120 protein-coding genes and 5 tRNA genes (1 of these 125 only partly in view) are annotated in these 111,775 nt (G+C 53.2%); 48 read left to right on the forward strand and 77 right to left on the reverse strand.

The window, feature by feature from the left end:
* The first annotated feature begins 49 nt into the window (after positions 1-49).
* Positions 50-307, forward strand: a complete 258-nt coding sequence (locus tag EGO56_RS12095; RefSeq protein WP_013357386.1) for a hypothetical protein — start codon at positions 50-52, stop codon at positions 305-307.
* Between the two features lie 310 nt (positions 308-617).
* On the opposite strand, the gene EGO56_RS12100 is transcribed toward EGO56_RS12095, so the two are convergent.
* Positions 618-941, reverse strand: coding sequence for a S24/S26 family peptidase (locus EGO56_RS12100; protein ID WP_135909336.1), 324 nt, complete (start codon positions 939-941; stop codon positions 618-620).
* Position 942: 1 nt separating this feature from the next.
* Positions 943-1,182, reverse strand: a complete 240-nt coding sequence (locus tag EGO56_RS12105) for a DNA polymerase V (RefSeq protein WP_135909338.1) — start codon at positions 1,180-1,182, stop codon at positions 943-945.
* Positions 1,183-1,547: 365 nt separating this feature from the next.
* On the opposite strand from EGO56_RS12105, the gene EGO56_RS12110 reads away from it, so the two are divergent.
* Both EGO56_RS12110 and EGO56_RS12115 read left to right on the forward strand, forming a co-directional pair.
* Positions 1,548-2,063, forward strand: coding sequence for a Panacea domain-containing protein (locus EGO56_RS12110; protein WP_135909340.1), 516 nt, complete (start codon positions 1,548-1,550; stop codon positions 2,061-2,063).
* Between the two features lie 17 nt (positions 2,064-2,080).
* The gene (locus EGO56_RS12115) at positions 2,081-2,512 is read left to right on the forward strand and encodes a hypothetical protein (RefSeq protein ID WP_135909342.1); all 432 of its coding nucleotides are present in this window, start codon (positions 2,081-2,083) and stop codon (positions 2,510-2,512) included.
* A gap of 280 nt (positions 2,513-2,792) precedes the next feature.
* On the opposite strand, the gene EGO56_RS12120 is transcribed toward EGO56_RS12115, so the two are convergent.
* A complete protein-coding gene (locus EGO56_RS12120) occupies positions 2,793-2,981 on the reverse strand; it encodes a hypothetical protein (RefSeq protein ID WP_135909344.1) in 189 nt (62 codons plus the stop codon).
* 489 nt (positions 2,982-3,470) lie between these two features.
* On the opposite strand from EGO56_RS12120, the gene EGO56_RS22325 reads away from it, so the two are divergent.
* Positions 3,471-3,626 (forward strand): hypothetical protein, encoded by a 156-nt coding sequence (locus EGO56_RS22325; protein ID WP_167493435.1) that lies wholly within the window; start codon positions 3,471-3,473, stop codon positions 3,624-3,626.
* Here EGO56_RS22325 and EGO56_RS12125 read toward each other — a convergent pair whose 3' ends face one another.
* The 30 genes from EGO56_RS12125 to EGO56_RS12275 form a co-directional block, all read right to left on the reverse strand.
* Entirely contained in the window at positions 3,627-3,944 is a 318-nt protein-coding gene (locus EGO56_RS12125) for a hypothetical protein (protein ID WP_135909345.1), read from the reverse strand.
* Positions 3,944-5,497: a phage tail protein gene (locus EGO56_RS12130; RefSeq protein WP_135909347.1), complete on the reverse strand. Its 1,554-nt coding sequence runs from the start codon at positions 5,495-5,497 to the stop codon at positions 3,944-3,946. The genes EGO56_RS12125 and EGO56_RS12130 overlap by 1 nt, the downstream gene beginning before the upstream one ends.
* Positions 5,498-5,499: 2 nt before the next feature.
* Positions 5,500-6,054, reverse strand: a complete 555-nt coding sequence (locus EGO56_RS12135; protein WP_135909349.1) for a phage tail protein I — start codon at positions 6,052-6,054, stop codon at positions 5,500-5,502.
* Positions 6,047-6,961 (reverse strand): baseplate assembly protein, encoded by a 915-nt coding sequence (locus tag EGO56_RS12140; RefSeq protein ID WP_135909351.1) that lies wholly within the window; start codon positions 6,959-6,961, stop codon positions 6,047-6,049. The genes EGO56_RS12135 and EGO56_RS12140 overlap by 8 nt, the downstream gene beginning before the upstream one ends.
* Entirely contained in the window at positions 6,951-7,298 is a 348-nt protein-coding gene (locus EGO56_RS12145) for a GPW/gp25 family protein (protein ID WP_135909353.1), read from the reverse strand. The genes EGO56_RS12140 and EGO56_RS12145 overlap by 11 nt, the downstream gene beginning before the upstream one ends.
* Positions 7,299-7,326: 28 nt before the next feature.
* On the reverse strand, positions 7,327-8,418 hold the full coding sequence (locus EGO56_RS12150) for a contractile injection system protein, VgrG/Pvc8 family (RefSeq protein WP_135909355.1): 1,092 nt from the start codon (positions 8,416-8,418) through the stop codon (positions 7,327-7,329).
* A 1-nt stretch (position 8,419) separates the two neighbouring features.
* Positions 8,420-8,635, reverse strand: coding sequence for a tail protein X (locus EGO56_RS12155; RefSeq protein WP_135909357.1), 216 nt, complete (start codon positions 8,633-8,635; stop codon positions 8,420-8,422).
* Positions 8,610-9,071, reverse strand: coding sequence for a phage tail protein (locus EGO56_RS12160; RefSeq protein WP_420371900.1), 462 nt, complete (start codon positions 9,069-9,071; stop codon positions 8,610-8,612). The genes EGO56_RS12155 and EGO56_RS12160 overlap by 26 nt, the downstream gene beginning before the upstream one ends.
* A 5-nt stretch (positions 9,072-9,076) precedes the next feature.
* The gene (locus EGO56_RS12165) at positions 9,077-10,513 is read right to left on the reverse strand and encodes a hypothetical protein (RefSeq protein WP_238348978.1); all 1,437 of its coding nucleotides are present in this window, start codon (positions 10,511-10,513) and stop codon (positions 9,077-9,079) included.
* A 513-nt stretch (positions 10,514-11,026) separates the two neighbouring features.
* The gene (locus EGO56_RS12170; RefSeq protein WP_135909361.1) at positions 11,027-11,314 is read right to left on the reverse strand and encodes a phage tail assembly protein; all 288 of its coding nucleotides are present in this window, start codon (positions 11,312-11,314) and stop codon (positions 11,027-11,029) included.
* A 63-nt stretch (positions 11,315-11,377) separates the two neighbouring features.
* Complete coding sequence (locus EGO56_RS12175) at positions 11,378-11,884, reverse strand: phage major tail tube protein (RefSeq protein WP_135909362.1); 507 nt, start codon at positions 11,882-11,884, stop codon at positions 11,378-11,380.
* Positions 11,881-13,350 (reverse strand): phage tail sheath C-terminal domain-containing protein, encoded by a 1,470-nt coding sequence (locus EGO56_RS12180; protein WP_135909364.1) that lies wholly within the window; start codon positions 13,348-13,350, stop codon positions 11,881-11,883. The genes EGO56_RS12175 and EGO56_RS12180 overlap by 4 nt, the downstream gene beginning before the upstream one ends.
* 38 nt (positions 13,351-13,388) lie before the next feature.
* Positions 13,389-13,988 (reverse strand): phage baseplate assembly protein V, encoded by a 600-nt coding sequence (locus EGO56_RS12185; RefSeq protein WP_135909366.1) that lies wholly within the window; start codon positions 13,986-13,988, stop codon positions 13,389-13,391.
* The gene (locus EGO56_RS12190) at positions 13,981-14,535 is read right to left on the reverse strand and encodes a hypothetical protein (protein WP_135909367.1); all 555 of its coding nucleotides are present in this window, start codon (positions 14,533-14,535) and stop codon (positions 13,981-13,983) included. The genes EGO56_RS12185 and EGO56_RS12190 overlap by 8 nt, the downstream gene beginning before the upstream one ends.
* A gap of 8 nt (positions 14,536-14,543) precedes the next feature.
* On the reverse strand, positions 14,544-15,206 hold the full coding sequence (locus EGO56_RS12195; RefSeq protein ID WP_135909369.1) for a hypothetical protein: 663 nt from the start codon (positions 15,204-15,206) through the stop codon (positions 14,544-14,546).
* Between the two features lies 1 nt (position 15,207).
* Positions 15,208-15,567: a head-tail joining protein gene (locus EGO56_RS12200; RefSeq protein ID WP_135909371.1), complete on the reverse strand. Its 360-nt coding sequence runs from the start codon at positions 15,565-15,567 to the stop codon at positions 15,208-15,210.
* On the reverse strand, positions 15,567-15,902 hold the full coding sequence (locus EGO56_RS12205) for a capsid cement protein (RefSeq protein ID WP_083068456.1): 336 nt from the start codon (positions 15,900-15,902) through the stop codon (positions 15,567-15,569). Before EGO56_RS12205 ends, EGO56_RS12200 begins: the two co-directional genes overlap by 1 nt.
* A gap of 65 nt (positions 15,903-15,967) precedes the next feature.
* Positions 15,968-18,055 carry a ClpP-like prohead protease/major capsid protein fusion protein gene (locus tag EGO56_RS12210; protein WP_135909373.1) on the reverse strand — a complete coding sequence of 696 codons (2,088 nt, stop codon included), beginning with the start codon at positions 18,053-18,055 and terminating at the stop codon, positions 15,968-15,970.
* Positions 18,015-19,523: a phage portal protein gene (locus EGO56_RS12215; RefSeq protein WP_135909375.1), complete on the reverse strand. Its 1,509-nt coding sequence runs from the start codon at positions 19,521-19,523 to the stop codon at positions 18,015-18,017. The genes EGO56_RS12210 and EGO56_RS12215 overlap by 41 nt, the downstream gene beginning before the upstream one ends.
* Positions 19,524-19,531: 8 nt before the next feature.
* Positions 19,532-19,747, reverse strand: coding sequence for a hypothetical protein (locus EGO56_RS12220; RefSeq protein ID WP_083068462.1), 216 nt, complete (start codon positions 19,745-19,747; stop codon positions 19,532-19,534).
* Positions 19,747-21,864, reverse strand: a complete 2,118-nt coding sequence (locus EGO56_RS12225) for a phage terminase large subunit family protein (protein WP_135909377.1) — start codon at positions 21,862-21,864, stop codon at positions 19,747-19,749. Before EGO56_RS12225 ends, EGO56_RS12220 begins: the two co-directional genes overlap by 1 nt.
* 2 nt (positions 21,865-21,866) lie before the next feature.
* Entirely contained in the window at positions 21,867-22,370 is a 504-nt protein-coding gene (locus tag EGO56_RS12230) for a DUF1441 family protein (protein WP_135910577.1), read from the reverse strand.
* Between the two features lie 234 nt (positions 22,371-22,604).
* Positions 22,605-22,856 (reverse strand): hypothetical protein, encoded by a 252-nt coding sequence (locus EGO56_RS12235; protein WP_135909379.1) that lies wholly within the window; start codon positions 22,854-22,856, stop codon positions 22,605-22,607.
* Between the two features lie 15 nt (positions 22,857-22,871).
* Positions 22,872-23,303, reverse strand: coding sequence for a hypothetical protein (locus EGO56_RS12240; protein ID WP_135909381.1), 432 nt, complete (start codon positions 23,301-23,303; stop codon positions 22,872-22,874).
* A gap of 277 nt (positions 23,304-23,580) precedes the next feature.
* Positions 23,581-23,775, reverse strand: a complete 195-nt coding sequence (locus tag EGO56_RS12245; protein ID WP_135909383.1) for a hypothetical protein — start codon at positions 23,773-23,775, stop codon at positions 23,581-23,583.
* Positions 23,776-23,951: 176 nt separating this feature from the next.
* Positions 23,952-24,206 (reverse strand): hypothetical protein, encoded by a 255-nt coding sequence (locus EGO56_RS12255; RefSeq protein ID WP_135909387.1) that lies wholly within the window; start codon positions 24,204-24,206, stop codon positions 23,952-23,954.
* Positions 24,206-24,673 carry a lysozyme family protein gene (locus EGO56_RS12260; protein WP_135909389.1) on the reverse strand — a complete coding sequence of 156 codons (468 nt, stop codon included), beginning with the start codon at positions 24,671-24,673 and terminating at the stop codon, positions 24,206-24,208. The genes EGO56_RS12255 and EGO56_RS12260 overlap by 1 nt, the downstream gene beginning before the upstream one ends.
* Positions 24,666-24,965 carry a phage holin family protein gene (locus tag EGO56_RS12265; protein WP_135909391.1) on the reverse strand — a complete coding sequence of 100 codons (300 nt, stop codon included), beginning with the start codon at positions 24,963-24,965 and terminating at the stop codon, positions 24,666-24,668. The genes EGO56_RS12260 and EGO56_RS12265 overlap by 8 nt, the downstream gene beginning before the upstream one ends.
* Positions 24,962-25,348, reverse strand: coding sequence for a putative holin (locus tag EGO56_RS12270; RefSeq protein WP_135909393.1), 387 nt, complete (start codon positions 25,346-25,348; stop codon positions 24,962-24,964). Before EGO56_RS12270 ends, EGO56_RS12265 begins: the two co-directional genes overlap by 4 nt.
* Positions 25,349-25,382: 34 nt before the next feature.
* Positions 25,383-26,357 (reverse strand): DNA-methyltransferase, encoded by a 975-nt coding sequence (locus EGO56_RS12275; RefSeq protein WP_238349022.1) that lies wholly within the window; start codon positions 26,355-26,357, stop codon positions 25,383-25,385.
* A gap of 463 nt (positions 26,358-26,820) precedes the next feature.
* Between EGO56_RS12275 and EGO56_RS12280 the strand changes: the two genes are divergently transcribed.
* Together EGO56_RS12280 and EGO56_RS12285 are read left to right on the forward strand one after the other, a co-directional pair.
* A complete protein-coding gene (locus tag EGO56_RS12280) occupies positions 26,821-27,342 on the forward strand; it encodes a hypothetical protein (RefSeq protein ID WP_135909396.1) in 522 nt (173 codons plus the stop codon).
* A gap of 1 nt (position 27,343) precedes the next feature.
* Positions 27,344-28,213, forward strand: coding sequence for a Kiwa anti-phage protein KwaB-like domain-containing protein (locus EGO56_RS12285; RefSeq protein WP_135909398.1), 870 nt, complete (start codon positions 27,344-27,346; stop codon positions 28,211-28,213).
* 32 nt (positions 28,214-28,245) lie between these two features.
* On the opposite strand, the gene EGO56_RS12290 is transcribed toward EGO56_RS12285, so the two are convergent.
* The 7 genes from EGO56_RS12290 to EGO56_RS12325 form a co-directional block, all read right to left on the reverse strand.
* A complete protein-coding gene (locus EGO56_RS12290) occupies positions 28,246-28,599 on the reverse strand; it encodes an antiterminator Q family protein (protein WP_135909400.1) in 354 nt (117 codons plus the stop codon).
* A gap of 16 nt (positions 28,600-28,615) precedes the next feature.
* Positions 28,616-29,632, reverse strand: coding sequence for a DUF968 domain-containing protein (locus EGO56_RS12295; RefSeq protein WP_135910578.1), 1,017 nt, complete (start codon positions 29,630-29,632; stop codon positions 28,616-28,618).
* A 178-nt stretch (positions 29,633-29,810) separates the two neighbouring features.
* On the reverse strand, positions 29,811-31,148 hold the full coding sequence (locus EGO56_RS12300) for a chromosome partitioning protein ParB (protein ID WP_135909402.1): 1,338 nt from the start codon (positions 31,146-31,148) through the stop codon (positions 29,811-29,813).
* A gap of 12 nt (positions 31,149-31,160) precedes the next feature.
* Positions 31,161-32,129 (reverse strand): helix-turn-helix domain-containing protein, encoded by a 969-nt coding sequence (locus tag EGO56_RS12305; protein WP_135909404.1) that lies wholly within the window; start codon positions 32,127-32,129, stop codon positions 31,161-31,163.
* Positions 32,126-32,314, reverse strand: a complete 189-nt coding sequence (locus EGO56_RS12310; RefSeq protein ID WP_135909405.1) for a DUF4222 domain-containing protein — start codon at positions 32,312-32,314, stop codon at positions 32,126-32,128. Before EGO56_RS12310 ends, EGO56_RS12305 begins: the two co-directional genes overlap by 4 nt.
* Before the next feature lie 249 nt (positions 32,315-32,563).
* Entirely contained in the window at positions 32,564-33,052 is a 489-nt protein-coding gene (locus EGO56_RS12320; RefSeq protein WP_135909409.1) for a YmfL family putative regulatory protein, read from the reverse strand.
* A complete protein-coding gene (locus EGO56_RS12325) occupies positions 33,045-33,269 on the reverse strand; it encodes a Cro/CI family transcriptional regulator (RefSeq protein WP_072044085.1) in 225 nt (74 codons plus the stop codon). The genes EGO56_RS12320 and EGO56_RS12325 overlap by 8 nt, the downstream gene beginning before the upstream one ends.
* An 86-nt stretch (positions 33,270-33,355) precedes the next feature.
* Here EGO56_RS12325 and EGO56_RS12330 point away from each other — a divergent pair, with 86 nt between their 5' ends.
* On the forward strand, positions 33,356-33,991 hold the full coding sequence (locus EGO56_RS12330; RefSeq protein ID WP_135909411.1) for a LexA family protein: 636 nt from the start codon (positions 33,356-33,358) through the stop codon (positions 33,989-33,991).
* Positions 33,992-34,371: 380 nt separating this feature from the next.
* On the opposite strand, the gene EGO56_RS12335 is transcribed toward EGO56_RS12330, so the two are convergent.
* Positions 34,372-34,626, reverse strand: coding sequence for a hypothetical protein (locus EGO56_RS12335; RefSeq protein ID WP_135909413.1), 255 nt, complete (start codon positions 34,624-34,626; stop codon positions 34,372-34,374).
* 139 nt (positions 34,627-34,765) lie between these two features.
* On the opposite strand from EGO56_RS12335, the gene EGO56_RS12340 reads away from it, so the two are divergent.
* The 7 genes from EGO56_RS12340 (at position 34,766) to EGO56_RS12370 (ending at position 38,408) form a co-directional block, all read left to right on the forward strand.
* Entirely contained in the window at positions 34,766-34,963 is a 198-nt protein-coding gene (locus EGO56_RS12340; RefSeq protein WP_135909415.1) for a hypothetical protein, read from the forward strand.
* The gene (locus EGO56_RS12345; protein WP_135909417.1) at positions 34,960-35,364 is read left to right on the forward strand and encodes a hypothetical protein; all 405 of its coding nucleotides are present in this window, start codon (positions 34,960-34,962) and stop codon (positions 35,362-35,364) included. Before EGO56_RS12340 ends, EGO56_RS12345 begins: the two co-directional genes overlap by 4 nt.
* 11 nt (positions 35,365-35,375) lie before the next feature.
* Complete coding sequence (locus EGO56_RS12350; protein ID WP_135909419.1) at positions 35,376-35,717, forward strand: hypothetical protein; 342 nt, start codon at positions 35,376-35,378, stop codon at positions 35,715-35,717.
* A gap of 128 nt (positions 35,718-35,845) precedes the next feature.
* Positions 35,846-36,073 (forward strand): DUF4224 domain-containing protein, encoded by a 228-nt coding sequence (locus EGO56_RS12355; RefSeq protein WP_135909421.1) that lies wholly within the window; start codon positions 35,846-35,848, stop codon positions 36,071-36,073.
* Positions 36,073-37,095 carry a tyrosine-type recombinase/integrase gene (locus EGO56_RS12360; RefSeq protein WP_135909423.1) on the forward strand — a complete coding sequence of 341 codons (1,023 nt, stop codon included), beginning with the start codon at positions 36,073-36,075 and terminating at the stop codon, positions 37,093-37,095. Before EGO56_RS12355 ends, EGO56_RS12360 begins: the two co-directional genes overlap by 1 nt.
* A gap of 450 nt (positions 37,096-37,545) precedes the next feature.
* Positions 37,546-37,887, forward strand: a complete 342-nt coding sequence (locus EGO56_RS12365; protein ID WP_135909425.1) for a hypothetical protein — start codon at positions 37,546-37,548, stop codon at positions 37,885-37,887.
* Positions 37,887-38,408 carry a peptidoglycan DD-metalloendopeptidase family protein gene (locus tag EGO56_RS12370; protein ID WP_135909427.1) on the forward strand — a complete coding sequence of 174 codons (522 nt, stop codon included), beginning with the start codon at positions 37,887-37,889 and terminating at the stop codon, positions 38,406-38,408. Before EGO56_RS12365 ends, EGO56_RS12370 begins: the two co-directional genes overlap by 1 nt.
* A gap of 821 nt (positions 38,409-39,229) precedes the next feature.
* Here EGO56_RS12370 and EGO56_RS12375 read toward each other — a convergent pair.
* The 6 genes from EGO56_RS12375 to uvrY form a co-directional block, all read right to left on the reverse strand.
* A tRNA-Leu gene (locus tag EGO56_RS12375) sits at positions 39,230-39,316 on the reverse strand.
* Between the two features lie 10 nt (positions 39,317-39,326).
* Positions 39,327-39,400: transfer RNA gene (locus tag EGO56_RS12380), tRNA-Cys, on the reverse strand.
* A 40-nt stretch (positions 39,401-39,440) separates the two neighbouring features.
* Positions 39,441-39,516, reverse strand: a tRNA-Gly gene (locus EGO56_RS12385).
* A gap of 152 nt (positions 39,517-39,668) precedes the next feature.
* Positions 39,669-40,217 carry a CDP-diacylglycerol--glycerol-3-phosphate 3-phosphatidyltransferase gene (pgsA, locus tag EGO56_RS12390; protein ID WP_013357385.1) on the reverse strand — a complete coding sequence of 183 codons (549 nt, stop codon included), beginning with the start codon at positions 40,215-40,217 and terminating at the stop codon, positions 39,669-39,671.
* Between the two features lie 69 nt (positions 40,218-40,286).
* Positions 40,287-42,119, reverse strand: a complete 1,833-nt coding sequence (gene uvrC, locus EGO56_RS12395) for an excinuclease ABC subunit UvrC (RefSeq protein ID WP_135909429.1) — start codon at positions 42,117-42,119, stop codon at positions 40,287-40,289.
* Positions 42,112-42,771, reverse strand: coding sequence for a UvrY/SirA/GacA family response regulator transcription factor (uvrY, locus tag EGO56_RS12400; RefSeq protein ID WP_013357383.1), 660 nt, complete (start codon positions 42,769-42,771; stop codon positions 42,112-42,114). The genes uvrC and uvrY overlap by 8 nt, the downstream gene beginning before the upstream one ends.
* Positions 42,772-43,202: 431 nt before the next feature.
* On the opposite strand from uvrY, the gene EGO56_RS12405 reads away from it, so the two are divergent.
* Entirely contained in the window at positions 43,203-43,427 is a 225-nt protein-coding gene (locus tag EGO56_RS12405) for a DUF2594 family protein (protein ID WP_003849983.1), read from the forward strand.
* 33 nt (positions 43,428-43,460) lie between these two features.
* Here EGO56_RS12405 and EGO56_RS12410 read toward each other — a convergent pair whose 3' ends face one another.
* The gene (locus EGO56_RS12410; protein WP_098051009.1) at positions 43,461-44,072 is read right to left on the reverse strand and encodes an acyl-homoserine-lactone synthase; all 612 of its coding nucleotides are present in this window, start codon (positions 44,070-44,072) and stop codon (positions 43,461-43,463) included.
* Positions 44,073-44,194: 122 nt separating this feature from the next.
* Entirely contained in the window at positions 44,195-44,917 is a 723-nt protein-coding gene (gene sdiA / locus EGO56_RS12415) for an autoinducer binding domain-containing protein (RefSeq protein WP_135909431.1), read from the reverse strand.
* A gap of 323 nt (positions 44,918-45,240) precedes the next feature.
* On the opposite strand from sdiA, the gene EGO56_RS12420 reads away from it, so the two are divergent.
* Entirely contained in the window at positions 45,241-45,564 is a 324-nt protein-coding gene (locus EGO56_RS12420; protein WP_135909433.1) for a hypothetical protein, read from the forward strand.
* A gap of 541 nt (positions 45,565-46,105) precedes the next feature.
* Here EGO56_RS12420 and EGO56_RS12425 read toward each other — a convergent pair.
* Positions 46,106-46,801 carry an extensin-like domain-containing protein gene (locus tag EGO56_RS12425; RefSeq protein WP_135909435.1) on the reverse strand — a complete coding sequence of 232 codons (696 nt, stop codon included), beginning with the start codon at positions 46,799-46,801 and terminating at the stop codon, positions 46,106-46,108.
* Positions 46,802-47,087: 286 nt separating this feature from the next.
* Between EGO56_RS12425 and cycA the strand changes: the two genes are divergently transcribed.
* Positions 47,088-48,482, forward strand: a complete 1,395-nt coding sequence (cycA, locus tag EGO56_RS12430) for a D-serine/D-alanine/glycine transporter (RefSeq protein ID WP_013357379.1) — start codon at positions 47,088-47,090, stop codon at positions 48,480-48,482.
* A gap of 46 nt (positions 48,483-48,528) precedes the next feature.
* On the opposite strand, the gene EGO56_RS12435 is transcribed toward cycA, so the two are convergent.
* Together EGO56_RS12435 and rutR are read right to left on the reverse strand one after the other, a co-directional pair.
* Positions 48,529-49,503, reverse strand: coding sequence for a metal-dependent hydrolase (locus tag EGO56_RS12435; protein ID WP_135909437.1), 975 nt, complete (start codon positions 49,501-49,503; stop codon positions 48,529-48,531).
* A 38-nt stretch (positions 49,504-49,541) separates the two neighbouring features.
* Positions 49,542-50,177, reverse strand: coding sequence for an HTH-type transcriptional regulator RutR (gene rutR, locus EGO56_RS12440; protein ID WP_013357377.1), 636 nt, complete (start codon positions 50,175-50,177; stop codon positions 49,542-49,544).
* 306 nt (positions 50,178-50,483) lie between these two features.
* On the opposite strand from rutR, the gene rutA reads away from it, so the two are divergent.
* Genes rutA through rutG form a run of 6 tightly spaced genes read left to right on the forward strand, consistent with a single transcriptional unit; the run spans position 50,484 to position 55,420 of the window.
* On the forward strand, positions 50,484-51,575 hold the full coding sequence (rutA, locus tag EGO56_RS12445; RefSeq protein ID WP_135909439.1) for a pyrimidine utilization protein A: 1,092 nt from the start codon (positions 50,484-50,486) through the stop codon (positions 51,573-51,575).
* The gene (rutB, locus tag EGO56_RS12450) at positions 51,575-52,288 is read left to right on the forward strand and encodes a pyrimidine utilization protein B (protein ID WP_135909441.1); all 714 of its coding nucleotides are present in this window, start codon (positions 51,575-51,577) and stop codon (positions 52,286-52,288) included. The genes rutA and rutB overlap by 1 nt, the downstream gene beginning before the upstream one ends.
* A 20-nt stretch (positions 52,289-52,308) precedes the next feature.
* Complete coding sequence (rutC, locus tag EGO56_RS12455; RefSeq protein WP_135909443.1) at positions 52,309-52,704, forward strand: pyrimidine utilization protein C; 396 nt, start codon at positions 52,309-52,311, stop codon at positions 52,702-52,704.
* A complete protein-coding gene (gene rutD / locus EGO56_RS12460) occupies positions 52,704-53,513 on the forward strand; it encodes a pyrimidine utilization protein D (RefSeq protein ID WP_135909444.1) in 810 nt (269 codons plus the stop codon). The genes rutC and rutD overlap by 1 nt, the downstream gene beginning before the upstream one ends.
* 19 nt (positions 53,514-53,532) lie before the next feature.
* Positions 53,533-54,045, forward strand: coding sequence for an NADH-dependent FMN reductase RutF (rutF, locus tag EGO56_RS12465; RefSeq protein ID WP_135909446.1), 513 nt, complete (start codon positions 53,533-53,535; stop codon positions 54,043-54,045).
* A 49-nt stretch (positions 54,046-54,094) separates the two neighbouring features.
* A complete protein-coding gene (gene rutG, locus EGO56_RS12470) occupies positions 54,095-55,420 on the forward strand; it encodes a pyrimidine utilization transport protein G (RefSeq protein ID WP_013357372.1) in 1,326 nt (441 codons plus the stop codon).
* Here rutG and EGO56_RS12475 read toward each other — a convergent pair whose 3' ends face one another.
* Together EGO56_RS12475 and EGO56_RS12480 are read right to left on the reverse strand one after the other, a co-directional pair.
* A complete protein-coding gene (locus EGO56_RS12475; RefSeq protein WP_135909448.1) occupies positions 55,421-56,335 on the reverse strand; it encodes a DMT family transporter in 915 nt (304 codons plus the stop codon).
* 96 nt (positions 56,336-56,431) lie between these two features.
* Positions 56,432-56,605, reverse strand: coding sequence for a con-10 family general stress protein (locus EGO56_RS12480; protein ID WP_013357370.1), 174 nt, complete (start codon positions 56,603-56,605; stop codon positions 56,432-56,434).
* A gap of 301 nt (positions 56,606-56,906) precedes the next feature.
* Between EGO56_RS12480 and wrbA the strand changes: the two genes are divergently transcribed.
* From wrbA to EGO56_RS12495, 3 genes are read left to right on the forward strand one after another with little or no spacing between them, the layout of a single operon-like run.
* Positions 56,907-57,506 carry an NAD(P)H:quinone oxidoreductase gene (wrbA, locus tag EGO56_RS12485; RefSeq protein ID WP_135909450.1) on the forward strand — a complete coding sequence of 200 codons (600 nt, stop codon included), beginning with the start codon at positions 56,907-56,909 and terminating at the stop codon, positions 57,504-57,506.
* Positions 57,507-57,526: 20 nt separating this feature from the next.
* Positions 57,527-57,757 (forward strand): YccJ family protein, encoded by a 231-nt coding sequence (locus EGO56_RS12490; protein ID WP_003850006.1) that lies wholly within the window; start codon positions 57,527-57,529, stop codon positions 57,755-57,757.
* A gap of 52 nt (positions 57,758-57,809) precedes the next feature.
* Positions 57,810-59,183, forward strand: coding sequence for an NAD-dependent succinate-semialdehyde dehydrogenase (locus tag EGO56_RS12495; RefSeq protein ID WP_135909452.1), 1,374 nt, complete (start codon positions 57,810-57,812; stop codon positions 59,181-59,183).
* Between the two features lie 65 nt (positions 59,184-59,248).
* Here the strand turns inward: EGO56_RS12495 and agp are convergent, their stop codons facing one another.
* From agp to EGO56_RS12510, 3 genes are all read right to left on the reverse strand, one after another.
* Entirely contained in the window at positions 59,249-60,937 is a 1,689-nt protein-coding gene (gene agp / locus EGO56_RS12500) for a bifunctional glucose-1-phosphatase/inositol phosphatase (protein WP_185948862.1), read from the reverse strand.
* A 271-nt stretch (positions 60,938-61,208) separates the two neighbouring features.
* A tRNA-Ser gene (locus EGO56_RS12505) sits at positions 61,209-61,296 on the reverse strand.
* 67 nt (positions 61,297-61,363) lie between these two features.
* Positions 61,364-61,451: transfer RNA gene (locus tag EGO56_RS12510), tRNA-Ser, on the reverse strand.
* Positions 61,452-61,686: 235 nt separating this feature from the next.
* Between EGO56_RS12510 and yccA the strand changes: the two genes are divergently transcribed.
* Together yccA and tusE are read left to right on the forward strand one after the other, a co-directional pair.
* On the forward strand, positions 61,687-62,340 hold the full coding sequence (gene yccA, locus EGO56_RS12515) for an FtsH protease modulator YccA (RefSeq protein ID WP_003850014.1): 654 nt from the start codon (positions 61,687-61,689) through the stop codon (positions 62,338-62,340).
* Between the two features lie 105 nt (positions 62,341-62,445).
* Positions 62,446-62,772, forward strand: a complete 327-nt coding sequence (gene tusE, locus EGO56_RS12520) for a sulfurtransferase TusE (protein ID WP_033732189.1) — start codon at positions 62,446-62,448, stop codon at positions 62,770-62,772.
* Here tusE and yccX read toward each other — a convergent pair whose 3' ends face one another.
* Positions 62,773-63,051, reverse strand: coding sequence for an acylphosphatase (gene yccX, locus EGO56_RS12525; RefSeq protein ID WP_135909457.1), 279 nt, complete (start codon positions 63,049-63,051; stop codon positions 62,773-62,775). It abuts the gene before it with no gap.
* Positions 63,052-63,136: 85 nt separating this feature from the next.
* Between yccX and rlmI the strand changes: the two genes are divergently transcribed.
* Together rlmI and hspQ are read left to right on the forward strand one after the other, a co-directional pair.
* On the forward strand, positions 63,137-64,327 hold the full coding sequence (gene rlmI / locus EGO56_RS12530) for a 23S rRNA (cytosine(1962)-C(5))-methyltransferase RlmI (RefSeq protein ID WP_135909458.1): 1,191 nt from the start codon (positions 63,137-63,139) through the stop codon (positions 64,325-64,327).
* A 58-nt stretch (positions 64,328-64,385) separates the two neighbouring features.
* On the forward strand, positions 64,386-64,703 hold the full coding sequence (gene hspQ / locus EGO56_RS12535; RefSeq protein WP_013357363.1) for a heat shock protein HspQ: 318 nt from the start codon (positions 64,386-64,388) through the stop codon (positions 64,701-64,703).
* 34 nt (positions 64,704-64,737) lie between these two features.
* Here the strand turns inward: hspQ and EGO56_RS12540 are convergent, their stop codons facing one another.
* Positions 64,738-65,151, reverse strand: coding sequence for a CoA-binding protein (locus tag EGO56_RS12540; RefSeq protein ID WP_135909460.1), 414 nt, complete (start codon positions 65,149-65,151; stop codon positions 64,738-64,740).
* A 176-nt stretch (positions 65,152-65,327) separates the two neighbouring features.
* On the opposite strand from EGO56_RS12540, the gene EGO56_RS12545 reads away from it, so the two are divergent.
* The gene (locus EGO56_RS12545; protein WP_135909462.1) at positions 65,328-65,969 is read left to right on the forward strand and encodes a YccT family protein; all 642 of its coding nucleotides are present in this window, start codon (positions 65,328-65,330) and stop codon (positions 65,967-65,969) included.
* Between the two features lie 69 nt (positions 65,970-66,038).
* Positions 66,039-66,497, forward strand: a complete 459-nt coding sequence (gene mgsA, locus EGO56_RS12550; protein WP_135909464.1) for a methylglyoxal synthase — start codon at positions 66,039-66,041, stop codon at positions 66,495-66,497.
* A 1-nt stretch (position 66,498) separates the two neighbouring features.
* On the opposite strand, the gene helD is transcribed toward mgsA, so the two are convergent.
* Positions 66,499-68,553, reverse strand: a complete 2,055-nt coding sequence (gene helD, locus EGO56_RS12555) for a DNA helicase IV (protein WP_135909467.1) — start codon at positions 68,551-68,553, stop codon at positions 66,499-66,501.
* 123 nt (positions 68,554-68,676) lie between these two features.
* Here helD and EGO56_RS12560 point away from each other — a divergent pair, with 123 nt between their 5' ends.
* Together EGO56_RS12560 and yccS are read left to right on the forward strand one after the other, a co-directional pair.
* Entirely contained in the window at positions 68,677-69,117 is a 441-nt protein-coding gene (locus EGO56_RS12560; protein WP_013357358.1) for a YccF domain-containing protein, read from the forward strand.
* A complete protein-coding gene (gene yccS / locus EGO56_RS12565) occupies positions 69,101-71,260 on the forward strand; it encodes a YccS family putative transporter (protein WP_135909469.1) in 2,160 nt (719 codons plus the stop codon). Before EGO56_RS12560 ends, yccS begins: the two co-directional genes overlap by 17 nt.
* Here the strand turns inward: yccS and EGO56_RS12570 are convergent.
* On the reverse strand, positions 71,257-71,886 hold the full coding sequence (locus tag EGO56_RS12570; RefSeq protein ID WP_135909471.1) for a TfoX/Sxy family DNA transformation protein: 630 nt from the start codon (positions 71,884-71,886) through the stop codon (positions 71,257-71,259). The genes yccS and EGO56_RS12570 overlap by 4 nt on opposite strands.
* Positions 71,887-72,096: 210 nt before the next feature.
* On the opposite strand from EGO56_RS12570, the gene sulA reads away from it, so the two are divergent.
* Together sulA and ompA are read left to right on the forward strand one after the other, a co-directional pair.
* A complete protein-coding gene (gene sulA, locus EGO56_RS12575) occupies positions 72,097-72,588 on the forward strand; it encodes an SOS-induced cell division inhibitor SulA (protein WP_013357355.1) in 492 nt (163 codons plus the stop codon).
* 350 nt (positions 72,589-72,938) lie between these two features.
* Positions 72,939-74,009, forward strand: coding sequence for a porin OmpA (ompA, locus tag EGO56_RS12580; RefSeq protein ID WP_013357354.1), 1,071 nt, complete (start codon positions 72,939-72,941; stop codon positions 74,007-74,009).
* Positions 74,010-74,101: 92 nt separating this feature from the next.
* Here ompA and matP read toward each other — a convergent pair whose 3' ends face one another.
* The gene (matP, locus tag EGO56_RS12585) at positions 74,102-74,569 is read right to left on the reverse strand and encodes a macrodomain Ter protein MatP (protein ID WP_143813132.1); all 468 of its coding nucleotides are present in this window, start codon (positions 74,567-74,569) and stop codon (positions 74,102-74,104) included.
* A gap of 53 nt (positions 74,570-74,622) precedes the next feature.
* On the opposite strand from matP, the gene EGO56_RS12590 reads away from it, so the two are divergent.
* The gene (locus EGO56_RS12590; RefSeq protein ID WP_135909473.1) at positions 74,623-76,491 is read left to right on the forward strand and encodes an AAA family ATPase; all 1,869 of its coding nucleotides are present in this window, start codon (positions 74,623-74,625) and stop codon (positions 76,489-76,491) included.
* Positions 76,492-76,559: 68 nt separating this feature from the next.
* Positions 76,560-77,078 (forward strand): bifunctional 3-hydroxydecanoyl-ACP dehydratase/trans-2-decenoyl-ACP isomerase, encoded by a 519-nt coding sequence (gene fabA / locus EGO56_RS12595; protein WP_008925876.1) that lies wholly within the window; start codon positions 76,560-76,562, stop codon positions 77,076-77,078.
* A 68-nt stretch (positions 77,079-77,146) separates the two neighbouring features.
* Here fabA and rmf read toward each other — a convergent pair whose 3' ends face one another.
* From rmf to rlmKL, 6 genes are all read right to left on the reverse strand, one after another.
* Complete coding sequence (gene rmf, locus EGO56_RS12600; RefSeq protein ID WP_008925875.1) at positions 77,147-77,314, reverse strand: ribosome modulation factor; 168 nt, start codon at positions 77,312-77,314, stop codon at positions 77,147-77,149.
* 279 nt (positions 77,315-77,593) lie between these two features.
* A complete protein-coding gene (gene pqiC / locus EGO56_RS12605) occupies positions 77,594-78,163 on the reverse strand; it encodes a membrane integrity-associated transporter subunit PqiC (RefSeq protein ID WP_013357351.1) in 570 nt (189 codons plus the stop codon).
* The gene (gene pqiB, locus EGO56_RS12610) at positions 78,160-79,803 is read right to left on the reverse strand and encodes an intermembrane transport protein PqiB (protein WP_095707426.1); all 1,644 of its coding nucleotides are present in this window, start codon (positions 79,801-79,803) and stop codon (positions 78,160-78,162) included. Before pqiB ends, pqiC begins: the two co-directional genes overlap by 4 nt.
* On the reverse strand, positions 79,790-81,058 hold the full coding sequence (pqiA, locus tag EGO56_RS12615) for a membrane integrity-associated transporter subunit PqiA (RefSeq protein WP_135909475.1): 1,269 nt from the start codon (positions 81,056-81,058) through the stop codon (positions 79,790-79,792). The genes pqiB and pqiA overlap by 14 nt, the downstream gene beginning before the upstream one ends.
* A gap of 14 nt (positions 81,059-81,072) precedes the next feature.
* Entirely contained in the window at positions 81,073-82,989 is a 1,917-nt protein-coding gene (locus tag EGO56_RS12620; RefSeq protein WP_135909477.1) for an ABC transporter ATP-binding protein, read from the reverse strand.
* A gap of 6 nt (positions 82,990-82,995) precedes the next feature.
* A complete protein-coding gene (rlmKL, locus tag EGO56_RS12625; protein ID WP_033782537.1) occupies positions 82,996-85,110 on the reverse strand; it encodes a bifunctional 23S rRNA (guanine(2069)-N(7))-methyltransferase RlmK/23S rRNA (guanine(2445)-N(2))-methyltransferase RlmL in 2,115 nt (704 codons plus the stop codon).
* A 110-nt stretch (positions 85,111-85,220) separates the two neighbouring features.
* Here rlmKL and EGO56_RS12630 point away from each other — a divergent pair, with 110 nt between their 5' ends.
* Positions 85,221-86,330: a YcbX family protein gene (locus tag EGO56_RS12630; RefSeq protein WP_135909479.1), complete on the forward strand. Its 1,110-nt coding sequence runs from the start codon at positions 85,221-85,223 to the stop codon at positions 86,328-86,330.
* Here EGO56_RS12630 and EGO56_RS12635 read toward each other — a convergent pair whose 3' ends face one another.
* The 4 genes from EGO56_RS12635 to EGO56_RS12650 form a co-directional block, all read right to left on the reverse strand.
* Positions 86,331-86,870 carry a cell division protein ZapC gene (locus tag EGO56_RS12635; RefSeq protein ID WP_013357345.1) on the reverse strand — a complete coding sequence of 180 codons (540 nt, stop codon included), beginning with the start codon at positions 86,868-86,870 and terminating at the stop codon, positions 86,331-86,333. It abuts the gene before it with no gap.
* A 153-nt stretch (positions 86,871-87,023) separates the two neighbouring features.
* Entirely contained in the window at positions 87,024-88,034 is a 1,011-nt protein-coding gene (gene pyrD / locus EGO56_RS12640) for a quinone-dependent dihydroorotate dehydrogenase (protein ID WP_135909481.1), read from the reverse strand.
* A 134-nt stretch (positions 88,035-88,168) separates the two neighbouring features.
* Complete coding sequence (locus EGO56_RS12645; RefSeq protein WP_135909483.1) at positions 88,169-89,470, reverse strand: flippase; 1,302 nt, start codon at positions 89,468-89,470, stop codon at positions 88,169-88,171.
* A gap of 101 nt (positions 89,471-89,571) precedes the next feature.
* A complete protein-coding gene (locus EGO56_RS12650; protein ID WP_135909485.1) occupies positions 89,572-90,552 on the reverse strand; it encodes a glycosyltransferase family 2 protein in 981 nt (326 codons plus the stop codon).
* Positions 90,553-91,302: 750 nt separating this feature from the next.
* Between EGO56_RS12650 and ssuE the strand changes: the two genes are divergently transcribed.
* Genes ssuE through ssuB form a run of 5 tightly spaced genes read left to right on the forward strand, consistent with a single transcriptional unit; the run spans position 91,303 to position 95,564 of the window.
* Positions 91,303-91,854: an NADPH-dependent FMN reductase gene (ssuE, locus tag EGO56_RS12655; protein ID WP_135910579.1), complete on the forward strand. Its 552-nt coding sequence runs from the start codon at positions 91,303-91,305 to the stop codon at positions 91,852-91,854.
* 11 nt (positions 91,855-91,865) lie between these two features.
* Complete coding sequence (locus EGO56_RS12660) at positions 91,866-92,819, forward strand: sulfonate ABC transporter substrate-binding protein (RefSeq protein WP_095707432.1); 954 nt, start codon at positions 91,866-91,868, stop codon at positions 92,817-92,819.
* A gap of 9 nt (positions 92,820-92,828) precedes the next feature.
* On the forward strand, positions 92,829-93,977 hold the full coding sequence (ssuD, locus tag EGO56_RS12665; protein WP_013357338.1) for an FMNH2-dependent alkanesulfonate monooxygenase: 1,149 nt from the start codon (positions 92,829-92,831) through the stop codon (positions 93,975-93,977).
* 10 nt (positions 93,978-93,987) lie between these two features.
* Positions 93,988-94,779, forward strand: coding sequence for an aliphatic sulfonate ABC transporter permease SsuC (gene ssuC, locus EGO56_RS12670; RefSeq protein WP_135910580.1), 792 nt, complete (start codon positions 93,988-93,990; stop codon positions 94,777-94,779).
* Positions 94,776-95,564, forward strand: coding sequence for an aliphatic sulfonates ABC transporter ATP-binding protein (gene ssuB, locus EGO56_RS12675; protein ID WP_013357336.1), 789 nt, complete (start codon positions 94,776-94,778; stop codon positions 95,562-95,564). The genes ssuC and ssuB overlap by 4 nt, the downstream gene beginning before the upstream one ends.
* A 35-nt stretch (positions 95,565-95,599) precedes the next feature.
* Here the strand turns inward: ssuB and pepN are convergent, their stop codons facing one another.
* Positions 95,600-98,215 carry an aminopeptidase N gene (gene pepN, locus EGO56_RS12680; protein WP_135909487.1) on the reverse strand — a complete coding sequence of 872 codons (2,616 nt, stop codon included), beginning with the start codon at positions 98,213-98,215 and terminating at the stop codon, positions 95,600-95,602.
* 246 nt (positions 98,216-98,461) lie between these two features.
* Here pepN and pncB point away from each other — a divergent pair, with 246 nt between their 5' ends.
* The 4 genes from pncB (at position 98,462) to EGO56_RS12700 (ending at position 104,067) form a co-directional block, all read left to right on the forward strand.
* Positions 98,462-99,667: a nicotinate phosphoribosyltransferase gene (gene pncB, locus EGO56_RS12685; RefSeq protein WP_135909489.1), complete on the forward strand. Its 1,206-nt coding sequence runs from the start codon at positions 98,462-98,464 to the stop codon at positions 99,665-99,667.
* Between the two features lie 156 nt (positions 99,668-99,823).
* Entirely contained in the window at positions 99,824-101,224 is a 1,401-nt protein-coding gene (gene asnS, locus EGO56_RS12690) for an asparagine--tRNA ligase (RefSeq protein WP_013357333.1), read from the forward strand.
* 300 nt (positions 101,225-101,524) lie between these two features.
* On the forward strand, positions 101,525-102,643 hold the full coding sequence (gene ompF / locus EGO56_RS12695; protein ID WP_272949243.1) for a porin OmpF: 1,119 nt from the start codon (positions 101,525-101,527) through the stop codon (positions 102,641-102,643).
* Positions 102,644-102,876: 233 nt separating this feature from the next.
* The gene (locus EGO56_RS12700) at positions 102,877-104,067 is read left to right on the forward strand and encodes an amino acid aminotransferase (protein WP_135909491.1); all 1,191 of its coding nucleotides are present in this window, start codon (positions 102,877-102,879) and stop codon (positions 104,065-104,067) included.
* A gap of 65 nt (positions 104,068-104,132) precedes the next feature.
* Here the strand turns inward: EGO56_RS12700 and EGO56_RS12705 are convergent, their stop codons facing one another.
* The 4 genes from EGO56_RS12705 to mukB form a co-directional block, all read right to left on the reverse strand.
* Entirely contained in the window at positions 104,133-104,762 is a 630-nt protein-coding gene (locus EGO56_RS12705; protein ID WP_135909493.1) for an MBL fold metallo-hydrolase, read from the reverse strand.
* A 39-nt stretch (positions 104,763-104,801) separates the two neighbouring features.
* Positions 104,802-105,350, reverse strand: coding sequence for a peptidoglycan L,D-endopeptidase MepK (gene mepK, locus EGO56_RS12710; protein ID WP_010254972.1), 549 nt, complete (start codon positions 105,348-105,350; stop codon positions 104,802-104,804).
* 185 nt (positions 105,351-105,535) lie between these two features.
* Complete coding sequence (gene ldtD / locus EGO56_RS12715) at positions 105,536-107,347, reverse strand: L,D-transpeptidase (RefSeq protein WP_135909495.1); 1,812 nt, start codon at positions 107,345-107,347, stop codon at positions 105,536-105,538.
* 147 nt (positions 107,348-107,494) lie between these two features.
* Positions 107,495-111,775, reverse strand: the 3' portion of a protein-coding gene (gene mukB / locus EGO56_RS12720; RefSeq protein ID WP_135909497.1) for a chromosome partition protein MukB. Its footprint extends 207 nt past the window's final position; the window shows 4,281 of its 4,488 coding nt (coding positions 208-4,488); its start codon lies beyond the right edge, outside the window — the gene reads right to left on this strand; it ends in the stop codon at positions 107,495-107,497.

A 111,775-nucleotide genomic window follows, 5' to 3' on the forward strand; every position in this document is an offset into this window, starting at 1 on the left:
GCCTGTCCCGCCCGGGACGTATGGCCAAACTTACACAGAGGTCAGGACTATGCCTTCAGGACAATTCTACGTGGTTGATCAACCCGAATTGAGCTTTACCGCCAACTATCGTCTGGATAAGGTCAATGATAAACCCTTTGCCTCGCGGATGGTTCTGGAGATTCAGAAGCAGTCGCAGCCAACAGATGCATTCGATGCTATCAGCATCGGGCATGAAGTAACCTTTGTTTCATCCAGTGGAGAGGCGCAAAGAATGGTGCTGGTAAGTGATACAGCCGATGAGCTGGTGTTCAGCTCCCGCGGCTGACGGCGGCTGATACCGCCAGTCGGATGTTTCGTCACCGTCGCGCCAGATAACAGACACAAAAAAACCGCCCTTGGGCGGTTACGACATTACTGCATATTACTTTGTTTTATTCTTTTTCTGCGGCAGAAATATGGTGCCCGGGGCGGGACTTGAACCCGCACAGCCTTACAGCCGAGGGATTTTAAATCAGGCGCTTTAACCATCAAAATCAATCAATTAAGCTGAATTTTCATAATATGGCCCCAAAATTCGCCTCAATGGATTCAATAAGTTAGCGAGGGTTATGGGGCAATATTATGAATAAAATTGTTCAAATTATCGGCCTGGATGGCTCGTGGACAGCAAGAATCTCCGCAGTCACTTTCCCCAGCACGATGATCCCTTCAAGCCCCTCTCCGTCGATCGTTTCGCCATCTGAAGTGATAATCCCTGTTCTGAACAATCTTCCCAGCTGAGAATAATCACCGAACTGGAATGCCACTTTGTCGCCCCTCTTGCCCTGAATCGTTCTGTCCACAATAGCGAAGCCGACCGGCGTTTCAATCATGAACATATGGGTTGGGTGAGGCATTAGGATTTTGTTCAGGTTGATGCGCGTTTCAACATAGTCCGATGCCGGTGATGGGAAGCCCATATCAGATTCCCCCGTTCGGGTTGAACTGCTTGTATGTCTTAGCCTCACCCTCCTGCGTCGATGCATCGCGGAACGTCACCGTATTGGCCTTAATCCATTGGTTCGCCTCACGCAAGCTGAAGTGCCAGTTTAGCTTCTCCAGCTGATGGACAAACTCCTGAGTCGTGACAATAACGCCCAGTGATGGGTCTCGCCTCATAGCGTTCATAAATGCATGTTTAATTTCATAGTCGCGCGGCATGCTAAATTCCCCCCCCTGAAAACACTGTATAGATAAACAGTAATATCGTTCGGTAGTTATGATCAAGGTGAGGCATTAGACATTTTTGTAAAGCAATTGACGCAAAAGGAATTTTTGTTGCAATAGCACAAAAAAAAAGCCCTTAACTCTAATTTGGATTTTCGTGCTGTCATTCACGAATCTACAGTGCTCTGTACTATCCTAATTTAGAGATTCTGGATGACGTTGCGCCATAAACAAATTATGATTACTCAAAAATGAGCAACTGATGTATGATTGATACTGTACATCCATACAGGCACTCCAGTAGCGATAGCTACTAGAGAAGATTTAACTCAACTTGAATTTACCAAAGGAGGCATGATATGGCTTACTCTGCTATTGCAGTGGCTAATGCCTTCATTGAAAGAGCCAAAGAAGGAAAAATCCCTGATTTGACTCCCATGAAGGTTCAAAAATTGCTCTTCTATACCCAGTCATGGTATGCACGCCTCTATGATGGTGAGCAACTCATTGACGATAGTTTTGCTCGATGGAAGTTCGGGCCGGTGATCACCTCTCTTTATCATGACCTGAAAGCTTATGGTTATCGTCCAGTTACTGAAAAAATTTCTCGGGCGGTTTTAGCTCCAGGTGGAAAAGGAGTTAGCTTAATCACTCCTGAAGTAGGTGCTGATGATAAAGTCGCAAACGCTATGATCGATAAGATTGTAGAAGTTTATGGTCGCTACACTGGCAATCAACTCTCTGCGATGACGCACGCTAAAGGGACCGCATGGTCTATGAGTCCGTCAGGCGTCGAGGGTGATGGCAGTGTAATTGATTTAAAAACGATGGCAGCGAACATTCATCCAGTCCCGGCAGCACCTCCAGCTGCATAAATAGGAATAATCAGTGAATGGACTCACCAAAGGATGACCGGCTAAACCAAATTTTACCGCCAGACTTGTCTGCTTTAGGCATACTCCCGACAGGGAGCGATACCGATGAGCCACCCGACACTGAGAATAAGCAAGCAACTGAACGCTTAGAGACTGGTGAAAAAACTAATATTCTCTTACAAGAGGATGTGGAAGACAGAAAGGCCGACCGAGCGTTACGAGAAAAATTTGGCGATAAGGCTTATAAAGTTGTACGGAAAACACTTTATGGCTGGTCAATCCTTCTTTTTTGCTACGGGTTTTGTAAGCTATTCGGACATGAAATTTTTCCAGATAACGTCATGATAGCAATTACCTCTGCTGTAACGCTTAATATTTTTGCAGCTTTTTTAGGTGTGATTAGAGGTCTTTTTCCTTCACAACGCTCTCCTAAAGCTTCAAAAGATTAACCCGGACACCGTGCCGGGTTTTTTGTGCCTGAAGCTCCCAGCGCCCACCCTTACCTCACCCACCCCGCAGACTGCTCAGACAGGAGCGGTATACCTCTGCCCCATCGCCGGGACTTTTTTATGCCTGCATTAACACGGATCTTGCTAATGCAGTTCAGGCATTTGTTGAATGATTGTTTTCTAATTATCACAATACAGGTACTATCACTCACGTCAGCTAATGCTGACAGATGGAATTGCCCCAATTGAAAGTTTTTACGCCCGTGTAACGCGGGTTTTTTTATGCCTGCAGTAGCACTGATAGTGCAATGCTATCTGCTGCATCGGGCCGCCGCTGTGACAGGTCGATTATCATTCTGGCGATTGCCTCCTGCGATACAGGTTCACTTCTGGCCACCAGCTGCCAGACAGCCTCACCCATAGCCCTGCATGCTGCGTCATAGGCCTGCGCCTCAAATTCCTGTTCCATAGTGCCTCCTGATTTGTAAGAGGCGTCATTTTAAATCCGTTGGCCTGAAAATACAGAGCCGTGGCTCAAGCATGCGAGGCGCGTTCCAAAAACTTTTTAGACACAAAAAACCCGGCATTAGCCGGGCTGGTGTTGGCATATCAAAAGTAGAACCAGAAGCTTTTATAAAATTTTACCACTAAAAATATTATTATTGTCCACGCTATCACACATCCAAAAAATATTAACGTCCACGCTGTTCTCCTCTTCATGATATTGGCTCTATCTAACAGCACTCAAAATAATCTCAGTTTTAATCTGGTCATAACTGTTTTAACCGATCAATAACGGATGATTGATCGGTCAAACAGATCGATTACCTCAACTATCTGAAAGTAAACGAATTATAAATACGATCCATATTAATTAAGCTACCGAAACATATGTTATGGTATGGTTCCGGACACATTTATTCGCATTGTTATATAAAGGTAAATGAAAGGTATTAAGATGGAACTTAATGAAGAAGAGACTGAGGTGATCGCATTTTTTCTTAGCACTCACTGGGCTGAATTTTTTGAAAGCAGTCAGGAGTTCATTTCTATCGTTGCCCTGCACCGACTGGCTGAAAAGTTTAAGCTCAGTGAAGATAGCCGTCAGATATGATTACTCCTCCGTTAAATCTCTAACTGTGAACACCCCGTTTACATAATTATATTTTCCCAGCGGATCGGCTGGAATGGCATCAGGGTCAACCTCATATAACGTTTGACCCTCCACCATCGTAAACAACTGAACCTGCATTGGAGAGCGTGCAACGGAACAAACCAGCCCGTTGGCATCTACCGCTACTGCACCCACCCAGCCCTGCCGGGTCTCATACCAGTCACGCCCCAGTTCGTCGCAGAAATACGCGGCCATATAAACGCCGTCATCATCCAGTGGCTCAGTTTTATAATTTTTGACGTTTTTGAACTCATTCATTATGCAATGTCTCCTGCCTGAACCCATCCGCTAGCATTGGTGTAGTAATATAATGCACGATAATAAAGGCCCGCTTTTCGTCCGTCTCCACCTTCATTAGTGTTCATGCCTGTCATAAAACACCCTGCCGGAGCCTCCCAATCTGCAATCCAATCACCTCCCACTTTATGCTGCCTGCCTCCGCGCGCAGTCGCTCTGACGCAGTTAGTACGGTCAGCATTCATATTATTTAACTGAGCGCTGATTGAATTATTTAAATTAGTGATCTGCGTATTCAGAGCAACGTTGAGGGCGTTATCCTGGGCTAAAACCCATTGGTTCAAATAGCCACCCCATACCGAGCCATACAGGTTAGCGTCAGGCGCAACAAATGCACCGCCTGCATACAGATACCCAGGTGCCCTGAAACTCCCGTCATTGCGAAACTGATACGATGTAACGCCGCCATAACCGTCAACCAGAACCTCAGCAAACGCATAATTGCTGACGACCTCAACCAGTCGAAAACATGCGGAGGCACCGTCTCCGAAATCCATGTCGCCACCACGGCCCCGGATTGTCGCGCGATACATAGGGGAGTAAATTCCCTGCCCGGCAGTGCCATCTTTGACGGTAGAGATAACCGTAATGCTGGCCTCATCATTCAGATAGCCACCACTCAGCGGATAAGCGCCGGTCTGCGCGGCGGTAGGCGGATGGCTCTCTGTGAATACTCTGCCTAAATCCGTATCATCGACGGTCATGTATAGCCCGTCGTTCCAGTCCACATAATAATGATGCTCGCCGGAGGAGTGTTTCCCGCCGTTCGCCTGTACTGCCAGCCAGTTACCCACATCTCCCAGACCAATATCTGATTTATCCAGAGACAGCGCGCCGGTTTTTTTATTAACACTGGTGACCGGGTACGGCGGTGGGTTGTTCTCGTAATAGAGTGCGCCCATTGGCGTGTCATCAACTTGCGCGAGAATCGCCTCACCTGACCAGCCCATATACGTTTTATTGTCCAGCATACCGGCAGCACCGCCCTGCTGGACGGCCTGAAAATTTCCGACTTTTTCCAGGGACAGATTTTTTTTAGCAGTGCCTTTATCTTTCAGGTCACTCAGATTTGCGTCCTGCCGTAAAAAAAGGCCGTCGCCCGTAGCCACCTGGAGTTCAATGTTGGCGGTTTCATTAACGGCTAAACGAAACTGCAGGTTGACGTTGATACCGCTGATTGGTTTTTCAATTGCAGCGCAATTCGCTACTGCATAGAGTTCTCCGGCATCTGTCAGCAACCCTACCTCGCGGATAGTGAATCCGCCCACATCAGCCGGGATAACGAGATGAGCTACCCACTGATTTGCCTGTTCTTTAGACACATCGAGATTCGAAATTGCCTGCCGGTAAACCTCCCGAACCAGGACCGTTCGTGTTGGGTCAGGAGTTACGGCCATGCCATTACCATCACCAATGACAAAATCTTTGATAATAACCGGCGTGCCGCTTGCTGACGACGCCGCCTCCAGCTCTTTCCCCCGGTTAGTGAGGATACTGTAATATTGCTCTGCCACGATTATTCTCCAGTCTGAATCACAGCGTCGATGTACGCAGTAACTGCACCGCCTGTGTAATAGTTTCCTGCTGCGCCAACGTCAGCGATCACATCAATGCTGCTGAGATAGCTGCGTAAATTTTTTGCCTTATCCACCTGACGCCGTATGCGGCTATACAGGCTGTCATCTATGCCCTGCAGGCTGTAGACCTCAATACGGAATGTGTAGGGCGCTCTGCGCGGGTTTTCCTGCCACCACTCAATAACGGTAGTGGGCAGGCTCACCGCCCCCAGCGCGCGCCTTACAGCACCAGCAGTTCCTCGATGCTGGTGTACATAGGCAGCATCGCGGCATACCTGACGCTTCTCTTCCTCCGTCCAGCTTTCGTCCCAGAAATCGACTGATAGCTCCCATGCCAGCCAGGGCAGCAGATGAAACGGGCAGTCATCCGGACTTTTAACTTTCCTGACCATGCCGGTATCAAGAGCGAGAATCTGTTCCCGGGATGCCTGCTCCAGCGCTCGCTCCTGATGAAGAGCGTTCTGTGGTAACAGCGAGCGAAACTTATCAGCCATTCCCTGCCCCTCTTATCGTGACGCTAATTGCCTGACACCAGGGCGCTGTCCCCATCTCAGCCTCAATATCAGCTGCAGGGCTGGTCAGTCTCACCCTGACCACGCCGGGCTGCTGCAGAGCGGCATATACTGCTGACAGAGGGATAACTGTTTTAATTCGGTGAGATAATGCTGCGTAACTCGTTGCAACACTGATCGCATTATCCAGCACCGTCTGCGCATCCGGCCCATCGGGGATTTCCAGCTCTGCCGTGATGCTGTAACGCTGGATAACTGCACTTTTAACGCTGACAAAATCAGTCAGCGGGCGAACTTCATCAGCACTCAGATTCGCTGCCGTTTTATCCAGAAGTAACTGAGGGGCTGTGCCATCACCCGTTCTCGACAGTACGTATACGTCCACCTCTCCCGGGCGGCCGTGATCCTCTGGCCCGTATGCATCCGCATCCAGCACATCAGCATCAGCCGACCGCGCATGAAAGCGATATGCGTTACGCGCTCCTGCAGTATTGAGCTGCGCCCATGACAACTGGATGCGCTCCCGGTAGGCGTCATCGTCCTCCAGCTCAGCATCTACAGGAGGAACGGCGTCAGGATCGGCGGGGATGATGACGTAGCGTTTAACATTGAAATTTGCCCCAATCTGATCGAGGTCCGTGCCTGTGGCGCTTGCCAGAAAAACGGCGCGCACGGCGTCATTGACGCGCTGAAATGCCAGGGTCAGCTGATAAGCATTTGCCTCCCCCTGCTTATAGGCCGGGTCTGACTCCACCAGCGCATCAAATTCCGGATCGAGTTCGCGCAGGCGTGCCAGCCAGCGGGAAAAAATATTTGACGCGTCAGGCACGACAATAGCGTCCGGAACCTCCAGCTCAGACAGATTGATAACATCAGAACTAATTGCCATTGATGGTTATGTCTCCGGTAGTTGTTACTGTGCCGCTTTCTTTATTGACCCCTTCAACATCCACAATGAACGTGGATTCGTCTTCGGGCAGCGAAACCACCACCCGCGTCACCTGTAGACGTGGCTCCCAGCGCACCAGTGCTTTTGCTGTGGCCGCAATAATTCTTAAGCGGGTCAAATCGTCACGCGGGGCATCCACCAAATCCGGCAGCTCACTGCCGTAATCCCGTATCAGTACCCGGCTACCTATCGGCGTGGTCAGGATGTCGCTTACCGACTGGCGCAGATGCGCCGAACCCGACAGACGTTTGCCCGTCCGGATGTTTACACCGTTCATGAGAGTTATCCGTTTGCGTAGAGGGGGATTAACCGAAATAGGCTGGGCCAGTTTTGTCTTTTTTGCCTTTCTTGCCTTTAGCTTTTATGTTTACCACAAGGTTATAGGTGAAACTCAGTCCCGATGATGTCAGAGAGAAAACCAGTGATTCAACCAGCCATGAACGATCCTCACGGGAGCCGAACCCGGACGTTGTAACGCGTGACTCTGCCGTCAGTGCGATGTGTCTGGGACGGCATGGGCCAGTGAGCGTCATTTTTTGTTCGTTACGCTGTGCCTGCGTTTTACGGGCCTTTGCCTGCTGGTCTGCAGTGGATTTTCCCGATTGGGTATAGGGGCTGGTTAATGCGGGACCATCGTGATCAACTGACGTGGTTTTTGTTCTGCCGTCAGCCTCATCAAAATAGCGCACGGTGATCTTCTCTTTTTTCTCCCCTGACCCGGTTGAGCTGCCTCGCTGACCTTCACTATAGGACCAGGTGGAAAGTTCATCGGGGGTAATGGTGATACTTCCCACCCCTTTACCGGCAGCAGTTTTCATCGCCCCCTGCACCAGAAACAGCCAGTATCCACCAGCAGGTTTACTGATGGCATTGTAGGTTCTCGCCAGCCGTGACATCAGATTGGCATCTGACTCTGCAACCTGGTCGATGTGATCGATGTGAATTTCTGCGAGTTCTGCGGCCACCTTCGGCTTCAGCCCGTTGTCTGCGGCCACAGTTTTGACAAGATCGGCCAGCCGGATATCATCCCAGCTGCGCGTTTTGTGGCTCAGTACATTGCCGGGATGTTTCTGTGCGTTCATCGGTGCCGCAGTAGCATAGATTTCAACGCGCCGGGGTGGCCCACTGCTGCCCACCCCTGAAACGACAAACCAACCCTTATCGACCAGCTGATCATTAAAGCCCAGCGCCACCCGCAGACGCGCGCCCTTAGATGGCAGCGGCAGCGTTGCAGAAATCAGCGTAATCTTCAGTTCGTCGGCTTTAGCCGTTGCGCCGCCATTATCAGTCAGGGTGAGTTCAGCCAGGCAACCCTGCAGAGCGCGGGTAATGTCCTTGCCCTCTGCGCTCACGCTGAATGCTGGCGCATACTCTGGATTTACAATCTGTTCAGTCATGTTAATCCCACAGGCTAATTGCAGAATCAGTAACCGGCGTGGTCAGGTCAGGGAGAGTGACGGCAACTCCTGCAGGCAGAATAGCCTCCCTGTCTGCCAGCCCCCGGTTTGCCTCCAGTACCGCTGAAACATTGGCAGACAAATTTGCAGTGCCATAGTGATCTGCGCAAATGGCATCCAGCACATCGCCATCACGGGTTTGATATATCGTCGGCATAATGTTTTAACGTCATCGTCCAGTTTTTATTACGGTGTCCGCCTCCCGGCAGGAACCGATCAGTGGTATCGCTGAATTGAGTTACCGCCCACCAGCCCAGCACATCGCCCTCACCACTTACCAGCAACTGGGGCTGAGCCAAATCAGCAAGGTCGTACAGGTCATTGACTGCATCGACACCGTTACGGAAAAACGCATGCGCCTCTCCATCGAGCCGCACCGTCCGTCCGGGTTTTCCTGTGTACTGCAACAGGCTCTGTTTACCTATTCTCTCCTGCTCACTCCAGTTCCAGTTGGCCTCGCGCGAAAGCGATTTATACGCAACGGTATCAATGGAGAATGCAAAATCGCCCAGCATCAACATGACGCGTGCAGCCTGACCGCCACGGATGGCAGACTGCTGCGCCTGCCCGGACGCCTCAATTAACGGGATAATTTCACTCACCAGATCGCACCTCCATCCAGCATGCTGTTATCACCTGTAAATGCCGGGTTGGTTTTGGTTATGGCCTCAACCTCATCAGCAATCCCCTGCTCGCTCTGTCCCTGCGCGCCGTTAATCTCAAAGTGGTATTCAAATTTGCGATTATCGGTCATCTGAAACTGTTTCTGTTGTATGTCAGCAGAATCAACGCGCTCACTGAGTTCACCCCAGTTTCTGCCTGAATGACCATCAGCCCAACGAGGATCGTTCATGACTACATCAGTCTTAAAATCAAACGGCTCGAATTTGAGATGAGGTAGAGGGGGGAAAAGAGCAGGAGCTGTTTCTTTATCTTTAATACTGGGAGCGGGTTTATCATTGCTGGTATCGGGTTTGTCACTGCTGGCATCAGAGATAAAGGCGTTCTTTTTCAGGGCAACCGTAAAATCAGGCAGGCTTTCCTTCTTCGCAGTCAGATAGGGATCGAGCGCCTTATCAAACGTCTCGTCGTCATCACTGAAAAAGCCACGGGTATCCGTATAGGATTTTTTAACCTGCTCCGGCAATTCCGGGTGCCGCTTCAGTTGCTGATCGAACCACTCCTCCTGACCGTTGCGTTTTGCCGTCATTCTGGCGATATCAACCGAGCCAGTCATCGCCAGCGATTTCAAAACATTTTTTTGATCACCCCTTTCGTCAGGTAACAGCCACGACAGTTTTTTAGCCAGGGCATAAATAATTTTTCCGACATACACTACCCCCTGACCAAATGTCATTACACCGGGGTACAGGTCATTGCGCAGGAAGTTCACGACCTTGTTGATGCCGCCGCCCTTGAACCACTCTGCTAAATCGCCAGTAAGCTCGCGAATAGCCGGTGATAGCTGGTTACCCAGCTGTCCTGAAATTTCAGCCCCCGCACTGAACAGGACGGTTTTGAGGTTTTCTACGGCTTTATTGCCTTCCACCGCGCCAGCAGCGCCCGCTTTGGTGACGAGGTTATAGCGGTGCTGCTCATCCATTAACTCCCGGTAGCTCCTGCCAGACTGTTTCACCAGCATCAGCAGCTTGCTGGCCTCGCCGCCAAATAGAGAATCCAGAGCAAACGAGGCTTTTGATTCGTCTTTCAGGCTCAGGGCGCGCTCAATAATTTTATTAAACTGCGCCATGTCGCTCAGGCCAGCCATGTCACCCGCTTTGAAACCCAGCGTATCAAATGCATCCTGCAGGGAACTCTGCTTGCCGTTCTGCTTATACTCCCCGGATTTGTGCAGGTACTCTTCAAACAGATCGCCAAAATTCTCGCCGGTCATATCGTACTGTTTTGCCAGCGAGTCCCACGCGTTGTAGGTCTCCACATCGACGCCATAGCTGCGTGCCACACCCGTCTGCCGTGCCGTTTCGGCATTGGTGGCCGCTGGCGCAATGAGCGAAGCCAGCGCGGTCGCAACCACGCCACCGCCGCCAATTCCCAGCCCCGGTGCTACCATGCCCCCGAGATGCCCACCGACGCTTAAGCCCCGCCTGAACAATCCGCCCGCTTTGCCCTTAAATGCCTGCATACGCTCGCCACGCTGAATCTGGCGGTTGAGTTTTTGCTGTTCAGCTTCGGTTTTTCGTATCTCGCGCGTCACTGAACTGTACTGGCGTTTCAAATCGCCGATGCTGCCTCCGGCCAGCTTCGCTTTTTTAATCTCCGAGGCGAGTTTTGTCTGGTCCTTAGTCAGACGCTCAGATTCTTTTCCCACCGCTTTCAGGTTCTTTTGCAGGTCTGTTGCTGAGCGTTTCCATGAACTGTCGATATTGCCGCCAAATGTGATGGTGGCTTTAAGATTTTGACTTATTCCGGCCACGGCTTATTGCCTCAATTTCATCAAACAGAAAATCGGAAAACGTGCTGAATGGCATATCCAGATAGTCCCCCATCGGAAAATGCAACCGCCTGCCCAGAAAGCGGATTGCCCGGATCAACTCTCCTTCGGTCGCTCTGCGGGCGGGAGCATAAAAACGTTGAAGGCGTCCGTCAGCTGCGCATAATCCGCTGCTGTCAGCAGCCAGATATCCTGTTCGCTGAGGTTACATAGCTGCGCAATCATCCGCGCCTCCTTCTCTTCTTCATTACCGCGATCTTTTGCATGTGCGATGCGGTCACGCACCAGAGGTTCGCGCATGTGAACAACGCTTAACTCCGCGCCACCCTCCAGCGTGACCGGGGTAAACAGTTTGATGTTTCGTGTTGAAGCGGGAAAACTCATAATTAGCTCCTTAAATAAAAAACGGCCCGGAGGCCGTTATGAGTGAAGGACTATGGGGGCAGATTACAGGCGAACTTTTGATGCCAGTCCGGCCAGTACGTCAACGCCGTTTACGCGCCGGGCAAACCGCTCTGTGTCGATTTCAAAAAGCTCTTTTCCGTCTTTTGTCTGTTTGTAGTAGCTGACCGCAATGTCAACCGTGGTGGCGTTTTCGGAAAGGGTGTCTTTGCCGCGCGCATCCGGCGTGACTGTGTGAACAAATCCCTCAATCTCCTCAATCGTTCCCAGCGCGGTGCCATTAGCCAGATAGCCCTGATACGCAGTGAATCGACGACGACTGCCACTGACGAAGCCAAATGCCGTCAGCATGTCGGTATCAATGCCGTAAAATTTAATCTGACAGGTCAGCGCCTCCATGCCGTCATCAACGGGTGTCGGTGCGTCCTGCGCACCGGTACGCAGATCGGTTTTGACGATTGCCAGTGTCGGTGGCGTAAACTCGTGTGCGCCCTGAATGCGCACCCCCTCCCGGAAAAACGTCCAGACGCGTAATGTGTTTTTATCACTCATGCCGCCAGCAGCTCCTCAATTGCGTAATTGTTGTTAACCCGGACGCGCAGGCTGATCAGTTCCGTTGGTGATTTCGGACCAAAATCGTAATTGATATAGAGTTCACCCGCCGCCAGCGTTTCCTCTGTATTCAGCTCCTCATCCAGCCAGGCGGTGCCGCCAAAGATGGCACCCAACTTCACTAACGAACGCATGTACGAATTAATCGTTCCGATAATGTCATCCGCGTTTTCACGATCCAGGGGGCGGTCCACATAGGGCAGCATGGCCTCCTGAATGCTGTCCTCGATGACGTCCGCCGTTCGCCGCACCGATTCAAAATGCCACTGCGGATCATCTGCGCACAGACGGTTTCCCCAGTGTTTAAATCCCGAACGACGCACGATGGTTGAGACGTTCTGCATATTCAGCAGATTGGCATCGCAGTTTCTGTCGCCGAGGATAAATTCATCAATCTGCTCAACCCCGAGGATATTGTTGATGTCCTGATTGGATTTGCTCCACCACCAGCCCTTTTCGAAATCAATGCGCGCACGCAGTCCGGCAGCAAAGGCGGAGTAAGGCCGGTAAACCAGCTGTCCATCGGCGTTGCTGACCTGAACGCGGGGGCGTAACAATTCAACGCGTGCGCCATAAGACTGGCGGCGCTGGACCACTTCCTGCAGTGTCGACCCTGATTTGCAGTCTACATATGCCACCGCACGCAGTTTTCCGGCGACAGTTTCAAGCCCCTTTCCGACCGCATCGTCTTCGCTGAATCCGGGGGCAATCACAATGCGCGGCTGATAGGAGTTCACCGATTTACTGGCGGAAAGTTTTTTGATGCCAGCCAGGACGGCAGCGCGCTGGTTTGTGGCGTCAGCATCCTCAGCGACACGAACAACCACCGTCAGCGCATTACGCTGGTCGTTGATTTCCGACAACGCCTGCGCCAGCGTTCCGGCATTACCGAGGCGTGACAACATCGTCGTGCCAACAATGGCCACCGGCGTATTGAGCGGAAACGGCTCATCCTCTCCGCCGCTCAGCTGAATACTGAAAGGAGTAACGATGCCGGTTCCGGTAGCCACGGCGGTCACTTTTGCATCTGCCAGCGGCTTCATAGCACTTGCTATCTGGGAGGCTGTAGCTGTGGTTACGCCCTTAGCATCACAGCCCAGCGTAATGCTGACTTTCAGGGCAGACGCATCCCACTTAACTTCAGTTGGAATCGCGGCGGGTTTGGCTGCATCCGGAACGGCTGCAACGGCCTCAACGGCGATCACGTTTCCCGCCCTGCCGGGTACTCTGGCCGTAAAATTAATCACATTATCCATAATGGGCGTGCCGGTAGTTGCACTGGCTGGCGTACCGGCGGATGCATCAGGTGCCGTTCCCACCAGCCCGATAATTGCCGTCTGAATCGTCGTCACTGCAACGGTCCCAGACGTTAACTCTATTGTTTCAACCCCATGTAAATCAGCCATCTGTTTTCTCCAGGCATAAAAAAACCTGCTGAAGCAGGTTACATTTTCTGATTAGGTTCTCCGGTCGTTCCGCCGCTGTCGCCGGGATGGTCGTGTCCGTTATGCACCTTCCGCATAGCCCCCATAGTGCCGGTGCCGTCACTGATATCCCCGGTTGCGCCGATGTCGCCGTTCACCTGCGTTTTCCCCTGCACCGTCAGGGTTTCGGTGATTTCAACAGGACCATCCAGCGTGCCTTTACCGACAATTTTGTATGATCCTCCTGCTGCGATTTTGATTGTCAGTGCATGGGCTTCCCGGTCATACCGGATTTCGGTGCCATCGCTATAACGGGTGATATGCTCGCTATCGCTCCCCTCTGGTACGGGCATTGCTCCCGTATTCCAGCCCGGAAACACCCGGCCATTATTCAGTTCCCCTGCCTCTGACAGCACGGTAACGGCATCACCCACGGCGAAAGGGTTTGAGTCGGAACGGTTAGCCCCCGAAAAACCCTGGCAAAGGGGCAGCCAGGTGGTGACGATATCCCCGAGATCGACGCGGCATTTTGGCTGCGTATCATGGCGGACTGAATGAATCACGCCACGGCGGATGAGATTAGCCAGCCGCCGCTGCAGGTCTCCACTGATATCACTCATCGGATTCTGACTCCCAGATCAGCCGATAGTCATCGACGTGCGCACGCCCGACATCAGGTGATTTACCCAGCCACACCTTACGCAACGGCACACCTGAAGGCGCAAACGGGTCAGCACCAAATGCGGCTGATTGGGTGTATGAAACCCGCCAGACCAGGTAATCATCCATGCGGGGATCAAACTCATCACGTTCAGCCGATATGAATTCAGCTGGCTCTATGTGGCTGATACCAAATTGCTGACCGTCAATCCACTGCGTGATATCTGCTGCTGCAGTTCGCAAAAAAATTTCAGGTTTACTGGCGCTGGCTCCCTCAGAATCCACCACGACAAACAGATCACAGCTGAGCGAGACCTGCAGCTGGCCTTCATTACCGCCACCCTGCTCCCAGCTGTTTATAGTGAAATACACTGCGGGCGTGGTTAATCCAGTGAATCGGGGAATGTTTTTTTCGGGATAGGCATCCGCATCCCGCACCCACGCTATTTTTTTCAGCGCCGAAATCACGGCGTCATGGTACTGCCCCATCATTAACGGTTCAGCCATTACAAACCTCACACAGAAATTCTGGCCTTAACACGGCCACGCAGATCACTCTCGAAATGGTGCATGAAAATCTCCATGACCTCCGCAAACGCGTTGTCCTCAACGTAGTTCAGCATCGGTTCATAGATATCAATTTCGGCATCACGGGTGCGGCGCGTTTCCGGGTCACGGATCACTATTGTGCGTCGGTTGTCACGGCGACCGCGTGCGACCTCCCCATTCTCAAACGTGCGGGCTGACAGCAGGTTTCCTTTAGGGGTAAATCCGACGGTACTGGCCCGACGCCGCGACTTGATAAACCGGCCCGTTTTTTTGTCGTGCCGGTTATGATGTGGCCGCACGCGCCCAGAGATTTTCCCTTTCAAGTCTTTCACCTTTACCGCGTTCAGACCAAACCACAGCCGGAAATTATCCAGCGTGGAATTAGAGGCTGGCTGAATACGAAACGACAGGAGGCGGCGGCGCACCATGTTCATGCTGCGCGGCGCAAGCCCATCTTTCAGATCGGCTAGAGCCCGTTTTCTCAGTGTTGCCCCTGTTCGCTGCAATGCCCGTGAATACGCGGCACGAAACTGTTTTTGTGTGGCTCCGATTTTTTCCGCTATCCGCCAGATAGCGGTGACGTCAATATCCACGGGTAAATCCCGCCTTAGCCGCGATTCACGTGCCATTTCACTTACTCCAGTTATTTATCTCAGGCTGGGGCTTTCCCGGCTCACCGAACGCCAGCGAAACGCGGGTGCGGCCCTGTTCATCGGTTCCCACATGAGTCACGCGGTAATTCACGCCATTCACCACCGCACCGTCACCCTTAGACAGACCGGAAATATCAGCCGTCATGGCGCTGAATGCCGGTGCGTAGTCCTGCAACTCACCGCCGCCCGGCACACTCACAGGTGAATCGGGCGATTCAAATATCACCACCACCGGGCGCGCCTCCCCCCCCATTAGCAGGGTGGCCGGGGATTCCTCAGCAAACGCCCGGTTAATCCGGGCATCCGCTTTTGCCAGCCGCGAACGGAAGCGGTTCATCAGAAGCCCAGCCGCACGGCAACAGACTCGTCACCGGCTTCAGCATCTGCCCAGGCTGTACCGGCAAGAGGATTGGGCGCTGAGGCTTCACCAGCTTCAGCTGTCACCTTGCCGCCTGCCAGATAAAGTTTCTGGCCCGTGAGAATGGCCTCTGCCGCTTTTGGCAGTACGAAAACACCAGCCGTATGAAGTACGCCCCCTAAACCCGCCAGAATATCGTCATGCGCTACGCCCACCAGCGCCCCCACAACTACTGCCTCGCCGGACTGAATTTCAGTTTCCCCGGTGTTCAGATAATCAATCGTTCTGCCGTCCTGCTGATAATTCGTTGCCATCGTTCCTCTCCAAAGAAAAAGGCGGCCTGTGCCGCCCAGATATAAGAAAGCCGCCCGGAGGCGGCTTATTTGTTGGTGACTTTAACCAGACCCCGATGATCCAGCGGTGCAACACCTGCATCGATTCTCACTTTGAACGCTGCACCATCAATGGTGAATCCCTGCTGCTGCTCAAGATACGGGGTATCAATACCGTCCAGATAGGCGACCTCAATAGTGTCGCGGCCCTGTGCCGCAGCCAGGTAGTAATCAGTAGCGCTGCTGTCATCCAGACGCGCCTCCGACATGACCTCCACAAAGTTCTGAATCGGGTTATTGATGCCGCTGTTAACATCAGCACCGGGAACGCTGGCAGATTTGATCAGCTGGTTAGCGCGAGACTCGATAGCGACGGGTGCCAGCATAAATGCAGGACGAATATTCAGGTTACGCTCACCTGATTTCTGCAGCTTCATTGCCTTGCGTGCCGTGTCCAGACCTTCAATGCTGAGACCGGCCTTAATCAGGTTGCCGTGGTCGGCATGGAACAGCGGCTTACCGTCTGACATTTTTGGATTGCTGGTCAGGACGGCCCAGACCAGATCACCTACGGTGGCTCGGGCTGCGCTTCCCATCGCCTGCGGAATCCCGGTCAGCATGGACAGATCATCATTGATAATGGCCTGACGGTCGATGCTGAACAGGTTGCCGTAGGTTGCCAGCGCAATCGGCTCGCCACGATCTTTGAGCGTGACATATTTATATTCTGCGCCCGGACGCACTTTGCTCAGTGTCGGGAACGTCTCAAGGCCGACGCGGTGCGCCGTTTTGAAATCAGTCAGAATCCCTTTGCGCGTCCATTTATCGAAAATTTCCTCGGCCTCATCCCAGCCCATCAGCGCCGCTTTGTTAGCCACGTCCATCAGGATGTTGCCAAAATCACTGTTGCTGTGGGTGAATGCCAGCCCCACCATTGCCATCGGGGTCTGATGACCGGCAATACCGATCCCGCGATCAACCAGAGAAGCGCGCGCCAGCTCACGCAGCGTATAGCCTGCATACGCATTGTCTTTTTCTGCTTCCGCATAGCCCACGCGGGACATGATTGCAGCGCGGACTGAATCGCCCACCAGATTGCCGTTACCCGCATGCAGATGAATGGCACCCGGACCGGCGAGCGGCGTTGTACCGGCAGCCAGCGCGGTAAGCAGTTTGCCGCGTGCAACTTCCGCTGAGCATGACATATCACTGATACATTCGGTGCGCAGAGAGGCAAAGGCAGGGAATGCCTCAAACACTGCGCTAACGGCATTAACGCGCTCAGCGTTCGCCGTCTGCATCTGCTGCTGCAACTGAACAGCCAGTGCGCCGATATCGATGTTGCCTGCCTGAACCGGCGCGGGCGGAGTAGCTGCCGCCTGCGGAGCAGGAATCTGCGACGCTGGCGTCTGAGCAGCTGGTTTTCCTTCTGCACGTGGCGTAAACAGTGATTGGAGTTGTTGAGGCATGTTGGTGTAGTCCTTCAGTTTGTTTTCATTCATACAGGCTGCTGCCTGCAGTTCAGGTTCCAGGGTATCGGCAAAACCTTTTTCAACGGCCTCTGCACCGCTCATCCAGGTTTCTGCTTTCAGCATTGCCTCAAGCTCTTCACGCCCCAGACCGGTTTTATTCATGTAGGCGTTGAGCATCAGCGCTTCATTGCGATCAAGAAAATCTGCGTAATCGCGCATCTCATCGGAGTCACCAGCAATACCGCCCCAGGGTTTATGGATCATGATCCAGGCGTTTTCCGGCATGTGTACAGTGGCACCCGGCAGGCAGACAATCATGGACGCCATACTGGCGGCCACGCCGTCTACCCAGATATCCATCGTGGCTTTAAGGCGTGACAGCGTGTTGTAAATGGCAAAGCCCTGCATCACATCACCACCGGGGCTGTGAATATGCAGGTCGATGGCGCTGGCCTCAAACACACCAGCCTCTCTGCACTCATTCACAAACTGCTGGGCTGTGATGCCCCAGCCGCCGATCACGTCATAGAGATAAATCTCTACCCGCCCGGCTGCCAGCGCACGAATCTCATACCAGCACTGACCGTTTGCCGCATCGACACCGGCCAGCGAGGCTTGAGGATTAATCAGTTTTTGAGTCATCTGACTCTTTTGATGTTGCATCTAACACCACTCCTTTATCGTTGGCGGCGTCGGAATCGAACACCAGCCCATGTTCCCGGTTGAATTCGGTTTCGCGCAGGCGCTGGCGCTTAACCTCCTGCGGATTTTTGCCACGCGCACGCGCCCACTCCGCCTCAGTACTGGCACCGCCACGCACGTTGGCTTTCCACGCCTGCGCCTCTTTAACCGGGTCAATCCACGGCATCACCGGCCCAAGATAAAGCGCGTTATAAAGAGATTTTCGGTCTACATCGGGAGGGATTTCGATACCGCTCAGGAGTGCCATTGCCAGCCATGCACGGTAAACGGGGCGGCTGTGCTGCCCCACAAACCACTGCTGGAGAACGTTGTACCCCTCAAAACTCTCCACCAGCTCCTGACGCTGTGAGCTGTATGTACCGTTGTAGTCGCGCGCAATGCTGGAATAGCTGCCGCGTGTACCGGCAGCAACTGCCCGCATCTGCCCGTTCCTGAACTCGTAGAGGTGAACGTTGGGGCGGTTTGATTCCACCATGCCCAGGTCTTCACCCGGCTTTAATTCGTCATAAATCATGCCGGGCGCGATGTTGTAGAACCGCTCCCCGCCAGGCTCCGAAAATTCACCGCTGTCATCCAGGGACTGCGCATCACCGCGCCGGATGTAGAACCCCAGCGCTGCCGCAATTCGGGCTGCGACCCGTTCCGATTCTTCGTAGTCTTTGATGTCCGACAGGCGAGTGATAACGCCATGTATCAGGCTGATTCCCCGCAGCTGATGCAGGCGTTTGCGCTGCGCCAGATGCAGCATGCTGTCTGCGGAAACAGTTTTGAATTCAGTGTTAAAGCCGGTAAATGAGGCCGGATGGTTTTTATAGACCTTGTAAGCAGTGGGTCGCCCCCATGCGTTAACGACGATGCCCTGCCTTATTTGCTGCCCTGTCGTGCTGTTCAGGGTGTAGGGAACGAAATCAGCCTCCAGCATTTCCAGCGAGAACGGCACTGATGTGGCGTGCTGTAACCCGGCTACATTGCCGCGCACCAGCTGAGTAAACACCTCACCGTCACGCAGTGCCGAGCGCAGCAGCAGCCGTTCTGCCTCGGGGCGGGTAAACATCCCGGTCACTTCCGGGCGCACTGACCATTCAGCCCATAATGCTGATAGCTGGCTGGCAAAATCGCCGTGCAGATTGCCATCAAGGTCGAGCGGCTGTGGTTCAACGTGGATGCCATGCGCTCCGATTACCCGGTCCTCCATTTTGTCGAACAGGCCGATAACCAGATCGTGGTTTTCATCCAGCCAGCGCGCCTGCTCACGCAGTGAGGTTCCCGCTGCAAATACAGCGGTATCCGCTGAACGGGATTCTCGCTTGCTTTTATGCAGCCGGGACGGGTGAGCGGCCTCATAAGCCTGCAGCCGGAGGCGGTTTTGCGCACGTGCAGCGGCCCACCCTGGCGAAATAACGCCGAGTGCTTTTTCAAAAAATCCCATATTGGTCCCTAATTAAACCTGGCGAGTTTGTACGAACCGCCGCGACCGCGTGCAGCGCGCCAGCGTTTTTCCCAGTAATCCAGCTCGGTGCGCAATGCCACCGGATCATGGTTGGTAATGGCCCGACCGTTAACGCCGGTAAATGAAACTGATTTTCCATCCAGCGAATCGGTGTATGCCTGACGCACCGTGAGGAGCATCTGGTAAATTTCACTTCTCGTCATTACAGCCATCCTCCGTTGCCAGACGATCCTGACCATCCATCTGCCGCGAGGCTATTTCGTGGCGCTGGTTTGGGAGCGTTTTGCTGTCTGGTTTTAGGTTTTGATTCAGTTTTCTGCAGAGGCTTATCGCCCGTCACGATACCGGGGTTGGCATCCTGTTCCCGCGCCCATGCTGGCGGGTTTTCCCAGTCGCGGATTTTTTCATACCCGCGCAGAACGGCTACGGCCTGCGCATAGCAGAACAGGTCAAACGCCTCGTTATTACCTTTGCCGGGTTTGCGCCATTTGCCATCAGCGCCGCGCTCCTCATAGGTCAGTTCGTCATAAAACCATTCGCCCAGCCAGTCAGGAAAATGGATATAGCCTGCGCCGGGCATTTCACGTGAGAGGTTGTTGCTCAGCTGGTCTTTGAGCGTATCGGTCTGAAGCAGATATACAGGGATTTCCCCCCGAACCTCAGCACGCCTGTCGGCCCTGCCGCTATTGTCCGGAAAAGTTTTTGTGATCGTTTTCTGGCGTTTTGTGCTGTCGCCCTTGATGAGATAAACGCGTCTGGCCAGTCCGTCCCGGCGACACTGCCGCCAGAATTTATACGCATTGCCGGTTACGCCTTCCTCGCCGCCGCTGTCCACCGCCATTGCCATCACCGTCATCCGCTGCTCCTCATTGCTCTGCAGGCGATAAGTTTTATCTAACACATCTGAGACCAGCAGTTGCCAGTCCTCCGGATAGGCATCAGGCCGAATTGGCAAAGCCTCTCCGTTTTCATCATGTCGCATTGAATAGCGGATGTTGTAGCGGTCTATCAGCCAGCGCTCCCCGTTTTCGCCGTACCCGATGATCTGCACCACAAACCGCCGCCGTTTGCCGCCCTGAACATCTACAGCTGCCAAAAGGAAACGCACTTTCGGCGGCACCAGCCGTTTGCCATAATCTTCAGCTCGTTTCATCAGGACATCTGACTGGCGTTGTTCGACTGATGCACGCGGCAGATACGGACGGCCCCAGTCGGTGTTAATAACCGCCCTGAGCGCCTCTTCACTCTGCGTTGCCTCGTACTCCTGCTCAGCCGTCAGTAATTTGTAAACCAGCTGCGCCCAGGTCTGATAAGCCGCAGCTGGTCCCTCCATCCAGAACGAAGCGATGCGAGAGCGGCGTGGTTCACCTGAACGCTTCCCGGCTCCATCAATTTTTTCACCCTCACGCAGCCAAACGCCGGATTTATTCAGCTCGCGTTTCAGGTCAGCCGTAATGACGTTGTTGCAATGAGGGCAGCAGATATGAGCGGCTTCACTGGCTTTAACCGGGTCGGCATCGTCCCGATAACCAGTCATCACCTCCATCTCTGGCTGGAAATATTCGTCACAGTGCGGGCATTGCCAGTACCAGCGTCGTCTGTCGCCGCGGTTATAGAGGGAAAGAGAGCCGGTTGTTGGTGGTGCTTCGTGAGGTGACTGACGACGCCATTTGGTGTTGGTTATCTCTCTGCCCGGTGAACCTTCCACCAGCGTCATACCTGCCGACATGAATGTCGTGGTACGTTTTGAGGCAAGAGAAAAGCCATCACCTTCACCGTCTATGTTTTCCGGAAACCTGTCATAGTCGGTCAGCGCAACGTATTTGAAATCAGATGACGACATGATGTTGATAGATGGCCAGCCTATTTTCAGGTAGTTACCAGCCAAAAATGTTTTGTCGTGAACGTTGTTATCATTGCGCAGCGGGCTGAGGCGTTTTGCCACTTCCGGGCTGACACGGAACGTGCGCGCCAAACGTTTTTTTGAATGCTCCCGCGCCTTCTCCTCTGTCATCTGAACGATCAGCATGTCGGATGGATCGCAAACCACGTTATAGACCACCCATCCATCTATCAGGCCGATTGTCTTACCCGTTCTTGCGGGACCAACAAAGACCACTGCGTCATACTCACGCGATGCCAGACAGTTCATTGGCTCAATGATATAGGGCGCTAAATCGGGGTCCCATTCGACTGAGTTCCCTACACCCACGGGGACGCGCATATATTTATGCACCGCCTCCGCTACCGGCAACCTGCGTGGCGCACGGATGATCGAGGCAGTATTTTTTCTTATCTCTGCCGCCGTGGCCTGATGCATGGTTACTCCTCGTCTGGCAGTTCCTCCTCTGGCGGTGCGTCAGCCATTTCAACCTGCAGGGCTATGTGATCGCGCAGGTCATCAATAACTTTTTGAACACGAACCACTGCTGCAGGCGTCATGGCGCAATCGCGCTCCAGTATGTCTGGCAAAGTTTCGAGCACCTGAACCACCGCTTTAGCCATTGATGAAAATTCCCGCACTACTTCTGATGCTGGGATCAATTCTCCGGTTTCCTGCTGAAACTTGAGCCGCTCGCGCTCCGACTGAAACCACGCTTTGCGATCAGGCGGCAGCATTTTATCGACGTTCACCAGCTCTTCAGATGTAGTGCGGCTAAGGAGTTCTTTGAGGATATCCACCACTGAAAACAGTTTTAATTTTGGGTTGCTTCCAGGTGCAGGCAGAACCCCGCTCAACTTGCTGGAGACCGTCTGTCGATGCATGTCGGTGAGCGCTGCCAGCTGATTGATATTGAGTCGGAGGTTTTTGAATTCTTTATCCATGATGATGAACAAATTTTAATCATTTCGACATCGTGAAAATTTTCACGACTGAAATATCAGAAGGTTAAGGGGATGATGATGATGTCGATAAAATGCAAAAAACTAGCCGTTTTCCGCGTGTCGCCGCCCCCTCGGTAAACGATTTCGCTGGGAGTACCTTTTCAAATGAGAATCATTTTCATTTTCCGGTGGCAGGATGCCGCTCCAGCAGTGGTGATAATCATTATCATTTGGTTAGCTTTTTGGGGTGTCGTATGACGATACGGAAATATATGAGCCAGCCAGCGTGGTTTTAAACCATACCTTGAGATCGGTAAATTTCAGCCACCGCCCCGGCCTGACTGTTTGCCCTACCTGAGACGCGTCTGGCGCATCCTGAGAAAGGCAGAACAATGCCGACCCAAACTCCACCTGAACATCATAGGTCTGGTCAGTATCGGCAACGAGCTGCCACTCATCGGTTAAATCCAGATTGATGGTTTTCACCTTTGCTCCTGATAATTATTTGGCTGTTATGATCAGCGTTGAGACCATGTCACGTAGCGTTACCGTTAGTGTGCAGGTTCCGCCGGTGAGGATACTGACAGCCGCCTGGCCTGCCGCAGACGTGGTTATGTGCTGTACCATGCTGGGATTTGATATCGTCCAGACCGCACCATCAGCACGCCCGCCCCTGACGCCTGTCGCACCGTCAACTATGAATGCGCCCAGGTATTGCCAGCCTTTGGGTGCGGTGGCGTTCAGCATCGTGTAATGCGTGGCGTCTACCTGAGTGACGTACCACAGCGATGCTGGGTTAGTGTTGCTGTCGTTCTGGATGAATATCGTGTCGGCTGGTGGTTTATTCTGACCACCAATAACGATAGCGCCAGGTACTGATAATCCCGGCATATTGGTGCCACCAATGACAGTGGCGTCTGGTATGACAATCATTTTGCGTAGCCTGCAGGCAGGATTTGTTAAATCTTCAACAATGGTTAGACCATCAGCCGATGTCTCTTACAGGAGACAAATGAGGTGTTGATATTAAGGCTCACAATAGAACAAGAAGTTTTCATTCAGAAACATCTATTGAGGAGTTTATATGCACAAGAGCTGGTTTTATTTAGCTATCGCCTACGCACCAACTATAAACAGCATTGTTAGTTTAATATGCTGGCACCTGAAGTAGTCATCATCAGGCACACTTTAAAAATGCGCCTTGTGATAATTATTCTTCGAAAGATTCAGCAGGTGAAATCTCACCCTCTTCAAACCACGCATCCACCGCTCGGCCATCAGCGGCACAATAGTGAATTAAATACTGATTGCAACAGTTGGCATATTCAGCGCGGCCCTTCACGTGGCCTTCTTCTCCACTCACAGTGACCTGAACAACCTGACCTAACTCATGTTTAAATCCCATGACACTTTCCTTTTGCTATGAAATAGCCGCTTGCGCGGACCTGTTAATTCTTTTGCTCAAAACAGTTTTTTTCCCACGTTTCGTTGTGGGTCAGAATTTGTCGCTGTGTTGGCGTGCTCATAACGTCAATATCATGGTCACTGACATAGATAGGGCGCACCCACTCACAGCCGGTATCAGTTACCCTCGCGCCGCCACCGTTCCCGCAGCCGCTCAGACACAGCAGCATCAGGCAGACTGTTAATATCCTGCTGAACATCGACAGCATTTTTCAGCACCTCAATATGTTTTTCTGATTCCTCAGCCTTAACAGATGCCCGCTCAGCTGCTGCTGTGGTTTCAGCTGCTTTTTTACCTCTGCTACGACCCAGACCGAATGCAGCCACTACCAGACCGGCAATGACGGCCAGCACAGTTAATACTGTTTGCATCAGATCAAACCTTTGTAGGCGTCATAGGTGCCGCTGCGCATTACCTCTGCATGACGTCGCGCGCGGTCAGGTGTCTGGCGCGCCCACAGGCTATTCAGCATTCCACCAGCTGCACCAGTAAAATCACCGCGTGCAATCATGCCCAGTGTGTTAATGAAACCAGCCAGACCAGCTACACCCATCTGATAGGCCATGCTGTAAAGCACGTCGCGGCGTGCGTCGTTGCACTGCGCGAGTGCGGCCACAATCGCAGGCTGTCGATTCATTGAGGCAGTTTTCGCGTCTACCAGGCATTGTTTCCAGACATCGCCAACACGACGCGGGACGGTAAACTGGTACTGGCTGATTGGTGCGTTTTGAGGGCCGATCCTTATACCACCGGCAACCGTTGGAAAATTGCGTGTGTCCCAATAGGGAGTCTCGCGATAACCCTCTTCAAAATTGAGGATTTCAATGATTCTACTCACCGGTTTTTCTCCGTGATGAATTTGAAATAATGCGCGCCACATTGCCGCGTGCTGCAAATACGGCTATGCACGCCAGCCCGTGCGCAATCACAATCGACCATCCGGTTGACTGGTAATAACCAAACAACCACAGCAACACAAAATTGCCGTAGGCCAGAATCAAAGCGGCAGCGATCCAGGAATATAGAGGTTTACGCGTTCTCCCCTGTTTGCTGAACAGCATCAGACGCAGAGAAATAGCCGCACTGAACGCGACTACTAATAATGTTTGCGGATCACAGTGGATGGTCATGATTTATCCCCCAGCCATTTTTTGACGAATGGCAATTTTGAGACGCCACCGTTTTTCAGCCAGAAATAACCCTGCACCGCAGCAGCTGAAATGATCACTGCTGCCAGTGCATCCAGAGGCTTTTCGCGGTAGTTGAGATAATCCTCTACTTTGTCCGCAACAAATCCGGCCCCAAATACGCCAGCTGCATAGCCAAACAGGAAATAACCAAATATCTGTCGTCGCGTCAGGTCGCTGGCGGTGACGATAAAACACATCGACCCGGCAAACGCTCCAAACGCGATTGAGTAATCTACAGAGGTGATAAAACCCACCAGCGCAGACGTGACAATGCCCCAGCCAGCTACTGTTGCCGTAGCGCCGGTGCTTAATGGCTCAGCCATTAGCGGTCCCTCTTAATGATTAATAAATTCTGATTTACTCGATTAGCTGATTCAGTTCGCTAACCGTCTGCCGGAATCGTTCCTCTTCCAGCTCAACGCCAATTGCAGAACGGCCCAGCTTTATTGCCGCCTTTATCGTTGACCCTGACCCCATGAAGAAATCAGCCACCACCTCACCCGGCCTGCTGCTGGCGTTAATAATCTGCTCCAGCATGTCAGCAGGTTTTTCGCATGGGTGTTTGCCGGGGTAAAACTGAACCGGCTTATGTGTCCATACGTCTGTATAGGGAACCGTTACCGTGACGCCGAAATATCTGCGCAGAGATTTGAACTCTTCCTGCAGCTCCAGATATTTACGGTTGAGTGAGTGGTACGTGTCCACCAGCTGGTGGTGCGGTGCAGTTAACGTTCCTGATTGATGGTGTGCAATGGCTATCTCAGTAAACAGCGCCTGCAATTTGAGGTAATCAGCTTCGCTGGGTAGCTGCCACTGACTGGTGCCGAACCAGTGCGAGACCATGTTCTTCTTACCGGTTGCCGCAACAATCTGGGCAGCGGTTACACTCAGCTCTGACTGGGCATTACGGAAATAATCAATCAGAGGTGTCAACACTTGCCGTTTTAACTCATCGCATTTCCGAGCATAGGCGTCTGGTTTGTACGGCCCCTGATAATGCTCTGCAAACAGTATGCGTTCAGTTGAGGGGAAGTATGATCTCAGACTTTCTTTGTGGCAGCCCTTCCAGCGTCCATCAGGCTTAGCCCAGATGATGTGGTTTAGAATGTTGAAACGCTCTCGTATCAAGATTTCGATATCTGACGCAAGCCGATGCCCGCTGAACAGATAGATGCTGCCATTAGGCCTCAGCACCCGCCAGAATTCCGCCAGGCAGCAATCCAGCCACCGTAAATAATCTTCATCCCCTTTCCACTGATTGTCCCACCCAAGCGGCTTTACTTTGAAATACGGCGGGTCGGTAACAATCAAGTCAACTGAATCGCATGGCATGGTTTTGAGCACGCTCAAACAATCGGCATTGAACAGTTCAATGACAGGCTTATTTATCCTTTTTTTCACTCAGAAATCACTCAGTCTTGAAGCCAGAATAAAACCGTTATCAGGCACTCGTACCCCTCATTACCTAGCCTTCGACGATAAGTTCAAAGTAACCTTTAACAGGCTTTAGAGACTCTTATGAGATTGGGGCTTTTGAGGTAAAAGAAGGATAATCATAAACATATAGAGATGCCTCCCAGTTGGCCAAGCCCGGGACGGTCAGGGACTCACCCTTGAGTATTACTGGGTAATAAGCAGCACTACGTTGAGGCCACTCTTATCACATTACATATCTTTTTGCGTACGCGTTAGATAAAAAAATGACAACATTAAAAAAAAGGTGTATCAAAAAGGAGTAATGAGGGAACGGCTAGCGTATACTGTATACTCATACAGTACTTGATAGGATTTATCGATGAATAAGATTGCGAGATTTTTACTGACTGCAAGTTCAATTGCACCAGTCGGGATCACTCTAATTTTTATTGGTTTTATTAAAGATAAGCCCTGGCTTGTATGGTCATCTCTTACTGTATGCATAGCGAGTTTTGTCTCTGTTGTTTTCTTTCTATGCTATGCAAACAATAACGTCACGCCCTTATATAAAAATATAAGCTCTATCTCACCAGCTAACAAAGAAGTAACTAACTATTTTTTAAGTTATTTATTCCCATTGTTAGGTACTGACTCGATAGCAGATAAGTGGCAATATGCTGTGTTTTTTTATGTTTCATTGATAATTTATGTAAGCTTTTCAGAAAACTACAATTTCAATCCACTGATATCTCTCTTAGGTTACAAATTTTACGAAGCTGAAGATGATACTGGTGTTGGTTTTGTTCTTATTTCTAAAAATGTCATTACAGATGTACAGGGAAAGGATTTTGAAGTAATTCAATTAACTGATTACACCTTCATCCAAGTAATAAGGAAATAACATGCCTCTTTTCGCAGTAATGAAAAAAACTTCGGCTGTGCGCATCTATCGTATTGACACTGACCAAAAAACTGACAAAAAAATCACTACTATTTTTAAACAGCAACTGACTGATTTTGAGAATGAATATTCTAAAATTTTACCTTTCGTTGCTGGCTACAATCCCGACTCTGATGAGTGCAGCATTATAACTAACTTTGTTGAAGCCGCACCTTTATTGGATGCTGTAAAACGGAGCACTGCTATACCTAAGTGGGATGACGGTATAGGGCTTGATGATGTCACAGCGCTGTTTATGGCTCCTGAGTACCCAGCCAATAAAGATAAAATAGCCATTCAGATATTTAGCAAAAAACAAATTTTAAAATCATCCAAATATTTATGGCTTAATAATAACGTATTCAGTATGTCTGACTTATTAGGTTTCAATATTGATGACAAGCTTGTAGCTATAATCGAAAGCCAATCTATTAAATTTCGAAGCTTTACAAGCTTGAGAAGTATTTTTGATATGAATCAATACTTTGCATTGGCCACAAAACAGGACATTGATAATTTCACTAAGCATACAGCTTTTGACGTTCCTCAAGGATTCGATATGAACCTAGTTGCGGATAATGTCATAAGAAAAAAAGTAGCGTTAATAAATAAAAGTAAAATACTCGACACTCAACCGGTTGATAAAATTGAAACAGCAGCTAACAATTTAAACTTCCCACTAGTAACATCAGGTGCTGGAAATGCTAAAAAAATCGTCATGCCTACTGATAAAAAACTTATTAAAGATCTTCTTGATTTTTTAGATGAAGATTATTTTAATTCAGAGTTAACGCAAGTAAGGTACCGTTCTAATTCGAAAAGAATTGCATAATAAAAAGGCCCTGAGGGCCTTTTTTTCGCAACTTAAATCCTTACATCTAACATTGACAAACAACCATCCACAAAACCTTCTGCTGTTTGTAAATCTTTCCTTACTTTACCGTCTGAACATTTTCTTTTTCTAGCAATGCAGCGTAGAGATAAGCCTATCACGTAATGAGCTATCAATAATTCATATTCTTCTGGCCTGCGTTTTTTTAAACGAGCTACACAACCATCAATAATCAAGGCGTCATCATCACAACATTGAATTCTCGAGCTTTTACCATAAGGAATTAAACCTTTAAAACCTGCGGCTATAGGTTGCCAGTCAACTCCACTACTTTCTGCCGCCGCCCATGCGCCCCAACTATCTAACATTCGTGACATGTCACGCATTATTATCTCCACACATTTAATTTTTTGAAGAACCTATAACACCAACTGCTATGGCGTAATCGAGGAAGCGAAACAGCAGCACTATCTGGCTACCATATTTTGCCTCAAACGCCCTGACATCCCTGTGCAACTCATCGTGATGCGCTCTGCAAAGCGGTATTACAAAGAGATCATGAGATTTTGTACCCATTCCCCCCTGTCCATGCCCAATGATGTGATGCGGGTCATCAGCCTGCTGATTGCAGCAGGCGCATGGCTGTGACTTCACCCAGCGCGTGTATTTGGTGCTCTCCCAACGGCGGCGCTTTGGCCTCAGCATGAAGGACTCAGGCGACTCTGGATCGGCATCCAGAGTGATAATCTTTTTAACCTCCTGCGCGACCTCCTGAATGATTTCGGTGGCCTGCCTCACTGGTGCGATCAGCGACTCTTTCAGCTCACCTTGTGGGATAGTGTCTTTTGGCATACGCAGAACGCGCCGTGCCGGTGCCTCTGGAATCAGGTCAACAACGTCATTCAGTGACGCCCACCAGCATAATTCTGGCAGTGTGAGCAGGTGGTCGCCGTGTAGCGCCATCTGGTTGCATGCCACTTTAATGATCCACAGCGCAGCGTTACGTTTCGCGATGACGTCCATACGGCCCGGCATGCCGTTTTTCATGAATTCAGTATCATGGCTGCAGCATAACGAGACCGGGCCACTCTCAGTCTCAGCCATCGTGAATTCGTGATAATGCCAAACGCCTGACTGCTCCCACTGACAGTAACCGAGCGACTGAACGTATGACGCCAGCGCATTTGGTCCACCAGCAGCCGTTATCACGCGCTCATGACTGAAAAACGCCGTCAGTGAGGGTTCATCCAGTAATGGCTGCGTGCTGTCATTCAGCAGCCCTGACGGTTTGTCTGACAGGTCGGTAGTGGGTGTGCTGATCACCACGCGGCCCTGAAAAAGTTTTTCCAGACCCGGACCAGGTTTAAACAGCACTATTCCTGTGCGTGGGGCATATTCTGGAGTGAGTAGCGCCCTCATGCCGCCCTCCCAATCAGTCGTTTGAGAGCGTGGTGCGTTGCAATGAGTGCGGCGGCCAGCGATACCAGAATTGCGCAGGCGTACCTGTAGGCAGGGCAACTGATTGCCAGCCAGCTCAGGCATCCACTCAGCACCCAGGCAATGACGCATATCAACAGCACTGCTATGAGGTCGTTTTTCACTGCGACTCTCCTATGTCCGGGATGGTCAGTTGACCCGCAACCTCGCGGACGGCCTGACGCAGCATGCGGTAATTGGACCAGCAATCCCGGTTTACCTGCTCCACCAGCTCAATGAACTCCTGAGCAGTGCATGGCTGACTCAGGCGTAAATCAGTTAGTGCGCCATGGAACCGCTGCAACTGCTCTGCCACCATCTCTGGATCATCATGCTGCTCCGACAACCACTCTTTGATTGCCTGTTCGTCCTGGTGCTGCTGGATGAGGCGCAGGGCTGATTGAATGGTGTCCTGTGGAACGACAACGTGCTCAGGGTGTTCTACGGAGTCTGCCGCCCAGGTGTGGGCATATTTGGACTCTGCGTAGGTGTATTGGGATTTCATTTTGAACGCTGCCTGAACGCAGGCCCAGACCTCGACGCCGCTCTGCTCCAGAATGTCCTGTTTTGTCAGCGGTAAATCATCACCCTCGTCGTTCGCTGACTCAGCTGGTGGTTGTTCACCGTCTGCCGTTGTAATGCCGTGATGCTCTCTGGCGGCCTGAATGATATCCATCACCTCAGCCACCTGCAGGTCAGTTTCAAACGTAAGAGTGATACATGCGCCCTCATCGCCCTGCACCGCTTGGCAGTTTTTGGCTAACAGTTCCACCAGCAGCCGGGACTGTTTCGCACTGAATTGTGCCAGGGCGGCGTTTCGGGTCAATTTTTTCTTGCCAGCGGCTTTGGCTTTCTCTAACTGTTCACCGGCAACGCGTCCAGCTGCGGGGCCATGTTTTTTGCTCAGCTCCACAGCCGTGGTGGCTGATACCTCGCCAGACGCCACCATGTTCAGGAGGGTTTCACCTGATGAGAGCAACTGCAGGTGGTTCTCAACGTCAGTGATCGACCGATGAAACCCATTGGCGATTTCAGCGAGGGTATAACCTGCGTTAACTGCCTTGTTGTAGTTTATTGCGCGCTGGATAGGCGTGATCTGCAACCCCTCACTACTGCCTGTCTGAGCTGCCAGCTTTTGGAGGACAGTGCCAACAAAGTCTTTGCACTCGATGCGGGCAACCTTATGGCCCCTCTCAGTAGCCAGGCATGCCCCCGTGTAACGATGCTGACCGTCGATGATGTGGATGCCGCGCTCTGTTACCTCGACGACCAGCGCAGGCAGGTCAACACCGGACATCCATAGCTCACACATTTTTTCAGCGTGCGCCATGTTCAGTGGGCGGCCCTGTTCGCCGTCTACGATGTACAGCTCCTCAAGCGGCACCATGAATGTTTTTTTCACCGTGGTGCCTGTGCCGTTGGCCTCTTTCTGTTTGTAATGCTGAGATAAAGTTGTCATTTTTTTAGTCCATTAATTTCCGTGAAACCCTTCTGGGATGGCGTAATCAACTGGTGAAACGTCTGTGACTGACCGCTGAACCGGACCGAGCCTGATGATCAGCTCATCCCATTTTTCGCGGAGTTTGGCCGGGCTGAGGATATTCCGGCACCAGAACGGGTCGCCTTGGACACGCCTGAACATTTTGCAAATTTGGTAGTGGGTACGCTGGTCCTGTGAGCACATCAGACGTACGTCGTTTGCCCACGCGGTCCAGTTCGGCTCTCGGGGGCGCGCCAGTTCGCCGTCTGTTTCTGCGGCTTTTTCGTAGAGGTGGATGATCTGCTCCCATATCCACTGCGCGCATTTCAAATCCTCATCGCTGCCCCACAGGTTTTTTTTGGGGCTGCTCACCACCACGTCTTGATGACCGGATAGAAAGTTATCCACAGGCAGAACGTCCGGGGGCGTAGCTCCAGGACATACAGGGTTTTTATCTAATGGTTCATGTTTTGAATTTACTGACGGATCGTCGCCAGATTCTGGCGGGTGAAAACCCGGATTTTTGCCAGATTCCGACGGGTCAAAATTTGAGGGGTCATAATTTGGTGCATCAGATTTTGACGCGTCAGATTTTGATGTGTCAGTTTTTGATGCATCAGATTTTGATGTGTCAGATTCTGACGCGTCAGAATCTGGCTGGTGAGCATAGGCAGCCTCTCGCAGTTTCCTGACGTTCAGCTGGTACATGTTCGAGGTGTTCCTGTTGCCTTTGCGCCGTGTGGTGCTGGTCAGCCAGCCATCGGCCTCTAATTTGCGTATCGAGGTGCGCACAGTGCTGGAGCCTGCGCCAATCTGACGGGCTATGGTGGCGATTGACGGCCAGCATATGCCCTCATCACTGGAGAAATCAGCCAGGCGCGCCATGATGGCCACGCTGGTGATTTTCATACCCGACGCCGCGCAACCGTCCCAGACGTATGCAGACAATTTCACGCTCATCCAACTCTCCTGAACTTCTGGCCCCAAAGATTTCGGGGCTGGACGCAGACGTGCGGATAGCCTGGACGCCTGAACAGCACCCGGTTATTCGTTACATCGACGCCTATGGTTTCAACAATCACACCGCGTGGATCGGCATAGCGCGCAACCCACGGCTGAATAATTTCGTTTGTCTGCTGGGGCATTTAGCCCCCTGATTTGCTTAATTTCTGAATATGGTCGCCCACAGCCCACTCGACGAAACTGTGGTTAACTGCGTGATGGCCATCAGGTAAATTGAGCGCATAACGGAATGGCTGCTGACTGCGCCCGCCAGTCATTGGCAGGCAGCGGAATTGCGGATAGATTCGGGATCTGTTTAAATTGTTCACGCGATTATTTCTCCACTCAAATTGATGTAGTCGCCGAAGGCGCTGGGCTGCAACCCGGCGCTTTCACTTTTCTGGAGTACAGAAAACTTTGTAAACCAGCGTTGTATGCTCCTGTAATTTCGTAATGGCACGGTGTAGTTCCTCGTCAATAACCTCGCGCTCGTGCGGTTCTACTACTCCATCCTCGATAGCTGCCCTGACCTGCTGTGAGTACCGGGTGATCTGCTCAATAGCCTCCAGCAGTCGCTGATTAATATCGCCGTAATCCACCAGCTCAATATCAGGCAACGGCACAAACACCCCTCCAGACACTTTCGCAACCGCGTTCGCTACGTCGTGATTGCCACTGGCGTGCTGTAACAGCATTGACCAGCCGAACGGGAATATCTGATCACCGCCTGAGCGCAACCGGTTATGAATTGCGTCCTCAGTTACATCCAGAATTTCAGCAGCTTCGCTATATCCACCATCCAGCCCTGCAATAGTTTTTCGGACTGCCTTCACCAGCCACGCAGGTTGCCTTTCAACTTTCCATTCCGGTTCGTTACCCACGCTTTGAAGCCTTCTGCAGTGGTTTGAATACAGGCGAAAGCTCTGGATAATCCCTCCAGTTAAAAGGCAGGGAACCTGCCGTAGCTGCCGCGATCAGTAATGCGTATTTCCAAGGGATTACATCGCCCCACAAACTTACCGTTGATTTTGATATGTTTAGAGCAGTAGCTGTCGCCACTGTCCCCCTGAAATGTTCTATCACTGTACTTTTACGCATAGCTCCTCCTTAAACCAATTCAGTTTAAACAACAAAACTAAAAAACGTCAATAATAAAAAACTTTCCAGTTTAAGAAACCAAACATATGATTGAATCAGTTAGTGACCGCATAAATAAGCGAATGCGAGATTTGAACCTGCGAAGTAAGGATTTAGTTTCAGCAACCGGCGTATCAAAGGGGACTGTTAGCCAATGGGTTAACGGTAACAACAACCCTTCTGCAACACATATTCCCAAACTAGCCAAAATTTTAAACGTCACGGAAAGTTGGTTAATAAATGGCGGAAGTCGTTCACAAAGAGATAAGCCAAGTGAGGTAGATCAAAGGCCACTACATAAAATCCCTCTAGTCTCGCTGGCGCAGGCCGGGGACTGGAGAAAACTCATGAACCTTGATAATGATTTTCCTAATTGGACTAATGTTACAGATGATGTGTCCCCCCATGCTTTTTCTGTAAAAATGGATAATGACTCCATGACTGGAGATGGTCCCATCAGCATTCCTGAAGGCTCCATAATTATTTTTGACCCAGATGTTAAACCGCAATCAGGCAAGATAGTTTTAGCAAGGGTTGGTGAATCAACAGTAATTAAGAAATTGGTTATTGATGGACCCAGTGCTTACTTAGTACCTATAAAACCCAGCTATAAAACGATTGAGCTGGAATCGCTTGATCATATTATTGCCACAGGTGTTTCCGTTCAGACCAAACTGCCCTAAATCCAAATCATAAACTCCCCTCAGCAAACCAAACGCCCGCTATATCGGGCCTTTTGTCCTCCCCTGCACTCTTAAGTTTTGCAATCAAAACCATTTCTGTTGACTTGAATGTTTTGATGAGTAAACTCAAATTTATCAGGTTAACGCAACCAGCGTTAATGAGTTCGGTAGTTGACACTCTAAAAATTATCACTTAGGAGAAAGGGCGGTGGAGAAAGATGTAGAAGCACTTTTAGAAAAGGTCTCACGCCTTGAACTGGCAGCCAGAAGGGGCTTGCATCTGAATGAAGAGGTCAAGCCTCACTTAATGCAAGGCCGCCTGATCTCTATTGAGCACTGCAATACAACGATCCAAAACTGTGATTTGTTTCGTAAGTGGGTTAGCGAGTTTTTTGGATCATGAGGATTGATTGTTGTTCAGTCATGCCATAGCCCTGAACAAATACCTCAATTTCCTCGTCCTTACTCTCATTTATGAATGTTTCACCAGCATGGCTGTGAAGATCACCGGATATGACATGCCCTTTCTCGACGTCATAGCCACCCATAAGCTCAGCGACCGTGAATTCCCCCATAGGGTCACGAATAACAATGTAACCAATGCGGTGCTCATGATGTACGACGACTCCGCGCATAACAGTTTCCTTCTGGATGTGTGAGAACAACCAGAATACCACCTCGCCTGATGTGGTTAAAAGCAGGCGCAATTTCAAATGTGGAGAAACGGCGGTGGGCTATTGCAGTAGCCCACCAGCCATAATCGAGGAACGGATTATGATCTTGGACATAGACGATCTGATTACTGAAATTTTCGACGAATACCCCCAACCACGCCTCATCTGTAACACTCCAGGCGATTACACGTCGCGGCTTGTTTCGCAGCTCAACCTGAAACGCACCGCACGCACCGGCATGTCTCTTGTACGCCGCCCTGTACGTTTCCGCCCTGCTCAGCAGGAGGCGCAACCATGAAGAAAGTTGCCCACTATCGTCGCAGCCACGGCCCTAATGCCGGGTTTAGCGAAAAACTAACCTGGCGGTTATCAAAAGGTCCAGCGACAGGCCGCGAGCTGGCCGAATGGATGGGGATAACCCTCCGGGAATTTAACCGGCTCATTCTCAACACAATGCGGCATGGCGGAAAAACGTTGCAAGTTGAGGCATCCAATCCGGTCTGCCTCGGTCGCAACTCAGTAGACCGTACCTATACGCTGGTCAGGAGTCCACGCAGGGTTGCTCCGCAGGCACTGCCACCAATGGTGATTAACCAGAGCAATGACCGTTCAGAGGAGGCTATCCAACGCCACCGCGCTGCAGCTAAACGACGTGCCCGACTGATTGCGAGCGGGATTTACATGGAATGTATGGGTTAAGGAGAAACGCTATGAGCATTAAACATATGGCAGCATTGCGTGATGAAGACGGCTTCTGGACACACCCAGACTATTTTGTGCCAGCGAACGGTAACGAGTATGCCGTTCCCGGCGAGTTCAGCGCGTGGCTGCGTCAGCACAACCTAGAATCGTTCACACTATCCCTCGAATCTGATGCTGCGGCATCTGAAGTTGCTGAAAATTATTTCGATGGTGAGCTTGGAGGTGACATCTCCTCATGGCAGCCATCTAAGCCCCAAGGTAAAGGCTGGTTCATCGGCTCCATTCACGATACCGAGGACGGCCCCTATTGCATCTGGCTGCGCCCTGTAATGTTAGGTGGCCATAAGTGAACGTCTCATGATTTTTAACCAAGACACGCTTCGCCAAGTCCGCGAAGACAGAAATTGTAAACATCGATAAGCCGTGCCCTGTCACGGCTCATCAGACCTGCTGCAGCGGGTTGTGTGGAGAGAACGAGATGTCTGATATTGATAACGCGATAATTTCTGATGCCGATATCGAAAAAATAACCGGCTATAAAATCCCGTCAAAACAGTGCCAATGCCTAAAAGAGGCGGGAATATTTTTTGTGGTCCGCCGTGATGGTCGCCCCAGAACAACCTGGACGCATTTCAATGATCCTATATCATCGCGAAAAACTCCGGAGGCCAATCAGCCTGAACCCAATTTTGGAGCATTGGATTAATGGCTCGCGTTCGCAAAAACGCTGCTGACGCTTGGATGCCGCCCCGCGTTTATCGCGGCAGGTCAGCCTATGAGTTCCATCCAAAAAACGGGGGCGCTATCCGCCTATGTGCGCTGGATGCTGCGCAGTCATCGGTATGGGCTGCATATGAAGCGCTGAACAATGAGGTGCCTGACGACAAACTGCTCGCGTCACTGGCTGAGCGTTTTTTCAAATCTGCTGATTTTTTCGAACTGGCGCGCGAAACACAGCGTGATTACCTTAAATATTCAAAAAATGTTTTGGCTGTTTTTGGTGCCATGCCCTCTGATGCAATTCGACCTGAGCATGTAAGAAAGTATATGGATAAGCGCGGATTAAAAAGCCGGGTGCAAGCCAACCGGGAAAAGGCGTTTATGTCCCGCATGTACCGCTGGGCCTATGAGCGTGGCATGGTCAAAGGTAATCCAACCAAGGGAGTTAAGAAGTTTAAAGAGGTGTCGAGGGATCGGTATGTAACCGATGCTGAGTACCAGGCTCTCTATTCGTGTGCGCCAGTTGTGGTGAAGGTGGCTATGGAACTGGCATACCTCACCTGCTCGCGTCAGGGTGACATTCTCGCAATGAAAAAGAGTCAGATCATGGATGAGGGCATACTGATTAAACAGAGTAAAACCAGTGTTGCTCAGATCAAGGCGTGGTCGCCAAGGTTTGCAGCAGCTATCAAAATGGCATCGGAATTGCCCCTCAAACCAGGGATGAGCAGTATTTTCATCATCCACCAGCCTAATGGCTCTGGCTACACGCGGGACGGGTTTAACAGTCGCTGGAGTGCTGCGCGTGAGGCGGCAAAGCTTAAATTCCCTGAGCTTCTTTTTGATTTCACATTTCATGATTTGAAGGCCAAGGGCGTGTCTGATCTGGAGGGGGATTTATACGAGAAAAGAGCCATTACGGGCCATAAAAACGTGGAACAGACTGCAGCATATGACAGGAAAATAGTGGTTGTCCCTGTCGTTGGCGGACAGACACAAGGCAAATAACATAATGGAACAGTTTACAGGCTCGCATAAGCGCCCTGAAGGAAATTATTTATTTAGTTCAAAGACTTATTGAATAAACTCTTTAAGTAAAATTAAGATGTTTAATGTTTTGAGTTCGATACAAATTTATCAACTAATGCTCAAGTTAAGTCGAAGTGTTCGTGTTTACGTATCAGCAAACATATTTTTCTGGCATAATTTCAATGAGTTTTAGTTCAAATGGTAGGGGTTAATAAAGTCGTTTCCGGCTATTGCAGAGCAATATGTAACGCCTGAATTAACATTGAAGTAAGTGCGTATTCTTCCGATAACCCTCTTAGAGTTACCTTAAGATTACCAACACCAATTCATGAGTTTTCCTAAAGCACACGTAGCGAATCTTCTTAATTTTCTATAGCTTAATGTATGCATGGAGCGCATGGTTTATGATGTCAAGAAGGAGGAGTAGATATGGCAGATGACAACACTGTTACGTTTGAGGATGCAGTTGAGTTCATGGGCACATTTGGGGACAAAACTCATTCATGTCCGTTTTGCGACTCAACCAAATGGATGCTTTCTGCTGATACCGAGCGTGACAGTACGGATGATGACGAGAAGACCATGACTCTTTTCGTGCCTTTTGGCACATCTGGAGAGTTGCCATCTATAATATCTAAAGGTGGCGTCAGTGTCATGGCGATGGAGTGCAGATCTTGTGGCTATCTATTCCTTTTCAGTAGAGAGAGGATTGCCGAACGCCTTAAAAAATTCCGTGCAGGTTCTGGAGAAACCTCAGAAGGTAAAGCCTGATGAACCAGGATTACCTGCCTCTGCACCCGGATAACAATGAGACAAAACTTCCAACACTAATGTTTGCGGTTGAAGCAGACGGTAAAGTGCAAAGAGTTATTGCAGAACCTACAATGTATGCACAAAGCAGCTTTCCTAGAGGAGCTCTATATGTTGAAAGCAGCTTTCATAAAGAGGCAGTTGCTTCGCAACATGATGAAATACCAAAGCAGGAAGAAAACATGACTGCAACAGGTTTGATTGGCAAGATCGAGTTCAGAGTGACAATGGGTTTGGCACTCTTAACTGTAGTCGGAGTGGCGGTAACTGCTGCTTGGTCAATTTCGAACTCAATTTCAGACAAGAACACAGCTTTGAGACAGGAGTTAAGCCAAACAATGCTTACCTCCAAACAAGAGCTATCACTTCGGGTCGATAGAGTCGAAGATAAAATTGATAATGGGTTTAAAGAAACATCTAACCAACTTACTGATTTGAAAGTACTATTAGCCACTCAAAAAAACGACAAAACTGAAAAATAAATCAATAATTTTTATTTTTCAAATGAGATTTTAAATATAAAAAGCAGCATTTAAATGCTGCTTTTTCGCTTTCCACGCAATAATGTTAAGCTCTGATTGATACCCCATCTCTACAACTCACACACTTATCCAAACTTTGCGATCAGTAACACCCGGTGGTCGCGTCCTGCTAAAAAGATGATTTGCAGCCTCTCCCTGCCAGCAAGTAGAGATACACCCTCAATCAATACGTCAGCACAGTGACGAACTGCGCATCCGCAGCTAAGCACAGAGCCACATAATAGCGAGTAAACACGCATAGAGCGGCTGGCTTGCAGGCACGATTCCTTAAACATAACTTCCAACCGCAAGCCTTTTCTGATATTTCATCAAAAATTTTGCCCTAGAGATACCTCTGACTCCTCTAATCCAGCACTGATTCAGCGAGCAGTTTTTGCACCAGCGCTCTCATCTTTGGTGAACTAAGTAGCCTAACTCTTGTTGCTCCAATACCGTCAAACTTCATGCGTCAGAGGCAAAAAGTAGCGTCTAAGATAACATCCATACTGACAAAATCTTCCGCAAAAAACTCTGCTACGGTCTCACCTAGAGTGTAATGCCCTGTCATTAGGTAAGCGATCGTTCATATGGATGTCATAACGTTGATGATAAAGACATTAGTAACAACACAGTGCATCAATCAACGGTAAGCGGGCCGGAAAGAAAGTTAGAAGGAATTATTATGAAAGGATATTAGGAAACGGAATTCAGGCACAAAAAAACCGCCTCTGAAGGGCGGTCATACGACACTGCTTATCATTGATTTTATTGGTAAAGCGATATGGTGCCCGGGGCGGGACTTGAACCCGCACAGCCTTACAGCCGAGGGATTTTAAATCCCTTGTGTCTACCGATTTCACCACCCGGGCAGGGTGTAACTGGAGGCGCGTCCCGGAGTCGAACCGAGGTACACGGATTTGCAATCCGCTGCATAGCCACTCTGCCAACGCGCCTTAAACTGATGTGCCGTCAGGCTAACCTGACCTGCGAATCTGGAGCGGGAAACGAGACTCGAACTCGCGACCCCGACCTTGGCAAGGTCGTGCTCTACCAACTGAGCTATTCCCGCAATTTTCAGCAATTTCGTCGAACCTGCTGATTTTATTTATCTTCTGGCATCCTGGCTGCCGTTCGATGCGTTGCATTCTACTTAGATGACGCAATGAGTCAATAAAATTATCCTCACTGCGTGTCCGTTTGCTGCTTTTTAAATCGTATCGATCACGGTTCGAGCAGATCGCCGCGCGCAGCGCTTAAATACTGGAACATAGACCAGAAAGTCAGCACTGCAGCAATGTATAACGCGACTACGCCAACCGCCACAACGGTAGCATCAGGACGCCACAGCAAGGCAAACAGGGAGAACATCTGAGCGGTGGTTTTCACTTTACCAATCCAGGAAACCGACACGCTGCTGCGTTTGCCAATCTCCGCCATCCATTCACGCAGCGCAGAGATAATGATCTCGCGGGCAATCATGGTGGCTGCAGGCAGCGTAATCCACCAGGCGTGGAAATATTCCGCCACCAGCACCAGCGCAATCGCCACCATCACTTTATCCGCTACCGGATCGAGAAACGCACCAAAGCGCGTTGTCTGCTTCCAGCGGCGTGCCAGAAAGCCATCAAACCAGTCGGTGATGGCAGCAAAAACGAAAATCAGTGCGGTAGCCAGCGGCGCCCAGGTGAACGGCAGATAGAAAGCCAGCACAAAGAACGGGATGAGCACGACTCGAAACAGGGTGAGACACGTCGGGATGTTTAATTGCATATGCCGGTAACTGTCTGGATATAGGTAAAATTTAGCCTATGTTCCTACATTGCCCCCCCTGTTTCAATGCTAGTGTTTCAACGAGTAGTATATTTTTTCTGCCAGCGCGTGTGAGATGCCAGGTACATTGGCGATCTCCTCCACTGACGCATTCATCAGCGGCTGCAGGCCCCCCATGTACTTAAGCAGTTGCTGACGCCGTTTCGGCCCTACGCCTTCGATGCTTTCCAGTGCGCTGGTGTTCTTTACTTTGGCCCGTTTTTTACGATGACCTGAAATGGCATGATTGTGAGCGTCATCACGAATGTGCTGAATTACATGCAGTGCTGGCGCATCCGGTGGCAGCGAAACACCCTCACCTTCCGCCTCAAAGAACAGCGTTTCCAGTCCGGCTTTACGGTCGCTGCCTTTGGCGACGCCGAGTAAAATGGGCCGGTTTTTGTCCCAGGGCACATCCAGCTCCGCGAAAACCTGCTTAGCCTGAGAAAGCTGGCCTTTACCACCATCAATCAGAATCACATCCGGGATTTTATCTTCTTCAATCGCTTTACCATACCGGCGTCGTAACACCTGATTCATGGCAGCATAATCATCGCCCGGCGTAATCCCGGTGATGTTATAGCGACGATAGTCAGCACGCAGCGGACCATTCTGGTCAAACACCACACAGGAGGCGATGGTCTGCTCACCCATGGTGTGGCTGATATCGAAACACTCCATGCGTTTGATCTTGTCGAGCTCAAGAAACTCTGCCAGCGCCATCAGCCGCTGATGAATCGTGGAGTGCTGCGACAGACGCGTGGTTAATGCCGTCGCGGCGTTAGTGCGCGCCAGCTTAAGATAACGGGCGCGATCGCCGCGCGGCTTGCTCTGGATATTTACCCGGCGTCCTGCCAGTGAACTGAGCGACTCCGCCAGCAGCTCACGCTCCGGCAGGGTAAAGTCCAGCAGAATATCACCCGGCAGCGTACGTGCCTCGCTGCCCTGCAGATAGAACTGCCCGACAAAGGTCTGAACCACTTCGGCCAGGTCGGTATCCACCGGCACTTTCGGGAAGTAGCTGCGGCTGCCTAACACTTTGCCCTGACGGATAAACAGCACGTGAAGACAGGCCATACCTGCTTCATAAGCCACACCCATCACATCCAGGTCATCACCCTGATTGGAGACAAACTGCTTTTCGGTGATGCGGCGCACAGCCTGAATCTGATCGCGCAGTCGTGCCGCTTCTTCGAAGCGCAGGCCAATGCTCGCCTCTTCCATACGTTTGACCAGCTGATTAAGAACCTGATCATCTTTACCGGCTAAAAACAGGCGTACGTAATCCGTCTGCTGCGCATACTCCTCTTCACTGACCAGGCCCGCGACACAGGGACCAAGACAGCGACCAATCTGATATTGCAGACAGGGCCGGGAGCGATTGCGGTAGACGCTGTTTTCACACTGGCGGACAGGAAAGACTTTTTGCAGCAGGCCCAGCGTCTCGCGCACCGCATAGCCGTTGGGGAACGGGCCAAAGTATTCGCCTTTGGCATGCTTTGCGCCACGGTGCATCGCCAGCCGCGGATGGGTATCACTGCTGAGAAAAATATAGGGATATGATTTATCGTCGCGCAGCAGTACGTTATAGCGCGGCTGATAGAGCTTAATGTAGTTATGCTCAAGCAGCAGCGCTTCGGTTTCGGTGTGGGTAACGGTGACATCGATGTGCTGGATATTGCTGACCAGCGCTTCGGTTTTGCGGCTGCCGACCTGAGTGCGGAAGTAGCTGGTGAGACGCTTCTTCAGGTCTTTGGCTTTGCCCACATAGATGACGGTGCCTGAGGCGTCATACATGCGGTAAACACCGGGTTTGCTGGTTACCGTACTCAGAAAGGCTTTAGAATCAAAAACGTCATTCACTACTGATTAACGGCTCCGCATTATAGAGGCCATGTCGAATGGCCAGATGCGTTAACTCTACGTCGCCACTGATATTCAGCTTACTGAACATCCGGTAGCGGTAACTGTTAACGGTTTTAGGACTGAGATTTAACTGCTCGGAAATTTCCGTCACCTTTTGTCCCCGGGTGATCATCAGCATAATCTGCAATTCCCTTTCCGACAAACAGCTGAAAGGCGATTCCGCTTTTTGCGGCTCAATCTGGCTCAGCGCCATCTGCTGAGCAATGTCTGACGCGATGTAGCGCTGACCGGCATTCACCGAGCGAATCGCATTAATCACTTCCTGTGGTGCCGCCCCTTTACTGAGGTAGCCTGCTGCACCCGCCTGCATCACTTTAGCAGGCAGCGGATTTTCCGTGTGAATGGTCAGCATGATAATTTTGATATCAGGATTATAACGCACGATTTTGCGCGTCGCCTCCAGTCCGCCGATCCCCGGCATGTTCATGTCCATGAGGATCACATCAACCTGATTGGCACGGCACCATCTGGCGGCATCCTCGCCACAGTTGACCTCTCCGACCACGGCCAGACCTTTCACATCCTCCAGGATGCGACGGATACCCGCACGGACAAGTTCATGGTCATCAACAAGAAGCACACTGATCAACGGGGAAACTCCAGAGGCTAAAAAAGAAGAAGCAATTCACGATTTCAGGCATCAATCATACCCGCTTTTACCTCAAAAGCACATCAACAAAGCAAAACAGTGTAAGCATTACATGATTGCTGCCAGGCCCGTCCGGAAGAGATTAACCGGCGGTAATGATAAAAGACCGGACCGCGAAAAAATTAATAAATACTATTTTTTTCAGTCAATTAACACCGTCTCGCTTTAAGGTTTAGTGCCGTACATCCTCGCGACGGCTGAGTCGATGAAGCCTGTGATTACTTTCAGCGATTGATTAGTTGTACTGGACAAACCAGCCTTTTAAGGCGAAGCGAAGCGGCCGTCTCAGCAACTTACTGCCCCTATGATATACTCACGCACTGCTGTTCGGACAAATTGCCGACACGTTGTCATTCACCAAGGAGAAACGCATGAGCGATGAAGATTTTGCAACTTCCCAGGAAGCCCGGAAATTAGCGGATGAAATCGCAGGCCTGAAGATGATGATCACCCTCATTCTGAAAGGTATGGGACAGGCTGATGCCGGAAAAGTGATTATTAACATGGAACGCTATGTGCAGACGCTGGGCGATAAGCCTCAGGCGGAAGTGTTCAGCAATACCATCAAACAGATTAAAACAGCCTACCGTCAGTAAGCTTTTTTGCCCCCAGCAGCGGGGGCAAATACGCTAACTGTGTGCCTGCCAGTTAACCGACACGCCCAGCGTTGGCAGCACCTCTTCCGGGCTGAAACGACGTGTTCCCCGATATTTCTCTGCCAGAGCGGGCTGAATTACCGGAATACGGATCGCAAACAGATTATCTTCTGACAGAATGAGTCCCGGCGTCAGCGGCTCATACACCACGCCATGCTCCTCAAACATCTTCTCCAGCATCGGCGTTGCCGAACTGATGATGTATTCCATGCCGTTCAGCTCTGCCAGCTGTACCGCGTGCCAGAGAATGTTCAGCGGCAGTTCCGCGTCAACTTCCAGCCGTGCCGAGAAGCGCGACATCTCCCACACTTTCTCATGGCTGAAAGGCAACACAATGCCTTCACTCTGCTCAGGTTCGAACCAGGGCATCAGACGCGCGCAGCCACTAATGCCCTCGCGCGCATTCCATGCGATTAGCCAGGTGACATCTGATCGATCGTAGCGATCATACTCCTGTCCTGGCGTGCTCAGGCGAGGTGGTATTGACCACCCTTCGCCGCGCGCAAAAACGCTATAACGGTAGCTGCCGAGTTCGGCAAGCAAAGAGGATGGCATATCCTTTAATTGCGTTTGCACTATTTTCATCATGCGCCTCTGACATCCCCATGTTTGCAATGATTTCTTTGCGCCAGCCTGGCAAAGCCCCGGCGCAGGGTAGACAACAGACCTGTACAAAGGAACTGCCAAATGTAGCAGTTGTGTTATGTTCAAATCAGTCCGATTGCCGCTGCGTAGCAGGCAATCTGCGTTTTATTGGAAACATTGAAACGCTTTTGCATATTTTTTTGGTGAAAGTTAACGGTATGTTCAGAGATGGATAAAATAAGTGAAATTTCGACCGCCGTTTTTCCTTCGGCTGTCCATTTCAGAATTTCCAGCTCGCGCTGACTAAACGCTTTTTTTAGTACCATCATTGCATCATCGCTAAAGCGCTCCAACGTATCCAGGCTTAGTTCCGCTAAAAGGTGTAGTTTCACCTCCAGCTCAGCATGGCGGAGCTGGACAGAAATGGGCTGTTGCGACGATATAGATAATATACCAATGACGCGATTTGGTGCCATTGCGGAGCAAGAAAATCCGCTCTGCAGCCCATATTCTCTCGCCTCATGCCAAAGATTGCCGGCGTCAGCGAACTGTTCCTCAATCCAGACCATCCCTCTGCCCGGTCGCTGACACAATGCAAGCACCGGATCGACAGCGTAATAATTCTGCTTCTCATAACGTTTAACCCATAATTTGGGATAGGTGCTATGTAAATGAATACGCGGCCGGGTAAATGGCACCGGATGCTGAATCAAAAAGGCAAAATAATCGAAGCCCATTGATTCAGTAAGCTGTTGCAATAACGTCTTCAACTCAGAAGAAGCCGTTAATGCCTGAAATTTCTCTTTCACCTCACTTCGCCAGGCGAAATAGTTTTCAAAACTCATATTGCCTCAGCGTTAATTTCACTCGCCCTTCCGGTATTATTCATTCGGATTCATCGGATAAATTAAATTAACAGCAGAAAATTAATTTATCGTTGAGGTGAACCCGTCACCCTCTGCAGCGCATAAAGTTCTTCACCGTCAGGACGGAGTGAAAAAATGCTCCTGCCCCTGTAATGTGAGGCCGGCCACAGCAATTTCAATCACCCCAGGAGAATAAGATTTTTCTGATAGAAATTCAATCCCTGACGATGAATTGAATTTTATCTCAGCTACTGGAGAGCTGCTGAAAATATTGAATTGGTCTACAAGACATTGAGTAAATAATGCGTAAACAAAGCGTTAATTACTTCTCAATAAGCGAAGCGGCAGCGGAAAACTGCTGGCATATTTTTTATCAGGAAATAAGCTTTGCTCTTCAGGCGATGCCGCATTCCTGTGATAAGTCCTTCTACACCGCAGCACGCGCCTCCCAATCCGGAAAAGCTAACGGGTTCACAGACTGCACCTGCGACCTCTCAATGCTGATTCTGCTCCTCTTGCCGTTGCTGCCCGACAGACGTAACCAAGGGCTTTGTAATAACAATATTCTGCGAAAATCCTGCCCGACTGCGTTGACCAGCGGACGAGTCGACCCGCTCAGCCTTTAAGCAGTTTTTTTGACTGCGAATAATCTGAACTAAAAGCGGCGCATTAAAAAAATCAGCTTTATTTATCTTATGCCTGAACGGAATACGTGGCATAGATCACTATTTATGCTGACAGTACGTTATGGCAGCAATACGCTCAACCCTGACTCTATTTTAGTCATGAAAATCACTTTACCGATAGTCACGCAACTAAATCACTGAAAAAAAATTGCAACGGGTAAATCCCCGATTGTTATTTGATGCTGCATGCTTTATCGATGCAATTAATTTCCCTTAATTCACTTTGCAGCATCGTGAATTAATTTCATCCTGACGTTGCTGGCACTGTTCAGATGAGACGCCGAAATTTTAATTCTGACTGCATTGACGAGCACTTTTCTGTTGTAACTTATGGACCTGAAAAAGGCTGCCTGATCAGCCTCCTGATTTGCTGCTGGTTCATTGTCAGGTGTGTCCGCGCTGGCGATGATAAATGGATTGGTTTCCCCCTTACCGGCTGTTTAATTCTTAATCAAACATGGTATTAATCCTGCCAGAAGATTTATCGGCAGTAGCCCGCGCCACGCATACCCAGATGAAAATGTGAGGCGTGCGCGGCGTTGTAGTCCGGCCCCAGCGCATTACCGAATACGTCACAGCCACCCCGCCATAGCGTGTGCAGCATAGCCGCTTTCTCTTCTGGCTGTTGCCAGTGACGACTGACCTCAAGCCGCTGGCCATCAGCCAGCTGAAAGCCGGTCACATCCCAGGCATCGGCGGTGGCATGCTCACTGAGCCGCCCCTCTGCGCGGTGATAAATATTACGACAGGCATAGCTGCCAACATGGGTAATTCGTACCAGTGGACTATGCATATCCCGGGCGATCTGGTCCCGACTGCGCAGAGCATACATGGTGCTGGCAACCGCCATTGGACAGCTGGCGAGAAAGCTGCTGCTGAGGCTGACCGGGCCAAATTTCTGAATTCGCAGCGGATGGCCGATCGGACAGTAGCCCGTGACGGCCGGACGCTCGCTGAAACTCACCCAGCCCGCCTGCTGGGCACGACGCATCACCGCCAGACATGCGTCGGGATCCTGGGTAAGCCTTTTCATCTTTATCTGCGTCATCCAGCCAGGGGGATCGGTGACGGAGAGCGGTGTAAAGGGATTGAACTGCGGCGGGAGATGCTGCTTAAGCCAGGGTAAGCTGACCCATCCCAGCGCAATTAACAGCAGAAACAGGATAAGCGGACGCATAATTCCCTTTGCAGCATAATGATTAATAACTAAAAAGTGTAGAAGCACATTCCGCTTCATGCCGTCTGCCTGACAGAACGTGATGAATAATTACCCAGACTGACGCAGGATTGTACGAAACCGTCCGTTATTACGGCTTACGGAGCGTCAGGCTTCACAATTGATAAAAAAGCGTTACCCGATTCCGGCCCTCTTCCTCTATCTTATGCCCACTTGCCCCCTGGGCAGACGCGTTTATTAACAGCCAGCAGAGCTGACACAACATCAAGACAGGAAAGACAATTCTATGGTTGATCAATCTAAAGAAACCGCACGCGCCCACGACGCGCCCGACAAGCTACAGCGCAATCTGCACAACCGCCATATTCAGCTCATCGCCATCGGTGGCGCTATCGGTACCGGCCTCTTTATGGGTTCCGGTAAAACCATCAGTCTGGCTGGTCCCTCGATCATTTTCGTCTATATGATCATCGGCTTTATGCTGTTCTTCGTGATGCGCGCCATGGGCGAGCTGCTGCTCTCCAACCTTGAGTACAAGTCTTTCAGCGATTTTGCCGCGGATCTGCTTGGGCCGTGGGCGGGCTATTTCACCGGCTGGACTTACTGGTTCTGCTGGGTGGTAACCGGCATCGCCGACGTCGTGGCCATCAGCGCCTATTTCCAGCTCTGGTTTCCGGGTTTCTCGATCTGGATGAGCGCCCTGCTCTGCGTGGTGGTTTTTCTGGCGCTGAACATCGCCACAGTTAAGCTGTTTGGTGAGATGGAGTTCTGGTTCGCGATAATCAAAATCGTCGCCATTGTCGCGCTGATCGTCACCGGCATTGTACTGGTCTCGATTCACTACCCTTCACCCGGCGGTGGCACCGCGGCGCTGAGCAACATCTGGGATCACGGCGGAATGTTCCCGAAAGGACTCAGCGGCTTCTTTGCCGGATTCCAGATTGCGGTGTTTGCCTTTGTCGGCATTGAACTGGTCGGAACGGCAGCGGCTGAAACCCACGATCCACATAAAGTCTTACCGCGCGCGATTAACGCGATTCCGCTGCGCGTCATTATGTTTTATGTGCTGGCGCTGATGGTGATTATGGCGGTGACGCCGTGGACCCAGGTGATGGCCGACCGCAGTCCGTTTGTCGAGATGTTCGTGCTGATTGGCCTGCCTGCTGCGGCGAGTATCGTTAACTTTGTCGTGCTGACCTCTGCTGCCTCTTCAGCCAACAGCGGCATCTTCTCCACCAGCCGTATGCTTTATGGCCTCTCGCAGCAGGGCGTCGCGAGCCGCGCGTTTGGTCGTCTCTCTGCCCGAGCGGTCCCGACTACCGGCCTGTTCTTCTCCTGCCTGTGTCTGCTGCTCGGTGTGGCGTTGATCTACCTGATCCCGGATGTGATGAAGGTCTTTACACTGGTGACTACCGTTTCAGCCATTCTGTTTATGTTCGTCTGGACCATCATTCTGTGCAGCTATCTGGCTTACCGTAAAAAGCATCCTGAGCGCCATGCTAAATCGGCCTTTAAGATGCCACTGGGCAAATTCATGTGCTGGGTCTGCATGGCCTTCTTTGCATTTGTGCTGGTGCTGCTGACGCTGCAGGAAGATACACGCCAGGCACTGATGGTCACGCCACTCTGGTTTGCGCTGCTGGGTGTGGGCTGGACGTTGCGTCATCGCCGCAGCCGCTAATCGCTGACGGCATGTAAAAAGCCCGGTGACCTGACCGGGCTTTTTTTTACAGGCGTTCTCCCAGCGCAGAGAAAATGGCGGACAACGTGGGGCGTTCATAAGGTAAGCGCTGCGGCCGCGAATCGGGTTGCTGAGGTGTGCCCAGGCCAAAGGTGAAGGTATAGTTATCGCCTTCGCCCATGCGCAGGTCGGCTATCGTGGTCTGCCCATCCTGCTCACGCAGAGCGTAGAAGCCGTGGCTGAACCAGGCGACACGTTCTGCATACCAGCTGCCCCGGAAGGCGTCGAACAGTTCAGGATGTCGCGGATACCACGCCACCTGCAGAGGATGCGAGGGCGACAACAGCGACCAGTAGGCTTCGCCATAGCGATCCGGCGTCATAATCACGCTGCGCCAGATCAGCGTGTTGAAGGCTGTGGGCGTCACCAGGACTTTATTGGCCGCAATGCCCTGCGCCGTCAGCGAATCACGAATCTGCCAGCCTGCGACGCCCTGAATCACCACACTCCAGAGCAGATAAAGCGTACTCAGCGCCAGGCCGATCCGGTTACTGCGCATGCCTTTGTCACCACGACGCCACAGTGCGACACCCAGCCCTATCAGCAACGGCAACGTATAGAGGGGATCGACGATATAAATACTGCCAATGGCATAGGGATAATCGGTGACTGGCAGACCAAGCTGGGTGCCGTACACCGTCATTAAATCAAGCAGCGGATGGGTAATCAGCGCCAGCCAGATCGCGGGCCACCATACCGCCCACTTCACCCGCTGACGAAAGAGTCCTGCAATCCCCCACGCCATCAGAGGTGAGATCAGCGTAAGCCAGAGTAGCGCATGTGTTTCCGTGCGATGCAGCGTCATGTTGCGTATCGCATCACCATGGTCAATAAACACATCCAGATCGGGTAAGGTGCCGCAGACGCCACCTACCAGCGCAGCCTGCCAGATCGGCACCCGACGTCCCATCACCGCCACACTGACCGAAGCACCCAACACCAACTGCGAAACAGAATCCATCGATTCACTCCGTCACCGAATTGTGAATGTGTCCTGAATTAGCGTACGCGAATCCCTTCAATGATCATGCGCTGGACGTTTTCGACGGTCTGATCGAAAAACGCCGGATCGCTGAGCGTCTGACCAGTCACGGCCTCAACCTGGGTGGCAAAGTCGGCATAATGTTGCGTGGTGGCCCACAGCATAAAGATCAGGTGCTGTGGCTGTACGCCCGCCAGCCGTCCTTCATCAATCCAGCGTTCAATAATAGCCGCTTTGTCATCCACCAGTTGTTTGAGATCGCCCGCCAGTTCTCCTTTCAGCAAGGGTGCGCCCTGCAGCATCTCCAGGCAGAACAGCCGGGAAGCCTGAGGATGATCGCGTGACACTTCCAGCTTTAGCCGGATGTAACGCCGGATGGCCACCAGCGGATCCTGATCGTGCGCCAGCGCGCGCAATGGTGCCAGCCAGACATCCAGAATCTGTTTCAGCACCGCCACGTAGAGCACTTCTTTAGAGGGAAAATAGTAGAGCAGGTTGGTTTTAGAGACATCGGCCAGCTCGGCCACCTTATCAAGGCTGGTGCCGTGGATACCAAACTGTGAGAAGAAGGTTAACGCCGCTTCCAGTATGGCAGCCCGCTTCGCTGCCACCGCACGCGAACGACGCGTTGGCTTTTTTTCATCGCTATTCACACGTTTACCTCATCCTTCTGGTGTCAGCGCATCATAGCAAAGGGATGAGTCGCTGCCCAATCCGCTCCCTGCACCTTTTTTGCTCAGCCTGCATGCAAAATGTGCAGTGAATTTTGACCAGATGGTCCGAAATGGACCAGTTACTCCACTTACCTCTTATGGGTTAATTTTAACTGTTTGTTATTTATAACAATAAAAAAAGTGGCACACCGTTTGCAGAGTTGTGACTGAGCGCAGCTTATACGGACGTAGCAGGATGCAGTGCAGCGCGTGAAACACCTTTCCCCCATCGCAACGAGGTTTCACATGAAGATAGGCGTCTTTATTCCGATTGGTAACAATGGCTGGCTGATTTCGTCCAACGCGCCGCAGTACATGCCGACCTTTGAACTGAACAAAGCCATCGTGCTGAAAGCAGAGCATTACCACTTCGACTTTGCGCTCTCGATGATCAAACTGCGCGGCTTCGGCGGAAAAACAGAGTTCTGGGATCATAACCTGGAGTCATTCACCCTGATGGCGGGCCTGGCGGCCGTCACCTCACGTATTGAAATCTACGCCACCGCGGCCACCCTGACGCTGCCTCCGGCGATTGTAGCGCGCATGGCATCCACGATTGATTCCATTTCAGGCGGTCGTTTCGGCGTTAATCTGGTGACCGGCTGGCAGAAACCAGAATATGAACAGATGGGAATGTGGCCGGGCGACGAGTACTTCGGCAGCCGTTATTCTTATCTGACCGAGTACGTTACCGTGCTGCGCGACCTGTGGGGCACCGGAAAATCGGACTTCAAAGGTGAGTTCTTCACGATGAATGACTGCCGCGTCAGTCCACAGCCGCAGCGTGCGATGAAGGTGATCTGCGCCGGTCAGAGCGATGCCGGTATGGCCTTCTCCGCTCAGCACGCCGATTACAACTTCTGCTTCGGCAAAGGGGTGAATACGCCTGCTGCGTTCAGTTCGACTTCAATTCGCATGAAGCAGGCCGCAGAAAAAGCAGGCCGAGATGTCGGCTCCTATGTGCTGTTTATGATCATTGCCGCCGAAACAGATGAAGAGGCACGGGCTAAGTGGGAACACTACAAAGCCGGTGCGGATGAAGAGGCGCTCTCGTGGCTCACTACCCAGAGTCAGCAGGATACCAAATCAGGTAGCGACACCAATGTGCGCCAGATGGCGGACCCGACCTCCGCCGTCAATATCAATATGGGCACGCTGGTGGGTTCGTACGCAAACGTAGCGCGGATGCTTGATGAAGTGGCGCAGGTAGAAGGCACGCACGGCGTGCTGCTGACCTTTGATGATTTCCTGGAAGGTATTGAGAACTTCGGTCAGCACATTCAGCCGCTGATGGCCTGTCGCAGCGCCCTGCTCGACGCACAGCAGGAGGTGGCATAATGAGTACCGTTTATTGTGCCCACACACCGGATGTTCCGCAGGTTGAACTGCCTGCTCGTCCTGAGCCGATCGCCTTTCCGCCAGGCCAGACGGCGCTGATTGTCGTGGATATGCAGAACGCCTACGCCACTGAGGGTGGCTACCTGGATCTGGCGGGCTTTGATGTTTCTGCGACGAAGCCGGTGATTGCGAAGATCCATCAGGCGGTGACGACGGCGCGTGCGGCCGGCGTGCAGATCATCTGGTTCCAGAATGGCTGGGACAGTGACTACGTTGAAGCCGGTGATGCCGGTTCCCCCAACTTCCACAAATCGAATGCGCTGAAAACCATGCGTAAACGGCCCGAACTTCAGGGCTCGCTGCTGTCGAAAGGCGGCTGGGATTACGCGCTGGTCGATGAGCTGGTGCCACAGGCCGGTGACATCGTACTGCCAAAATCGCGTTACAGCGGCTTCTATAACACCCCGCTCGACAGCATGCTGCGCAGTCGCGGGATCCGTCATCTGATTTTCACCGGCATCGCCACCAACGTCTGTGTGGAATCGACGCTGCGTGACGGCTTCTTTCTGGAGTACTTCGGCGTGGTGCTGGAAGACGCCACCTATCAGGCTGGCCCGCCCTTTGCTCAGCAGGCGGCGCTGTTCAATATCGAAACCTTTTTTGGCTGGGTATCGGATGTCGATACCTTCTGCGAAAGCCTGAATGCCCGCTAACTCACGAAGAGGACGTCGCTATGCCGAAAAGTATTATTGTGCCGCCAGGCACCACCACACCCATCGCCCCGTTTGTCCCTGGCACGCTGGCAGATGGTGTGGTCTATGTCTCGGGTACGCTGCCGTTTGATGGTGACAACAACGTGGTCCATGTAGGTGATGCCGCCGCGCAGGCCCGTCACGTGCTGGAAACGATTAAAAAGGTGATTGAGACCGCCGGTGGCACGATGGCCGATGTGACATTTAACTCGATCTTTATCACCGACTGGTCGAATTACGCCGCGGTGAATCAGGTTTACGCCGAATACTTTCCCGGTGAAAAGCCTGCCCGTTTCTGCATTCAGTGCGGACTGGTCAAGCCTGACGCGCTGATTGAAATCGCCAGCGTGGCGCATATCGGCAAGCCGGAGGTCTGATGCAGCTGGATATTCTGGGCCTGCAAAATCCCGAGGCACCGACGCTGGTGCTCTCTTCCGGTCTGGGCGGCGTGGCGGGTTTCTGGCAGCCACAGCTGGCGGCGCTGACGGCACGCTATCGGGTCGTGCTCTATGACCAGCGCGGTACCGGTCGCAGCGCGGACAGCTTACCGGAAGGCTACAGCATGGCGATGATGGCGGCAGAGCTGGCTGACGCGCTGGCGCAGCACGGCATCCTGCGCTTCAGCGTGATCGGTCACGCACTGGGCGGTCTGGTGGGCATGCAGCTGGCGCTGGATTATCCGGATCGGATCGAACGGATTGTGGTGATCAACGGCTGGCTGACACTGCATCCGCATACCCGCCGTTGCTTCCAGGTGCGTCAGGATTTGCTGCTCAATGTCGGCGTCGAGGCCTTCGTCCGTGCTCAGCCGCTGTTTCTCTATCCTGCTGAGTGGATGGCAGAGCATCAGATACGGCTGGAGCAGGAAGATAGTCATCATGTGACGCATTTTCAGGGGATGGAAAACCTGATGCGACGACTGCACGCCCTGATGAGCGCTGACTTCAGCGCACGGGCTGCCGGCATTCCACAGCCGGTGCTGGTCATCGCCAGCCAGGACGATCTGCTGGTGCCATGGAGCTGCTCAGTGGCGCTGGCCGGGGCGCTTCCGAACGCCACTGAAGAGATGATGGCCTGGGGTGGCCACGCCATGAGCGTCACCGACCCCGACAACTTTAATGCCCTGCTGCTGCAGTGGCTGGATCAGACGGATGACGTGCAGCCACTGCAGCGCGTCGCAGGATAACCCTTTCGTGGAGAACACTATGAGCCTGGAAACCCTTACCCCAGACGTTGAGAAAACTGAGTTTCGTCATGCGATGTCGCGGCTGGGTGCGGCGGTCAACATCATCACCACGGAAGGTCCGGCCGGACGCGCAGGCTTTACCGCCTCGGCGGTGTGCAGCGTCACCGATTCACCGCCGACGCTGCTGGTCTGCCTTAACCGTTCCGCCTCAGTTTATCCGGTTTTTCGCGACAACATGCAGCTTTGCGTCAATACACTGGCGGCGGGACACGAAGCGCTTTCTACTCTGTTCGGCGGGAAAACGCCGATGGCCGAGCGGTTTAGTGCCGCTGAGTGGTCGACGGCCGTGACCGGCTCGCCGGTACTGAGCGGCGCGGTTGCCTCCTTTGACTGCCGCATTACGCAGATTGTCAGCGTCGGTACGCATGACACCCTGTTCTGCGAAGTCGTGGGCATCGTGCGAAATGATGATACCCACGGCCTTATGTGGTTTGACCGGGGCTACCATCCCCTGTTGCGGCAGGATGCCTGATAACTCTTCCCTGAAACTTACCGGCATTCATCACGCTCTGGAGTAGACGATGGCACGATCCTGGTTTCCGCAATGGCAAAAGAAGTCGGCACTGACAGAAAACGGCATTATCGCCCCGGATGAGACACTGCCGCTGGGGCAGACGCTGGTGCTGGGTTTGCAGCATGCGGTGGCGATGTTTGGCGCAACGGTGCTGATGCCGCTGCTGATGGGGCTGGATCCCAATCTGGCGATTCTGGTCTCAGGTATTGGTACCCTGCTGTTCTTCTTTATCACCGGTGGTCGCGTGCCCAGCTATCTCGGGTCGAGCGCCGCCTTTGTTGGCGTCGTGATTGCGGTGACCGGCTTCAGTGGTCAGGGACTGAATCCCAACCTCAGCGTGGCGCTGGGCGGCGTAATCGCCTGCGGCCTGCTCTACACGCTGATTGGGCTGGTGGTCATGAAGTCAGGCACGCGCTGGATTGAAAATCTGATGCCGCCGGTAGTAACCGGTGCGGTGGTGATGGCGATCGGGCTGAATCTGGCACCGATTGCGGTTCATAGCGTCTCCGCCTCTTCATTTGACAGCTGGGTCGCGGTGATGACCGTGCTCTGTATCGGTCTGGTTGCCGTGTTTACCCGCGGGATGGTACAGCGCCTGCTGATTCTGGTCGGCCTGATTCTGGCCTGGGCGATCTATGCGCTGCTGACCAATGTTCTGGGACTGGGCAAGCCGGTCGATTTTACCCTGCTGTCACAGGCCGCCTGGTTTGGCCTGCCGCACACCACCGCACCGACCTTTGATCTGCAGGCGATGGTACTGATCGCCCCGGTGGCGATCATTCTGGTGGCGGAAAATCTGGGACACCTGAAAGCCGTGGCGGGCATGACCGGCCGTAACCTCGATCCTTACATGGGACGTGCCTTTGTGGGCGATGGACTGGCCACGATGCTTTCCGGCTCGATGGGCGGCAGTGGCGTAACCACCTATGCCGAGAATATCGGTGTGATGGCCGTGACTAAGGTCTACTCCACGCTGGCGTTTGTCGCTGCAGCCATCATTGCCATCCTCGCCGGTTTCTCACCGAAGTTTGGTGCGCTGATCCACACCATTCCGGCCCCGGTGATTGGCGGCGCATCCATTGTGGTGTTCGGGCTGATTGCGGTGGCGGGCGCACGCATCTGGGTGCAGAACCATGTCGATTTAGGTCAGAACAGTAATCTGATTATGGTTGCCACCACGCTGGTGCTCGGCGCAGGGGATTTCGCGCTGAAGATCGGCTCTTTCACGCTGGGCGGGATCGGCACTGCCACCTTTGGCGCGATTATACTCAATGCCATTCTGCGCCGTCGCAGCGCGCAGCAGGACAAACCGCTGGCGCGACAGCAGGGTTAATTACTCCAGCGGTGTGGCAGCAGGCTGCACCGCTTTTTTCCGTTTCAGCCGCAGCTCACTGACGATCACGCCGCAGACGATCAGCGCCCCACCCAGCAACGCCAGCGCAGGCAGGCGCTCACCGGCAATACGCCCCACGACGCCCGCCCAGACCGGTTCTCCGGCATAGATTACCGTGGCGCGGGTTGGCGAAACGCTGCGTTGCGCCCAGTTCATGGTGACCTGAATCAGTGCGCTGGTCGCGCCCAGCCCCAGCGCGCTGAGCAGCAGCGGCGTTGAGATTACAGGCACCGTTTCCCCATTGGGGATCATCAGCACAAAGGCACACAGCGACGCCACCGCCAGCTGGATTAGCGTCACGCGGCGTACATCAACCTGACCGGCATAGCGGCTGATTAAGATAATCTCGGCGGCAATCGCCAGGGTGCTGAGTAGCGTCGCTATTTCACCTGCATTCAGGCTGATGCGGCCATCCTGCGGTCCGGCCACCAGCAACAAGCCGGTAAATGCCAGCACAATCCCCAGCCACGACATCAATCCCGGCGGACGGCGTAAAAACAGCCACTGCAGCAGCGGCACCACCGGAACATAAAGCGCAGTAAGAAACGCAGACTGGCTGCTGGAGATAGTCTGCATGCCCCAGGTCTGAAGACCATAACCCCCGGCAATCGACAGGCCGATCAGCGTGCCCGCTTTTACTTCCAGCCAGGTCATGCCGGCCAGATAACGGCGGAAAAACAGTGCCAGCAGCAGCGCGGCGGTGGCGAAACGCAGTCCGACAAAGAAGAACGGGCCGGAATGCTGCATCGCACGATGCACCACCAGGAAGGTGCCGCCCCAGATCATGGTGATAAAAAGTAATACCAGCTCCTGCCGCGTCAGGCGCAGAGTTAAACCGCGGGGTGTGTCCGACATAATTCACCTGATGATGTGTCCGGACGATATTGTGGGGAGAGCGAGGGGGAAAAGCAACGACGTTAACCGCCGGCCTTAACCGGCGGCAGAGTGGGATTATGCGTCCGCTTTTTTAGGACTGCTGCGCCCGCCCTTTTCACCGGCGCGCGCAGCGCGCTGCGGATCGTTTTTGAAATTACCGCCGCTGTTTTTTCCCCCTTTGCGTCCCGCTTCTGCGGCACGTTCACGGTTCTCAGCAAAATTTCCTGAACCTCCACGATGTGTTGTCATGATTTGCTCCTGTCGCGTAGTGCGATAAATAAGAATGAAATAGCAGAGAGCTGACGGCCTGAAGCCAGAATTCAACTCATGCTTAAATAATAGCCAGATTCTTCTTTTACTCGCCCGACAGTCACATTTAGCAACAGAGTAATCACCAGCAATTTGATTAAACAACGAACATTCTGCCGACTTACAACCGATTAGCTGCGGATTTATTGCCCGACTTGTTTGCCTCCGTTTCCGTATCGCCTGCGTAAAACGAAAGCTCTTCTATACTTTTTCTGGACGTCAAAACCACCTGGAGAGATTTATGGCCAAAATTCTGGTGCTCTATTACTCGATGTACGGACATATTGAAACGATGGCGAACGCGGTTGCAGAAGGCGCTCGTCGGGTTCCCGGCGCGGAAGTGGATATCCTGCGGGTACCAGAAACGATGGAGGCCGATCGCTTTGCACAGGTGGGCGGCAAAACCAATCAGCAGGCAGCAGAAGCGACGCCTGAGGTACTGCCGCAGTATGACGCGATTATCGTCGGCACCCCGACCCGCTTTGGCAACATGTCCGGACAGATGCGGACGTTCTGGGACCGCACCGGCGGTCTCTGGGCGTCAGGCGCGCTGTTTGGCAAGGTTGCCAGCGTCTTTACCTCAACCGGCACTGGCGGCGGTCAGGAACAGACCATTACCTCGGTCTGGACCACGCTGGCGCATCACGGCATGGTAATTGTGCCTATCGGTTACGGCACCAAAGAGTTGTTTGATATCTCACAGGTTCGCGGTGGCACGCCTTATGGTGCGACCACGCTGGTGGGCGGCGATGGTTCGCGTCAGCCGACAGAAGCGGAACTGAATATTGCCCGTTTCCAGGGTGAACACGTTGCCGGACTGACAGTGAAACTGCAGGACTGATTTAAACAAAGGAGAAAAGTATGTCTACTGAACAATCGAAAGCACACCACGTTGGCGAGTGGGCCAGTCTGCGTCATACCTCCCCTGAAATTGCCGAGGCCATTTTCGAAGTGGCGAATTACGATGAGAGACTGGCAGAAGAGATCTGGCGTCAGCAAGGCAGCGATGATGTGCTGATTCGTGCCTTTGAAAAAACCGATAAAGATCTCCTGACCTGGGATGACAAGCCCGTAGAACGTAAGAACGTCTGATTCAGGGGCGGGACCTTCCCGCCCTCATTTTTAGCTCACCAAGGAGTACGCTATGTCTTCCTATCAAAGCATTAATCCCGCCAATAACCAGTTGCTGAAAAGTTGGCCGTCGCATGATGAGGCCGCTGTCAGCCATGCCCTGGACGTCGCCGATCGCCTTTTCCACTCATCATGGAGCAAAGGTGAGATCCAGCCACGTCTGCAGGTACTGAAAAAACTGGCTGACCTGATTGATAGCCGCGCGGAAGAACTGGCCACCATCGCCAGTAAAGAGATGGGGAAACTGATTGGTCAGAGCCGTGGCGAAGTGAAAATCTGTTCACAGATTGCCCGCTACTACGCAGAGAATGCAGAACGTATTCTTCAGCCGCAGTCCTATCCCAGCGAGCTGGGCGAAGCCTGGGTTGAGTATCATCCGATTGGCGTGTTAGTCGCCGTCGAGCCGTGGAACTTCCCTTACTATCAGCTGATGCGCGTACTGGCCCCTAACCTGGCGCTGGGTAACCCGGTGCTGGCGAAACATGCCAATATCGTGCCGCACTGTGCCGATGTCTTTGAAAAGCTGGTGCGTGAAGCGGGTGCACCTGAAGGTGCATGGACTAACCTGTTCATCTCAACCGATCAGGTCGCCGATCTGATTGCTGACGACCGGGTTCAGGGCGTTGCTCTGACCGGTTCCGAGCGCGCAGGCAGCGCCGTGGCTGAGCAGGCCGGTAAGCATCTGAAAAAATCGACGCTGGAACTGGGCGGCAATGACGTGTTTGTGGTGCTGGACGATGCCGATCTTGACGAAGCCGTCCGCCAGGGCGTGCAGGCGCGTCTCAGCAACTGCGGCCAGGTCTGTACCGCCGCAAAACGTTTTATTCTGCATGAGAAGATTGCCGATCGCTTTATCAGCCAGTTCAGTGCCGCGCTGAGTGCCGCCACGCTGGGCGATCCGCTGGATGAGAAAACCACGCTTGGCCCGCTCTCTTCCGCTGACGCACGCGACCGTCTGGTGAAACAGGTAAACGAAGCGGTGGCTAATGGTGCAAAACTGGTGACGGGCGGTAAAGCCGTTGAAGGTGAAGGTTGCTTCTATCAGCCCACCATTCTGACCGGCATTACCCCGGATAATCCTGCCTATTATCAGGAGTTCTTCGGCCCGGTGGCGCAGGTTTATGTCGTGGGTGATGATCAGGCGGCTGTGGCGCTGGCGAACGACTCGCACTATGGTCTGGGTGGATCGGTCTGGACTCGTGATATCGCACGCGGTCGTAAACTGGCGTCTGCCATTGAAACCGGCATGGTGTTTATCAACTCCCAGAGCGATACCTCTGCTGAGCTGCCATTTGGTGGTGTGAAACGTTCAGGCTATGGCCGTGAGCTTTCTGATCTTGGCATCAAAGAGTTTGCTAACCAGAAGCTGGTGGTCGTGGCGGGTTAATCGTCCTGCAGCCATAAAAAAACCCCGTCGCGACGGGGTTTTTTATTATCGGCCGGAAAGCGTAATTACTGTGTGGCCACAGCTGCTGACGTTGAATTGTCATTGTGTGCCGTTGCAGGCGCGTTCGCGGCGTCAGCTTTGTCAGTCGTGGCTTTATTGTCACTGGCTGATTCTGCTGCATTGTCGGCTTTCGCTTTCTCAGCGGCGGCTTTTTCTTCTGCTGCTGCTTTGTCAGCTTTTGCCTTTTCAGCCGCGGCTTTCTCAGCTGCAGCCTTATCCGCTTTTGCCTTTTCTGCAGCAGCTTTATCGGCTGCGGCTTTTTCCGCTGCGGCTTTACCCGCCTCTGACTTCTCAGCGGCAGCTTTGTCTGCGTCAGATTTCTCTTTGGCTGAGGTCGCTTTGTCCGCTTCAGCTTTATCGGCTGCAGCATCCTGCGTCGCGGCGGCTTTCGCACTGTCATCGTCAGCCTGAGCTGCCGGTTGTGGTGCCGCAGCAGGCTGCATCGGTGTACCCTGCAGTGCCGCATTCAGCACCTGAGAGAACTGATCCCAGCTGCAATAGCCATTCGCATCGGCCTCACAACCCGCCAGCTGCAACGTCACGCGCTTCGGTGGGTTCTTCAGGCTCAGTACATCCGCATTGCGCAGCTGATCGGCGGTCTGATAGACATACTCCACCTTGAGCAGATCTTTATCGTTTTTCGCATCATGCCAGCGTTCGAAAACAACCTGACCGCCAATTGGCGTTTTTTCATAGGTGTCAGGCAATTCATAAGGCTTAACCTGTAACGCACTCAGCAGTGAAGCGATGTTCGAGTCATGACCAACCATCAGCGTGATTTTCGGTGCGTTGGCTTTGTCCTGATCCACTAACTGACTGCGGATGTAATCCACCAGCGGAGCCGCCACTTCACGGGAAACGTCCGGGCTGGTAAACAGCGCGTCCTGATAACCATTTTTAATCGCTGACAGCTCTTTCCACTGTTCAGGCGTTTTGATCTGGCCCCAGGCAACCTGCTCCAGCGGGAAACCTTCGTAATATTGCAGCGTAAAGGCATCCATCAGCGAATTACCCACTTTCAGCGGGCCACTGACCGTTGGCTCTTTACCGTTTTCAGCGCTGAAGGTGTTCTGACCACTGCTGAGGTCGCACTGCTTTTTATTGTTACAGGCAGGCGAAGCTTTGTAGTCGACAATCTTTTCCAGACGCTGGAAGGCGGGCTTCAGTGACAGTTTCTCATTGGCGGCGGCCATGGCGGCCAGCGCTTTTTTATTGAAGGCTTCACTGTCATCGGTGATGACCGGATTGAATACGGGATCCATGGAGCCCATTTCATCCTGATGCGTGACGGCAACGTCACAGCCAGGAAAGGCACCATTGACGAAGAACTGCGCGGTAGCGACAGTGCGCTGCAGGCTGTTCGCGTAAACAAAGACGTTATTGCTGTCAGGGCAGCTGCCGTTCTTCACCAGGCCCTGCTGTGCCAACCACTGACGGGTGTAGTTACCCATGTAGACTTCCAGCACGCCACCTTTGGTGGTCAGCTGTCCGCCGGGAACATCCCACTGCGGCCAGCTCTTTTTGGTCGACTGCTCCAGCACGCTGCCATTATCGGCCAGCGGCGCACGCAGATTGTGACGGCTTAACATCAGCACCTGTTGCAGCTGCATATCGCCATCAGCAGCAAATGCTACCGTTCCGACCGGCAATGCAGCGAGCACTGACAATGCGCAAAGACTCAGTTTCTTGATCATTGTGCCTATTCCATTCATTCAGTAAAGAAACACTCTGGCTATCAACCGATTAGCTCGCCTCAGAGCGATGTATTTAACAGTGTAACTCAGCTCGCCTCAGAAAAGCGCCAGATGTTTGCAAAAACAGTGAGTGGACTATAGCAGAGATGCATCGGGCAGATGAATGCGCAGCCGCGCGTCATCGGAAGAGGCGTGCTTTTTTCGGACTGGAGGAAAAAACCGGAATGGCAGAAACGAAACAGGCCAGCACTATGTGCTGGCCTGTAAAATGTGGCGGAGGAGGAGAGATTCGAACTCTCGGATGGTTTCCCATCGGCGGTTTTCAAGACCGCTGCCTTAAGCCGCTCGGCCACCCCTCCGTTTTGAAACTGTACTGCTTCGGTAAACTTACTGATCTTACCGCTTTATTGCCCGTGGCAGATAAAGTGGCGGAGGAGGAGAGATTCGAACTCTCGGATGGTTTCCCATCGGCGGTTTTCAAGACCGCTGCCTTAAGCCGCTCGGCCACCCCTCCGCAATGACGCGCACTATAAACATCCCGTTTAGCGATGTAAAGCGTCTATCTGTCTATTCGCCTGAAAAACAGCCAGATTGTGATTTTTCGCTGTGAAAATCGCCACTCTGCTCAAACAATTAGCAGAATAGCGCGTAAAGAAGGGTAAAACGCCTTTTCCCTCTTTAATGGCCTGCGTATTCTCGGCACATATTTAGTGTTCTGCTGATTAGTGTTCTGCTTAAAGGAGCGCAACATGGAAAGAATTGTCACCTCATCGCAGTCCTCACTGCTGTCAACGCACAGAGTTCTGCGTAATACCTATTTTCTGCTGGGACTGACCCTGGCCTTTTCCGCGGTGACGGCGACAGCCAGCACCCTGCTGGCCCTGCCTGCGCCGGGTCTGATCCTGATGCTGGTCGGCTTTTATGGCTTAATGTTTTTAACCTACCGTCTGGCGAACAGCCCGATGGGTATTCTGGCCGCGTTTGCGTTTACCGGCTTCCTGGGATATTGCCTGGGTCCTATCCTGAGTTCATTCCTGACCGCAGGCATGGGCGACGTGATAGCGCTGGCACTGGGCGGTACGGCGCTGGTGTTCTTCTGCTGTTCTGCCTATGTGCTGACGACCCGTCGTGATATGTCCTTCCTGGGCGGCATGATGATGGCTGGCTTTGTAGTGCTGCTGGTGGCGGTGGTCGCGAATATCTTCCTGCAGCTGCCTGCGCTGCATCTGGCTATCAGCGCCCTGTTCATTCTGTTCTCTGCCGGTGCCATTTTGTGGGAAACCAGCAACATCATTCATGGTGGCGAAACCAACTACATTCGGGCGACGGTCAGCCTCTATGTTTCGCTCTATAACATCTTCGTCAGTCTGCTGAGCCTGCTGGGTTTTGCCCGCAGCAACTAACCGGCAGTGACAGTCAGCCTGTGAAACCCCGCTTCGGCGGGGTTTTTGCTTTTACTGTCCGCCAGGTTTGCTAAACTGCGCCGTCATTTATAGAGAGGACGTCACGTGAATTTTAACGGTAACGAAATCGCCGTCGATGCCGAAGGCTATCTGAAGAGTATCGACGACTGGAGTGAGGCGCTGGCGGCGCACATCGCGGAACAGGAAGGGCTTACCATGACTGAAGCACACTGGGAAGTGGTCCATTTCGTGCGCGCCTTTTATCTGGAATTTAACACCTCACCTGCCGTGCGGATGCTGGTAAAGGCAATGGCGCAGAAGTATGGGGAAGAGAAAGGCAACAGCCGCTACCTGTTTCGCCTCTTCCCGGAAGGACCCGCTAAACAGGCGACGAAAATCGCCGGCCTGCCTAAACCGGCGAAATGCCTGTAGTTAACCGGTTTTAAAATCGCGGGGCGGTTCTGCGGGCTGGTGTGGCTCCACCAGCACCTTATCCACGCGCGCACCGCGGGGTCCGCCCGCTTTAAGCCAGGCAATCAGCGCTTCAACCTGCTCCGCCTCGCCCCAGGCCAGCACCTCAACGCTGCCGTCATCCAGATTTCGCGCGTAGCCCAGTACGCCCAAGGTCCTGGCTTCGGCCTGCGTACTGTAACGAAACCCGACGCCCTGGACGCGGCCATGAACCCATGCTTTGAAACAGGCTGCTGACATTATTCTCTCCTGCTGCTGTTCGTTGCAATTTCCCGTTATCCACCGGACAATGGCGCCTCATTTTTTCAGGTAAGCATAGCAAACTATGACAGTCAGATTGATTCTCGCAAAGGGACGTGAAAAGTCCCTGCTCCGTCGCCATCCATGGGTCTTTTCAGGTGCCGTTGCACGTCTGGAAGGTAAAGCGCAACTGGGTGAAACCATTGACGTGTGTGACAGCAACGGTAAATGGCTGGCGCGTGCCGCTTATTCACCCGAGTCGCAGATTCGCGCCCGCGTCTGGAGCTGGCAGGCCGATGAATCCATCGATATCGCCTTCTTTGTCCGCCGTTTTGAACAGGCGCAGCAGTGGCGCAAATGGCTGGCGGCCCGCGATGGCCTGGATAGCTATCGCCTGATCGCTGGTGAATCAGATGGCTTACCGGGCGTCACCATCGATCGCTTTGGCAACTTTTTAGTGCTTCAGCTGCTTTCAGCAGGCGCGGAATATCAGCGCGCGGCGATCATCACCGCTCTGCAGCAGTGTTTCCCTGGCTGCGCCATCTATGACCGGTCTGACGTCGCTGTGCGTAAGAAAGAGGGGCTGGAGTTGACGCAGGGCACCGTCACTGGTGAACTGCCCCCGCCGCTGCTGCCGATTACTGAGCATGGCATGAAGCTGCTGGTTGATATTCAGGGCGGCCATAAAACCGGCTATTACCTTGATCAGCGTGACAGCCGTTTTGCCACGCGTCGTTACGCGCAGGATGCCCGCGTGCTTAACTGCTTCTCTTATACGGGCGGTTTCGCGGTTTCTGCACTGATGGGCGGCTGTAAAGAAGTGATCAGCGTGGACACCTCACAGGAAGCGCTGGACGTTGCCCGTCAGAACGTTGAACTGAATGAACTGGATCTCTCCCGTGCGCGCTTTGAGCGTGATGATGTGTTCAAACTGTTGCGCCGCTATCGTGACAGTGGCGAGAAATTCGATCTGATCATTATGGATCCGCCGAAGTTCGTCGAAAACAAAAGCCAGTTGATGGGTGCCTGTCGCGGCTATAAAGATATTAATATGCTCGCCATTCAGTTACTAAATCCGGGCGGCGTCTTAATGACCTACTCCTGCTCCGGTCTGATGGCCACCGATCTGTTCCAGAAGATTATCGCGGATGCGGCGCTGGATGCGGGCCGCGAAGTGCAGTTTATTGAGCAGTTCCGGCAGGCAGCGGATCATCCGGTCATCGCCAGCTATCCGGAAGGTCTCTATCTGAAAGGTTTCGCCTGCCGCGTGATGTGACTTGAAAAATCAGCTCCAGCCCCCATATCGGAAAGAGAGCTTTTTTTCGGAGGTCACTATGATTGCCAGTAAATTTGGTATTGGTCAGCAGGTTCGTCATCGTTTGTCCGGCGTTCTGGGCGTTATTGTCGATGTCGATCCTGAATACTCGTTAGATGAGCCTAAAATTGAAGAGGTTGGTGCGGAAGAGAAAATGCGCACTGCGCCCTGGTATCATGTGGTGATGGAAGATGAGGAAGGCGATCAGGTGCACACCTATGTTGCCGAAATTCAGCTTTCCGGTGAAACCAGCATTGAACATCCAGAGCAGCCATCAATGGATGAGCTGGCAGCGTCAGTACGTCAGCAATTACAGGCACCTCATCTGCGGCATTAATTTGTGGCGGCACGCTCTGCCGCCACGCTAATTTTTAACGCGTTATCCCCAGACGCGGAATCTCAATCTTCGGGCAGCGATCCATAATCACCGTCATGCCTGCATCCTGTGCCAGTACCGCCGCCTGCTCATTAATCACACCCAGCTGCAGCCACAATGTTTTTGCCCCTGCGGCAATGGCTTCCTGCGCCACGCCCCACGCGGCTTCTGAATTGCGAAAGACATCTACCATATCAATCTCGCCCGGTACTTCCGCCAGGCTGGCGTAAGCCTGCTGCCCCAGCAGGGTTTTGCCGGCCAGTTTCGGGCTGACCGGGATCACCTCATAGCCCTGATCGAGCAGATATTTCATCACACCATAACTGGGACGGTCGGGACGATCGCTTGCCCCCACTAAGGCGATACGTTGGGTACGCGTCAGCACATCGCGAATTGTCTGGTCGTTCATCTTTATCTCCTTTCAGGTCAGTGTTGAGTGTAGTTTGGCGCATGCTTCAACAGTTAAGACCCTGACGAAATTAATTGAACCCGCGCACGAATAAATATGTTTAAATGTAAATTAACTGCCATAATGTAAGAATTTGCTACACGTCATCCTTTGCGTCACCACTTACCGGAGTTGAAATGAAGCTGTCGCTGGCCGTAACGGGGTTACTTACACTCCTTGTTTCGGCGTCCTGTTCTGCCATCACATTAAAGCTCGATCCCCAAATCGATCTGCTGGTGCTGGATGGTCGAAAAATTTCAGGCTCGCTCCTCAAAGGAGCAGACAGCTTAGAGCTGGATCGCGGTCAGCATCAGTTTCTGTTTCGGGTAGAGCAGCAACGCAAAGGGCAGAAAGAGAGTATGATCGCTTATCAGTCTGCGCCGATGATCGTTACCTTTACTGCCGTGGCCAAAACCATCACCATCCGGTTGCCTGCGCTGGAGACAAAACGTGAGCGTTATCATTTTGACCGCAGTCTGAATTTTCAGCTGGTGGATGAGAAAGGCAATGAGATCACCAGCGTGCGTGACCACCTGCCGGCCACCGCGACAGCGGATATGGAAAAAGCGATGCTGAATTACAATCGCACCCATCAGATTGCCTCAGTACCCCGGTTTGCAAATTCCGCTTCTTCTACGCCCTCTTCTTCCCGCCTCACCGCCGATCTTGACTGGACAACCCAGGCCGAACTGCCTTCGCTGCATCGCTGGTTTCACCGCTTCGATGAAGCTACGCGTCAGCAATTTCTGACACTGGTCAAAATGCTGCGTACGAGTTGATAGCATTAAAGGGCCAGAGGTAAACTCGTGCTTTCTCTTCTTGCGCATGAGCCTTATCAGGACGCTTTTATGGAACAGACTTTTCGTACCCTTGGCACCACAAAACATATTGCGCTGGTCGCCCATGACCACTGCAAAACTGCCCTGCTTGAATGGGTTAAACAAAACCAGCCCGCACTTGAACCACACATCCTCTATGCGACCGGCACCACCGGCAATCTGATCAATCGCGATACCGGCCTGAATGTCACAGCCATGCTGAGCGGCCCGATGGGTGGCGATCAGCAGGTCGGCGCGCTGATCTCGGAAGGAAAAATTGATGCGCTGATTTTTTTCTGGGATCCGCTCAACGCCGTGCCGCACGATCCGGATGTGAAAGCCCTGCTGCGTCTGGCGACCGTCTGGAATATCCCGGTCGCCACGAACCGCTCCACAGCGGATTTTATTATTCAGTCACCACTGTTTGCGCAAAACGTTGAGATTATGATCCCCGACTATCAGCGCTATCTGGCCGATCGTCTGAAATAACTCAGGCTTTACGCAGTACGGGTACGCCCAGTTCGCGGAAGTGATCGACAAACGGTGACGGCGCGGCCTTATCAAACATCAGAAAGACCTGCTGGCGCGCGCGCGTCAGCGCCACATAGGCCAGACGGCGCTCTTCCGCATCCGGAAACGCTTCGGGCTGAGGTAACAGGCCCTGTTCGATAATCGACTCGCGTACTTCCGCCGGGAAGCCCTCTTTGCCCTGCTGCAATCCCACCAGAATAACGTAATCCGCCTGCTGACCTTTGCTGGCATGGATTGTCATGAATTCCAGATTGAGTTTCGGCCAGCGGGTTCTGGCTTTATCGAGCAGTTCTGGTCGCAGATAGTGATAGCGCGCCAGTAGCAGAATGCGCTCTTCAGGCTTCGCATAACCGCTGAGTTTGTTCAGCAGGGCTTCCAGCTGATCCTCCGCCAGCAGCGAAATCGACTTTTTATTGCCTTTGGTGACGCTGTTCAGCGGTTTTGCCAGCTGCTGCGGGTTCTGCTGAATAAACCGGTTAGCAATGTCACCAATGCGGTCGTTAAAGCGGTAGGTGGTGTCCAGCACGCACCGATCGCCCTCACCGAAGTAGTGATGAAATGCGGTAGTCAGCGTCATCTCTGCACCGCTGAAGCGGTAGATAGCCTGCCAGTCATCGCCAACCGCAAACAGCGCAGTGCGCTTATTTTGCTTGCGCAGTGCGCTGAGCAATGCGGCACGCTGAGGCGAGATATCCTGGAATTCATCCACCAGAATGTGTTTCCACGGACTGATAAACCGTCCTTTTTCCAGAATCGCAATGGCCTGGTGAATCAGTCCCGAAAAATCGACCGCGCCCTCCTCTTTCAGCGCGCTTTTCCACGCTTTCAGCAGGGGTGCCATCAGTTTGATGCGTTTACTGAAGTGATCCCGAATCTCTTCCGGCACATCCGCGATCATGGCCGCCTGTGCGCCGCCATGCATGCGCATCAGACCGAGCCAGCGCTCCAGACGTGACGCCAGCCGGTTTGCCAGCCTCTCGTCCTCCCAGAATGGCCCTTCCGGTAACTCCCACTCCAGTTCGTCACGGAGCCACTGACGCCAGCCGTTTGCCATCGCCTTTTTCTCATGGCACTGCTGCCGCCACTCTCTGATTAGCAGCGTACGACGCGCATCCGCATCGCTCTCGAGCTTACTGATAACCGGCTGCTTATTGCTGCCTTCACGAATAATATGCAGAGCCAGAGAATGAAAAGTCCGTGCCTGGATGTCACCCACAGAGAGCCGGGACTGAATACGTGCGTTCATCTCTTCAGCCGCCTGGCGACCAAACGCCAGCAACAGAATTTGATCGGCGCTGGCCAGTCTGCGCTCCATTAACCAGCCTGCACGGGCCACCAGCACCGAGGTTTTACCGCTGCCCGCACCGGCCAGCACCAGCAGAGAATCCTCGCCATTAACCACCGCCTCACACTGCGACTGATTGAGTGGTGTGCTCTCGACGCTGGCGAAGAACGCCTGATAGCGGGTCAGCATGGCGGCAGTCCAGTCGCGGTTTCGCTGCCGCAATGCCGACTCACCCTGATCCAGCCAGCGCTGGCAAAATGCCAGATTATCGCGGCAGTCAGGAAAATCGTTTAAGCGGGTGAGCGGCATCGGTAACGCGTCGAACTGTTTGAGAATCTTTGTCTTCAGCGCCTGCAGCTCGTGGCGATTCAGCCAGCGATCCTGCGCGCTAAACGTCCCGATTTCGTCGCGCAGTGACTGGAGCACCTCGCGGCACACCGCACTCATCTCCAGACTCCAGTTCTGCCAGGCCTGCATCAGATAGTGGTGAAAGCGCTGCGTCTCCTGCCATTCCGTTCCGTGCAGCCGGACCACTTTTTCATCGGTCAGCAAAAATTCCAGCTCGCCCCATACCAGCCCGCGCTTGCAGGCAATATCCAGTAACTGGTTAAAGGGGATCAGATACTCATGCTTATCGCCACTGACTTCGACACCCGCTGTCAGCAGACGAACACGGTTATAAGGATGCTGGGCAAGCCGTTTGCCCATTGAGGTTGCTTTCAGTTCCACGCCGACACCAATGTCAGATAACAGGATTAGGGGGAGTTTACCTGTCAGACCCTTGGCGCTCCAGCCTTAAAACAGGCTAAACTTGGCGTCACATCTTGCGGAATGCAAAAGGAAAAGAAGATCATGCGCACCGTTTTAAATATTCTTAATTTTGTCCTGGGCGGCTTTTTCACCACCCTGAGCTGGCTGTTTGCCACCCTAATCAGCATCGTGCTGGTTTTTACCCTGCCACTGACCCGCTCCTGCTGGGAAATCACCAAACTTTCACTGCTGCCATTTGGCAACGAGGCGGTACATGTTGATGTGCTGCGCCCTGAAAGTAAGAGCCACATAATGAATACCGGCGGGACCTTCCTGAATATCTTCTGGCTGATATTCTTCGGCTGGTGGCTCTGCCTTTCGCATATCTCCGTCGGGATTGTGCAGTGCATCAGCATCATTGGTATTCCGGTAGGAATTGCGAACTTTAAGATCGCCGCCATCGCGCTCTGGCCGGTTGGACGCCGGGTGGTGTCAGTGGAAGAGGCGCGTGCTGCGCGCGAAGCCAATGCCCGTCGCTATTAATACGATGTCAGATGCCGTGCCAGGCTGGCGGAAATATCTGTTTAACAGTACCTGGCGCTATCTGCTGCGGATCCTGTTTGCGCTGAGTGGCTGCGCTGCCATCCCCTGGTGGCTGCATCAGATTGAGTGGACCATCCCCCTGACGCTGGGGGTGGTCGCGGCTGCGCTGGCCGATCTTGATGATCGCCTGGCCGGTCGTCTGAAGAATCTGCTGATTACCCTGCTCTGCTTCTGCTTCGCCTCGGTTTCCGTTGAACTGCTGTTTCCCTGGCCGTTCGCTTTTATTATCGGGCTGGCCATTTCGACCTGGGGCTTTATTCTGCTGGGTGCCTTGGGGCAGCGCTACGCCACTATCGCTTTTGGCGCGCTGCTGATTGCGGTCTATACCATGCTCGGCATCGGGCTGTTCAGCCAGTGGTACATGCAGCCGATGCTGCTGCTGGTCGGTGCGCTGTGGTACAACCTGCTAACCCTGCTGGGTCATCTGATGTTCCCGGTCCGTCCGGTCCAGGAACAGCTGGCGGGCAGCTTTTCACAACTGGCGCGCTACCTTGATGCCAAAGCGAATCTGTTCGATCCCGATGCGGGCGAGCAGGATGATGCGGCGTTTATCGATGCAGCGATGGTGAACAGCCAGTTAGTGGCGCAGCTCAATCTGACCAAAACCACGCTGCAGAGCCGTCTGCGCGGCGATCGCGGGTCGCGCGGCACCCGTCGCAGTCTGCACTACTACTTTGTGGCGCAGGATATTCATGAACGCGCCAGCTCTTCTCATCTGCAATATCACCTGCTGCGCGGCGACTGGCGCTATAACGAAATTCTGTTTCGCTTTCAGCGCCTGCTGAATATGCAGGCACAGGCCTGTCGCCAGCTGGCTCATTGCATCCTGATGCGTGAAAGATGGGTACATGACAGCCGCTTTGAGCGTGCATTTGAACGCCTGCAGAAAGCGATTGAACGGCTTGAACAGCATGAGCCTGAGGCCGCGCATACCCGCGCGCTGTTCTGGCTGCTGCGTAACCTGCGCGCCATTGACGCACAGCTTGCTTCCATTGAATCAGAGCAGACGCTGGCCGGGGAAGATCCACAGCACAGTGACAATTTGCTGTCGCGCGAAGGGTTAAGTGGCTGGAGTGATATCCGGCTGCGCTTCAGCCGTCATCTTTCTCCCGCGTCGGCGCTGTTCCGGCATGCGGTTCGCATGTCAGTGGTGCTCTGTATTGGATACGGCTTCATTCAGATAACCGGACTCGAGCGGGGATACTGGATTTTGCTGACCAGCCTGTTTGTCTGCCAGCCCAACTATAACGCAACGCAGCGACGCCTTGCCTTGCGCATCGGCGGAACGCTGGCAGGGATTGCGATTGGTTTACCCGTTTTATGGCTGGTACCCTCCATTGAAGGACAGTTAATCCTGATTGTGATTACCGGTGTGCTGTTCTTCGCTTTCAGGCAGGTTCAGTATGCGCAGGCTACGCTGTTTATCACTCTGCTGGTGCTGCTTTGCTTTAACCTGTTAGGTGAAGGGTTTGAAGTCGCCCTGCCCCGTGTCGTGGATACCTTACTCGGTTGTGGTCTGGCCTGGCTGGCTGTCGCCTTTATCTGGCCTGACTGGCGCTTTCGTCAACTGCCAGCGGTGGCAGAGCGAACCCTGAAAGCGAACTGTCGCTATCTGGATGCAATCATGGAGCAATATCATCAGGGTAAAGATAACCGGCTTGCCTATCGTATCGCCCGCCGTGATGCGCATAATGCGGATGCTGAACTCGCCTCTGTCGTCTCAAACATGAGCAGTGAAAGTCGCACCAGCCAGAAGCTGCGTGAGTCAGCTTTTCAGTTGCTCTGCTCCAATCACTCATTTCTGAGCTACATTTCCGCGCTGGGCGCTCACCGCGATAAAATTACTGCGCCGGACCTGCTCACCTTACTGGATGATACGGTTTGCTATGTCGAAGATGTGCTCCAGACGGACGTGGTCAGCGATGAACATGTTGAAACGATGCGCCAGCAACTGGCTCAGCGAATCAGCCAGCTGGCTGCAGATGCAGATACGCGTGCGCCGCTGGTGCTCCAGCAACTCGGTCTGCTGGTAGCATTAATGCCCGATGTGGCTCGCCTGCGCCGCACGCTTATTACTGACTAGCTGTCACTGCTTCTGAGGTCCGGGTTGGATAAAAGCGTGCGCTGGAACCATGCATTCAGCTCCGCCCGGGTTGCCTGCGGCAGCGCAGCCGCATGGTGGCCCATAATAGCCCCCTGCAGCGCCAGTAATGTCTGAAACCCCACATGCTGGTTAATCGCTTTTAGCTTCAGCCAGCACTGTTTGGCTCCTATCTGATAGAGATGATTGACGCTCATCACGCCCGCCTCAAAGAGCATCATCTCCATGCGTATGCTGAGATTAGGCAAATCTTTCAGCCGCGGAGAGGCTTGCCTGTTCTGCAACTCCAGTTGCGCCGTCTCTAAAGAGGCGGCAGAGAGCGCCAGCAGATGGTCAGAGTCGCGCCATAATGCCTCATCAACCCTGAAGTAATTAAGGCTGACCAGTTTTCCCCGCTTGCGAAAAATTAAGGGTTGCAGCGGGCGATCGGCAATGTACTCGCGCAAAGGTTCACTGGCCCGCAGATAGAGTTCGTCTTTATTAATTAAGGCAAAAACCACACTTTCGACAGCCAGAGCGTACCCCCCAAACTGGGTGCGGGACTCTATCGGTCCCAACGGGGCCAGACGCGTTCTGGAGCGCTCTACGACTGGGTTCACCTTTTTCATTGCACCACCTCCATGTCAGAAATATTTCTTAAATTGCCTTGGGTATCAGGCAATTAGAAGATAGAAAAAAGTGTCAGCTGGTTCAATGAATAAATAGTGCTTCAACTAATCTTGTCGCGTTTTTGCGAGGCGTTTTCAGAAATTTGGGTTGATCTTTATCCAGGATGACAGTACTGTATATTCATACAGTCAACTGCTGGTGATTAACTTATGCGAACCCAACATCCTGATAATGCACGCTATGCTCATCATTACGCGTCCTCTTCCGTTCCGGCCTCTCAGGGCGGTGGAATTACTGAGTTACGCTGCAGCGAGCAGCCCGGTATGATGCAGATGCTGTTGTTGCCATTATTACAGCAGCTGAGTCAGCAATCACGCTGGCAGTTGTGGCTGACACCGGCACATAAACTGAATCGCACCTGGATGCAGGAGTCGGGATTACCGCTGGATAAAAGTATGCATATCGCCGATTCTGAACGTCTGAATGCGGTGGAGGCGATGGTCAAGGCACTACGCACAGGAAATTACAGTGTCGTTCTGGCATGGATTCCTTATGACCTTGACGAAGATGAACGCCGTCAACTTGAAAATGCGGCGGCAGAGGGTGAAGCGCTGGGTTTGATTTTACGGGCAAGCGGGACATCGGAAGCGCCTCTCAGACCGCAAAGTGCGATAAAAATTCAGTCGGATTTGTTTCATTAAGTAAAAATCAGAAGTTTCCCAAGCTATTTTTCTTATCTGTCGTCGCTAAACCACTGATTCTGTTAGTTCGAGCTGTGACAATGGTTTAGCAGGTTTTTAAGGCTTTTTGCCGCGACAATACTACCAGGCTAATTGTTAGAAATTGTGTATAAATCGCTGTTTTTTTACAGAAGCGCCTCACATCATACTTGTAAGTTTCCAATCTCGTTGTAGACTTTATCTCGCCAGGGTGCTCAATAACCTCCGTTTTTTGCGGTAGAGTCATAAGCGAGCGTTTTGACCCGGCGAAGGATTTAAACCAAGAGCAACCTTTTTGCTCATTGCCTATTTGGATGATAACGAGGCGCAAAATGAAAAAGACAGCTATCGCAATTGCAGTGGCACTGGCTGGCTTCGCTACCGTAGCGCAGGCCGCTCCGAAAGATGACACCTGGTACACCGGTGCTAAACTGGGCTGGTCTCAGTATCACGACACTGGTTACTACGGTAACGGTTACGAGAACAACAACGGTCCAACTCATGAAAGCCAGCTGGGCGCAGGTGCGTTCGTTGGTTATCAGGCAAACCCATACCTGGGCTTCGAGCTGGGCTATGACTGGCTGGGCCGCATGCCTAACAAAGGTACTGTGACTAACGGCGCATTCAAAGCACAAGGCGTTCAGCTGGCTGCTAAACTGAGCTACCCAATCTATGACGATCTGGACGTGTATACTCGTCTGGGCGGCATGGTATGGCGTGCAGATGCAACGCAGACTAACCCAACGACTGGCCGCATCAGTGACCACGACACCGGCGTATCTCCGCTGGCTGCAGTTGGTGTTGAATATGCACTGACCAAAAACTGGGCTACCCGTCTGGATTACCAGTGGGTTAACAACATCGGTGATGCACAGACTGTTGGTACCCGTCCAGACAATGGCATGCTGAGCGTAGGCGTTTCATACCGCTTCGGTCAGGATGACGTCGCTGCTCCGGCTCCAGCTCCGGCTCCAGCACCAGCACCAGTTGTTGAAACCAAGCGTTTCACTTTGAAGTCTGACGTTCTGTTCACCTTCAACAAATCTACCCTGAAGCCAGAAGGCCAGCAGGCTCTGGATCAGCTGTACAGCCAGCTGAGCTCAATGGATCCTAAAGATGGTTCCGTTGTCGTACTGGGCTTCACCGATCGCATCGGTTCAGAGCAGTACAACCAGAAACTGTCTGAGAAACGTGCTCAGTCAGTCGTAGATTACCTGGTATCTAAAGGTATCCCTTCTAACAAGATCTCTGCACGTGGCATGGGTAAATCTAACCCAGTTACCGGCAACACCTGTGACAGCGTGAAAGGCCGTAATGCCCTGATCGATTGCCTGTCTCCGGACCGTCGTGTAGAAATCGATGTTAAAGGCATCAAAGACGTTGTAACTCAGCCACAGGCTTAAGTTCACATGTCATAAAAAACCCCGCTGAGGCGGGGTTTTTTTATGCCAGTAATCGTTCTGTCAGCGCACACACTCTGAAATCCCCTGCCCGCTTACTCGCTCTCTGAACCCGATTTACCCAGAATCGCCTGCAAATCCTGCTTCAGACTCGACATCTGAGTAGCATATTTCTCTTTGCGTTCCGCATCTTCTATCAGCTGAACAATCGTTTCTGAAAGCGTGCAGCCGCGCCGCTGAGCCAGACCTGCCAGCCGCTGCCAGACCAGATACTCCAGGTCTATCGATTTTTTACGGGTGTGCTGATGTTCGGCGTTGAAATGGCGTTTCCGCCGGGCACGGATGGTCTGCTTCAGTCGGTTATCAAGATCGGAATGAATATGTTCTGCAATCCACTCATTCACCGTCACCGGATTGTTTTCCATCGCCAGCAGTTTATCCACTGCCGCCTGCGCCGCGCTTAACTCAAGGTGACGCGTGATCAGTTCACCTTCCCGATGTTTTTTCACCAGGTATTTCCACTTCCATCCACATTCAAGATTTTCGAGTTGCTGGTATTTCATCGGAATCTCATCGTGATCACGTAACGGGCTAAGAATAACAGCTTTTTTCCCGGATGCAGCAACGAAAAACATGCTGCCATCATCACATCTTCAACAGGAAGTCTGCAGTGCTTAACAAGGGTGAATCCTGTATAATCTCGCTTTTCTTAAAACAGACAAATGCGATTATTTTGACCAGCACTCAACTTACGTGGCAGACCTTACAGCCGGATAGCGCACAATACCAATCCGTTTTCTCCCGAATTGCTGATGAAGAAACTGATGCTCTGGCAACGGTACAGCCCCGGTTGCTGAATGCGCTGGCGCATTTACATCACCAGACGCAGGGATTCCCGTTACTGCTGGTTCGAAGCCAGGAGAATCGCGATTATCTGACCTTTATCGTTCAGGCCGCGCAGCGGGTCATGACTGACAGTACCACTCTGTCCGGCGGTGATTACCATATCATGGCTGACAACGTCACGCTTCAGCCCCCTTCCGATCCGCAACGCCCATTCACCAGTCAGGGTGGTATTCACTTTGCTGAGTGGATTGAGATGGAGCAGTTATTTGGCTGCGTGCGCCAGTATAAAGATCGCATCCAGCTCGAGCCAGGGCTTATCCATCGCGCCAATGGCGGTACGCTGGTACTGTCACTGCGTAGCCTGCTGACGCAGCCGATTCTCTGGCTGCGCCTGAAAAAGTGTATTGAGCAAGGTTATGTTGAGTGGACATCTCAGGATGAACGCCGGCCGCTGCCTGTCTCGATTCCTACGTTGCCACTCAACCTTAACCTGGTCCTGTGCGGCGACCGGGAAGCGCTGGCGGATTTTCAGGAGCTAGACCCTGAAGCGCATGAAATGGCCATCTATACTGAATTTGAAGAGAACATTCAGATTGTGGATGAAGATGACATGCTGGCCTGGTGTCGCTGGAACGCTGAACTGGCGCAACAGGCTGGCCTGCCCCTGCCGGAAGCGGACTTCTGGCCAGAGCTGATTAAAGAAGGTGTCCGGTACAGCGGCGATCAGGATACCCTGCCACTCTGCCCGCGCTGGCTGCAGCGTCAGATGCGCGAGTCGGCCCTGATGGGCGATGCACTCGATGCCGAAGCGCTGCGTGATGCGCTTGAAGCGCGCTTGTGGCGCGAGAATTATCTCAATGAACGGATGCGTGATGAGATCCTGCTGCGACAGATTCTGATTGAAACCGAAGGCGAAGTGGTCGGTCAGATTAACGGCCTGTCGGTCGTGGAATATGCTGGCCACCCCCGCGCCTGGGGCGATCCCTCTCGTATTACCTGCGTGGTTCATCCCGGCGATGGCGAGTTCATGGATATTGAGCGCAAAGCGGAGCTGGGCGGAAACATTCATGCTAAAGGCATGATGATCATGCAGGCATTTCTGATCGCCGAGCTGGAGCTCGATCAGCAACTGCCCTTCTCAGCCTCAATGGTCTTTGAGCAATCCTATTCCGAGGTCGACGGTGATAGCGCTTCGCTGGCTGAACTCTGTGCCTTAATCAGCGCGCTGGCGAATCAGCCGATCAATCAGCAAATCGCCGTGACTGGCTCAGTCGATCAATTTGGTAACGTACAACCAGTTGGCGGACTGAATGAGAAGATCGAAGGCTTCTTTGATATCTGTCATCAGCGTGAACTGACGGGTCAGCAGGGTGTAATTATTCCTGCCTGCAACGTACGCCATCTCAGTCTTAACCAGGCCGTTGTGACAGCGGTTGAACAGGGTCGCTTCCATATCTGGGCGATCGACCGTGCTGATGAAGCGCTACCGCTCCTGACTGGTAAAATCTGGAGTACTGAAGATGGTCAGGGCGACTGCCTGCTGAATACCATCCAGGAACGCATTAGCTTGTTTAACCAGCCGGACGTGCCGCAACGTCCCTGGGCGCTCCGCTGGCTTAACTGGTTCAACCACCGTTAATCCGATTTGCTCAGCGTACAACTGTTCGCTAATATTCGTGATTCACTAAAACAAGGCTTATTGAAAACATGGTAGATAAACGCGAATCCTATACCAAAGAAGATCTGATTCTGTCAGGTCGTGGTGAACTGTTTGGCGAAAATGGTCCGCCGCTTCCATCTGGCAACATGCTGATGATGGACCGCGTGGTCAAAATGACCGAAGACGGCGGCAAATATGATAAAGGCTTTGTTGAAGCGGAGCTGGATATCAATCCCGATCTCTGGTTCTTCGGCTGTCACTTTATTGGCGATCCGGTGATGCCGGGTTGTCTGGGCCTGGATGCCATGTGGCAGCTGGTCGGTTTCTATCTGGGCTGGCTGGGCGGCGAAGGTAAAGGTCGCGCGCTGGGCGTGGGTGAAGTGAAATTCACCGGACAGGTCCTGCCAGAAGCGAAGAAAGTCACTTACCGCATTCACTTCAAACGCGTCATTAATCGCAAACTGGTGATGGGCGTGGCAGATGGTGAAGTGCTGGTTGACGGTAATCTGATCTATACCGCCAGCGATCTGAAAGTCGGCCTGTTTAAAGATACCGCCGCTTTCTAAGCGTTTCCCCCGGAAACAAAAACCTCCGCGCATGGCGGAGGTTATATTCCCTTTTCAGTGACATCCGGTTATGCAGCTACCGACCTGTCCTCCATGGCTTGTCGCCAACCTCCCAACCAGTGAGACTTAGCGTCAATCAACTGATACGGACACATCTCTTTTGAGCGTCCAGTAATGCCTGCCTGATAACCACGTGAATGGGCGCGTTCGAGGCGGTCTCGTTTCTGTCTCTTCATACTCCGTGTCCCTCATGTAAGGTCTGTGGAATCTGGTGGAAAGAAAAGTGGTGAATTAATGTTCAACCACCCTTATGTTCTACCTCCTGCGCACCCAAAGATCAATGCCCAATCTTCATGCCAGTGTCATAAATGTGACCTTAATCGGTAAAATTAAGGACGTTTTGTGATGCATCCGCCAGCACTATCTTTCTGAATAAGCTAATAAAAAAGCCCCTGAACAATGTCGATAAAGCACAACTATCGTTCAGGGGCTTAGCTTATTTATTCACATCAATCTTAATTTAACGCAACCACACTATTAGCAATCTTCTGTGCGGTCTGCTGCCAGCCCGCCGCCAGCGTTCTGACCATTGCATCGTAGCCATCTTCAGTCTGCGGCAGCACGAGGTTAAACGCCTGTTTGGTCAGGCGACCCTGATGTTCCAGCGTCCATTCGCCACTGACAATCGCTTTGCCATCGTAGCGTCCCTGGAAGCCTGTAATGGTTACATTCAGCGTGTCGTGCTGCGCGCCTAACGGTGAGCCCGCCACTAATCGGCCAGGCAGCGCCTTGCTCAGATTAGTAATCAGCGTTTGCTGTAACTGCTGATCAAGCGGGCTGGCCCAGAGATTATTCGCGGCGATAACATATTTGACATCGCTGGTCTGGTAAACCAGTCCATTACCTGCCAGATAGTCCGGCACCGTCACCTGCTGCACCCATAACATCGGCTGCGCTTCATTCAGCTGACTGCTGGTGACCTGCATGGACGCCGCCCCGGAGGGCAGCTGATACCAGGTATTGTCAACGCTGCTGCTGCACGCACTCAACACCAGCGCGGCACAAAGTATCAATCCTTTTTTCACTGTTTCGCCCTCTTCGGCTGGGGATCCTGTCCCGGTTTCGCCTCAAATACCAGCGCATTGCTCTTGGTGTTCAGCGTTCTCAACACCGGCTGGAGTTCACGCAACACCTGATCCAGCCGCTGCATATCGCCGACCAGCTTGCTGTAGGCAGGCGAACCTGGCTGCAGGCCCTTCATGCTGCGGTTCAGCTCGCGCAAGGTCTGCTGCAGATCTTCCGGCAGCGTTTTCATGGCCGGGCTGGCGGTGACTTTGTTGATGTTGTCGATGGTGCGCTGCAGATCACGCATCGTTTTCTGGCTCTCTTTCAGCGTACCCGTCGCTTCATTGACCATACCGTTCAGTGGCAGACTGTTAATCTTATCCAGCGCCGCCATCAGCTTCTGCTGAATCTGGCTCAGGCCGCCGCTGACCGTTGGGATCACTTCATAGCCAGAAACTTTCTGTGGCCCTTTGTAAGCTGGCGCATTGTCATAGAAGTCGAGATCGACATAGAGCGCGCCTGACAACAGGTTGCCGGTTTTCAGCGTTGCGCGCAGGCCACGTTTTTTACCATCCTGAAGATGCTGTTCCAGATCGAAGTTTTCACCCAGTCGGCTGATAAAGCGATCCGGCTCAATGCGGATTAGCACCGGCACGCGGTAATCATTATTCAGTGCCTGATCCAGGCCCGCTTTCATCAGCGGCGCTTCGGAGACGGTACCCAGACGAATGCCACGGAACTCAACCGGCGCACCCGCCTGCAGACCCCGAATCGAGTCAGAGAAGAACATCACGTAGTCGATATGGTTGGTGTAGAGCGAGTCCTGAATGCTGCGCTGATCGTCAAACAGATGGTAGTCAGACTTGTTCTGCGCGGGCTCGCCCAGCTCCCAGCCATCCGGCACGTCAAAACTGACACCGCCGCTGAATAGCGTGGTAAGCGATCCCATTTCAACCCGCATCCCTGAAGCGGACATATCCACGGCGATGCCGCTGTCCTTCCAGAAACGTACGTTGGTGGTAATCAGGCGATCGTAGGGTGCAGCGACAAACAGCTGATAGGTCATCATACGTTTGTCAGTATCAAATACGCTGGTCTCAACCGTACCGACACGGTAGCCACGGAACAGCACCGGATCACCCGGATTAAGCTGGCCTGCCTTTTTGCTGTCCAGTACGATACGAATACCTTTGGCATCCGGTGGCGCTAACGGCGGCGCATCCAGCAGCTTAAATTGTTCAGGTGGCTGTTTTTTGGTGCCGGGCTGCAGTTCGATATACGCACCTGACAGCAGCGTGCCAAGCCCGCTGATCCCTTCACGTCCCACCTGCGGTTTCACTACCCAGAACACGCTGTCGCTGTGCAGCAGTTTTTCCATGCCCGCATTCAGACGCGCTTTGATTTCCACATGGTGAAGATCGTCGCTTAAGACCGCGCTCTCTACTACGCCGACATCGACGCTGCGACTTTTAATCGTGGTTTTACCGGCAACAATGCCTTCGGCATTTTCGGTAATTAAAGTGACTTCAGGCCCCTGATGGCTGAAGTGATAAAAGAGGATCCATCCGCCGATTAACAGCGTAACGATGGGGACAATCCAGACCGGCGACCAGCGCTTAATCTGTTCCACCTTTGCATGGCCGTGGTTAGTTTCCGTCAAGGCGCGACTCCTTCATATTGTTTTCGCGTACACGATCCCAGGTTAATCGCGGGTCAAAGGTCATAGCAGCGATCATGGTAATAATCACCACCATCGCAAACAATACTGCCCCCCACGCGGGATAAACATTCATTAATTGCCCCATACGCACCAGCGCAGAGAGCACGGCAATCACAAACACGTCGATCATTGACCAGCGGCCAACAAATTCGACCACTTCATAAATTTTATGCATCTTATGACTGTCACGCCGCCCGCGTCCGCTGGCATCCCAGCAGAGCCAGCCGATTGCCAGCATCTTCAGCGTCGGCACCATGATACTGGCGATAAAGATCACCAGCGCCACCGGATAGGAGCCATCGCCCCACAGCACAATGACCCCCGCCATAATATTTGAGGGATAAGCCGTGCCAAGGGTTTCCGTCACCATGATCGGCAACAGGTTAGCCGGGATATAAAGCAGTATTGAGGTGAACAGCAGCGCCAGCGTCCATTGCAGGCTGTGCTTACGCCGCGCCTGGGCGGTGACGCCGCAGCGCGGACAGGTGTGCTCGGCTTCCGGCAGAATGGCGGTACAGCAGGGGCAGGAGCGCAGGCCCTGCTCTAAACCACTGATGCCCACTTCGGGTGGATGAGAGATGGCGGGTCGCGGGGAAAGACTGTCCCATAAGCCCCGCCGATCAACGCACTGAAAGGCGCGCAGCTGCAGCAGGCAGAACAGCACCCACGGCCAGAAGCTGGTTTCCAGTCCGATATCACCATAGGCCATCAGCTTGACGAAGCTGACCAAAACGCCCGCCATAAAAATTTCTGCCATGCCCCAGTTACGCAGCTGAAACAGGATACGCGCCAGACCAGTTTTGAGGCGGACGGGCAGAGGGACAGGATTGACCAGCAGAATAATGGTGACCATGCAGAAGGTCGGAACCGCCTGCACAAACAGCAGAAACAGTGTCGCCAGGCTGCTGTAATCTTCCGTCACCATGACCTGGGGGATCTGCGACAGCGTAATCTGGCTGGTCAGCCCCGCCACTTTCATGGAGACAAAAGGAAACAGATTCGCCAGCAGCAGCATAAAGAGTGCCGCCAGCGCATAGCCCGTCGGCCGTTTACGTGGTTCGTGCCAGTTGGCCGTCAGGGAAGTATGGCAGCGCGGGCATGACGCACGGCTGCCAACGGGAATGTCCGGCAGCTTAATCATTAAATCGCATTGTGGACAGAGCATCCACGCGTTACTTTTCACTGCTGAACACATCCGTTAGCCCTGCCCTACGCGCCGTTTTTCAGTGACTCAAGCTCTTCCCAGCGCGCAAAAGCGGTTTCCAGCTCCTGCTCAGCCTGCGCCAGATTATCCAGCACCGGTTGCGTCTGATCGTGTGCCTGACTGAAGAAGTCCGGGTGACTCATCTTCGCCTGCAGTTCACCGATGCGCGCTTCCAGCTGCTCCAGTTTTTGCGGCAGCTGTTCCAGCTCACGCGCCAGATTGTAGCTGAGCTTATTCACGTTACGCTTCGCTTCACTCTTATCGGCGGCTGGCTTCGCGCTATTCGCTGTCGCTTTAGCCGGTGAAGCAGACCTGTGCTGCCGGTAGGCGGCGCGCTGCTGCTGCGCATCGTGATAACCGCCCACAAAGGTACCGATTTCGCCGCTGCCTTCAAAAATCCAGCACTCGGTGACGGTATTGTCGACGAACTGACGATCGTGGCTCACCAGTAACACAGTGCCCTGATAACCATCGATCAGCTCTTCCAGCAGTTCCAGCGTTTCGACGTCGAGGTCGTTGGTTGGTTCATCCAGAATCATCAGGTTGCTGGGACGCAGGAACAGGCGCGCCAGCAGCAGACGGTTACGTTCCCCGCCGGAAAGCGCACGCACCGGCGTCATCGCACGTTTTGGATGGAACAGGAAGTCCTGCAGATAGCCCAGCACGTGGCGCGGTTTGCCGTTGACCAGCACTTCCTGCTTGCCTTCAGCCAGGTTGTCCATCACGGTACGATCCGGATCCAGTTCAGCGCGATGCTGGTCAAAGTAAGCGACTTCCAGCTTGGTACCGGAATGCACGCGGCCGTGATCGGCTTTCAGCTGCTGCAGCATCAGACGCAGTAAGGTCGTTTTACCGCAACCGTTCGGCCCGATCAGCGCAATTTTATCGCCACGCTGAACCTGGGTTGAGAAATCCTTCACCAGCGTTTTGCCGCCCACCGCGTAGTCAACATTTTCCAGCTCAAACACAATCTTGCCGGAACGGGACGCTTCGCCCACCTGCATGTTGGCTTTGCCCATGACTTCACGACGTTCTGAGTGTTCGCGACGCAGCGCTTTCAGCGCGCGCACACGACCTTCATTACGGGTGCGGCGGGCTTTGATGCCCTGACGGATCCACACCTCTTCCTGCGCCAGCTTGCGGTCAAATTCGGCGTTCTGCATCTCTTCAACGCGCAGCGCTTCCTCTTTGCCTTCCAGATAAAGATCGTAGTTGCCCGGCCAGGAGACCAGCTTGCCACGGTCAAGATCGACAATACGCGTCGCCATGTTGCGGATAAACGAACGGTCATGCGAAATAAAGACGATGCTACCGCTGAAGTTTTTCAGGAAGGTTTCCAGCCAGTCGATCGTTTCGATATCGAGGTGGTTGGTTGGCTCATCCAGCATCAGCACACGCGGGTTACTCACCAGCGCACGGCCCAGCGCCGCTTTACGCAGCCAGCCGCCAGAGAGCGACGACAGCTCGGTATCGGGCTGCAGACCAATCTGTTCCAGCACGTCATGGATGCGGCTTTCCAGCTGCCAGAGGTTCTGATGGTCGAGAATGCTCTGCAGTCGCGCCATCTCATTGAGGTTTTTATCGCTGGGATCTTCCATCACCACATGGGAAATGGCGTGATAGGCTTTCAGATGCTCAGCCTGCTCTTCAACGCCCTCAGCCACGAAGTCGTAGACCGAACCGGTAATATTGCGCGGCGGATCCTGTTGCAGACGCGCCACCACCAGGTCAGTTTCATAAATGATGCGACCATCATCCAGTGGCTGTTCGCCATTGATGATTTTCATCAGCGTGGATTTACCCGCTCCGTTACGGCCCACCAGACAGACGCGTTCGTTCTCTTCGATGTGCAGCTCGGTATTGTCTAACAGCGGCGCATCGCTGAAGGAGAGATAAGCGCCGTGGATACTGATTAATGACATGTAATCTTATTCCTTACCGGCATGAGTGATCAGCCAGCAGTTGTGAATCTGACGGTTACGCGCGAAGTCCTGCGACTGCGTTTTCTGGGTAATATCCTGCGCCTGCAGGCCCAGTGCTTTCAGACCATCCATGTCCATTTTGAAACCACGTTTGTTATTGGAGAACATGATGGTGCCGCCGCGACGCAGCAGGCGCTTCAGGTTACGCATCAGCATCATATGATCGCGCTGAACGTCAAAGCTCTCTTCCATACGTTTTGAGTTGGAGAAGGTTGGCGGATCGATAAAGATCAGGTCAAAATTCTCATCACTCTCATTCAGCCAGCTCAGGCAATCCGCCTGCATCAGGCGGTGCTGACGCCCGGTCAGTCCGTTAAGACGCAGGTTGCGCTCCGCCCACTCCAGATAGGTACGCGACATATCTACCGTGGTGGTCGAACGCGCACCGCCCAGACCGGCGTGCACACTGGCGGTGCCGGTATAGGCAAACAGGTTCAGGAAATCTTTGCCCTGACTCATCTGACCGAGCATTTTACGGGCAATGCGGTGATCGAGGAACAGGCCGGTGTCGAGATAGTCGGTCAGGTTCACCCAGAAACGCGCATTAAACTCTTTAACTTCGAAATAGTCGCCCTTCTCGCTGAGCTTCTGATACTGCGCTTTGCCTTTCTGGCGCTCACGCGTTTTCATAATCAGACGGTCAGCAGGCAGTTGCAGTACGCTCAGTGTCGCGCTGATAACATCGAACAGGCGCTGACGCGCTTTATTCGGATCGATGGTTTTCGGTGGCGCGTACTCCTGAATAATGACCCAGTCACCATAGCGATCGACAGCAACGTTGTAGTCTGGCAGATCGGCGTCATAAATGCGGTAGCATTCAATGCCTTCCTGACGTGCCCACTTCTCCAGCTTCTTCACATTTTTGCGCAGACGGTTTGCGTAATCTTCCGCAATCTGTCCGGCGCTTTCATGACTGTTAACCGCCAGCTGATAGTTTTTCTGCACGCAATCCAGCGGACCGTTCTTCGCTTTGAACTGGCGATCGGCTCGCAGTTGCAGGCAGCTCAGCAGTTCAGGCGAGGCGCTGAACAGCGACAGGTTCCAGCCGCCAAAATGCTGCTTCATCAGACGTCCGAGCTGGCTGTGCAGCGCAATCAGCGCCGGCTCGCTCTCCAGACGTTCACCGTACGGCGGGTTACTCAGCACTGTGCCGTGAACCGCCGGATCGAGCGGATTGGTCAGTTGCAGCAGGTCCTGTTGCGCAAACGTAAAGAGTTCAAAGACGCCAGCACGACGGGCATTCGCCTGCGCCCACTCCAGCACCCGGCCATTGTTGTCATAACCAAAAAAGCGCGCCTGAGTCGCCGCCGTGCCCGCGCGGGCACGGTTCTGCGCTTCGGTTTTCACGTCCTGCCACAGCGCAGCATCAAACTTGTTCCAGGCAGTAAAGCCCCAGTGCTTACGCAGCAGGCCCGGTGCCCGATCGCAGGCAATCAGCGCCGCTTCAATCAGCAGCGTACCTGAACCACACATCGGGTCGATCAGCGGCGTGGTCGGCTCCCAGCCAGAACGCAGCACAATTGCCGCCGCCAGCGTCTCTTTTAACGGAGCCTGGCCGGTCTGCTGGCGATAGCCGCGCTGATGCAGTGAGGTGCCGCTGAGATCCAGCGCAATGCTGGCGCGATCGTCATTCAGCCAGACGTTAACACGGATATCCGCCTGCTCACGATCGACATTCGGCCGTTCAAGATTCTGACGGGTAAAGCTGTCCACGATGGCATCTTTGACTTTCAGCGCGCCGAACTGGCTGTTACGAATCGAATCGTTGGTCCCGCTGAAATGCACGACGAACGTTTTGTCGCTGCCGAACATCGACGGCCAGTCCACGCTCTGTACACCCAGATAGAGATCGAGATCGCTGTAGACGCCAAACTCTCCCAGCGGCAACAGGATGCGTGATGCTAAACGACTCCACATCAGGCTTTGGTACATGGCGCGATCGTCGGCTTCGTAGTGAACGCCTCCCTGCACCACTTGCAAATCCTGCGCGCCCAGCGCGTCCAGCTCACTTTTTAACAGCTCTTCGAGCCCACGCGCCGTGCTGGCAAACAGAGAATTCATATCGTCACTTTTTAACTCTTGAGAAAATTGTCGCGCATTATAGCGAATCGGAGACCTATGTCATAAAGTTAGCTTCTTTTGTGTCGCGCGTCGGGTTCAAGGAGAACACCATGATCACGCTTTCCCGCTTATTTATTCATCCTGTGAAGTCAATGCGGGGATTAGCGTTGTCACATGCGCTGGTCACTGACAGCGGACTGGCATTTGATCGGCTGTTTATGGTGACCGAACCTGATGGCACCTTTATTACTGCACGTCAGCACCCGGAGATGGTGCGCTTTACGCCCGCGATCCTGCCGGATGGCCTGCTGCTGGCCGCGCCGGATGGCAGCCAGTCCCTGATCCGCTTCAGCGATTTTAGTGAGCAGGATCATCCCACCGAAGTCTGGGGCAACCACTTTACTGCGCGCATTGCGCCCCAGCCGATTAATCAGTGGCTGAGTCAGTTCTTCCCGCGTGAGGTTCAGTTGCGCTGGATCGGGCCGCAACCGACTCGCCGGGTCAAAAAGTTTGATCATATTCCGCTGAGCTTTGCCGATGGCTTTCCGTTTTTGCTAATCAACAACGCGTCGCTGCACGATCTGCAACAGCGCTGCCCGGCCAGCATCCGTGCCGAACAGTTTCGTCCGAACCTGATCGTCAGCGGCGCGACCGCCTGGGATGAGGATAGCTGGGCAGAGATTCAGATTGGCGACGTCATCTTTGAGGCTCCCAAGCCATGCAGTCGCTGTGTGCTAACCACGGTCAGCACCGAGACCGGACTTAAGCATCCCACCGGTCATCCGCTGGCGACGCTGCAGACTTTCCGCACTGCTCAGGATGGCAGTGGTGACATCGATTTCGGTCTGAACTTAGTGGCGCGTAACAGTGGCGTGGTGCGTGCGGGTGATGAAATGATCGTCCTGAAACGTCATGCGCCGCGCAGCTATGGTGCCGGCGAAGTGGTCGAAACGCTGAAACCACAGCAACAGGCACCGGATGCTGTGACCATCACATTTCAGGGCAAGACCTTTACCGGGGATAATCAGCAGATATTACTGGATCAGCTGGAGATGCAGGGCTTTCGCATCCCTTACTCCTGTCGGGCAGGTCTGTGTGGTAGCTGCAAGCTGAGTCTGGTAGCCGGTGAAGTAAAAGCGCTTAAACAGAGTGCCCTGCGTCAGGACGGCACCCTCTTAAGCTGCAGCTGTATTCCGGCAGGTGATATAGAAGTGAAGTAATCAGACCGCGCGGGCGTAGTGCGCGACATCCTGGTACCAGGGCTGCAGGCGGTCGTTCATCACCTTAATGGCATCGCCGAGCACCATATTTTTACCGGCCAGGGTTAAACCTGGCTGCGCCAGCAGGCAAAGCGCCGCATTATTACCACTCTCAACCACCAGCAGACGTGCCAGCGTCCCCTCTTCGGCCAGCGTAACCTGTACCATTTCACCGGGACGGGGCTGCATTGCCGGAGCATGCGAGGTGAAATGCCAGCTTTTCGGCATCAGGGGTTTAAGAAAGCGCGCGGCGACCAGCGCATTCAGCACCAGCTCAGCACGATGGCTGCCACTGAGTTTGCACTGACGACAGGTCTCTTCAAAGGTGTAATACAGAGCGGCATCATCGACACAGAAACCCGATTCAGTGAACGCGTCCGGCGTGAGCATTTTGCGGGAAAAGCGGGAACGGAAAAGCATCCCGTCAGCCAGGTCGAGCATCATTCGGTCGTGGCTGCTATCAAAATACCAGCGCCAGTTATCATCGGGTTTAATTTTCATCGTGTGCCCTGTATTTACCGCTGCGCCAAAAATCGCGCAGAATTCAGCGAAAAAAGAAACATAAGGAAAAGCTGAAAAAGCGTGCAACAGGACAAAATATAAACGAGCCGAGGGGATAAATAAACCCCCCAGCTAATCATTGTGAGAATTGTCTTAGAGATGCGTGACGATATCTTTAATTAATCCTGGCCCCTGATAAATAAAGCCTGAATAAATCTGAACCAGCGTTGCACCTGCGGCGATTTTTTCACGCGCGGCGGTCAGAGAATCGATGCCGCCAACGCCGATAATGGGAAGGCGCCCCTGCAGCTCCTGAGAGAGGCGCTGGATCACCGCCGTACTGCGCGACTGCACTGGCCGTCCACTCAATCCACCCGCTTCTTCAGCATGCTTAAGGCCGCTTACCAGCGAACGATCGAGCGTAGTATTACTGGCAATGACGCCATCAATCTGATGACGAATCAAACTGTCCGCGACCTGAATTAACTCATCTTCAGAGAGATCGGGCGCAATTTTTACGGCCAGCGGAACATATTTCAGATGACGCTTTTCCAGCTCTTTTTGTTTCTGTTTGATGGAGGAGAGCAAATCATCCAGCGCTTCACCATATTGCAGTGAACGCAAACCTGGCGTGTTGGGTGAGGAAATATTGATGGCGACATAACCGGCATGGGCATAAACCTTTTCCATGCAAATCAGATAATCTTCTTTGCCCTGCTCAACCGGCGTATCTTTATTTTTACCGATATTGATCCCGAGCACGCCGTTAAAACGCGCTTTTTTTACATTCTCAACCAGGTGGTCAACACCGAGATTATTAAATCCCATCCGGTTGATAATGCCGCCCGCTTCCACCAGACGAAACATCCGCGGCTTGTCATTACCTGCCTGGGCGCGCGGCGTGACGGTGCCGACTTCAACAAAACCAAAGCCCATCGCCGCAAACGCATCAATGCACTCTGCGTTCTTATCCAGACCCGCAGCCAGGCCCAGGGCATTCTTAAAGGTCAGTCCCATGCAGGTGACCGGACGCGACGGCAGATTCTGGCGATAAAACAGCTCCAGCGGCGTGCCGTTCATAAAACGCAGTTGCTGAAAGGTGAGTTCGTGCGCGCGTTCGGGGTCGAGTTTAAACAGCGCCGGTCGGACGATAGGATAAAACATGCACTCTCCTGAAGGACGGAAGCAATCGTGAAAGTCGGTGCACGGGAAAATGTGCGCCAGAATGGTAAAGTGCTCTGGCGCAAAAGTAAATCGAACGGCGGGGATGCAGAAAACTATATGAAAATGCTTTGATCTTAAACGGCGGAATCGTTTACGGGCTGGTTTTTCACCTCGGAAGGAAACAGATACTCCCGCAGAATGCCGTGACGCTGCATGATGCCAAAGATACCGAGACAGACAAACGCTTCAGCCCCTACCATCGACCATGCGGCACCGATAGCACCAAACTTCCAGGCCAGGAAACAGCACAGCGGCACGTTTATCACGCCAGCGGCCATCATGACCCACATACGCTGACGCGCCAGACCGTGCGGGATCAGAATCTGTAATCCAGCCGGATAGGCAATGTTGCCAAACAGGAAGCAGAGCACAAAGACGCGCAGCACATCCGCCGACGGAATAAAGTCTTTACCCAGTAAAATAGAGACCACCAGGTCAGCAAAGAACCAGGTAAAGATGACAATCGACAGACTCAGGGAAAACGACAGCAGCAGGCTTTTGCGCGTCGCCGCAATGGCGGCACGTTTATCCCGACCAAACAGGTGGCTGACGCGCGGGAAGAAAGCGCTGCCGATCTGCTCGGGTACTGAGTTAGCCGCTTTACGCAGACGATCCGCACCGTTGTAGATCCCGACCATGTAGGTAGAGGTAAAGGAGGCCAGGATCACCACGTTGACACTGTTAAACAGATTGGCACCCGCGATAGCAATAAACACATCCATGCTGTCGGTGATGCGCTGTTTGATTTCGCTCGGTTCAAAGCGGTAACGACCAATGACTTTCATCTCCAGCACAAACTTCAACGTAATCGCTGCGCTGATGATGGAGACAGTGCCAGGGATCAGCGCCGCCAGCCAGGTATCCTGCGGAGATTTCACCAGCAAAAAGGTTAGTGGAATGGCACAGAAGTTACCGAAGGTGGCGATCATCGCCGTTTTACCCAGCTTCTCAAAGCCCTGCATCAGCCAGCCGAATGAAAACAGCGAGCCTATCAGCGTGGTGCAGTTCGCCAGGATGATAAAGAACAGCGGATGCCAGGCGGGATTAAACCAGGTCGCCGTCAGTAACGTGCCACTGGTTACCACCAGCAGCATCAGCTTGGCGTTAAAGGTTGACCAGAAGAGCTGACTGACGCGTTCCTTGTCATCACGATGGTGAGCAATGTCTTTGGTGGTAAAGACGTTGAATCCCCAGTCAGAGATGGTGCTGCAATAGAGCACGCAGGCGATGGCCAGCGCCAGCGTACCCATCTGCTCTACACCCAGAACGCGGGCAAGATAGGGCAGCGTGGCCAGCGGAAACAAAAACGATGCGCCGCGGTAGGCCAGCAGCGAGAAAATATTAATAACCAGACTTTTATCGAGTACTTTTGCCATGACGCAACAACCTTATACACATTGCATGTCTCACCTTCTCATTTCGCTAAGGCATAAACAATATCGCTTCACATTTTTCAGAATCAGGCTGCTTTTCAGAATCAGGCGGCACCCCTGAGCTCTTTTTTAACCTTGTAATGCTGCAATGCAATAAACAGCTCCGGTCGGTTGAACAATAGCCACTCTTTAATATTTTCTGTTTTAACGTTACGTCCCATAAAGCGGATAGCGTTAATGACATATTCCGGCACAGGCGTCCCGTTATAAAGTGATAAATAGATCATCAGGCGAAAAGATTGCAGTAAATAAGCTTTCTCCAGCGCGCTACGCCAGTCTGATTTAGGTAATGAACTGACTAACGTGTTGTAAGCGTGCATAAAGGCATCATAGCGCTGATAGAAAAACTCATTTCCTTTGGTACTGTTAGTCAGTGAACCGCTGCGGATTCGCTGTTTATAATAGACCTGGCGACTGACCCAGGCATGCTGACACTTCATAAAGACAGAAAGCGTAAAATTGTGGTCTTCATGAACACGGCGTACAAAGCGTAATTTGTGCTGTTCAATCACGCTTTTTCGCAGTACATAATTCCAGACGGCAGAGGTATAGCGCCCATTACGTAACAGGCGCAAAAAGACTTCCTGCGGTTTTTGCTGGCCAAAGTGATCATGTCTGACTTTGGGTGAGGTCACATCGATGTGGCCATCTTCATAGACGCAGGAGTTAAAGCAGAAGAGATCGGTTTCAGGATGCTTTTCCGCCACCATGGCCAGCTCAGTAACCAGCCCGTCCACCACTACATCATCCGGGTCACAGAAGAAGAGAAACTGACCCTGAGCCAGTGCGATACCGGTATCCCGCGCATTACCGAGGCCGCCATTTTCAATGGTAATCACTTTTACCTGAGAAAGATGCGCATAATTCTGTTCAATTAAGGCTAATGTTCCGTCGGTGGATCCATCATTCACAATGATTATTTCATTGGGCGCTTTAACCTGACGTAATAATGAATCGACGCACTCCACAATATATTTCTCTACATTGTAGGTTGGAATAATCACTGATAATAAGGTGTCAGACATAGGCAATTCTCTGCTGTTAGAAAATGACAATACGATTCACCTGCCAGATGCAGGGACTGACCAGAGGTGAAACGTCGAAAAGAGTAATACGCTACTATTATGATGGCTTTGATTTAGCCTGATTATCTTAAACCGGTTATGCAAAAAAAGACCAGTTGTAAAAATTATCTTAACGTTTCACCTGATTATCACTGTTAAAAAAAGTGCATCTATAGCCCGCTGTAATGTTAAAACCGTTGAGGAATGATTTAAATTACCCCCACCAGGCAGGCGTAACCAGAATGAGGAATATGTAAGCGAACATCTGAAACCGTGAATAACTTCAGCATTCCTTCATTTTTATTACAGTTTACGCTCTGCAATTAATCCTAATATCATGCCGGAACACCACTGAAACAGGCTGATGTCAGGCTGCTTTACCATCCGGTTTCAGGCTGCCGCTGCGCTTCAACACGGTTTCAGCCACAAACAGAATGGTTAAGCAATCAGAAGAAAGATAGTTTTTTCCACCACGCGTCCTGTTTTAACCCGCTTGCATCACTGCTCTTAATGAATGGTTTCACTGCTCGCCTTTATTTTAAGAATTATCGGAAGCGATGTTTTCATTATCTGCCACAGGTACGTCTATTTGCAGTTTTTACCCTTGCTTTGCCGGATAAATCATTTAAGCCCACTCCCCTGCTCTGACAGTATGAAGGCATAAGTTCTCAACTTTTGATAATCAATAACTTTTAGTTATAAGGAGTGATGATGCGAGTTATTACGCTGGCAGGCAGCCCACGATTTCCCTCCCGCTCAACCTCATTGCTGACGCTGTGTCAGCACAAGCTGGAGGCACGTGGCATTGAAGTCATTCCCTGGAATATTCACAACTTTCAGCCTGACGATCTGATTAATGCGCGCTTTGATGCGCCCGCGCTGCTGGCCCTGCGTGACGACCTGGCCTCGGCTGATGGCCTGATTGTGGCGACACCGATTTACAAAGCGTCGTTTTCGGGCGCGCTTAAGACTCTGCTCGACCTGCTGCCTGAGCGCGCACTGGAGCACAAAGTTGTGTTGCCACTCGCCAGCGGCGGCAGTGTCGGGCATATGCTGGCGCTGGACTATGCGCTGAAGCCGGTTCTCAACGCTTTAAAAGCACAGGAAATTCTGCATGGGATCTACGCCGAAGACAGCCAGGTCACGCATTACGATCGCCAGCCTGTACTGGAAGATTCACTGGCAGAGCGTCTTGATGAAGCCGTCTCCGCATTCTGGCTGGCGCTGACCCGTCATCACCATCCCGTTGCGCAGGCAGTATAAGGAAGCGATCGATGAAGCAGAGATTAGGAAAGTGGCTGGTGGCAGGACTGTTACTGGCTGGCCTTCAGGTACAGGCCGCTGAATCGGATCCGGCTGAGATTCGCATCGGCTATCAGAAAGGTTCAGTCAGCATGGTGCTGGCGAAGTCACATCAGTTGCTGGAGAAGCGTTTTCCCCATACTCACATTAAGTGGATCGAGTTCCCGGCTGGCCCGCAAATGCTGGAAGCGCTGAACATCAACAGCATTGACCTCGGCAGTACCGGTGATCTTCCGCCGCTGTTTGCCCAGGCCGCAGGCGCCGATCTGCTCTATGTCGGTTCGGAGCCGCCAAAACCGAAATCCGAAGTGATTCTGGTGCCGAAAAACAGCGCTCTGAAACAGGTTGCCGATCTGAAAGGCAAAAAAGTCGCTTTCCAGAAAGGTTCCAGCTCACACAATTTACTGCTGCGCGCCTTACAGCAGGCGGGCCTTACATTTAAAGACATCACACCCGTCTATCTGACGCCAGCCGATGCGCGCGCCGCCTTCCAGCAGGGTGACGTGGATGCCTGGGCAATCTGGGATCCCTACTACTCTTCGGTACTGCTGCAGGGTAATTCACGCCTGCTGATTGATGGCAGCTCACTGAACCTGACCGGATCCTTCTATCTGGCGACGCGCAGCTATGCCGAAGCCCACGGCGCGTTTATCCAGCAGGTGCTCGACACCTTCAGCAGTGCCGACGCGCTGACTATCAGCCAGCCTCAGCAGAGCACCACGCTTCTGGCGCAGGCAATGGGCCTGCCTGAACCGGTTATTGCCAGCTATCTCAGCCATCGTCCGCCCACCCGGATTTCGCCGGTCAGTGCTGAAACCGCAGCCGCACAGCAGCGTACCGCTGACCTGTTTTATGCCAATCATCTGTTGCCAGTCAAAGTGACGATCCAGGATCGCATCTGGCAACCGCATACCGTAACGCAGTAAGGAGCAATAATGAGCGTATCCATTTTCTGGTTCCTGCCGACGCATGGCGACGGCCACTATCTTGGCACCGCCGAAGGCGCGCGCCCGGTTGATCACGCCTACTTACAACAGGTGGCGCAAGCCGCTGACCGTCTCGGCTTTGGTGGTGTATTAATCCCAACCGGCCGCTCCTGTGAAGATGCCTGGCTGGTTGCCGCCTCGCTGATTCCGGTGACGCAGCGCCTGCGCTTCCTTGTGGCGCTGCGTCCTGGCGTGATTTCACCGACTCAGGCGGCGCGTCAGGCTGCTACCCTGGATCGCCTCTCCAACGGCCGCGCGCTGTTCAATCTGGTGACCGGCGGCGATCCGGAAGAGCTGGCGGGCGATGGGGTGTTCCTGGATCACCGTGAACGTTACGCAGAATCTGCCGAGTTCACCCGCGTCTGGCGTCGGGTACTGGAAGGTGAAACCGTCGACTACGAAGGCAAGCACGTGAAGGTTCGCGGCGCACGTCTGATGTTTAAGCCGGTGCAGCAGCCTCGCCCACCGCTCTGGTTTGGTGGCTCTTCTGAACCGGCTCAGGAACTGGCGGCCGAACAGGTCGATGTTTACCTCACCTGGGGCGAACCGCCTGCTCAGGTTCGGGAAAAGATTGAACAGGTGCGTGCAAAAGCGGCCGCGCAGGGACGTACGGTGCGGTTTGGTATCCGTTTGCATGTGATTGTGCGCGAAACGAATGAAGAAGCCTGGCAGGCCGCCGACCGGCTGATTGCCAATGTGGATGACGCCACTATCGCGAAGGCACAGGCCGCGTTCCAGCGGGCCGATTCTGTGGGTCAGCGCCGGATGGCTGCGCTGCACGGTGGTCGCCGCGACAAACTCGAAATCAGCCCGAATCTGTGGGCAGGTGTGGGTCTGGTACGCAGTGGAGCCGGAACCGCGCTGGTCGGCGATGGTCCGACCGTGGCCGCACGCATCAAAGAGTATGAAGCGCTGGGCATCGAGACCTTTATTCTGTCGGGTTATCCGCATCTGGAAGAGGCTTATCGTGTTGGCGAACTGCTGTTCCCGCATCTTGATCTACAGGTGCCACTGGTGCCTCAGCCGCGCGTGGTTCAGGCGCATGGTGAAGCGGTAGCCAACGATTTTACCCCTGAGAAAAAAGTCGCCCGGGGCTGAGGAGAGCATGATGGCCAGAACCCGAAAACGCCTTGCTGATACGCTGGTGCCGTGGCTATTGCCGACGCTGCTTGTTGTGGTGTGGCAGATTGCTTCGCAAACCGGCTGGTTATCGAACCGTATTCTGCCCGCGCCGGAGAAAATTGTGACCACCTTCTGGCAGCTGACTGCCAGCGGTGAACTCTGGCAGCATCTGGCGATAAGCAGCTGGCGGGCGCTGATCGGCTTCAGCATTGGCGGTTCTATCGGCCTGATACTTGGGCTGATCACCGGCACCTCAAAAACCGGTGAACGCCTGCTGGATACGTCGGTGCAGATGCTGCGCAATGTGCCACATCTGGCGCTGATCCCGCTGGTGATCCTCTGGTTCGGAATCGACGAGTCCGCCAAAATCTTTCTGGTGGCGCTGGGCACGCTGTTCCCGATCTATCTGAATACCTATCACGGCATCCGCAATATCGATCGCGGGCTGGTTGAGATGGCGCGCAGCTATGGCCTCTCCGGCTGGAGTCTGTTTATCCAGGTGATCCTGCCCGGCGCACTGCCAAATATTATGGTCGGCGTGCGTTTTGCGCTCGGTCTGATGTGGCTGACGCTGATTGTTGCTGAAACCATCTCCGCCAACGCGGGCATCGGCTATCTGGCAATGAACGCGCGTGAATTCCTGCAGACCGATGTGGTGGTGGTCGCCATCATTCTCTATGCCCTGCTCGGCAAACTGGCGGATGTCGCCGCGTTGTTACTGGAACGCGTCTGGCTGCGCTGGCACCCCGCTTACCAACTGAAGGTGGAGAACGCATGAGCCAGACTCTCTCACCCGCCCGCCTTAACACCGGCACGCCGGTTGGCGTTAACGGCGTCAGCAAACAGTATGGCAGTCGTACCATTCTCAATAAGATCGACCTGCATATTCCTTCAGGTCAGTTTGTAGCGGTAGTGGGTCGCAGCGGCTGCGGCAAAAGCACTCTGTTGCGCCTGCTGGCCGGACTGGAACAAAGCTCCAGCGGTGAACTGCTGGCAGGCAATGCGCCGCTGCAGTCGGCGCGCGACGATACCCGCCTGATGTTTCAGGATGCGCGACTGCTGCCGTGGAAAAAAGTCATTGATAACGTCGGGCTGGGCCTGCGCGGACGCGAATGGCGCAGCGCGGCGATGGATGCCCTGACGGCGGTGGGACTGGCCGATCGCGCCAATGAGTGGCCGGCTGCACTTTCTGGTGGGCAGAAACAGCGTGTGGCGCTGGCAAGAGCGCTGATTCATCGGCCCGGCTTACTGCTGCTGGATGAACCACTGGGGGCGCTGGATGCCCTGACCCGCATTGAAATGCAGGGATTGATTGAGTCACTGTGGCAGCAACATCACTTTACCGTTCTGCTGGTCACGCATGATGTCAGTGAAGCGGTCGTGATGGCGGATCGCGTGTTGTTGATCGAAGAGGGTGAGATCGGTCTGGATCTGCTGGTAGATCTGCCGCGACCACGGCGTCGTGGATCGGCGCGGCTGGCCGAGCTGGAAGCGGAGGTGCTGGATCGGGTAATGCAGCGTACGGAACGACCGCAGCCGGTACGTTACGCGCAGCAGCGCTGAAAAAGGGAGCGTCTCAGACGCTCCCTTTTTTAGTATCAGGCGTTCAGTGCCCGGGTAATTTTTTCGTAGAGGTCGCCAGAGAGTTTATCCAGCTCCAGCAGTTGCTCCAGCGCCTGACGCATCATCGCCTGACGGCCTTCGTCATAACGTTTCAGACGAATCAGCGGCTCCACCATTCGTGCCGCAACCTGCGGATTGCGCGTATTCAGATCGATGAGCATCTCCACCAGGAACTTGTAGCCGCTGCCATCTTTAGCATGGAACGCGGCCGGGTTAGCCGAGGCAAAAGCCCCCACCAGCGAGCGAACGCGGTTTGGATTGCTCATAGTGAAGGAGCGATGATTCAGCAGCTGACGCACGTTGCGCATCACGTTGGCAGCCGGACTGGTTGCCTGCAGCACAAACCATTTGTCCATCACCAGACCATCCTGATGCCAGCGCTCATCGTAAGCCGCCAGCAGCGCATCGCGGCACGGTAACTGAGCCGCCACAGCAGCGGAAAGCGCCGCCAGCGCATCCGTCATGTTGGTTGCCTGGTGATACTGCGTCTGCACCAGTTTGTCCGCCAGCTGTGCATCACTGAAGGCAAGATAGGTCAGGCAGACATTTTTCAGGCTGCGCTGACCAATCGCGTCATGCTCCACACGGTATTCAGGCTGCTGATTGGCGTTGTAGATCGCAAAGAACTCATCGGCCAGTTCGCGTGCCAGTGTGCGTTGCAGGGCGTCACGCACCAGCGCAATCGCCTGCGGATCGATAGTGTCAAACAGCTCGGCAATCTCATTTTCTGACGGCAGCGTCAGGATCAGCGCGGTCAGGGCCGGGTCACAGTCGGTATCGAGCAGCACCGCGCGGAAAGCATCGGCAACATGCAGCGGCAGCGACAGATGCTGGCCCTGCTGATAGCGGGCAACGTTCAGGCGGATATAGGTCGCCAGCAGGCTCTGAGCCGCATCCCAGCGGGAGAAGTCGTTGCGTGCATGACGCATCAGGAAGGTGAGCTGAGCATCACTCCATTTGTAGTCGAGCTTCACCGGCGCAGAGAATTCACGCAGCAGCGACGGCACCGGCTGGAAGTAGACATTATCGAAAATAAAGGTCTGGAACTCTTCGGTGACATTCAGCACATGATGCACCGGATGGCCGTTATTCTGCAGCGGGATCACCTTCCCTTCACCGTCATACAGCTCAATATCCAGCGGGATATGCAGCGGCAGTTTCTCTTTCTGATCGGCAGTCGCTGGGGTGTGCTGCGTGACGTGCAGCGTGTACTGCTCAAGTTCCGGATTGTAATCGTCGCGCACCGTCAGTACCGGCGTACCTGACTGGCTGTACCAGCGGCGGAACTGCGACAGATCGACATTTGAGGCATCTTCCATCGCCTGAACAAAGTCATCACAGGTTGCAGCGCTGCCGTCGTGACGGTCAAAATAGAGCTTCATGCCCTTCTGGAAGTTCTCTTCACCCAGCAGGGTGTGCATCATGCGGATGACTTCTGACCCTTTTTCATACACCGTCAGGGTGTAGAAATTATTCATTTCGATAACCTGATCCGGACGGATCGGGTGCGCCATCGGGCTGGCATCTTCGGCGAACTGCGCGCCGCGCACGATACGCACGTTATCGATGCGGTTCACCGCACGTGAACCCAGATCGGAGCTGAACTCCTGATCGCGGAACACTGTCAGTCCCTCTTTCAGGCTGAGCTGGAACCAGTCGCGGCAGGTCACGCGGTTACCGGTCCAGTTGTGGAAATATTCGTGACCGATAACCGCCTCAATGCCGAGGTAATCTTTGTCGGTCGCCGTTTCCGCTTTCGCCAGCACATATTTGGCGTTGAAGACGTTAAGACCTTTGTTCTCCATCGCCCCCATGTTGAAGAAGTCCACGGCTACGATCATAAAGATGTCGAGGTCATACTCCAGGCCGAAACGCTCTTCATCCCACTTCATGCTGTTTTTCAGCGAGGTCATCGCCCAGTCGGCGCGATCGAGGTTACCGCGGTCAACGAAGATCTCCAGCGCCACATCACGTCCTGAACGGGTGGTGAAGCTGTCGCGCAGCACGTCGAAATCGCCCGCCACCAGCGCAAACAGGTAGCAGGGTTTCGGGAACGGATCTTCCCACTTCACCCAGCTGCGGCCCTGCTCATCCCGGCCGCTGTCAATGCGGTTTCCGTTGGAGAGCAGATACGGATAACGCTCACCATCGGCATAAATGGTAGTGGTAAAGCGCGCCAGCACGTCAGGGCGATCGAGATACCAGGTAATATGACGGAAGCCTTCAGCCTCACATTGGGTGCAGAGCGCCTCGCCCGATTTGTACAGCCCTTCCAGCGCGGTGTTCTGATCCGGATGAATCACATTGATGATTTTCAGGGTGAAGCTGTCCGGCAGCTGGCTGATAACCAGTACGCCCTCTTCTTCACGGAAGGCCGTCCAAGGTTGCCCGTCGACCTCCAGCGCAATCAGCGTTAACGCTTCGCCGTCAAGTCGCAGCTCAGCCTGGCTGTCGCCCACGCGTTTAACCTGGCTGATGGCCGTTACACGGGTCGTCGACGCATCCAGTTCAAAAGTTAAATCGATATCGGTGATGGTGTAATCGGGCGCACGGTAGTCGTGGCGATACTTGATTTGGGGCTGTTGCGTCATATTGCGTCTCGCGTCGTTGTTATAAGTTTACCGGCAAAGTCTAAGCTTGTTACTACAAGCTTGCCACGCACAATGCACCTAAAGGGTGAAATGGCTACACTTTGTTAACAAAGGCACAGATTGGCCTCGACCCGCCCGACTGAAATATGCTGTGATTGGCTTCAGATAGTGAATTATACTTTTGCGTCTTTATGACTGTGTACAACACCGGGCACTGTGCCACCGAACAGGATGCTGAAACGCGCCATGACAGGACATGCTTCCCCGATACTGACCTCCCTGCTGGATACGGACGCCTATAAGCTCCATATGCAGCAGGCCGTTTTCCACCGCTATCATGACGTAACGGTGGCGGCGGAGTTTCGCTGCCGCGGCGACGAACTGCTGGGTCTCTACGCTGACGAAATTCGTGAAGCGATTACTGCCATGCAACACCTGGCGCTGACTGATGATGAAGCGACCTGGTTATCCCGCCTTCCCTTTTTCCAGCAGGACTACCTCAGCTGGTTGCGCCAGTTCCGCTATAACCCGGAGCAGGTTGAGGTGCGCAATCATCATGGCAAACTGGAGCTTCGTATCCAGGGGCCGTGGCGGGAGGTGATCCTGTGGGAGGTGCCGCTACTGGCGCTGATCAGTGAGATTGTGCATCGTCATCGCACGCCGCAGGTCACCACCCAGCAGGCGATTGACCATCTGCATCAGAAACTGGGCGACTTTAAGACGCAGGTAGCTGACTTCGATATGTCGCGCTTCCGCCTGATGGATTTCGGCACCCGCCGCCGCTATTCGCAGGATGTGCAGCAGTCGATTGTCTCCACGCTGAAGCAGGATTTTCCGTGGCTGATTGGCACCAGTAACTATGATCTGGCGCGCCGTCTGTCACTGACGCCGGTCGGCACGCAGGCACATGAGTGGTTCCAGGCCTTCCAGCAGATCAGCCCGGTTCTCGCCAACAGTCAGCGTGCTGCGCTGCAGGCGTGGCTGGACGAGTATGACGACCAGCTGGGTATCGCGCTGACCGACTGCATCGCCATGGATGCGTTCCTGCGCGATTTCGGTCCGGTGTTTGCCCGCCGCTATCAGGGACTGCGTCACGACTCCGGCGATCCGGTTGAATGGGGCGAGAAAGCCCTCGCCCACTATCAGAAGCTGGGTATCGATCCGCAAAGTAAACACCTGGTCTTTTCTGACAACTTAAATCTCGACAAAGCACTGGCGCTTTATCGCCACTTTGGTCAGCGGACGAATGTGGTGTTCGGCATCGGTACGCGTCTAACTTGCGATATTCCGGGCGTAACGCCTCTGAACATCGTTATCAAGCTGGTGCAGTGCAACGGCAAGCCGGTAGCGAAACTTTCAGACAGCCCGGGCAAAACCATCTGCCAGGATAAAGCCTTTGTCAGGGCCCTGCGTAAAGCCTTTGATCTGCCGCTGGTGAAAAAAGCGAGTTAAACCTCTTTTTATCGGGGCGTTGATGCGCCCCGCCTCTGCTGTAATAAATCCGCTTTCCCCCTGAATTTTGCTTGTTTCCTGAAGACTCACAAGTAACATAGCAAAACCCCGGATGGGGCAAATTTTAACTCACTTCTTCTATATAGAGAGATATTTATGAGCGTAGTGCCTGTAGCGGACGTACTGCACGGTCGCGTCGCGGTTGACAGTGAAGTCACCGTACGTGGTTGGGTGCGTACCCGAAGAGATTCCAAAGCCGGTCTTTCCTTCATCGCTGTCTATGACGGCTCCTGCTTTAATCCCGTTCAGGCTGTCGTCAATAATTCTCTGAATAATTATCAGGATGAAGTGCTGCGTCTGACCACGGGCTGTTCCGTTATCGTCACCGGGAAAGTGGTGGCATCGCCAGGTCAGGGCCAGGCGTTTGAAATTCAGGCGACCAGCCTGGAAGTCGTCGGCTGGGTGGAAGATCCGGACAGCTACCCGATGGCGGCAAAACGCCACAGCATCGAGTATCTGCGCGAAGTCGCTCACCTGCGTCCACGCACTAACCTGATTGGCGCGGTCGCCCGCGTTCGCCATACTCTGGCGCAGGCGCTGCATCGCTTCTTCCATGAAAATGGCTATTTCTGGGTTTCCACTCCGCTGATCACCGCCTCGGATACCGAAGGTGCTGGCGAGATGTTCCGTGTCTCGACGCTGGATATGGAAAACCTGCCGCGTAACGATCAGGGCAAAGTCGACTTCAGCGAAGATTTCTTTGGCAAAGAAGCCTTCCTGACCGTTTCCGGTCAGCTGAACGGCGAAACCTACGCCAGCGCCCTGTCGAAGATCTACACCTTTGGTCCGACGTTCCGCGCAGAAAACTCCAACACCAGCCGCCATCTGGCTGAATTCTGGATGCTGGAGCCGGAAATTGCGTTTGCGTCACTGGATGATGCGGCTGCACTGGCAGAAGCGATGCTGAAGTATGTGTTCAACGCAGTGCTGGAAGAGCGCGCCGATGACATGGCGTTCTTCGCTGAGCGCGTGGATAAAGACGCGGTTGAGCGCCTGCAGCGTTTCATCACCACCGATTTTGCCCAGGTTGACTATACCGATGCGGTTGAAATCCTGATGAACTGCGGTCAGACCTTCGAGAACCCGGTTTCCTGGGGTATCGATCTCTCCTCTGAACACGAACGCTACCTGGCAGAGCAGCACTTCAAAGCGCCAGTAGTGGTGAAAAACTATCCGAAAGACATCAAAGCGTTCTATATGCGCCTGAACGAGGATGGCAAAACCGTGGCGGCAATGGATGTTCTGGCGCCAGGCATTGGTGAAATCATTGGCGGTTCACAGCGTGAAGAGCGTCTCGATGTGCTGGATGCACGTCTGGAAGAGATGGGTCTGAACAAAGAAGATTACTGGTGGTATCGTGACCTGCGTCGCTACGGTACCGTGCCACATTCTGGCTTTGGCCTGGGCTTTGAACGTTTAATCGCCTATGTGACTGGCGTGCAGAATGTCAGGGACGTAATCCCCTTCCCACGCACGCCACGCAATGCAAGCTTCTAAAATTCGGCATTAAATATAAGAAATTCATATATATAAAGAGGTCGGCACTGCCGGCCTTTTTTTATTTTTGTAAATTTTGAGTTCTCTCACAAAGTTCCGTATTTTTTACATTTTGTAATACATATTTTCCTTTAGAAACCAGATTACGAGTTTAGTAGCATTTAAGCGCTAGAATTACGGCGGGTTGGATGGAAAGATGCGTGCAGACACAGGAAGACACCAAACTTCGCTCAGGGTTCTGTAAAGATTTCCTGACGGCAGTGGCAGGTGTACAAATAACTCCAATGAGGGTAATGAATAATGATGAAGCGCAATATTCTTGCAGTGGTTATCCCTGCTCTGTTAGCCGCCGGCGCAGCAAATGCTGCAGAAATCTATAACAAAGACGGCAACAAACTGGACCTGTACGGTAAAGCTGTTGGTCTGCATTACTTCTCTGATAACGATGCACCAAATAACGACGGCAATAACGGCGATAAATCTTACGTTCGTTTTGGTTTCAAAGGTGAAACTCAGATTAATGACCAGCTGACCGGTTACGGCCAGTGGGAATACAACATTCAGGCGAACAACTCTGAAGGTTCTGACGCACAAGCCAACAACAAAACCCGTCTGGGCTTTGCCGGTCTGAAATTCGGTGATGCCGGCTCAATCGACTACGGCCGTAACTACGGTGTGGTTTATGATGCAATCGGCTGGACCGATATGCTGCCAGAATTCGGTGGCGACTCAGGATATTCAGATAACTTCATGAACGGTCGTAGCACCGGTCTGCTGACTTATCGCAACACCAACTTCTTCGGCCTGGTAGATGGCTGGGACTTCGCTGTTCAGTATCAGGGCAAAAACGAACGTGACTCAATTCGTCGTTCAAACGGCGACGGCTACGGTCTGTCAACCTCTTACGTTTCACCAATCGGTGTCGGTGTAGTTGGTGCATACAGCAGCAGCGATCGTACCAATGCACAAGCAGCGGGTGTTGCTGCTAACGGTACAGTTGTTGGTCAGGGCAAACGCGCTGAAAACTGGGCAACTGGTCTGAAATATGATGCGAACAATGTTTACCTGGCTGCTTACTACGGTGAAACCCGTAACTCAACGCCATTCGATCTGACAATTGCTCCTGGCACCACCACCACTGCATTCGCTAACAAGGCTCAGAACATTGAGCTGGTTGCACAGTACCAGTTCGACTTCGGTCTGCGTCCTTCCGTTGCTTACGTGCAGTCTAAAGGCAAGGACATTGAAGGCGTGGGCGATGCTGACCTGGTTAAATACATCGACGTTGGCGCGACTTACTACTTCAACAAAAACATGTCTACCTATGTCGACTATCAGATCAACCAGCTGGATGACAACAACCGTCTGGGTCTGAACACTGATGACACTGTAGCAGTAGGCCTGGTTTACCAGTTCTAATCCTGCTTTAAGCATATTGAAAAACGGGGCTACGGCCCCGTTTTTTTATGCCTGTTATTTAGCGTGTCCCCGTTTCTTCCCGCCCTTCTGCTCAGCGTTAACCTCAGCTTCTCTTCATATCGAAATCAACACCGCAAAATAGCGGATTTTGTCTCGCAAACGGTTGGCATTTGCCTGGCCGGACGCTACCCTGACAGCTCTCTTGCTTACGTTCACGCTAATGGACCTGACACATGTTTGAATCGATCTCTGCTGCACCCGCCGATCCTATTCTCGGACTGGCCGATCTGTTTCGTGCTGATGACCGCCCTGAAAAAATCAACCTGGGCATCGGCGTCTACAAAGACGAAACCGGCAAGACCCCGGTACTGACCAGTGTTAAAAAAGCTGAGCAATACCTGCTGGAAAACGAAACCACGAAAAACTATCTCAGCATTGATGGTCTGGCGGATTTTGCCCGCTGCACGCAGGCCCTGCTGTTCGGCAATCAAAGCCCGCTGATCACCGCAGGCCGCGCCCGCACGGCTCAGACGCCGGGTGGCACAGGTGCGTTACGTGTAGCAGCAGATTTCCTCGCCACGCAGACCTCGGTGAAACGGGTCTGGATCAGCAATCCAAGCTGGCCGAATCACAACAACGTGTTCAATGCTGCCGGTCTTGAAGTTTGCGAATATCATTACTATGACGCAGCAAACCATACGCTCGATTTCGAGGGTATGCTGGCGTCGCTGCAGCAGGTCCAGCCGGGCGACGTGGTGCTGTTCCATGGCTGCTGCCATAACCCGACCGGTATCGACCCAACGGCTGGGCAGTGGCAGCAGCTGGCGCAGCTGTCACAGACTAATGGCTGGTTACCGTTGTTCGATTTCGCCTACCAGGGCTTTGCCCGTGGTCTGGATGAAGATGCCGAGGGCCTGCGTATTTTTGCCGCCTCGCATCAGGAGCTGATCGTCGCCAGTTCTTACTCCAAGAACTTCGGTCTGTATAACGAACGTGTCGGTGCCATCACCCTGGTGGCGGCAGAAGCCAGCTTGGCCGATACGGCGTTCAGCCAGGTGAAGTACACCATTCGTGCCAACTACTCCAATCCACCGGCGCATGGTGCTGCCATTGTCGCTACCATTCTCGGTAACGACACGCTGCGTACCATCTGGGAGCAGGAGCTGTCCGATATGCGTCAGCGCATTCAGCGCATGCGTCAGCTGTTTGTGAACACCCTGGCGGAAAAAGGCGCGCAGCGTGACTTCAGCTTTATCATTAAGCAGAACGGCATGTTCTCGTTCAGTGGCTTAACCAAAGACCAGGTGATTCGCCTGCGTGAAGAGTTCGGCGTCTATGCCGTCAACTCAGGACGCGTGAATGTGGCGGGCATGACGCCAGACAATATGTCGGCGCTGTGCGAAGCAATTGTCGCGGTGCTGTAACGCTATCGACGAAACAAAAATGGGCCTGATGGCCCATTTTTATTGCAGTAAAAATTACAGATTATTTACTGCAGGAAAGGATTGCTGATGCGTTCATGTCCCAGTGTTGAAATCGGGCCGTGACCGGGAAGAAAAGTCACATCATCACCCAGCGGCAGTAATTTTGTGCGGATAGCATCAATGAGCTGCTGATGATCGCCTTGCGGGAAGTCAGTTCGCCCAACACCACCATTAAAAATCACGTCGCCTGAAATCAGCAATCGTCCCGGACGGTCAAAGAACACGACATGGCCGGGTGAATGTCCCGGGCAGTGCAGAACGTCCAGCGTGGTCAGCCCGATCTGCACGCTATCCCCCTCTTCCAGCCAGCGATCAGGGGTAAAAGGTGCGCACTCGTCAAGTCCGAACATCCGGCTCTGAGTCGGCAGCGCTTCCAGCCAGAAGGCATCGCGCTTTTGCGGTCCGACAATCGGAATCTGATAAAACGCCGCCAGTTCAACAGCGGCCCCGACATGATCAAGATGTCCATGTGTCAGCAGAATCTGAGCAGGTTTAAGTTTTAGCTGTTCCAGCGTTTGTTTGATCAGTTCGGCATCGCCGCCTGGGTCGACCAGTGCGGCTTCGCGAGTCGTGTCGCACCAGATCACTGAGCAGTTCTGGGCAAAAGCGGTAACAGGAATAATGTGGTAATTCATAACGCTCCATGACCGGCTCACGCAGCGTTGCCGGTGTCATTACCAGTGCCTGATCGGACCGGTATCAATATGTACAAAGTTACTGCGGGGATAATATCCTACACCACCCGCACGCAGAGATAACGCCGCTTTGCGTACATTCGCCAGCGAAACCCCTTCAATATGAAAATCCATCGCCTGGCCTTTGGTGTGATAGCTGTGCTTTGCTACTCCCGGACCACTCTCACGTAACATATTGTTGGTTGCCAGTGAACGATAGCCGGAAACCAGCTGGATCGGTTTACGCATGCCCAGCAGCGCCTGCAGGCGGAAAATCTGGTCAAACAGATGTGGGTCGATGCTTTTCACTTTGTTGGCGCGATAGTCACGGAAAAAATGATTTAATCGTGACAGCTCATCCTTGTCGTAACTCTTACCATTAAAAAACTCAGTTTTAAGGGTTTCACCGGTGTGAAGATTATTAAGCATCAATACACGCGGGCGAGACGTAGAAAGCGAGGCCCTTGCAGAAGCTGGCAATAATGCCAGTCCGGCGGCGGCACTACCGCACAGCAGTAGTTTGCGACGAAAAGAATCAATAGTAGACATGTAACGGTTTACCTGAGAGTGAAGCCATAGAAATGTGCAAAAAGCGCACAGGCCGAACCATAACTTTCTCCCGGAGAAGCGTCAACCCATCTGCCATGAGTTTGCGAGGCGATCCCTTATGGGATCGCCATTTGATAATATTTTTCTTTAATGCGGATTTGCGGGGAACGATTTAAAATCAATTACTAGAGCAGCAATTGCCCGGCCCGACTCAGGGCCTGACTGCCCGAACGGGCGGTGTCATCATAATTGTAAATATCTGTGCGGAACTGTGGTTTGCCATCATCAGCGACCCACGCCGTCAGATAATAGAGATTGACCGGAATGCGATGGCGAATCGGCACATAGCGGGTGTCACCCTCTTTCAGCGTGCTGGAAATTCGGGAGTCGTTCCAGCCTGCATCCTGCAGCAATAACCCTGCCAGTTCAGACGCTTTGTTCACCCGCACACAGCCTGAACTGAGCGCACGGATATCACGCTGGAACAGGTTATGGTTTGGCGTGTCATGCAGGTAGATCGCATCTGAACTCGGCATATTAAATTTATACCGGCCCAGCGCATTCGCCGCGCCCGGAGCCTGAATCATTCGGTAAGGGAATGATGACGCGGTGACCATGCGCCAGTCGATCATGCTGGGATCAATCACTTCAGCGTCTGCGCTCCAGCCCGACAGCAGAGTATACCCGTGCTTGTAAAGATAGGTCGGATCCTGCTTCACCTTCGGAATGATGTCTTTACGCACCAGCGTTGTCGGCACATTCCACGGCGGGTTGAGCACGACGTTATTCAGCGCACTGCGCATGAGTGGCGTTTTACGATCGGGACGACCGACGATGACACGCGATGAGAGAATCTTGTTACCGTTGTTGTAATAGATCAGCGAGTAGTTGGCGATGTTTACCATGATGCCGTTGTGCATATCATCCGGCAGCAGACGCAGGCGCTGAATGTTCAGGGCCAGCAGCGAAGCGCGCATCTGCGGAGAGACATTAAGCCACTGCCGCGTTCTGGTACCGATAGCCCCATCGCCATCCAGTCCCTGCCACTGCTGGAAACGCTTCACCGCCGCCACCAGCGTCTCGTCATAGATATTGGCGGTATTCCCTTCCAGCGTCGAAGTCTGGACGTTACCCGGTGATTGTGGTGAAGGCGTAAGCAGATTGGTGACTGGCGCAGCGGAAGGACTCACCGCGACCGGCTGATCGCTGTGGCTCACCGGTACCGGCGCGACAGGCACGGCATCGTCATCTGGTGCGGGCGCGTTAACCTGTGCCGTTAACATGCCGCTGCGCTGCAGAATTTCACGCAGGGCAGGAACATCATCACTGACCTGGCCGGGACGCAGGGTTTCACTGCTTTTTAGTTGCGGCCAGGGCTGCTTATCGCTGAGCAACGCTTTCAGCGCGGCGTGCATAGGCTGATACTGTGGGTGCTGCGGCTGTAATGAGGCAATAAACGTGTCAGCCGAACCCGCATTCACTGCGTTTTGCCACTGATTCACCACCGCGACCGACGGCTGGGTCAGCCTGTAGGGAACATTACTGTAGAGCCAGGTTTCACCCTGGGTTGGTACATTAGACACAAATTGCAGATAGCCCAGCATCGCATCAGAGAGCGCGACATCGCGGGCAAAGCCGGTAATAGCCGGATTCGTCAGACGCTCAATCCAGCGAGTGAACTGCGGCTGAACGCCTGAAAGTGCCACCTCAGCCAGCTGCTGCTGAAATTTCTGCACCGCCTGAGCATCCTGCCAGAGCGGCTGCATATGGCGGGAGACATAGAGCGTTGCCAGCGGTCCCAGATAGAATGGCTGGTCGGCACTGGAAAAAGCCTGACGGATGCGGTGCTGACTTTCGGAAACCGTGATAGCCGTCTGCGTTGTCCCTGGCATCGCGGCGATGACAGCGGCCTGTGGTAGCGTAAATGGAACAGCGGTTAGCGCCAGCGCTAACAATGATAAAACGCGATGATGATTTAATTTTTTTACCAGCAACATCCCTGCCCCCTTAATTTTCAACTTCGCAATGTTCCCTGTATCCACTGCGACCGCGCTGTGACTCATAATGTGAGTATACAAACAAAAACGGCATTTGCCTCATGGGACAAATGCCGTTATCAGATTAACCAATGGTTCAGTTTTTGACTACGTTTCCGCCTGCGATTTTTCAGCAGTCAGATCGGGTAGCGCATCCGCTTCGCTTCCCGCACGCACCGGTGAAGGATCGGCAGCAAAACCACGCAGCCCGACCACATGCACATGCTCGGTGTTATTAAACACCTTACGTACCAGTTTGTAGGTCGTGCCTTTCTCCGGGCTGATGTTCTCCGGTGCTGCAATCACCAGCTGCATCTCCAGTCGCTCACAGAGTTCAAACAGTGTGGCGATGGAGCGGGCATCCAGACGGGCCGCTTCATCAAGGAACAGCAGTCGGCATGGCGAAATATCTTTGCCGCGCAGACGACGGGACTCCTCTTCCCAGCTCTGCACCACCATTACCAGAATGGACATACCGGTACCGATCGCCTCACCCGTTGAGAGCGCACCGCTTTCTGCACGCAGCCAGCCATCGGAGCCCCGGTTAACTTCCACTTCCATCTCCAGATAGTTGCGGTAGTCGAGCAACTCCTCACCAATGGTCTGCGGCGTCCGCTGACCCATATCGATATGCGGGTTAAGACGCTGATAGAGTTTCGCCAGTGCCTCAGAGAAGGTCAGGCGGTTGCTGTTGAACAGATCCTGATGCTGCTCATGCTCTTCTGACAGCGTATCCAGCAGCATAGCGTGGGTTTCACGCACGTTCACGTTGAGCCGCACGCTGCGCACCTGACCAAAGCTGACGGTCTGCAGCCCCTGGTTGAGCTGGCGGATGCGGTTCTGTTCACGCTGAATGGTTTTGCGGATAATGTTCGCCGCACTGCGTGAACTGATCGCCAGCATCTGTTCACGCGCGGTCAGCTCTTCGGTCAGACGGTTCAGTTCGATTTCCATCTGCTCAATCGCTTCGACCGGATCGTCGGTACGAATAATATCCTGACGAATACGCTCGCGCAGATGCTGATAGACCGCAATAAAGAACTGAATCTTACGTTCAGGACGTTTCGGATCTTCCGACAGCCGCAGTACGTCGCGCAGATGTTCGTTGTCCGCCACCGCCAGACGCAATGCACCCAGCGCTTTATCCGACATCGAGCGCAGCTCATCGCCGCTCAGGTAAGCCAGTTCACGACGATGCAGGCGACGCTCAACGCCATTCTCTTTCACCAGACGCAGGACGGTACACCAGCCCGCTTTCGCACTGACCACCTGCTCACGCACCTGATGATACTGACGCTCCAGCTGACGCAGGCGCTTCTGCAGGTTATCCATCTCCGCTTCACAGAAGGTGAGCTGTTTCTCCAGCTGATTGCGGCGGGCGCGGTTGTGGCTCAGTGCCGTGTAGAGCTCATCGCGGCGAACGCGCGCGCGTTCTTCTGCGCTGCTGTCAGCCTGGACGCCAATATCCTGCATCTCCTGCTGCAACTCTTTCAGCATGTCGCGCTTGGCATCATAAGCGCTTTTCAGCGAAGCCAGCACCTGTGAGTACTGCGTCAGCTGTGCCTGATGTTCACGCAGGCGATCGCGGCTGCGGCTGCGTTCACCCTCCGCCTGCTCAAGACGCTGACGCAGCTTATCGCTGAGGTCGCTGTTGCCGTTGAGCATGCTGGCCGAGTCGTCATAGCTGAAGTGAGCGCGACGCTGCACCACTTCTGTCAGCGCAAAGGCCTGCTGACGCGCGTTACGCTGCTGCTGCTGCGCCTGCTGATAATCCGCCTGTAACTGCTCGTGCTGTTCCGGATCGCTCTGCAATACCGCGATGATCGGTTCCAGTTTCGCCAGCTTCGCGCCATGCTGATGCAGGAAGCGCGCCGCCTCCTGTGCCGCATCGACCTGCTCACGGATCTCTTCGCAGCGATCGCCCAGCGTATCGTCCAGCAGCAGGTTAACGCGTGGCAGCAGTCGGTTTAACTGCGACACGCCCTCTTTCGCCAGCTCATACTGCTGACGCTGCTGCTGATTATTGCTCTCATGCTGATTCAGTGCCCGCTCAAGCTCACCCCGGCGCGCGCCCAGCTGACGGATCTGCGCTTCCGGGTCGGCATCAAAGGCCACGGCCAGATGTGTGCCGATAAAGCGGCTGAATGACTGATGCAGGCGCTGCGTTTTCTGTACATCGAACGACAATGTGGCGTAACGCTCAGCCAGTTTGTCGCGCTCAAGGTGCAGCAGCTCCAGCTGATTTTCTCGCGCTGCGCGACCAAACAGCGGGATTTTCGGGAAGCGGGAGTAGCGCCACTGACGCTCTGCCACCTTCACCACGACGGCATTCTGCAGCTCATCAACGCTGAAGACACTGTCATCGAATGACTGCGGGTCACCCTCGATTAGATAGAGATCTTCCGGGCACTCCTCCAGACCATCCAGCATCTCACGCACGCGGGAGAGATCCGGCACCACGATCGCATGACGTGACGGACCGTAGAGCGCCGAGAAGTACGGCGCATCATCCAGGGTCACATCATCATAAATCTCAGACAGCAATACGCCGCCAAAGCGTTCGGCCAGCTGAGTCAGGCGCGCATCTTCCGCCCCGCCCGGCTGACTGAGCCGCTCAATCTGCTGCTCGATATCACGTTTGCGTGCCGCCACTTCGTCGCGCTCGACGGTGGTTTCACGCTCGCGCTCCAGCAGTTGCTGCATATATTCGGTGACGTCCTGGCTGCTGTTCAGCGCCTGACCGGTCTGTTCGCTGAGCTGGGTCAGGATCTCCTGCGCCGCCAGCCAGTGTGGCGCACGGGCAGTCAGGCTGGTGATGCGTTCGCGCAGCTGTTCCAGCTCCTGACGCATCATCATGCGCTGCTCACCGGCGTCCGAGACGCTGCTGTTCAGCTGTTCGATCTGCGCTTCAAGCTCCTGCTGCAGGCTCGCCAGCGCATCGGCTTCGTACTGCTGCCCCTGGCGCTTGCAGAACTCGGCCAGCAGACGCTCCGCCTCATGCTGCTCGCGCAGACGCTGTTCCAGCTCATTGAGACGCAGACGCAGCGACGAGAGCTGGTCGGCGTGATGACGCTGATTGCTGGCATCACGCAGCAGTTCGCGGCCGGTCTGCCACGCATCCTGACGGGTCACGTCACCGGCAATGCTGGTCACCAGCGCCAGTGCCTGTTCAAACTGGCTGTGCGCGGCTTCGGCCACGCTCAGCTTCTGCTCCAGACGCAGCAGACGTTCTGTCGCCTCTTCCTCTTTCGCCTGGAAACTCTCCTGCCACTCTGCAGCGTTATCGATGGTCAGATCGGGCAGCTGGCAGAGCGTACGGGCGCGTTCCAGCGCCTGCAGGGCCTGCTGATACTGGATGGCGCGCGTTTGCTGCACGTCGAGTGCCTGCTGGAAATCGGCCAGCTGACTTTTCAGCTCATCCACTTCCAGTTCAGCCGCTTCGGCACGCGCTTCATTCTCTTCCTGAATTTCGCGCGCTTCGGCAACCACTTCGGTCTGCTCTTCCAGACGCAGCGTCAGATCTTCGATATCCGCATCGTAGCGCTCAATCTTCTCCTGCTGCCGCATCGCCGTCTGCACAAGATTAAGGTGATCGCTGGCAGCCTGATAATCGACTTCGAGATCGTTCTCTGCGCCACTGTGCTCTGACAGCTCACGCGCCATCTCCACGTGACGATACTGCTCAGTGGCGAGTTGCTTACGGCTGCTGAACAGCTCATTGCGCAGCTGTAATGCGCTGTCGAGATGTCCACGGCGCTCGTTGGCGTGACGCATGTAGTCAGCCGACACGTAGCTGGTCGCCTCGGAGATGAGATGCTTAAAGAGGTCGCGGTCGGACTGGGTAACGCGGATCGCCTCAAGCGTCATGCGATTCTCGCGCAGCGCAGCTTCCATATCCTGGAACGCTTTACGCACGCCGCTGTTTTCAGGCAGCAGGTAATCACGCAGCGATCGGGTGATGGCACTGGAGATACCACCATAGAGTGAGGCTTCAATCAGACGATAGAACTTGCTGCGATCGCTGGCAGAGCGCAGACGACGCGGCACCACGCCCAGATCAAACAGCATGGCGTGATAATCCGTCACCGAGTTATAAGCGCGGAACTGCACGCCTTCCTGTGCTTCAACCCGCTCTTTTACCTCATTCAGCGGTAAGACGCGTGCCTGACGGCTGTTAAGCACTTCCGTCAGCATATCGGTCGGGTTGGTATCGGTTGGCAGACCGTGGATACTGAACGGCTTGATATCGACCTTTTTATCGCGTCCGGCGACCTGCTGCAGACGCACACCGACTACCACACGCTGATGGCGTGAGTTCACCACATCCAGCATGGAGTAGCAGACGCCAGCCCGCAGTTTACCGTGCAGACCTTTGTCACGGGATCCCGA

Source organism: Pantoea vagans, from assembly GCF_004792415.1.
GTDB classification, from domain to species: domain Bacteria; phylum Pseudomonadota; class Gammaproteobacteria; order Enterobacterales; family Enterobacteriaceae; genus Pantoea; species Pantoea vagans.

Coding starts and splice junctions, on each gene's coding strand:
- EGO56_RS12095 (WP_013357386.1), top strand. CDS start 50: ATGCCTTCAGGACAATTCTACGTGGTTGATCAACCCGAATTGAGCTTT.
- EGO56_RS12100 (WP_135909336.1), bottom strand. CDS start 941: ATGGGCTTCCCATCACCGGCATCGGACTATGTTGAAACGCGCATCAAC.
- EGO56_RS12105 (WP_135909338.1), bottom strand. CDS start 1,182: ATGCCGCGCGACTATGAAATTAAACATGCATTTATGAACGCTATGAGG.
- EGO56_RS12110 (WP_135909340.1), top strand. CDS start 1,548: ATGGCTTACTCTGCTATTGCAGTGGCTAATGCCTTCATTGAAAGAGCC.
- EGO56_RS12115 (WP_135909342.1), top strand. CDS start 2,081: ATGGACTCACCAAAGGATGACCGGCTAAACCAAATTTTACCGCCAGAC.
- EGO56_RS12120 (WP_135909344.1), bottom strand. CDS start 2,981: ATGGAACAGGAATTTGAGGCGCAGGCCTATGACGCAGCATGCAGGGCT.
- EGO56_RS22325 (WP_167493435.1), top strand. CDS start 3,471: ATGGAACTTAATGAAGAAGAGACTGAGGTGATCGCATTTTTTCTTAGC.
- EGO56_RS12125 (WP_135909345.1), bottom strand. CDS start 3,944: ATGAATGAGTTCAAAAACGTCAAAAATTATAAAACTGAGCCACTGGAT.
- EGO56_RS12135 (WP_135909349.1), bottom strand. CDS start 6,054: ATGGCTGATAAGTTTCGCTCGCTGTTACCACAGAACGCTCTTCATCAG.
- EGO56_RS12140 (WP_135909351.1), bottom strand. CDS start 6,961: ATGGCAATTAGTTCTGATGTTATCAATCTGTCTGAGCTGGAGGTTCCG.
- EGO56_RS12145 (WP_135909353.1), bottom strand. CDS start 7,298: ATGAACGGTGTAAACATCCGGACGGGCAAACGTCTGTCGGGTTCGGCG.
- EGO56_RS12150 (WP_135909355.1), bottom strand. CDS start 8,418: ATGACTGAACAGATTGTAAATCCAGAGTATGCGCCAGCATTCAGCGTG.
- EGO56_RS12155 (WP_135909357.1), bottom strand. CDS start 8,635: ATGCCGACGATATATCAAACCCGTGATGGCGATGTGCTGGATGCCATT.
- EGO56_RS12170 (WP_135909361.1), bottom strand. CDS start 11,314: ATGAGTTTTCCCGCTTCAACACGAAACATCAAACTGTTTACCCCGGTC.
- EGO56_RS12175 (WP_135909362.1), bottom strand. CDS start 11,884: ATGAGTGATAAAAACACATTACGCGTCTGGACGTTTTTCCGGGAGGGG.
- EGO56_RS12180 (WP_135909364.1), bottom strand. CDS start 13,350: ATGGCTGATTTACATGGGGTTGAAACAATAGAGTTAACGTCTGGGACC.
- EGO56_RS12185 (WP_135909366.1), bottom strand. CDS start 13,988: ATGAGTGATATCAGTGGAGACCTGCAGCGGCGGCTGGCTAATCTCATC.
- EGO56_RS12190 (WP_135909367.1), bottom strand. CDS start 14,535: ATGGCTGAACCGTTAATGATGGGGCAGTACCATGACGCCGTGATTTCG.
- EGO56_RS12195 (WP_135909369.1), bottom strand. CDS start 15,206: ATGGCACGTGAATCGCGGCTAAGGCGGGATTTACCCGTGGATATTGAC.
- EGO56_RS12200 (WP_135909371.1), bottom strand. CDS start 15,567: ATGAACCGCTTCCGTTCGCGGCTGGCAAAAGCGGATGCCCGGATTAAC.
- EGO56_RS12205 (WP_083068456.1), bottom strand. CDS start 15,902: ATGGCAACGAATTATCAGCAGGACGGCAGAACGATTGATTATCTGAAC.
- EGO56_RS12210 (WP_135909373.1), bottom strand. CDS start 18,055: ATGCAACATCAAAAGAGTCAGATGACTCAAAAACTGATTAATCCTCAA.
- EGO56_RS12215 (WP_135909375.1), bottom strand. CDS start 19,523: ATGGGATTTTTTGAAAAAGCACTCGGCGTTATTTCGCCAGGGTGGGCC.
- EGO56_RS12220 (WP_083068462.1), bottom strand. CDS start 19,747: ATGACGAGAAGTGAAATTTACCAGATGCTCCTCACGGTGCGTCAGGCA.
- EGO56_RS12225 (WP_135909377.1), bottom strand. CDS start 21,864: ATGCATCAGGCCACGGCGGCAGAGATAAGAAAAAATACTGCCTCGATC.
- EGO56_RS12230 (WP_135910577.1), bottom strand. CDS start 22,370: ATGGATAAAGAATTCAAAAACCTCCGACTCAATATCAATCAGCTGGCA.
- EGO56_RS12240 (WP_135909381.1), bottom strand. CDS start 23,303: ATGATTGTCATACCAGACGCCACTGTCATTGGTGGCACCAATATGCCG.
- EGO56_RS12245 (WP_135909383.1), bottom strand. CDS start 23,775: ATGGGATTTAAACATGAGTTAGGTCAGGTTGTTCAGGTCACTGTGAGT.
- EGO56_RS12255 (WP_135909387.1), bottom strand. CDS start 24,206: ATGCAAACAGTATTAACTGTGCTGGCCGTCATTGCCGGTCTGGTAGTG.
- EGO56_RS12265 (WP_135909391.1), bottom strand. CDS start 24,965: ATGACCATCCACTGTGATCCGCAAACATTATTAGTAGTCGCGTTCAGT.
- EGO56_RS12270 (WP_135909393.1), bottom strand. CDS start 25,348: ATGGCTGAGCCATTAAGCACCGGCGCTACGGCAACAGTAGCTGGCTGG.
- EGO56_RS12275 (WP_238349022.1), bottom strand. CDS start 26,357: ATGCCATGCGATTCAGTTGACTTGATTGTTACCGACCCGCCGTATTTC.
- EGO56_RS12280 (WP_135909396.1), top strand. CDS start 26,821: ATGAATAAGATTGCGAGATTTTTACTGACTGCAAGTTCAATTGCACCA.
- EGO56_RS12285 (WP_135909398.1), top strand. CDS start 27,344: ATGCCTCTTTTCGCAGTAATGAAAAAAACTTCGGCTGTGCGCATCTAT.
- EGO56_RS12290 (WP_135909400.1), bottom strand. CDS start 28,599: ATGCGTGACATGTCACGAATGTTAGATAGTTGGGGCGCATGGGCGGCG.
- EGO56_RS12295 (WP_135910578.1), bottom strand. CDS start 29,632: ATGAGGGCGCTACTCACTCCAGAATATGCCCCACGCACAGGAATAGTG.
- EGO56_RS12300 (WP_135909402.1), bottom strand. CDS start 31,148: ATGACAACTTTATCTCAGCATTACAAACAGAAAGAGGCCAACGGCACA.
- EGO56_RS12305 (WP_135909404.1), bottom strand. CDS start 32,129: ATGAGCGTGAAATTGTCTGCATACGTCTGGGACGGTTGCGCGGCGTCG.
- EGO56_RS12310 (WP_135909405.1), bottom strand. CDS start 32,314: ATGCCCCAGCAGACAAACGAAATTATTCAGCCGTGGGTTGCGCGCTAT.
- EGO56_RS12325 (WP_072044085.1), bottom strand. CDS start 33,269: ATGCGTAAAAGTACAGTGATAGAACATTTCAGGGGGACAGTGGCGACA.
- EGO56_RS12330 (WP_135909411.1), top strand. CDS start 33,356: ATGATTGAATCAGTTAGTGACCGCATAAATAAGCGAATGCGAGATTTG.
- EGO56_RS12335 (WP_135909413.1), bottom strand. CDS start 34,626: ATGCGCGGAGTCGTCGTACATCATGAGCACCGCATTGGTTACATTGTT.
- EGO56_RS12340 (WP_135909415.1), top strand. CDS start 34,766: ATGATCTTGGACATAGACGATCTGATTACTGAAATTTTCGACGAATAC.
- EGO56_RS12345 (WP_135909417.1), top strand. CDS start 34,960: ATGAAGAAAGTTGCCCACTATCGTCGCAGCCACGGCCCTAATGCCGGG.
- EGO56_RS12350 (WP_135909419.1), top strand. CDS start 35,376: ATGAGCATTAAACATATGGCAGCATTGCGTGATGAAGACGGCTTCTGG.
- EGO56_RS12355 (WP_135909421.1), top strand. CDS start 35,846: ATGTCTGATATTGATAACGCGATAATTTCTGATGCCGATATCGAAAAA.
- EGO56_RS12360 (WP_135909423.1), top strand. CDS start 36,073: ATGGCTCGCGTTCGCAAAAACGCTGCTGACGCTTGGATGCCGCCCCGC.
- EGO56_RS12365 (WP_135909425.1), top strand. CDS start 37,546: ATGGCAGATGACAACACTGTTACGTTTGAGGATGCAGTTGAGTTCATG.
- EGO56_RS12370 (WP_135909427.1), top strand. CDS start 37,887: ATGAACCAGGATTACCTGCCTCTGCACCCGGATAACAATGAGACAAAA.
- pgsA (WP_013357385.1), bottom strand. CDS start 40,217: ATGCAATTAAACATCCCGACGTGTCTCACCCTGTTTCGAGTCGTGCTC.
- EGO56_RS12405 (WP_003849983.1), top strand. CDS start 43,203: ATGAGCGATGAAGATTTTGCAACTTCCCAGGAAGCCCGGAAATTAGCG.
- EGO56_RS12410 (WP_098051009.1), bottom strand. CDS start 44,072: ATGAAAATAGTGCAAACGCAATTAAAGGATATGCCATCCTCTTTGCTT.
- sdiA (WP_135909431.1), bottom strand. CDS start 44,917: ATGAGTTTTGAAAACTATTTCGCCTGGCGAAGTGAGGTGAAAGAGAAA.
- EGO56_RS12420 (WP_135909433.1), top strand. CDS start 45,241: ATGCGTAAACAAAGCGTTAATTACTTCTCAATAAGCGAAGCGGCAGCG.
- EGO56_RS12425 (WP_135909435.1), bottom strand. CDS start 46,801: ATGCGTCCGCTTATCCTGTTTCTGCTGTTAATTGCGCTGGGATGGGTC.
- cycA (WP_013357379.1), top strand. CDS start 47,088: ATGGTTGATCAATCTAAAGAAACCGCACGCGCCCACGACGCGCCCGAC.
- EGO56_RS12435 (WP_135909437.1), bottom strand. CDS start 49,503: ATGGATTCTGTTTCGCAGTTGGTGTTGGGTGCTTCGGTCAGTGTGGCG.
- rutA (WP_135909439.1), top strand. CDS start 50,484: ATGAAGATAGGCGTCTTTATTCCGATTGGTAACAATGGCTGGCTGATT.
- rutB (WP_135909441.1), top strand. CDS start 51,575: ATGAGTACCGTTTATTGTGCCCACACACCGGATGTTCCGCAGGTTGAA.
- rutC (WP_135909443.1), top strand. CDS start 52,309: ATGCCGAAAAGTATTATTGTGCCGCCAGGCACCACCACACCCATCGCC.
- rutD (WP_135909444.1), top strand. CDS start 52,704: ATGCAGCTGGATATTCTGGGCCTGCAAAATCCCGAGGCACCGACGCTG.
- rutF (WP_135909446.1), top strand. CDS start 53,533: ATGAGCCTGGAAACCCTTACCCCAGACGTTGAGAAAACTGAGTTTCGT.
- rutG (WP_013357372.1), top strand. CDS start 54,095: ATGGCACGATCCTGGTTTCCGCAATGGCAAAAGAAGTCGGCACTGACA.
- EGO56_RS12475 (WP_135909448.1), bottom strand. CDS start 56,335: ATGTCGGACACACCCCGCGGTTTAACTCTGCGCCTGACGCGGCAGGAG.
- EGO56_RS12480 (WP_013357370.1), bottom strand. CDS start 56,605: ATGACAACACATCGTGGAGGTTCAGGAAATTTTGCTGAGAACCGTGAA.
- wrbA (WP_135909450.1), top strand. CDS start 56,907: ATGGCCAAAATTCTGGTGCTCTATTACTCGATGTACGGACATATTGAA.
- EGO56_RS12490 (WP_003850006.1), top strand. CDS start 57,527: ATGTCTACTGAACAATCGAAAGCACACCACGTTGGCGAGTGGGCCAGT.
- EGO56_RS12495 (WP_135909452.1), top strand. CDS start 57,810: ATGTCTTCCTATCAAAGCATTAATCCCGCCAATAACCAGTTGCTGAAA.
- agp (WP_185948862.1), bottom strand. CDS start 60,937: ATGATCAAGAAACTGAGTCTTTGCGCATTGTCAGTGCTCGCTGCATTG.
- yccA (WP_003850014.1), top strand. CDS start 61,687: ATGGAAAGAATTGTCACCTCATCGCAGTCCTCACTGCTGTCAACGCAC.
- yccX (WP_135909457.1), bottom strand. CDS start 63,051: ATGTCAGCAGCCTGTTTCAAAGCATGGGTTCATGGCCGCGTCCAGGGC.
- rlmI (WP_135909458.1), top strand. CDS start 63,137: ATGACAGTCAGATTGATTCTCGCAAAGGGACGTGAAAAGTCCCTGCTC.
- hspQ (WP_013357363.1), top strand. CDS start 64,386: ATGATTGCCAGTAAATTTGGTATTGGTCAGCAGGTTCGTCATCGTTTG.
- EGO56_RS12540 (WP_135909460.1), bottom strand. CDS start 65,151: ATGAACGACCAGACAATTCGCGATGTGCTGACGCGTACCCAACGTATC.
- EGO56_RS12545 (WP_135909462.1), top strand. CDS start 65,328: ATGAAGCTGTCGCTGGCCGTAACGGGGTTACTTACACTCCTTGTTTCG.
- mgsA (WP_135909464.1), top strand. CDS start 66,039: ATGGAACAGACTTTTCGTACCCTTGGCACCACAAAACATATTGCGCTG.
- EGO56_RS12560 (WP_013357358.1), top strand. CDS start 68,677: ATGCGCACCGTTTTAAATATTCTTAATTTTGTCCTGGGCGGCTTTTTC.
- yccS (WP_135909469.1), top strand. CDS start 69,101: ATGCCCGTCGCTATTAATACGATGTCAGATGCCGTGCCAGGCTGGCGG.
- EGO56_RS12570 (WP_135909471.1), bottom strand. CDS start 71,886: ATGAAAAAGGTGAACCCAGTCGTAGAGCGCTCCAGAACGCGTCTGGCC.
- sulA (WP_013357355.1), top strand. CDS start 72,097: ATGCGAACCCAACATCCTGATAATGCACGCTATGCTCATCATTACGCG.
- ompA (WP_013357354.1), top strand. CDS start 72,939: ATGAAAAAGACAGCTATCGCAATTGCAGTGGCACTGGCTGGCTTCGCT.
- matP (WP_143813132.1), bottom strand. CDS start 74,569: ATGAAATACCAGCAACTCGAAAATCTTGAATGTGGATGGAAGTGGAAA.
- EGO56_RS12590 (WP_135909473.1), top strand. CDS start 74,623: ATGCAGCAACGAAAAACATGCTGCCATCATCACATCTTCAACAGGAAG.
- fabA (WP_008925876.1), top strand. CDS start 76,560: ATGGTAGATAAACGCGAATCCTATACCAAAGAAGATCTGATTCTGTCA.
- rmf (WP_008925875.1), bottom strand. CDS start 77,314: ATGAAGAGACAGAAACGAGACCGCCTCGAACGCGCCCATTCACGTGGT.
- pqiA (WP_135909475.1), bottom strand. CDS start 81,058: ATGTGTTCAGCAGTGAAAAGTAACGCGTGGATGCTCTGTCCACAATGC.
- EGO56_RS12620 (WP_135909477.1), bottom strand. CDS start 82,989: ATGTCATTAATCAGTATCCACGGCGCTTATCTCTCCTTCAGCGATGCG.
- rlmKL (WP_033782537.1), bottom strand. CDS start 85,110: ATGAATTCTCTGTTTGCCAGCACGGCGCGTGGGCTCGAAGAGCTGTTA.
- EGO56_RS12630 (WP_135909479.1), top strand. CDS start 85,221: ATGATCACGCTTTCCCGCTTATTTATTCATCCTGTGAAGTCAATGCGG.
- EGO56_RS12635 (WP_013357345.1), bottom strand. CDS start 86,870: ATGAAAATTAAACCCGATGATAACTGGCGCTGGTATTTTGATAGCAGC.
- pyrD (WP_135909481.1), bottom strand. CDS start 88,034: ATGTTTTATCCTATCGTCCGACCGGCGCTGTTTAAACTCGACCCCGAA.
- EGO56_RS12645 (WP_135909483.1), bottom strand. CDS start 89,470: ATGGCAAAAGTACTCGATAAAAGTCTGGTTATTAATATTTTCTCGCTG.
- EGO56_RS12650 (WP_135909485.1), bottom strand. CDS start 90,552: ATGTCTGACACCTTATTATCAGTGATTATTCCAACCTACAATGTAGAG.
- ssuE (WP_135910579.1), top strand. CDS start 91,303: ATGCGAGTTATTACGCTGGCAGGCAGCCCACGATTTCCCTCCCGCTCA.
- EGO56_RS12660 (WP_095707432.1), top strand. CDS start 91,866: ATGAAGCAGAGATTAGGAAAGTGGCTGGTGGCAGGACTGTTACTGGCT.
- ssuD (WP_013357338.1), top strand. CDS start 92,829: ATGAGCGTATCCATTTTCTGGTTCCTGCCGACGCATGGCGACGGCCAC.
- ssuC (WP_135910580.1), top strand. CDS start 93,988: ATGGCCAGAACCCGAAAACGCCTTGCTGATACGCTGGTGCCGTGGCTA.
- ssuB (WP_013357336.1), top strand. CDS start 94,776: ATGAGCCAGACTCTCTCACCCGCCCGCCTTAACACCGGCACGCCGGTT.
- pepN (WP_135909487.1), bottom strand. CDS start 98,215: ATGACGCAACAGCCCCAAATCAAGTATCGCCACGACTACCGTGCGCCC.
- pncB (WP_135909489.1), top strand. CDS start 98,462: ATGACAGGACATGCTTCCCCGATACTGACCTCCCTGCTGGATACGGAC.
- asnS (WP_013357333.1), top strand. CDS start 99,824: ATGAGCGTAGTGCCTGTAGCGGACGTACTGCACGGTCGCGTCGCGGTT.
- ompF (WP_272949243.1), top strand. CDS start 101,525: ATGATGAAGCGCAATATTCTTGCAGTGGTTATCCCTGCTCTGTTAGCC.
- EGO56_RS12700 (WP_135909491.1), top strand. CDS start 102,877: ATGTTTGAATCGATCTCTGCTGCACCCGCCGATCCTATTCTCGGACTG.
- EGO56_RS12705 (WP_135909493.1), bottom strand. CDS start 104,762: ATGAATTACCACATTATTCCTGTTACCGCTTTTGCCCAGAACTGCTCA.
- mepK (WP_010254972.1), bottom strand. CDS start 105,350: ATGTCTACTATTGATTCTTTTCGTCGCAAACTACTGCTGTGCGGTAGT.
- ldtD (WP_135909495.1), bottom strand. CDS start 107,347: ATGTTGCTGGTAAAAAAATTAAATCATCATCGCGTTTTATCATTGTTA.